107 protein-coding genes and 1 other annotated feature (2 of these 108 only partly in view) are annotated in these 113,451 nt (G+C 59.2%); of the genes, 48 read left to right on the plus strand and 59 right to left on the minus strand.

Annotated features, from left to right (window positions below):
• Nucleotides 1–814, plus strand: the 3' portion of a protein-coding gene (gene rfbD / locus ACSBQS_RS03630) for a dTDP-4-dehydrorhamnose reductase (protein ID WP_033642477.1). The gene continues 65 nt to the left of window position 1, outside the view; the window shows 814 of its 879 coding nt (coding positions 66–879); its start codon lies beyond the left edge, outside the window; its stop codon occupies nt 812–814.
• 88 nt (nt 815–902) lie between these two features.
• On the opposite strand, the gene ACSBQS_RS03635 is transcribed toward rfbD, so the two are convergent.
• The 7 genes from ACSBQS_RS03635 to ACSBQS_RS03665 all read right to left on the minus strand — a co-directional run bounded on the left by ACSBQS_RS03635 (nt 903) and on the right by ACSBQS_RS03665 (nt 9,923).
• Nucleotides 903–1,727 carry a glycosyltransferase gene (locus tag ACSBQS_RS03635; protein ID WP_046686728.1) on the minus strand — a complete coding sequence of 275 codons (825 nt, stop codon included), beginning with the start codon at nt 1,725–1,727 and terminating at the stop codon, nt 903–905.
• The gene (locus tag ACSBQS_RS03640) at nt 1,708–2,793 is read right to left on the minus strand and encodes a glycosyl transferase (protein WP_046686729.1); all 1,086 of its coding nucleotides are present in this window, start codon (nt 2,791–2,793) and stop codon (nt 1,708–1,710) included. The genes ACSBQS_RS03635 and ACSBQS_RS03640 overlap by 20 nt, the downstream gene beginning before the upstream one ends.
• Entirely contained in the window at nt 2,790–3,902 is a 1,113-nt protein-coding gene (gene wecB / locus ACSBQS_RS03645; RefSeq protein ID WP_033642479.1) for a non-hydrolyzing UDP-N-acetylglucosamine 2-epimerase, read from the minus strand. The genes ACSBQS_RS03640 and wecB overlap by 4 nt, the downstream gene beginning before the upstream one ends.
• A 69-nt stretch (nt 3,903–3,971) precedes the next feature.
• Entirely contained in the window at nt 3,972–5,024 is a 1,053-nt protein-coding gene (locus ACSBQS_RS03650) for a glycosyltransferase family 4 protein (protein WP_434989680.1), read from the minus strand.
• Nucleotides 5,014–7,779, minus strand: coding sequence for a glycosyltransferase family 4 protein (locus tag ACSBQS_RS03655; RefSeq protein WP_052752680.1), 2,766 nt, complete (start codon nt 7,777–7,779; stop codon nt 5,014–5,016). The genes ACSBQS_RS03650 and ACSBQS_RS03655 overlap by 11 nt, the downstream gene beginning before the upstream one ends.
• A complete protein-coding gene (locus tag ACSBQS_RS03660) occupies nt 7,772–9,106 on the minus strand; it encodes an ABC transporter ATP-binding protein (RefSeq protein ID WP_060659734.1) in 1,335 nt (444 codons plus the stop codon). The genes ACSBQS_RS03655 and ACSBQS_RS03660 overlap by 8 nt, the downstream gene beginning before the upstream one ends.
• The gene (locus tag ACSBQS_RS03665) at nt 9,096–9,923 is read right to left on the minus strand and encodes an ABC transporter permease (protein WP_033642482.1); all 828 of its coding nucleotides are present in this window, start codon (nt 9,921–9,923) and stop codon (nt 9,096–9,098) included. Before ACSBQS_RS03665 ends, ACSBQS_RS03660 begins: the two co-directional genes overlap by 11 nt.
• Before the next feature lie 1,027 nt (nt 9,924–10,950).
• Here ACSBQS_RS03665 and gndA point away from each other — a divergent pair.
• On the plus strand, nt 10,951–12,357 hold the full coding sequence (gndA, locus tag ACSBQS_RS03670; protein WP_004938815.1) for an NADP-dependent phosphogluconate dehydrogenase: 1,407 nt from the start codon (nt 10,951–10,953) through the stop codon (nt 12,355–12,357).
• A gap of 74 nt (nt 12,358–12,431) precedes the next feature.
• Here gndA and hisIE read toward each other — a convergent pair whose 3' ends face one another.
• The 9 genes from hisIE to hisL form a co-directional block, all read right to left on the minus strand.
• Nucleotides 12,432–13,052 (minus strand): bifunctional phosphoribosyl-AMP cyclohydrolase/phosphoribosyl-ATP diphosphatase HisIE, encoded by a 621-nt coding sequence (gene hisIE, locus ACSBQS_RS03675; RefSeq protein WP_434989684.1) that lies wholly within the window; start codon nt 13,050–13,052, stop codon nt 12,432–12,434.
• Nucleotides 13,046–13,822: an imidazole glycerol phosphate synthase subunit HisF gene (hisF, locus tag ACSBQS_RS03680; RefSeq protein WP_015377252.1), complete on the minus strand. Its 777-nt coding sequence runs from the start codon at nt 13,820–13,822 to the stop codon at nt 13,046–13,048. The genes hisIE and hisF overlap by 7 nt, the downstream gene beginning before the upstream one ends.
• Entirely contained in the window at nt 13,804–14,541 is a 738-nt protein-coding gene (gene hisA / locus ACSBQS_RS03685) for a 1-(5-phosphoribosyl)-5-[(5-phosphoribosylamino)methylideneamino]imidazole-4-carboxamide isomerase (RefSeq protein ID WP_434989687.1), read from the minus strand. Before hisA ends, hisF begins: the two co-directional genes overlap by 19 nt.
• Before the next feature lie 5 nt (nt 14,542–14,546).
• Nucleotides 14,547–15,137, minus strand: a complete 591-nt coding sequence (hisH, locus tag ACSBQS_RS03690) for an imidazole glycerol phosphate synthase subunit HisH (protein ID WP_021504315.1) — start codon at nt 15,135–15,137, stop codon at nt 14,547–14,549.
• On the minus strand, nt 15,137–16,204 hold the full coding sequence (gene hisB, locus ACSBQS_RS03695) for a bifunctional histidinol-phosphatase/imidazoleglycerol-phosphate dehydratase HisB (protein WP_015377254.1): 1,068 nt from the start codon (nt 16,202–16,204) through the stop codon (nt 15,137–15,139). The genes hisH and hisB overlap by 1 nt, the downstream gene beginning before the upstream one ends.
• Nucleotides 16,201–17,289, minus strand: coding sequence for a histidinol-phosphate transaminase (gene hisC, locus ACSBQS_RS03700; RefSeq protein ID WP_015377255.1), 1,089 nt, complete (start codon nt 17,287–17,289; stop codon nt 16,201–16,203). Before hisC ends, hisB begins: the two co-directional genes overlap by 4 nt.
• On the minus strand, nt 17,286–18,593 hold the full coding sequence (gene hisD / locus ACSBQS_RS03705; protein WP_108680374.1) for a histidinol dehydrogenase: 1,308 nt from the start codon (nt 18,591–18,593) through the stop codon (nt 17,286–17,288). Before hisD ends, hisC begins: the two co-directional genes overlap by 4 nt.
• A 4-nt stretch (nt 18,594–18,597) precedes the next feature.
• Nucleotides 18,598–19,497, minus strand: a complete 900-nt coding sequence (gene hisG, locus ACSBQS_RS03710) for an ATP phosphoribosyltransferase (protein ID WP_015377256.1) — start codon at nt 19,495–19,497, stop codon at nt 18,598–18,600.
• 70 nt (nt 19,498–19,567) lie between these two features.
• Nucleotides 19,568–19,694: a sequence feature (His leader region), on the minus strand.
• Nucleotides 19,670–19,717, minus strand: a complete 48-nt coding sequence (gene hisL, locus ACSBQS_RS03715; protein WP_100396937.1) for a his operon leader peptide — start codon at nt 19,715–19,717, stop codon at nt 19,670–19,672. It overlaps the preceding feature by 25 nt.
• A 229-nt stretch (nt 19,718–19,946) precedes the next feature.
• Here hisL and ACSBQS_RS03720 point away from each other — a divergent pair, with 229 nt between their 5' ends.
• Nucleotides 19,947–20,771 (plus strand): SDR family oxidoreductase, encoded by an 825-nt coding sequence (locus ACSBQS_RS03720; protein ID WP_033642487.1) that lies wholly within the window; start codon nt 19,947–19,949, stop codon nt 20,769–20,771.
• 6 nt (nt 20,772–20,777) lie between these two features.
• Here the strand turns inward: ACSBQS_RS03720 and ACSBQS_RS03725 are convergent, their stop codons facing one another.
• Nucleotides 20,778–21,692 carry a LysR family transcriptional regulator gene (locus ACSBQS_RS03725; RefSeq protein WP_434989692.1) on the minus strand — a complete coding sequence of 305 codons (915 nt, stop codon included), beginning with the start codon at nt 21,690–21,692 and terminating at the stop codon, nt 20,778–20,780.
• A 250-nt stretch (nt 21,693–21,942) separates the two neighbouring features.
• Here ACSBQS_RS03725 and speB point away from each other — a divergent pair, with 250 nt between their 5' ends.
• From speB to ACSBQS_RS03745, 4 genes are all read left to right on the plus strand, one after another.
• Nucleotides 21,943–22,875 (plus strand): agmatinase, encoded by a 933-nt coding sequence (gene speB, locus ACSBQS_RS03730; RefSeq protein WP_434989694.1) that lies wholly within the window; start codon nt 21,943–21,945, stop codon nt 22,873–22,875.
• Between the two features lie 77 nt (nt 22,876–22,952).
• The gene (locus ACSBQS_RS03735; RefSeq protein ID WP_103101107.1) at nt 22,953–24,338 is read left to right on the plus strand and encodes a sodium:solute symporter; all 1,386 of its coding nucleotides are present in this window, start codon (nt 22,953–22,955) and stop codon (nt 24,336–24,338) included.
• A 16-nt stretch (nt 24,339–24,354) separates the two neighbouring features.
• Entirely contained in the window at nt 24,355–25,782 is a 1,428-nt protein-coding gene (locus tag ACSBQS_RS03740; protein ID WP_353440091.1) for a purine-cytosine permease family protein, read from the plus strand.
• Nucleotides 25,779–26,591 (plus strand): nitrilase-related carbon-nitrogen hydrolase, encoded by an 813-nt coding sequence (locus ACSBQS_RS03745; protein WP_147837830.1) that lies wholly within the window; start codon nt 25,779–25,781, stop codon nt 26,589–26,591. The genes ACSBQS_RS03740 and ACSBQS_RS03745 overlap by 4 nt, the downstream gene beginning before the upstream one ends.
• A gap of 73 nt (nt 26,592–26,664) precedes the next feature.
• On the opposite strand, the gene ACSBQS_RS03750 is transcribed toward ACSBQS_RS03745, so the two are convergent.
• Both ACSBQS_RS03750 and ACSBQS_RS03755 read right to left on the minus strand, forming a co-directional pair.
• Complete coding sequence (locus ACSBQS_RS03750; RefSeq protein WP_033642493.1) at nt 26,665–27,648, minus strand: magnesium and cobalt transport protein CorA; 984 nt, start codon at nt 27,646–27,648, stop codon at nt 26,665–26,667.
• 11 nt (nt 27,649–27,659) lie between these two features.
• Nucleotides 27,660–28,079, minus strand: a complete 420-nt coding sequence (locus tag ACSBQS_RS03755; RefSeq protein WP_033642494.1) for a GNAT family N-acetyltransferase — start codon at nt 28,077–28,079, stop codon at nt 27,660–27,662.
• A 131-nt stretch (nt 28,080–28,210) separates the two neighbouring features.
• On the opposite strand from ACSBQS_RS03755, the gene ACSBQS_RS03760 reads away from it, so the two are divergent.
• Nucleotides 28,211–29,311, plus strand: a complete 1,101-nt coding sequence (locus ACSBQS_RS03760) for a PQQ-dependent sugar dehydrogenase (RefSeq protein WP_197666922.1) — start codon at nt 28,211–28,213, stop codon at nt 29,309–29,311.
• A gap of 13 nt (nt 29,312–29,324) precedes the next feature.
• Here ACSBQS_RS03760 and ACSBQS_RS03765 read toward each other — a convergent pair whose 3' ends face one another.
• Nucleotides 29,325–29,945 (minus strand): glutathione S-transferase family protein, encoded by a 621-nt coding sequence (locus tag ACSBQS_RS03765; protein ID WP_033642496.1) that lies wholly within the window; start codon nt 29,943–29,945, stop codon nt 29,325–29,327.
• A 91-nt stretch (nt 29,946–30,036) separates the two neighbouring features.
• Nucleotides 30,037–30,693, minus strand: coding sequence for an HAD family hydrolase (locus tag ACSBQS_RS03770; RefSeq protein ID WP_033642497.1), 657 nt, complete (start codon nt 30,691–30,693; stop codon nt 30,037–30,039).
• 107 nt (nt 30,694–30,800) lie between these two features.
• Between ACSBQS_RS03770 and ACSBQS_RS03775 the strand changes: the two genes are divergently transcribed.
• The gene (locus ACSBQS_RS03775) at nt 30,801–31,037 is read left to right on the plus strand and encodes a hypothetical protein (protein WP_071845076.1); all 237 of its coding nucleotides are present in this window, start codon (nt 30,801–30,803) and stop codon (nt 31,035–31,037) included.
• On the plus strand, nt 30,982–32,004 hold the full coding sequence (locus tag ACSBQS_RS03780; protein ID WP_033644235.1) for an isopenicillin N synthase family dioxygenase: 1,023 nt from the start codon (nt 30,982–30,984) through the stop codon (nt 32,002–32,004). Before ACSBQS_RS03775 ends, ACSBQS_RS03780 begins: the two co-directional genes overlap by 56 nt.
• A gap of 59 nt (nt 32,005–32,063) precedes the next feature.
• Here ACSBQS_RS03780 and ACSBQS_RS03785 read toward each other — a convergent pair whose 3' ends face one another.
• Both ACSBQS_RS03785 and ACSBQS_RS03790 read right to left on the minus strand, forming a co-directional pair.
• Entirely contained in the window at nt 32,064–33,209 is a 1,146-nt protein-coding gene (locus ACSBQS_RS03785) for a trans-sulfuration enzyme family protein (RefSeq protein WP_434989699.1), read from the minus strand.
• A 12-nt stretch (nt 33,210–33,221) separates the two neighbouring features.
• Complete coding sequence (locus tag ACSBQS_RS03790) at nt 33,222–34,589, minus strand: pyridoxal-phosphate dependent enzyme (RefSeq protein ID WP_042784067.1); 1,368 nt, start codon at nt 34,587–34,589, stop codon at nt 33,222–33,224.
• A 467-nt stretch (nt 34,590–35,056) separates the two neighbouring features.
• On the opposite strand from ACSBQS_RS03790, the gene ACSBQS_RS03795 reads away from it, so the two are divergent.
• Nucleotides 35,057–36,262, plus strand: a complete 1,206-nt coding sequence (locus ACSBQS_RS03795; RefSeq protein ID WP_033633487.1) for a serine hydrolase — start codon at nt 35,057–35,059, stop codon at nt 36,260–36,262.
• A gap of 103 nt (nt 36,263–36,365) precedes the next feature.
• Here ACSBQS_RS03795 and ACSBQS_RS03800 read toward each other — a convergent pair whose 3' ends face one another.
• The 3 genes from ACSBQS_RS03800 to ACSBQS_RS03810 form a co-directional block, all read right to left on the minus strand.
• On the minus strand, nt 36,366–36,857 hold the full coding sequence (locus ACSBQS_RS03800; RefSeq protein WP_226772988.1) for a fimbrial protein: 492 nt from the start codon (nt 36,855–36,857) through the stop codon (nt 36,366–36,368).
• A 19-nt stretch (nt 36,858–36,876) separates the two neighbouring features.
• Nucleotides 36,877–37,695, minus strand: a complete 819-nt coding sequence (locus ACSBQS_RS03805; protein ID WP_047025042.1) for a fimbrial protein — start codon at nt 37,693–37,695, stop codon at nt 36,877–36,879.
• 232 nt (nt 37,696–37,927) lie between these two features.
• A complete protein-coding gene (locus ACSBQS_RS03810) occupies nt 37,928–38,260 on the minus strand; it encodes a hypothetical protein (RefSeq protein ID WP_025302211.1) in 333 nt (110 codons plus the stop codon).
• Between the two features lie 664 nt (nt 38,261–38,924).
• Between ACSBQS_RS03810 and ACSBQS_RS03815 the strand changes: the two genes are divergently transcribed.
• The 9 genes from ACSBQS_RS03815 to ACSBQS_RS03855 all read left to right on the plus strand — a co-directional run bounded on the left by ACSBQS_RS03815 (nt 38,925) and on the right by ACSBQS_RS03855 (nt 47,299).
• Nucleotides 38,925–39,446 (plus strand): fimbrial protein, encoded by a 522-nt coding sequence (locus ACSBQS_RS03815; protein WP_025302212.1) that lies wholly within the window; start codon nt 38,925–38,927, stop codon nt 39,444–39,446.
• A gap of 78 nt (nt 39,447–39,524) precedes the next feature.
• On the plus strand, nt 39,525–40,061 hold the full coding sequence (locus tag ACSBQS_RS03820) for a fimbrial protein (protein WP_047024966.1): 537 nt from the start codon (nt 39,525–39,527) through the stop codon (nt 40,059–40,061).
• A 47-nt stretch (nt 40,062–40,108) separates the two neighbouring features.
• Entirely contained in the window at nt 40,109–42,643 is a 2,535-nt protein-coding gene (locus ACSBQS_RS03825; protein ID WP_074446877.1) for an outer membrane usher protein, read from the plus strand.
• 79 nt (nt 42,644–42,722) lie between these two features.
• Nucleotides 42,723–43,487, plus strand: a complete 765-nt coding sequence (locus ACSBQS_RS03830; protein ID WP_089191437.1) for a fimbria/pilus periplasmic chaperone — start codon at nt 42,723–42,725, stop codon at nt 43,485–43,487.
• 74 nt (nt 43,488–43,561) lie between these two features.
• Entirely contained in the window at nt 43,562–44,200 is a 639-nt protein-coding gene (locus tag ACSBQS_RS03835; RefSeq protein WP_046897038.1) for a fimbrial protein, read from the plus strand.
• 50 nt (nt 44,201–44,250) lie between these two features.
• Entirely contained in the window at nt 44,251–44,805 is a 555-nt protein-coding gene (locus ACSBQS_RS03840; protein ID WP_047024965.1) for a fimbrial protein, read from the plus strand.
• 24 nt (nt 44,806–44,829) lie between these two features.
• On the plus strand, nt 44,830–45,252 hold the full coding sequence (locus ACSBQS_RS03845; protein WP_046686746.1) for a hypothetical protein: 423 nt from the start codon (nt 44,830–44,832) through the stop codon (nt 45,250–45,252).
• Entirely contained in the window at nt 45,249–46,637 is a 1,389-nt protein-coding gene (locus tag ACSBQS_RS03850; RefSeq protein WP_047024964.1) for an FKBP-type peptidyl-prolyl cis-trans isomerase N-terminal domain-containing protein, read from the plus strand. Before ACSBQS_RS03845 ends, ACSBQS_RS03850 begins: the two co-directional genes overlap by 4 nt.
• On the plus strand, nt 46,634–47,299 hold the full coding sequence (locus tag ACSBQS_RS03855; RefSeq protein ID WP_033650640.1) for a response regulator transcription factor: 666 nt from the start codon (nt 46,634–46,636) through the stop codon (nt 47,297–47,299). Before ACSBQS_RS03850 ends, ACSBQS_RS03855 begins: the two co-directional genes overlap by 4 nt.
• Nucleotides 47,300–47,353: 54 nt before the next feature.
• Here ACSBQS_RS03855 and ACSBQS_RS03860 read toward each other — a convergent pair whose 3' ends face one another.
• The 4 genes from ACSBQS_RS03860 to deoC all read right to left on the minus strand — a co-directional run bounded on the left by ACSBQS_RS03860 (nt 47,354) and on the right by deoC (nt 52,693).
• Complete coding sequence (locus tag ACSBQS_RS03860) at nt 47,354–48,721, minus strand: L-serine ammonia-lyase (protein WP_033642507.1); 1,368 nt, start codon at nt 48,719–48,721, stop codon at nt 47,354–47,356.
• A gap of 93 nt (nt 48,722–48,814) precedes the next feature.
• The gene (locus tag ACSBQS_RS03865; protein ID WP_033650641.1) at nt 48,815–50,113 is read right to left on the minus strand and encodes an HAAAP family serine/threonine permease; all 1,299 of its coding nucleotides are present in this window, start codon (nt 50,111–50,113) and stop codon (nt 48,815–48,817) included.
• 981 nt (nt 50,114–51,094) lie between these two features.
• Nucleotides 51,095–51,859 (minus strand): DNA-binding transcriptional repressor DeoR, encoded by a 765-nt coding sequence (gene deoR, locus ACSBQS_RS03870; RefSeq protein WP_042784074.1) that lies wholly within the window; start codon nt 51,857–51,859, stop codon nt 51,095–51,097.
• Between the two features lie 153 nt (nt 51,860–52,012).
• Nucleotides 52,013–52,693, minus strand: coding sequence for a deoxyribose-phosphate aldolase (gene deoC / locus ACSBQS_RS03875; protein WP_033642510.1), 681 nt, complete (start codon nt 52,691–52,693; stop codon nt 52,013–52,015).
• A 217-nt stretch (nt 52,694–52,910) separates the two neighbouring features.
• On the opposite strand from deoC, the gene ACSBQS_RS03880 reads away from it, so the two are divergent.
• Nucleotides 52,911–53,744 (plus strand): hypothetical protein, encoded by an 834-nt coding sequence (locus tag ACSBQS_RS03880; protein ID WP_197666919.1) that lies wholly within the window; start codon nt 52,911–52,913, stop codon nt 53,742–53,744.
• 39 nt (nt 53,745–53,783) lie between these two features.
• Here ACSBQS_RS03880 and ybjG read toward each other — a convergent pair whose 3' ends face one another.
• Nucleotides 53,784–54,389, minus strand: coding sequence for an undecaprenyl-diphosphate phosphatase (gene ybjG, locus ACSBQS_RS03885; protein ID WP_033642512.1), 606 nt, complete (start codon nt 54,387–54,389; stop codon nt 53,784–53,786).
• A 5-nt stretch (nt 54,390–54,394) separates the two neighbouring features.
• Nucleotides 54,395–55,129, minus strand: a complete 735-nt coding sequence (locus ACSBQS_RS03890; RefSeq protein ID WP_047024962.1) for a phosphatase PAP2 family protein — start codon at nt 55,127–55,129, stop codon at nt 54,395–54,397.
• 291 nt (nt 55,130–55,420) lie between these two features.
• On the opposite strand from ACSBQS_RS03890, the gene eco reads away from it, so the two are divergent.
• The 3 genes from eco (at nt 55,421) to ACSBQS_RS03905 (ending at nt 58,600) form a co-directional block, all read left to right on the plus strand.
• Nucleotides 55,421–55,933: a serine protease inhibitor ecotin gene (eco, locus tag ACSBQS_RS03895; RefSeq protein ID WP_342162992.1), complete on the plus strand. Its 513-nt coding sequence runs from the start codon at nt 55,421–55,423 to the stop codon at nt 55,931–55,933.
• Nucleotides 55,934–56,348: 415 nt separating this feature from the next.
• Nucleotides 56,349–57,830 (plus strand): phospholipase, encoded by a 1,482-nt coding sequence (locus ACSBQS_RS03900; protein WP_197666917.1) that lies wholly within the window; start codon nt 56,349–56,351, stop codon nt 57,828–57,830.
• Nucleotides 57,827–58,600, plus strand: coding sequence for an ankyrin repeat domain-containing protein (locus ACSBQS_RS03905; RefSeq protein WP_197749609.1), 774 nt, complete (start codon nt 57,827–57,829; stop codon nt 58,598–58,600). Before ACSBQS_RS03900 ends, ACSBQS_RS03905 begins: the two co-directional genes overlap by 4 nt.
• Nucleotides 58,601–59,033: 433 nt before the next feature.
• Here ACSBQS_RS03905 and ACSBQS_RS03910 read toward each other — a convergent pair whose 3' ends face one another.
• A complete protein-coding gene (locus ACSBQS_RS03910; RefSeq protein WP_004938680.1) occupies nt 59,034–60,722 on the minus strand; it encodes an aspartate:alanine antiporter in 1,689 nt (562 codons plus the stop codon).
• A 294-nt stretch (nt 60,723–61,016) separates the two neighbouring features.
• Between ACSBQS_RS03910 and ACSBQS_RS03915 the strand changes: the two genes are divergently transcribed.
• Entirely contained in the window at nt 61,017–61,406 is a 390-nt protein-coding gene (locus ACSBQS_RS03915) for an inner membrane protein YbjM (protein WP_033642521.1), read from the plus strand.
• A 39-nt stretch (nt 61,407–61,445) separates the two neighbouring features.
• Here the strand turns inward: ACSBQS_RS03915 and ACSBQS_RS03920 are convergent, their stop codons facing one another.
• Nucleotides 61,446–61,709, minus strand: coding sequence for a GrxA family glutaredoxin (locus ACSBQS_RS03920; RefSeq protein WP_004938676.1), 264 nt, complete (start codon nt 61,707–61,709; stop codon nt 61,446–61,448).
• Nucleotides 61,710–61,939: 230 nt separating this feature from the next.
• Between ACSBQS_RS03920 and ACSBQS_RS03925 the strand changes: the two genes are divergently transcribed.
• The 9 genes from ACSBQS_RS03925 to rlmC all read left to right on the plus strand — a co-directional run bounded on the left by ACSBQS_RS03925 (nt 61,940) and on the right by rlmC (nt 70,265).
• The gene (locus ACSBQS_RS03925; protein ID WP_033642522.1) at nt 61,940–62,254 is read left to right on the plus strand and encodes a YbjC family protein; all 315 of its coding nucleotides are present in this window, start codon (nt 61,940–61,942) and stop codon (nt 62,252–62,254) included.
• Nucleotides 62,255–62,310: 56 nt separating this feature from the next.
• Nucleotides 62,311–63,213 carry a 30S ribosomal protein S6--L-glutamate ligase gene (gene rimK / locus ACSBQS_RS03930; protein WP_197666414.1) on the plus strand — a complete coding sequence of 301 codons (903 nt, stop codon included), beginning with the start codon at nt 62,311–62,313 and terminating at the stop codon, nt 63,211–63,213.
• Nucleotides 63,214–63,349: 136 nt separating this feature from the next.
• The gene (locus ACSBQS_RS03935) at nt 63,350–63,829 is read left to right on the plus strand and encodes a YbjN domain-containing protein (RefSeq protein WP_072627973.1); all 480 of its coding nucleotides are present in this window, start codon (nt 63,350–63,352) and stop codon (nt 63,827–63,829) included.
• 406 nt (nt 63,830–64,235) lie between these two features.
• On the plus strand, nt 64,236–65,345 hold the full coding sequence (gene potF / locus ACSBQS_RS03940) for a spermidine/putrescine ABC transporter substrate-binding protein PotF (protein WP_033642524.1): 1,110 nt from the start codon (nt 64,236–64,238) through the stop codon (nt 65,343–65,345).
• A gap of 120 nt (nt 65,346–65,465) precedes the next feature.
• A complete protein-coding gene (potG, locus tag ACSBQS_RS03945) occupies nt 65,466–66,599 on the plus strand; it encodes a putrescine ABC transporter ATP-binding subunit PotG (RefSeq protein WP_004938650.1) in 1,134 nt (377 codons plus the stop codon).
• Nucleotides 66,600–66,623: 24 nt separating this feature from the next.
• Nucleotides 66,624–67,586: a putrescine ABC transporter permease PotH gene (gene potH / locus ACSBQS_RS03950; protein WP_046686755.1), complete on the plus strand. Its 963-nt coding sequence runs from the start codon at nt 66,624–66,626 to the stop codon at nt 67,584–67,586.
• Entirely contained in the window at nt 67,583–68,428 is an 846-nt protein-coding gene (gene potI / locus ACSBQS_RS03955) for a putrescine ABC transporter permease PotI (RefSeq protein WP_042784088.1), read from the plus strand. The genes potH and potI overlap by 4 nt, the downstream gene beginning before the upstream one ends.
• A 161-nt stretch (nt 68,429–68,589) precedes the next feature.
• A complete protein-coding gene (locus tag ACSBQS_RS03960; RefSeq protein ID WP_047024958.1) occupies nt 68,590–69,069 on the plus strand; it encodes a YbjO family protein in 480 nt (159 codons plus the stop codon).
• Between the two features lie 68 nt (nt 69,070–69,137).
• A complete protein-coding gene (gene rlmC, locus ACSBQS_RS03965; RefSeq protein WP_197666413.1) occupies nt 69,138–70,265 on the plus strand; it encodes a 23S rRNA (uracil(747)-C(5))-methyltransferase RlmC in 1,128 nt (375 codons plus the stop codon).
• Here the strand turns inward: rlmC and ACSBQS_RS03970 are convergent.
• From ACSBQS_RS03970 to ACSBQS_RS04005, 8 genes are all read right to left on the minus strand, one after another.
• Entirely contained in the window at nt 70,262–70,546 is a 285-nt protein-coding gene (locus tag ACSBQS_RS03970) for a type II toxin-antitoxin system RelE family toxin (RefSeq protein ID WP_004928427.1), read from the minus strand. The genes rlmC and ACSBQS_RS03970 overlap by 4 nt on opposite strands.
• Entirely contained in the window at nt 70,536–70,787 is a 252-nt protein-coding gene (locus tag ACSBQS_RS03975) for a type II toxin-antitoxin system Phd/YefM family antitoxin (protein ID WP_004928423.1), read from the minus strand. Before ACSBQS_RS03975 ends, ACSBQS_RS03970 begins: the two co-directional genes overlap by 11 nt.
• 101 nt (nt 70,788–70,888) lie before the next feature.
• Nucleotides 70,889–71,623 (minus strand): arginine ABC transporter substrate-binding protein, encoded by a 735-nt coding sequence (gene artJ / locus ACSBQS_RS03980; RefSeq protein ID WP_015377297.1) that lies wholly within the window; start codon nt 71,621–71,623, stop codon nt 70,889–70,891.
• A 198-nt stretch (nt 71,624–71,821) separates the two neighbouring features.
• Complete coding sequence (gene artM / locus ACSBQS_RS03985) at nt 71,822–72,490, minus strand: arginine ABC transporter permease ArtM (protein WP_099783622.1); 669 nt, start codon at nt 72,488–72,490, stop codon at nt 71,822–71,824.
• Nucleotides 72,490–73,206, minus strand: a complete 717-nt coding sequence (artQ, locus tag ACSBQS_RS03990) for an arginine ABC transporter permease ArtQ (protein WP_025159684.1) — start codon at nt 73,204–73,206, stop codon at nt 72,490–72,492. Before artQ ends, artM begins: the two co-directional genes overlap by 1 nt.
• A 9-nt stretch (nt 73,207–73,215) precedes the next feature.
• Nucleotides 73,216–73,947: an arginine ABC transporter substrate-binding protein gene (gene artJ, locus ACSBQS_RS03995; protein ID WP_033642533.1), complete on the minus strand. Its 732-nt coding sequence runs from the start codon at nt 73,945–73,947 to the stop codon at nt 73,216–73,218.
• Between the two features lie 32 nt (nt 73,948–73,979).
• A complete protein-coding gene (artP, locus tag ACSBQS_RS04000) occupies nt 73,980–74,708 on the minus strand; it encodes an arginine ABC transporter ATP-binding protein ArtP (protein ID WP_089192582.1) in 729 nt (242 codons plus the stop codon).
• A gap of 264 nt (nt 74,709–74,972) precedes the next feature.
• Nucleotides 74,973–75,515 (minus strand): lipoprotein, encoded by a 543-nt coding sequence (locus tag ACSBQS_RS04005; protein WP_033642535.1) that lies wholly within the window; start codon nt 75,513–75,515, stop codon nt 74,973–74,975.
• Nucleotides 75,516–75,674: 159 nt separating this feature from the next.
• Here ACSBQS_RS04005 and ACSBQS_RS04010 point away from each other — a divergent pair, with 159 nt between their 5' ends.
• Entirely contained in the window at nt 75,675–75,998 is a 324-nt protein-coding gene (locus tag ACSBQS_RS04010) for a heavy metal-binding domain-containing protein (RefSeq protein WP_004928400.1), read from the plus strand.
• Between the two features lie 53 nt (nt 75,999–76,051).
• Here ACSBQS_RS04010 and ACSBQS_RS04015 read toward each other — a convergent pair whose 3' ends face one another.
• Nucleotides 76,052–77,581, minus strand: a complete 1,530-nt coding sequence (locus ACSBQS_RS04015; RefSeq protein ID WP_047024955.1) for a DUF3300 domain-containing protein — start codon at nt 77,579–77,581, stop codon at nt 76,052–76,054.
• A 187-nt stretch (nt 77,582–77,768) separates the two neighbouring features.
• Here ACSBQS_RS04015 and ACSBQS_RS04020 point away from each other — a divergent pair, with 187 nt between their 5' ends.
• The gene (locus ACSBQS_RS04020; protein WP_047024954.1) at nt 77,769–78,605 is read left to right on the plus strand and encodes an N-acetylmuramoyl-L-alanine amidase; all 837 of its coding nucleotides are present in this window, start codon (nt 77,769–77,771) and stop codon (nt 78,603–78,605) included.
• Here the strand turns inward: ACSBQS_RS04020 and ACSBQS_RS04025 are convergent, their stop codons facing one another.
• Both ACSBQS_RS04025 and ACSBQS_RS04030 read right to left on the minus strand, forming a co-directional pair.
• Nucleotides 78,606–79,616: an NAD-dependent epimerase/dehydratase family protein gene (locus ACSBQS_RS04025; protein WP_004928393.1), complete on the minus strand. Its 1,011-nt coding sequence runs from the start codon at nt 79,614–79,616 to the stop codon at nt 78,606–78,608.
• 158 nt (nt 79,617–79,774) lie between these two features.
• Nucleotides 79,775–81,214 (minus strand): DUF2867 domain-containing protein, encoded by a 1,440-nt coding sequence (locus ACSBQS_RS04030; RefSeq protein WP_047024953.1) that lies wholly within the window; start codon nt 81,212–81,214, stop codon nt 79,775–79,777.
• 150 nt (nt 81,215–81,364) lie between these two features.
• Between ACSBQS_RS04030 and ACSBQS_RS04035 the strand changes: the two genes are divergently transcribed.
• Complete coding sequence (locus tag ACSBQS_RS04035; protein WP_033642539.1) at nt 81,365–81,712, plus strand: DUF1294 domain-containing protein; 348 nt, start codon at nt 81,365–81,367, stop codon at nt 81,710–81,712.
• Nucleotides 81,713–81,741: 29 nt separating this feature from the next.
• Here ACSBQS_RS04035 and ltaE read toward each other — a convergent pair whose 3' ends face one another.
• From ltaE to ACSBQS_RS04060, 5 genes are all read right to left on the minus strand, one after another.
• Nucleotides 81,742–82,758: a low-specificity L-threonine aldolase gene (gene ltaE, locus ACSBQS_RS04040; protein ID WP_046686761.1), complete on the minus strand. Its 1,017-nt coding sequence runs from the start codon at nt 82,756–82,758 to the stop codon at nt 81,742–81,744.
• A 75-nt stretch (nt 82,759–82,833) separates the two neighbouring features.
• On the minus strand, nt 82,834–84,555 hold the full coding sequence (poxB, locus tag ACSBQS_RS04045; RefSeq protein WP_089191449.1) for a ubiquinone-dependent pyruvate dehydrogenase: 1,722 nt from the start codon (nt 84,553–84,555) through the stop codon (nt 82,834–82,836).
• A gap of 198 nt (nt 84,556–84,753) precedes the next feature.
• The gene (gene hcr, locus ACSBQS_RS04050; protein ID WP_342162976.1) at nt 84,754–85,755 is read right to left on the minus strand and encodes an NADH oxidoreductase; all 1,002 of its coding nucleotides are present in this window, start codon (nt 85,753–85,755) and stop codon (nt 84,754–84,756) included.
• Between the two features lie 55 nt (nt 85,756–85,810).
• Entirely contained in the window at nt 85,811–87,460 is a 1,650-nt protein-coding gene (hcp, locus tag ACSBQS_RS04055; RefSeq protein ID WP_060659715.1) for a hydroxylamine reductase, read from the minus strand.
• A gap of 181 nt (nt 87,461–87,641) precedes the next feature.
• A complete protein-coding gene (locus ACSBQS_RS04060; RefSeq protein WP_033642544.1) occupies nt 87,642–88,538 on the minus strand; it encodes a lysine exporter LysO family protein in 897 nt (298 codons plus the stop codon).
• Nucleotides 88,539–88,725: 187 nt separating this feature from the next.
• Between ACSBQS_RS04060 and ACSBQS_RS04065 the strand changes: the two genes are divergently transcribed.
• The gene (locus tag ACSBQS_RS04065) at nt 88,726–90,384 is read left to right on the plus strand and encodes an ATP-dependent endonuclease (protein ID WP_033650660.1); all 1,659 of its coding nucleotides are present in this window, start codon (nt 88,726–88,728) and stop codon (nt 90,382–90,384) included.
• A gap of 14 nt (nt 90,385–90,398) precedes the next feature.
• On the opposite strand, the gene ACSBQS_RS04070 is transcribed toward ACSBQS_RS04065, so the two are convergent.
• Nucleotides 90,399–91,352 (minus strand): VirK/YbjX family protein, encoded by a 954-nt coding sequence (locus tag ACSBQS_RS04070; RefSeq protein ID WP_434989721.1) that lies wholly within the window; start codon nt 91,350–91,352, stop codon nt 90,399–90,401.
• A 194-nt stretch (nt 91,353–91,546) separates the two neighbouring features.
• Between ACSBQS_RS04070 and macA the strand changes: the two genes are divergently transcribed.
• The gene (macA, locus tag ACSBQS_RS04075; protein ID WP_033642548.1) at nt 91,547–92,662 is read left to right on the plus strand and encodes a macrolide transporter subunit MacA; all 1,116 of its coding nucleotides are present in this window, start codon (nt 91,547–91,549) and stop codon (nt 92,660–92,662) included.
• A complete protein-coding gene (gene macB, locus ACSBQS_RS04080; protein WP_033642549.1) occupies nt 92,662–94,608 on the plus strand; it encodes a macrolide ABC transporter ATP-binding protein/permease MacB in 1,947 nt (648 codons plus the stop codon). Before macA ends, macB begins: the two co-directional genes overlap by 1 nt.
• Nucleotides 94,609–94,695: 87 nt before the next feature.
• On the opposite strand, the gene cspD is transcribed toward macB, so the two are convergent.
• On the minus strand, nt 94,696–94,917 hold the full coding sequence (gene cspD / locus ACSBQS_RS04085) for a cold shock-like protein CspD (protein ID WP_004928349.1): 222 nt from the start codon (nt 94,915–94,917) through the stop codon (nt 94,696–94,698).
• A gap of 355 nt (nt 94,918–95,272) precedes the next feature.
• Here cspD and clpS point away from each other — a divergent pair, with 355 nt between their 5' ends.
• Both clpS and clpA read left to right on the plus strand, forming a co-directional pair.
• Entirely contained in the window at nt 95,273–95,593 is a 321-nt protein-coding gene (gene clpS, locus ACSBQS_RS04090; RefSeq protein ID WP_004928347.1) for an ATP-dependent Clp protease adapter ClpS, read from the plus strand.
• A 27-nt stretch (nt 95,594–95,620) separates the two neighbouring features.
• The gene (clpA, locus tag ACSBQS_RS04095; RefSeq protein WP_025302261.1) at nt 95,621–97,900 is read left to right on the plus strand and encodes an ATP-dependent Clp protease ATP-binding subunit ClpA; all 2,280 of its coding nucleotides are present in this window, start codon (nt 95,621–95,623) and stop codon (nt 97,898–97,900) included.
• Between the two features lie 206 nt (nt 97,901–98,106).
• Here the strand turns inward: clpA and infA are convergent, their stop codons facing one another.
• The 6 genes from infA to ACSBQS_RS04125 form a co-directional block, all read right to left on the minus strand.
• On the minus strand, nt 98,107–98,325 hold the full coding sequence (gene infA / locus ACSBQS_RS04100) for a translation initiation factor IF-1 (protein WP_002211347.1): 219 nt from the start codon (nt 98,323–98,325) through the stop codon (nt 98,107–98,109).
• A gap of 105 nt (nt 98,326–98,430) precedes the next feature.
• On the minus strand, nt 98,431–99,156 hold the full coding sequence (aat, locus tag ACSBQS_RS04105) for a leucyl/phenylalanyl-tRNA--protein transferase (protein WP_197666409.1): 726 nt from the start codon (nt 99,154–99,156) through the stop codon (nt 98,431–98,433).
• Nucleotides 99,157–99,185: 29 nt separating this feature from the next.
• On the minus strand, nt 99,186–100,925 hold the full coding sequence (gene cydC, locus ACSBQS_RS04110; RefSeq protein WP_197666408.1) for a heme ABC transporter ATP-binding protein/permease CydC: 1,740 nt from the start codon (nt 100,923–100,925) through the stop codon (nt 99,186–99,188).
• 2 nt (nt 100,926–100,927) lie between these two features.
• Complete coding sequence (gene cydD / locus ACSBQS_RS04115; protein WP_099783650.1) at nt 100,928–102,694, minus strand: heme ABC transporter permease/ATP-binding protein CydD; 1,767 nt, start codon at nt 102,692–102,694, stop codon at nt 100,928–100,930.
• Nucleotides 102,695–102,934: 240 nt separating this feature from the next.
• A complete protein-coding gene (gene trxB, locus ACSBQS_RS04120) occupies nt 102,935–103,906 on the minus strand; it encodes a thioredoxin-disulfide reductase (protein WP_019454557.1) in 972 nt (323 codons plus the stop codon).
• A gap of 158 nt (nt 103,907–104,064) precedes the next feature.
• Complete coding sequence (locus tag ACSBQS_RS04125) at nt 104,065–104,505, minus strand: hypothetical protein (protein ID WP_129993320.1); 441 nt, start codon at nt 104,503–104,505, stop codon at nt 104,065–104,067.
• A 55-nt stretch (nt 104,506–104,560) separates the two neighbouring features.
• Here ACSBQS_RS04125 and lrp point away from each other — a divergent pair, with 55 nt between their 5' ends.
• The 5 genes from lrp to serS all read left to right on the plus strand — a co-directional run bounded on the left by lrp (nt 104,561) and on the right by serS (nt 112,361).
• Entirely contained in the window at nt 104,561–105,055 is a 495-nt protein-coding gene (lrp, locus tag ACSBQS_RS04130) for a leucine-responsive transcriptional regulator Lrp (RefSeq protein ID WP_004928318.1), read from the plus strand.
• 120 nt (nt 105,056–105,175) lie between these two features.
• On the plus strand, nt 105,176–108,796 hold the full coding sequence (locus tag ACSBQS_RS04135; protein ID WP_434989731.1) for a DNA translocase FtsK 4TM domain-containing protein: 3,621 nt from the start codon (nt 105,176–105,178) through the stop codon (nt 108,794–108,796).
• 198 nt (nt 108,797–108,994) lie between these two features.
• Nucleotides 108,995–109,606, plus strand: coding sequence for an outer membrane lipoprotein chaperone LolA (gene lolA / locus ACSBQS_RS04140; RefSeq protein ID WP_033642555.1), 612 nt, complete (start codon nt 108,995–108,997; stop codon nt 109,604–109,606).
• 67 nt (nt 109,607–109,673) lie between these two features.
• A complete protein-coding gene (locus tag ACSBQS_RS04145; RefSeq protein ID WP_046897122.1) occupies nt 109,674–110,960 on the plus strand; it encodes a replication-associated recombination protein A in 1,287 nt (428 codons plus the stop codon).
• Between the two features lie 108 nt (nt 110,961–111,068).
• Nucleotides 111,069–112,361 (plus strand): serine--tRNA ligase, encoded by a 1,293-nt coding sequence (gene serS / locus ACSBQS_RS04150; protein WP_033642556.1) that lies wholly within the window; start codon nt 111,069–111,071, stop codon nt 112,359–112,361.
• Between the two features lie 54 nt (nt 112,362–112,415).
• Here serS and ACSBQS_RS04155 read toward each other — a convergent pair whose 3' ends face one another.
• Nucleotides 112,416–112,781 (minus strand): DUF1801 domain-containing protein, encoded by a 366-nt coding sequence (locus tag ACSBQS_RS04155; RefSeq protein WP_033650668.1) that lies wholly within the window; start codon nt 112,779–112,781, stop codon nt 112,416–112,418.
• A gap of 163 nt (nt 112,782–112,944) precedes the next feature.
• Here ACSBQS_RS04155 and ACSBQS_RS04160 point away from each other — a divergent pair, with 163 nt between their 5' ends.
• Nucleotides 112,945–113,451, plus strand: the beginning of a protein-coding gene (locus ACSBQS_RS04160; protein ID WP_033642558.1) for an MFS transporter. Its footprint extends 645 nt past the window's final position; the window shows 507 of its 1,152 coding nt (coding positions 1–507); its start codon is at nt 112,945–112,947; its stop codon lies off the right edge, out of view.

The following is a 113,451-nucleotide window of genomic DNA, read 5'->3' on the forward strand; positions in this document are numbered from 1 at the left end:
CGATTGGGTTATTTTAGCGGCCGACCGCAATACGATGGACATTTCCAAATTGGAGCAGGTTAAGGCCGTCGTCCAGGAGTTTAAACCGACGGCGATCATAAATGCTGCAGCCTATACCGCCGTTGATAAAGCGGAACAAGATTGCGAGGCTGCGTTGTTAGCCAACGTTGTGGGCCCAGCTAATTTGGCCTTGGTTGCAAAGGCAATGGATTGCCGACTGCTTCATATTTCTACAGATTATGTTTTTGATGGCCTGGGCAAGCTTCCCTACAATGAGTTGGCTGGTACCCGCCCACTGTGCATTTACGGGAAAACCAAGCGTGATGGCGAATTGGCCATCGTATCAGAAATGCAAGATGCGATAATTCTTCGCACTTCTTGGGTTTTCAGTGAATATGGCGAAAATTTCGTTAAAACCATGCTGAGGCTTGCTCGGCAACGTGAATCTCTTGATATCGTAGCCGATCAACGCGGTTGCCCGACATATGCGGGGGACATCGCAGACGCGATGATAAAAATGTTGCTTTGTGAGGTTCAGGGAGGGATTTATCACTTCTGCGGGGATGAAGAGGTCTGCTGGAGTGAGTTTGCGGAGCACATATTTAAAGTTGCTGCGGAGATGGGGGCGATTTCTCGCATGCCAAAGGTCAGTAAAATAACATCAGAACAATATGTGACTTTGGCTAAACGTCCTAAATATTCAACCTTGAGTTGCAATAAAATCAATGAGATAGGTATTCCTGCTTCCAATTGGCAGTCAGCCCTGGAATACGTGATTTCTCGATTGAGAAAAATGGGTTACTTACAAGAGTAATGTCGGCACCGTGTGGGTGAGCATGATGTATTTTGTTATTTTCATGCTCACCCGACAGTAATTGGCGCATAGCTTATTCGCTATGGAGTTACCAAATTTTCCAGCCGTGAATATTAAAGAAAGTAATCATTGAGCGTGAAAATAGCTTAATATGCGCCCAGCCTTTTCGCGCCGCATGGCCACCGTAATGCACGACTTTGACATCAGGGACATAGGCTATTCTGGTAATTTTTGCCGTACGGATGCTGAGATCGAAATCTTCGAAATAAAGAAAGAATTTAGGATTGAATCCGGATAATTCTTTCAGTACGCTGTAGCGGAAAAACATAAAGCAGCCACTCACGATAGGCGGATCGAAATAAACATCGTGAGGCGTTAGCGTATCAGCCATTTCATAGCGTCGAAGATAACTTTTGAAAAAACGCTTTCCTTTAACCGAGGCAAAGAAACGCAATAAATATACAAATACAGAAGGGTATCGCTTACACAAATATTGTGTTTCCCCGCTCCCCCAGGTTGCATACGGCGTAATTAAGCCACATTCAGGGTGAGCATCCATGAAGGAGAATGCATTCTCTAATGCATTTTTATCCATCTCTAAATCGGGGTTTAAAATAAGGGTGTATTTTGACTTAATAGCTAAGCTTAAATTATGTGACACTCCAAAGCCAGGATTGTCTGGTCGTGATATGTAATTTCCGGGAATAACGTCAAGGAACTCTTTAATTAGCGAAGTGACTGCAGGATCAGTAGTTGGCGAGTTATCAACAACCAATAAATAACAGTCGCGTGCTTTAAAAACGTTTGTCTCAACAAGTGCGGCAAGGGTTTTTCTTAAATCTACAAGATTCGGTTTGAAAATTACTAATGAGATTGTAAGAAATTTTTCATCTTCAATAGCCGGTAAAGACATGAGAGAATCGTCCACTCCATCTTGGGATGTCGTTTGGTTTTTTAGGTGAAGGAAAAACTAGCGTGTTGTCAGGTATAGTAATGCCTAGCGTTGTGTCAGAATTGTAGGCTTCTTCTTTGTGATGCCATAGCATCTCGCCAAATGGAGTCGATAGGATGGCTTTTCCTGCCAACCTGTATTCGTAGAACTTAACAGGATCGACATATTTAGTAATGTCGTTCTGCAAAAATGGAATAATCACATAATCAAATGTGGATATCTTTTTCATTACCTGGGGGTGTGGGATAGGGGGTTCCAGGATGATATTTTGAGGTAAGCTTTCCGGAATTCCGGTTTTTCTTGGCCCTACGAGGTTTATGATTGCTTCCGGATTTTTAGTGGCCAACTCGAACACCCACTTCCAGTCAAACCAGCTTGCGATTGTGCCGATATAGCCAAATGTGATTTTTTCATGCGATGTTTTCGGGATATGAATTTTCTGCATGTCATCTGAACACGCATTCAACACCAACTCAGTTTTGCTGGGGGCGATAGACGAAAATTTCTCAATTAAGGCATGACTTGAACAGAATATGCGGTCAACTTGTCGGGCGATTTCTTTTTCAAGATTAGCCGTGTTTTTCTTTGATAGGCCAGAATAAAACGAAGGGAAATCATCCATGGCGTCATACCACACTTGCCGCCATTTAAATTGCTTGATAAGCATGTTGGCCAGCAGACAGGGTTTGCCGATAACCAGAGTGGTATCTTCAGATATAAAATTCTTTATATCGTCAATAATTTTCTTTATTTTCCCTTGGTTGAGCAGCTTAAACAACGCAGGTATCGGCTCCACGGGGGCTACAAAACCCAACCGAGCCAGTTGCAGACCCTCTATCAAATCCAATCCTGCAGGTTCAGGGGCATGGCGGCCGGGGGTCAGATCGGCGAGGGTGGGAAAACGACTAGGATAAGGCTCAATCCACAAAAGTTCCTGGGTGGCATGGGTCAGCGCATATTTGGCGAAAAAATGAGGGCGCTGACTTATGCTCAACCAGGGAACAGCTGAAAGATAGACGATTTTCATTGGCATTGTTCAGTAAAGAAATTGCGGACGATACGGACGATACGCTGGCTGGACTCACCATCACCGTAAGGAGAGCTTCCTTTTGCCATTTCTTGATAGGCCTGAGGGCTATCAAGCAGCAAAGACGCTTCTCTTACGATGTCGGCTTGTTCCGTTCCGATTAATTTCACCACGCCTTCCGAGACGGCTTCTGGGCGCTCGGTATCACGACGTAAGACCAAGACGGGTTTGCCCAAGGCCGGAGCTTCTTCTTGCACGCCGCCAGAGTCGGAAAGAATCAGGTAGGCATTCTTCATGGCGGCAACGAAAGGGCCATAGTCAAATGGGCTGACCAGCTTAATTCTTTCGTGGTCTTTTAACAGACGATCCGTGACTTCGCGCACGTTTGGGTTGGGATGAACGGGGAAAAGAATATAGATATCACTATACTTTTCAATAAGTTCAAGAGCTGCGTTGCAGATATTGACAATAGGTTGGCCGAAGTTCTCTCTGCGATGAGAAGTGATAAGAAGCATCCGGGCGTCTTGGGGAATATCGACGCCGATATCAAACGTCTTTTGTGCGGTCGTCAGCAAGGCATCAATCACGGTGTTTCCCGTAACGTGAATATGCTCTGCAGGAATGCCTTCGCGCAAGAGGTTGCTTTTAGATACTTCAGTCGGAGCAAAATGCAAGCGTGCTAAATGTCCGGCAAGAATACGGTTTGCTTCTTCAGGAAAAGGTGAATAGAGGTCGTGTGTACGCAGCCCCGCCTCGAGATGAGCGAAAGGCACTTTCTTGTAGAAACAGGCCAGTGACGTCACGAAGACGGTCGTCGTATCGCCTTGTGCGATAACCAAATCCGGTGCTGCCTCTTCGAGAGTTCGGTCGATGCTGGTCATCAGGCGCGCGGTCAACTCTGGCAATGTTTGCCCAGGTGTCATGACATTAAGATCATAATCGGCTTCAATTTCGAAAAGTTGGAAAGCCTGATCCAACAGGTCTCGGTGTTGGGCCGTCGCCAATACGCAAACGTCGAATTCACCGGAGGCATGAAGTGCCTTGATCACCGGCGCCATTTTTATCGCTTCCGGACGAGTACCCACAACACACATAATTTTCTTTAACATGGTTGTCTCAATAATTAATATCCCCATACTGACGATAAAAATCGGTATGGGGAGGTGGAAATCGAATAGCTATTCGGTTCTGCGTAGCAATTCCTCCCAATCGTTCATAAAGGCATGGGCGGAAAATTTTTCTTTCAGAGCGGCAAGTGATGCTTTAGATTGCGCATAATTGTCAGATATAGAGGCTATTTTTTCTGACAATTGGCGAGCATCATGCAACGAGTAAGTAAACTCATTTTCACGCGTGGCAACTAAATAGTTATGTGCTTCGATATTGGACAAAACAACGGGGACGTCTGCACAAATCGCTTCTGAAGCCGATAAGCCAAATGATTCTCCGGTTGATGGCGACACAAAAATCCCGTTGGCTTGAGAGATCGCCAACAGCAGCTTGTCCACATTCAAGAATGGCACTGGCGGCAAGCATACGGTGTCGCCCACTAGATTTCTGCTCTCCAGCTCGGCGTTGGTGTTGATTTCAGAAGACTGCGGGCCGCACAGAACTAGCATGTATTTTTCCGCGTGTCGTTCTTTTAAAATAACGAATGCGTCCAGTAATTCAGTCAGGTTCTTTAGCTTGTCCATCCGTCCCAGGAAGAGAATAGGTCTTCTCGACCATGTTGGCAGAGAGGGAATCGCATGCGGTTCTTGAGAGACATGATCCCAAGGAACGAAATTACGCAGCAATAACAATGGACAGGCACTTTTGTGCAATTCAGGCTCTAGCTGCTTCATAAAGAACGCGGATGGGCACAATATTGCCGAACAACTGTCCGGAATTTTATTCAAGTAAGCCCTGTTTTCTTTATAGGCTGTATGGCATTCCGCAAAGTATTTCAATTTGTGCGTATGGCAAAATGTCAGAGCCGCAGGGAAATCAATGCAAAAAATGAGGCTGTAATTTTGCGTTAATAAATAATCGAAGTTGATGATTTTGACATCGACATTTTTACAGTCCGAGAGTGCGGCGGTGATCGCCTTCGCCGCACCGGAATCATGAGTAAAAAGAAGGTCAATCTGATAGGTGCCTATATCGTTTAATAAACGGGCACGGGTGAGCATGACTTTCTCAACACCGCCATGCGTCGCCCAAGGATAGATAAATGCTATTTTACGAAGCATATAACTCCCTAATTCCTTTTCTTTTCAGGGTGTTCAACTCCATTTCTTCGAATCGGGCTGCCCAAGTGGTTTCTTGCAAGAAGGTTTCCAACTCGTCAGAGTGGCGCTCGCTATTGATTGTTTTCTCAAACAGATCGACAACGTCGCTGCCGTCAGAGAAATAGGTCATCGGATAGCGTTTAATATGCTCAATGCCGGTCACTAGAGTTGGTAAGCCAAAATAGAGGTACTCATAAATTTTGATCGGATCTACCGCTTGAGCCAGCTCGCCACTTTTGAATGGAATGAGGCCGATCGACCATTCTTTGACATATTGATGAAGGTCTTTTGGCATTACTTTGCCCACCAGTGTGATGTTAGCAATATTTTTCGCTTTATTGACCACCCACTCAGGCTCACCGTAACCAATGATCTCGAAGTGATATTGTGGGAATTGTTCAGCTAATTTAAATACGATATCCCAGTCGAACCACGAGTCCGTTAGATGGCCGAAATAGCCCACTTTGTTGCCGTTGTCTTTCGCTATATTACGTGTATCGCCCAAGACCTTCTCGGAATAGCCATTACCGACTACTTCAATATCACTGCGAAGATAAGCAAATTTGTCACGCAGTGATGGAGCAACGCCACAGACGTAATCGCTTTGTAGAATGAGGGTTTCTTCAATCTCTTTCTGGTACCAAGGAGCTTGTCCGACCTTATGGAAGCATTCCCATTCATCCATAATGTCATAGATGATGTTGCAGCCTTGCGCTCTAAACTCATAGAGCGGAGTGAGGAAGACTTTCGCCGGCATCGTGATGACAAAGAACGCGGTTTTGTCATGCAGATGACACTGACGGGTGTATTTCACAAAATCATACAGCGGAACCTGATAGACATTGTTCCAGACTTGCGAACAACCTTTCGACAACGTTTCCTGTGGCGTCCATTGCCAGGCGATAAAGATAACCTGATAGCCTTTTTCCGAGAAATATTTTGCCGCGTTGATTGGCCGTTGGTTCACCAGCTCATCGAATTCGAAGCTGCATGGAATGAAGACGACTTTCTCTGATTGGTTTACCGCTGCGACCCAGTCTGGAATGTCTTCAGGTGTAGAGGTATCCGTCATCGCGCTATTGCAAGCGTGCTCGAAGTGTTTTTGAACGTAACGGTGCCGCTGGGTCTGTAGTTTTAGCCTGACAGACTCGGGCAGTCTCCAATAAAGAGTTTTGGCCAGTTCATAGCGTTTGTCCGCTCTGGTCAGTGATTGAACGGCAACCTGAACCAAATATCGAAGTTTTTGCCCTGCACTCGGTGCAACCGCGTGAGGCAAAGTTCTGAAATAGTCTTCTTGTTTTGCCGCTACCGATGTCAGGAGTTGTACTAACGATTTAACGTCATTCTGCAAAGAGAGATTCTGTTCTTCCAACGCAGCTAACTTGGCGATGACATCATTCCCTGAACTTGCTGCATTAGCATTAACAGGGGTGTCCAGGGGAGCCTGGCTCGCTTTATCTTCCATTTTGACGGTCTCTTTCACGCTATCATCATGAGCGTTGATCTTGATACTGTTGGCGATCAGTTGGTTTGCTAGCGTTTTAAATATAGCGACAGTAAAGGCATTCGCGATCAAAAAACTTTCGTTTTCCTGTGATGATGGTGCCTTACACAGCTGCTGGTAGAGTTGCAGCGAATCACCGTTGTCGTATCGCTCTTTGTCCGGGAGAACCATATTCTCGAGGATTTGGCTCCAACGGCCATCGCTCTGGTATTCAATAAGCAAGTCTGGGGGCAGGGGACGAGCGGCGGCAAATTGCTCTTGAAGCACATCTTCTTCGGCATTGGCCAGATTTCTGCCTGAGAAATTACAGTAAGCGGCATGTTTAAAGGTTTCATCGTCCAGAATGCCTTTAATGCCGTCGTAGCCAACCAGACACACCGGAAGCTGGCTAATGCCGGCTTCCAGTACTCCGCGGCCCATGCCGGCAAACCCCGCGTATTGCGGCATGACGGAAGGGATGTCACTGACAACGCCTTTGAAACCAACCCATTCGTTGAAGTTATTATCGCTAACGTAGGTTTTTATAGTGTCTTCATCACTACCGGTACCGTAAATATCAATACCATGAATCATTTGGCAGCGGCTGGCGAAGTCAATGAACTTCATAATCCCTGCGGATTTATCCTCATCCAGCCTGCTGGCGATAAGCCATCTTTTCTCAACAGTCTCATCCGTGATAGCGGGATGCGTTTGGGCGGTGTCTATCAGGTTAGGAACGATCATCACCGAGGGGTGGTCTATGATCTCCGCCAATTGATCCGCCGTTTCCTGCGAAACGCAAAATATGGTATGTAGCGTTTTGAGAAAATAAATGGCCAACGCCTGATTATAAATATTCCGAGTAAAATGCTGCAGCGACAGAGGGCCGTGCAATGTTAATAGCGACGGTATTTTTTCGCAGTCTGCGGCGATAACGGCAGGGAAAATGCAGTCAAAAGGATGCACATGAATGACATCGATGCCTTTTTCTTTGATAACCTGTCGTATCAGGTCTACGCCTTGAACGAGTTGTTCGATAGAGCCGTTGCTTAAATGAATATTTTCATGGCACGAGCTCAGCCCGTCAGGGAGTAATGACGGGTCTGCGACAACGGCGTACATAAGATGAACCTGGTAACCGTGGGCGACCAGATCCTTTACCTGAGTGTTGATATAGGTTTCCAACCCACCGATTGAGTAATACTGAGTTATGATAAGTATTGATTTATTCATGCTCTCCTGACCACTTTTCGAGTGATAAAGAAACAGGCAATGCGGCAATACCTGACATTGTCGTGCGAGGCTCTATAACCTTAAGGACGATCACGTCGGTTTTCTTATCAAGATAGGACATATCGGCGTGGCTGATGGCGTTGGCGATAGCGAGTGAAATAAAATAGCTGCCTTCGCACAGAGCCAGGTCAAGTTCAAACGTTGCCCTAAGAACATCTCCGCCTTTGGCGTTATGCATATTCTTCTTATGGTATAAGGTGCTGGTGCCAAATACCGTAATACCTTCAACGGTCTTAATGACCAAGCCGGCTTGCAGCTCTTCTATCGGCCCAAATACGCTGATATCGAAGCTGATGATGGCTTTTTCACCTACGCGAAATAGATCGCAAGGCTGATCGTGGGCATCTTTGATGATCCAACTTTCAATAAGGGCACCGCTGGTCAGTTCGCTTTCAGCTTGTACCTCGGCTTGTTCCGCGATGGAGGCCTCATGGGCGGCGACGCCGTCCTGGCTTTCTTTCTGGGGCGCGTTGATGGACTGATTGGTGTTTTTAGCAATGTTGTTCAGATAGCGCAGGTAAGTTTTTTCATCTGAGTAGAGCAGGGCATGGTATTGATCGATGATTTCTTTGGCGCTGCCAATGGCTTCTACCCGGCCTTTTCGCAACAAAATGGCCCGCTGGCAAAACTTCTCCACGGTCGACGTGGAATGCGTCACCAGGATGATTGAACACCCTTGCGCGCGCAGCGATTCGATATAATCGAAGCATTTGCGTTGGAATTTTTCATCACCGACCGACAGTGCTTCGTCTACGATGAGCACTTCGGGCTTAATGCAAGCCTGAACGGCGAAGGCCAGACGCACATACATCCCGCTGGAGTAGGTTTTGACCGGCTGATCGATATGTTCGCCTATGTCGGCAAAGGCTTCGATCTCAGGGAATTTCTGTTCCATTTCACTGTGCGTCATACCAAGAATGATGCCGCTCAGATAAACGTTTTCACGGCCGGTAAACTCAGGATTGAAGCCAGCGCCGAGTTCCAGCAGCGCAGCCAGTTTGCCATTGACCTCAACGCTGCCCGAGGTGGCTGTCAAGGTGCCGGCAATAATTTGCAGCAGGGTACTTTTGCCTTCGCCATTACGGCCCAAAATGCCAAGCGTTTCACCGCGCTTAACGTCAAAAGAAACGCCGTTTAGCGCCCAGAACTCTTTGAAGAATGTACGGCGGCCTAAAGAAAGCATTTGGTACAAACGATGCTTAGGATTTGCATACATTTCAAAGCGTTTCGAAATATTTTTGACTGAAATTGCGAATTCAGATGACATCAGCAAACCCTTTACGCGTGAACATAAACCAACCATAACCTAACAGCATGATGACGAAAGAGATGAGGGTGTAAATGCCCCAGCTCCCCCAGGCGATATTTTTGCCCAGCATCATGCAATCCCTCGCTTGCTCAATGACATAAGTCAATGGACTGAGTTGCATGAAGATGTGATATGCGTCAGGCAACATGGAGATCGGATAGAAGATCGGCGAAAGATACATCAGAATCATGGTAAGCACGCCAATAACCTGAGCGATATCTTTCAAGTAAACGCCAAGCGAAGAAAGGAACCAGGATACGCCCAGAACCATCATAAGGAACGGTGCGATGATGACGGGTAGCCATAGAATGTGCCACGTAGGGATCCCTACGATAGCGACATAGAACAGCAACCAAACGACGAAGTTAATCACCATTTGGAATAAAGCTGTGCAGAGTGAAACAATGGGGAGTGTTTCAACCGGGAAGACAACCTTTTTGACGTAGTTGACGTTACTGACGATCAAATAGGGAGCGCGGTTAATGCATTCAGAAAAAAGCCCGAAGAAAATCAAACCGATGAATAATGCTAACGCAAATTCTCCTTTGGAATCGACTCCAGCACTCCAGCGAATTTTGAATACAACGCTGAAAACGAAGGTATAAATCACCATCATCAATACTGGGTTAATAAACGACCAAAGAAGCCCGATAAATGACCCTTTGTATTTACTGCCGATTTCCCGTTTAGAAAGTGAAATAACAAGATTCTTATTGGTGGCAAGTGTATGAAGACACCGATAAAAAGTCTTAACAAGAATAGAGAAAATATTCATTTAACACCTAGGCTATTGATTAACTTTTTTGACGTCATGGTTTAACTTTCTTCGCAATATAATCATGTAGAACGGATGCGTTATTGATATGACGGAGGGTGTGAAAATAGCTATAGGGCTAAACACACGTTTCCGTAAGCACTCCATGGAAAATACGCCAACATTTTCTCTCGGAGATTTTCACATCGTAAACAGAATCTGTTTCATTCCCGCGCAACCTGCATGGTATTACCGCGGGCTATTGTCCAGCGTGTTTCTATCTTACTGTAATGCCGGGGAACATATTAGTGATATATAAGATTTTCTTCTGTTTTTCGATGCGTTCACTTCGGCAAAAAAACACCGCATTTCTCGATGAAACAGAAGTGAACACTGAATTCCCTGCATACAGATTGCCTGATTTTTAGGCTGGACATTGCTCTGCATAAGCGTTTTCAGCCTAAAAAAGCACGCTACCGCCCTTGGTAAGCGAGAACCAATAGAGGGTGGGGTTGTCAGTTTTCATTTATATGCTGAAACTATTTTCAGCAAAAATAGGCTAGAAAACCTTTATTATCCTACCACCAAATCACTTGTAATGCCTCTGGATTTTCAGGGTTTCAGTCTGTTCCTAGTAACCAGTGGTGACATATTCAAATGAGATATGTGCAATTGCTAGGAATTGTAGGATTACAGGCCAAAATGCAAGCGTGGCGCGTCATTGGATGGTTTCTTCCGAGGGTATGGAGCAGGTTCGGCGATGCGGTATCCTCATCTTGGCCCACATATTCTGGTTGATTTTTAACCGTTGACATGATGCGGCAGACCGCACATCCGAACCTTTTCTTTTCTGCAATGTTACCGGTAATGTAGCAATGAGCTCAGGGCGTATACAGAACTGCCAACTGTGCGTGATTTTGTAAAGATTGTTATGGCTGCGATAGGTACATGCTTAGGAATAATCATGTACAATAAAGCAATGCATCCCTACTATGTTGTATAACTATATGATTACAATGTAGTAATTATCTCAGACAGGAGTTCCTAAATGTCCAAGCAACAAATCGGCGTTGTCGGCATGGCGGTAATGGGCCGCAACCTCGCGCTGAACATCGAGAGCCGTGGTTACACCGTTTCCATTTTCAACCGTTCTGGCGACAAGACTGACGAAGTGATCGCTGAGAACCCGGGCAAAAACCTGGCGCCGTATTACACCGTTGAAGAGTTTGTCGAATCGCTGGAAAAACCGCGCCGCATCCTGCTGATGGTGAAAGCGGGCGAAGCGACGGATAAAACCATTGCCTCGCTGACTCCGCATCTGGACAAGGGCGATATCCTGATCGATGGCGGCAACACCTACTATCAGGACACCATCCGTCGTAACCGCGAACTGTCCGACCAGGGCTTCAACTTCATCGGCACCGGCGTTTCCGGCGGTGAAGAGGGCGCGCTGAAAGGGCCTTCCATCATGCCTGGCGGCCAGAAAGAAGCTTACGAGCTGGTGGCGCCGATCCTGGAGAAAATCGCTGCGGTTGCGGAAGGCGAGCCTTGCGTGACTTATATCGGCGCTGACGGTGCTGGCCACTATGTGAAGATGGTGCACAACGGCATCGAATACGGCGACATGCAGCTGATTGCCGAAGCCTATTCTCTGCTGAAGCAGGCGCTGAACCTGAGCAACGAGCAGCTGGCCGAAACCTTCGCCGAGTGGAACAAGGGTGAGCTGAACAGCTACCTGATCGACATCACCAAAGACATCTTCACCAAGAAAGACGAAGAGGGTAAATACCTGGTCGATGTGATCCTGGACGAAGCCGCCAACAAAGGCACCGGCAAGTGGACCAGCCAGAGCTCGCTGGATCTGGGCGAACCGCTGTCGCTGATCACCGAATCGGTGTTCGCGCGCTACCTATCCTCGCTGAAAGATCAGCGCGTTGCTGCCTCTAAAGTGCTGACCGGCCCGAAAGTGGCACCGTTCACCGGCGACAAAGCCGAGTTCATCGAGAAAGTGCGTCGCGCACTGTATTTGGGCAAGATCGTATCCTACGCGCAGGGCTTCTCTCAGCTGAAAGCCGCGTCCAAAGAAAACAACTGGGATCTGCACTACGGCGAAATCGCCAAGATCTTCCGCGCCGGCTGTATCATCCGTGCCCAGTTCCTGCAGAAGATCACCGACGCTTACGCGGCAGATGCCGATATCGCCAACCTGCTGCTGGCGCCATACTTCAAGCAAATTGCCGACGAGTACCAGCAGGCGCTGCGCGACGTGGTGGCCTATGCCGTGCAGAACGGTATCCCTACGCCAACCTTCTCCGCCGCGATCGCTTACTATGACAGCTACCGTTCAGCGGTGCTGCCGGCTAACCTGATCCAGGCGCAGCGCGACTACTTCGGCGCGCATACCTACAAACGCATCGACAAGGAAGGCGTGTTCCATACCGAATGGATGGAATAAGCCCACTCGTTGAGCGATAAAAAAAGCCGCCGAGGTTAACGCCCGGCGGCTTTTTTATTGCGCGTGATTTAATGTCACGCTTTTTTCTGATGCCGCTCGCGCAGCCGGCCGATCACCGCGCTCAGATCCAAAGCCTGGTCCTGCAGCAGCACCAGCAGGTGATAGATCAGATCCGAGGCCTCGTTGGTCAGCTCTTCGCGATCGTTGACCGTGGCGGCCAGCGCGGTTTCCACGCCTTCTTCCCCGACCTTCTGCGCGATGCGTTTGGTGCCGCTGGCGTACAGGCTGGCGGTGTATGAGCTGTCCGGGCTGGCATGCTTGCGTTCCGCCAACAGCTGTTCCAGCTGATAGAGGAACGTCCAGTCGCTGGCGGCCGGATGGAAGCAGCTGCTGTTGCCCAGGTGGCAGGTCGGGCCGATCGGGTTGGCCAATACCAGCAGCGTGTCGTTATCGCAGTCCGGCGTGATGCTGACCACCTTGAGGAAGTGGCCGGAACTTTCGCCTTTGGTCCACAGGCGCTGCTTGGTGCGCGAAAAGAAGGTGACATTGCCGCTCTGCTCGGTGGTCGCCAGCGCTTCCGGCGTCATGTAACCCAGCATCAGCACTTCGCCGGAAACGGCGTGTTGCACGATGGCCGGCATCAGGCCGTCGGTTTTCTCCCAGTCCAGCTGGTTTCTCTGTTGTTCTGTCAGCACACGCGAATCTCCACGCCTTGTTCGACCAGGAACCTTTTCAGTTCGCCGATATTGATGATTTGTTTGTGGAACACCGATGCCGCCAGAGCGCCGTCGACGTCCGCATCGCGGAACGCTTCCAGGAAGTGCTCCATCGTGCCCGCGCCGCCGGAGGCGATCAGCGGCACCTTGCAGACCTCGCGCACCTGGCGCAGCTGCTGCAGATCGTAACCGTTGCGCACGCCGTCCTGGTTCATCATGTTCAGCACGATCTCACCGGCGCCGCGGCGCTGCACTTCCTGCACCCAGTCGAGGGTTTCCCACTGGGTGACGCGGGTGCGGCTCTCGTCGCCGGTATATTGATTGACGTGATACTTGCCGGTTTCACTGTCGAACCAGGTATCGATGCCCACCACGATGCACTGCACGCCAAAGCGATCCGCCAGGCGGCTAATCAGATCGGGATCGGCCAGCGCCGGTGAGTTGATGGAGATTTTGTCGGCGCCGAAGGACAGGATCTGGCTGGCGTCCTCGGCGCTTTTAATGCCGCCGGCGACGCAGAACGGAATGTCAATCACCTCCGCCACGCGCGACACCCAGCTTTTGTCCACCACCCGGCCGTCGCTCGAGGCGGTGATATCGTAAAACACCAGCTCGTCCGCGCCTTCTTGCGCATAGCGCTGCGCCAGCGGCACGATGTCGCCGATGATTTCGTGGTTGCGGAACTGCACGCCTTTCACCACTTGCCCGTCTTTAACATCCAGACACGGGATTATCCGTTTTGCCAGCATGCAATCGCCTCCTCAACGCTAAATTTACCTTCCAGCAGGGCGCGCCCGACGATCACGCCGGCAACGCCGCTGCCGCGCAACTGGGCGATGTCGTCCAGATTGCCGATGCCGCCCGAGGCCTGGAAGGCCACTTGCGGATAGCGGCGGCTGATCTCCTGATACAGCGCCACGTTGGAACCGGCCAGCGTGCCGTCGCGCGAAATGTCGGTGCACAGCACGTGTTTCAGCCCGTAGGGCAGGAACTGCTCTACCACCTGCTCAAGCGTGGCCTCGGAGTTTTCCTGCCAGCCGCTGATGGCCACGCGCTTCACGCCCTGCGCGTCGATGCGCACATCCAACGCCAATACCATCGCGTCGGCGCCATAGCGTTCGAACCAGCTTTGCACCAACTGCGGTTGTTTCACCGCGGTGGAGCCGATCACCACGCGCGTGGCGCCGGCCTCCAGCAGGGCGCTGACGTCTTGCTCGTTGCGGATGCCGCCGCCGACCTGCACCGGCACGTTAACCCCCGCCAACAGCTTGCGCAGCAGCGGGATCTGGCGCGCGGCCGGATCTTTGGCGCCGGTCAGATCGACCAGGTGCAGCACCTGGGCGCCCTGTTGTTGATAGTCCTGCAGGCGCAGCAGCGGATCGTTGCCGTAGTCGCGCTGTTGGCCGTAATCGCCCTGATGCAAACGCACCACGTTGCCGTCGATCAAATCCAAAGCCGGAATAATCATGCTGCCTACATCTCCAGAAAGTTTTTCAACAGTTGCGCGCCGGCCGCTCCAGATCGTTCTGGATGAAACTGCACGCCGAAGAAGTTGTCTTTTTGCACGGCGGCGGTGAAGGGCTCGCCGTAGTTCGCCTGAGCGATGGTGCTGGGGCATATCGGCATCGCATAGCTGTGAACGAAATAGAAGTAGGCGCCGTCATCGATGCCGCGGAACAGATGGTGGCCCGCCTGCGCGGATACCTGGTTCCAACCCATGTGCGGCAGCGGCAGGCCGAAGTCGGTCATCTGCTTTACCGGCGTATCGATGAGGCCGAGCGTCGTTATGCCGCCGTTCTCTTCGCTGCTGGCCGCCAGCAGCTGCATGCCGAGGCAGATGCCCAGCACCGGCTGAGTGCAGGCCCTGATCAGTTCGATCAGATCGCGTTCGCGCAGCTGATCCATCGCCGCCTGCGCGGTGCCGACGCCCGGCAGGAACAGCTTGTCGGCGCGCAGCACGATCTCCGGATCGCGGCTCACTTCCGGCTGATAGCCCAGGCGCCGCACCGCATAGGTGACGGAGGCCAGGTTGGCGCAGCCGGTATCCAAAATCACCACGTTCATCACAGCACTCCTTTCGAGCTCGGCAGGGTATTGCCCTCGACGCGGATCGCCTGGCGCAGCGTGCGGCCAAACACTTTGAACAGGCTTTCGACCCGGTGGTGGTCGTTTTTGCCTTTGGTCTTCAGGTGCAGCGTGCAACCCATGGTGTAGGAGAGCGAGCGGAAGAAGTGCTCGACCATTTCGGTGCTGAGATCGCCGACGCGCTGATAGTTGAACTCGGCCTTGTACTCCAGGTGCGGGCGGCCGGAGATATCCAGCGCGCAGCGCGCCAGACACTCGTCCATCGGCAGCACGAAGCCGAAGCGGGCAATGCCGCGCTTGTCGCCCAGCGCCTTGTTCAACGCTTCGCCCAGCGCCAGGCCGGTGTCTTCTACGGTGTGGTGATCGTCGATATACAGGTCGCCTTTGACGTCGATCTCCATGCGGAAGCCGCCGTGGGTGGCGATCTGATCCAGCATGTGGTCGAAGAAGCCGACGCCGGTTTTGATTTTGCTGCCGCCTTCGCGATCCAGCCAGACGTTGACATCGATCTGCGTCTCTTTGGTCACGCGGTTAACCCGCGCATGACGGTCGCGCAGGGTCAGCTGGCGCACGATCTCTTTCCAGCCCAGCACGCCGCGCTGGTAGCGCAGCCCCTGAATGCCCATGTTTTCCGCCAGCTGCACGTCGGTCGGCCGATCGCCGATCACGTAGCTGTGGGCGGTATCGAGCACGCCGGGTTCGAGATAACCCTTCACCAGCGCGGTCTTCGGCTTGCGGCAGTCGCAGTTGTCCGCCGGCAGGTGCGGGCAGATCAACACATCGGCGAACTGAATGCCCTGCGAGCTAAGGATCTGCATCATCAGGTTGTGCGGCGGATCGAAGGTTTCCTGCGGGAAACTGGCGGTGCCGAGCCCATCCTGATTGGTGATCATCACCAGCTGATACCCCGCCTGTTGCAGCGCCAGCAGGGAAGGGATCACGTCCGGCTCGAGCGCCAGCTTGTCCAGGCGGTCAACCTGGAAATCTTCCGGTGGCTCGGCGATCAGCGTGCCGTCACGATCGATAAAGAGGATTTTTTGGCTCACATTGGCTCCTGGCGAGTCTGGTTGGCGCCGGGCAGGGCGGACAAGGCGTCCACCACGCGTTGACATTCGTCGCGGGTGCCTATGGTGATGCGCAGGCAGCCGGACAACCCGGGCTGTTTGTTTTGGTCTCGTAAGATAATGCCCTGATCCCACAAGCTTTTAAACACATTACTTGAGGCGGTGAAGCGGGCCAGCAGGTAATTGCTGTCGCTGGCGAAAACCTGCTCGACGCAGGCGCATTTTTCCAGCTGTTGCTGCAGCCAGCTGCGGGTGGCGGCGATGTCGGTGACGCGCTGGCGCATGGTGCGGATGCCTTCTTCGCTCAGCGCCTGCGCGGCGATATCCGCCACCGGTGTCGAGAGCGGGTAAGGTGCGATCACCTTCAGCAGCAGGGCAATCAGATCTTCATTGGCGAGCGTAAAGCCGCAGCGCAGGCCGGCCAGCGCAAAGGCCTTCGACAGCGTGCGCAGAATAGCCAGGTGCGGGTAGTCGCTCAGCCACCCGGCCACCGAGGCCTGCGGGCAAAACTCGATATAGGCTTCGTCTACCGCGACGATCGCTTTGCCTTTGGCCAGCTCCAACAGGCTGCGTAGAGAGTCCGGGTCAATCAGGTTACCGGTCGGGTTGTTCGGGCTGCAGACGTAGATCAACTTCACGTTGTCCAGGCTGTCCGCGATGGCCGGCAGATCCAGCTGCCAGTCCTCTTTGGCGGCTACGGTGCGGCGCTCCACGCCAAAGGTTTCGGCGCTGACGGCGTACATGCCGTAGGTCGGCGGGCAGAACAGAATGGCGTCTTTGCCCGGCTCGCAGAAGGCGCGGATCAGCAGCTCAATGCCTTCATCGGCGCCGCGGCTGACCAGCACCTGCTCTTTCTTGACCCCGGCATAGGCGGCGTAGCGTTCGATCACCTGCGCCGGCTGGCACTCCGGATAGCGGTTGAAGGTTTGCGCGGTCAGCTGGAATTCCGGGGCGATCGGGTATTCGTTGGCGTTCAGCCATACGTCGCCCTTGCCGCCGAGGCGGCGCGCCGATTGATAAGGGGTCAGCTCGCGAACGTTGGCGCGCGCCAGTTTTTCGATGCTCATGCTTGCTCCTTCAGGGCGGCGACGCGCAGGGTCACGGCGTTCTTGTGGGCGATCAGCTGCTCGGCGGCAGCCAGCGTCTCGATGGTGGCGGCCAGGTTGCTGAAGCCCTGCGGCGTCAGCTCCTGCACCGTCATGCGTTTTTGGAAATCGGCCAGCCCGAGGCTTGAGCAGGTGGCGGTGTAGCCGTAGGTCGGCAGCACGTGGTTGGTGCCGGAGGCGTAATCGCCGGCGGACTCCGGCGACCAGTCGCCTAGGAACACCGAACCGGCGCTGGTGATGCCGTCCACCAGATCGCGCGCATTGCGGGTCTGAATGATCAGGTGCTCCGGGCCGTAACGGTTGCTGATGGCCACGCACTCCGGCAGATCGCGCGCCACGATCAGGCGGCTGCTCGCCAGCGCCTGACGGGCGGTCTCAGCACGCGGCAGCTCGGCCAGCTGGCTTTCCACCGCGTCGGCCACCGCCTGCGCCATCGCCGCGTCCGGCGTCAGCAGGATCACCTGCGAATCCGGGCCGTGCTCGGCCTGCGACAGCAGATCGGAAGCGACAAATGCCGGGGTGGCGCCGGCGTCGGCGATCACCAGCACTTCCGAAGGACCGGCCGGCATGTCGATGGCCGCGCCGTCAAGGCGCTGGCTGACCTGCCGCTTGGCTTCGGTCACGAAGGCGTTGCCCGGCCCGAAGATCTTCGCTACGCGCGGCACGCTTTCGGTGCCGAACGCCAGGGCGGCGATCGCCTGCGCGCCCCCGACCTGAAACACTTCCTGCACGCCGCACAGCTGCGCCGCATACAGGATCTCATCGGCGATCGGCGGCGGCGAGCACAGCACTACCCGGCGGCAGCCGGCGATGCGCGCCGGCGTCGCCAGCATCAGCACGGTGGAGAACAGCGGCGCCGATCCGCCGGGAATATACAGGCCCACCGAGTCGATTGGGCGGGTCACCTGCTGGCAGCGCACGCCCGGTTGCGTTTCGACGTCCACCGGCGGCAGTCGCTGCGCGTTGTGGAAGGTTTCCACGTTGGCGACGGCCACCGCCATCGCCTGTTTGATGTCGTCGCCCAACCGCGCGGCGGCGGCGGCGATCTGCTCGGCGCTGACGCGCAGCGTCGAGACTTCCGCCTTGTCGAAACGGGCGCTGTAGTCGCGCAACGCCCGATCGCCGTTGGCCTTCACGTTGTCGAGGATCTCGTTCACCGTGCGGGTGATGCTGTCGGAAGCGGCGATCGCCGGACGCATCAGCAGCTCGGCCTGGCGTTCGGCGCTGCACGTCGCCCAATCGATCGGCGTGTTGAAGGTCGACATGGCGTTACTCCATCATCTTTTCAATCGGCAGCACCAGAATCGAGCTGGCGCCGAGCGCTTTCAGTTTTTCCATGGTTTCCCAGAACAGGGTTTCGCTGCTGACCATGTGCATCGCCACGCGGTTCTGCGCGCCGGCCAGCGGCAGAATGGTCGGGCGTTCGGCGCCCGGCAGCAGCGCGACGATCTCGTCCAGCTTCTCGCTCGGCGCGTGCAGCATGATGTATTTGGATTCGCGCGCCTGGATCACGCCCTGAATGCGGGTCATCAGGCGGTCAATCAGCTGCTGTTTGGCTTCAGGCATTTCGCCGTCGCGCTGGATCAGGCAAGCTTTGGAGCGGTAGATCACTTCCACTTCGCGCAGGCCGTTGGCCTCCAGCGTGGCGCCGGTAGAGACCAGATCGCAGATGGCGTCGGCCAGGCCGGCGCGCGGCGCCACTTCCACCGAGCCGTTCAGCAGGCAAGATTTGAAGCGCACGCCCTGTTTGTCGAGGTATTGCTTCAGCAGGTGCGGGTAAGAGGTGGCGATGCGGGCGTCCTGCAGGCTTTGCGGGCCGGCGTATTCGGCGTCGAGCGGGGTGGCCAGCGACAGGCGGCAGCCGCCGAAATCGAGGCGGCGCAGGGTGAAGTAGCGCGGGTCTTCACCCTGTGCGCGGCGGCTGAGCAGCTCTTCTTCCAGCACGTTCTCGCCGATGATGCCGAGATCGACCACGCCGTCCATCACCAGACCCGGAATGTCGTCGTCGCGCACGCGCAGGATATCGATCGGCATGTTTTCGGCGAAGGCGATCAGACGCTGCTGCTGCAGGTTAATCTTGATGCCGCAGCGCGCCAGCAGTTCCTGGGATTCATCGCTCAGGCGGCCCGACTTCTGCATTGCGATCCGTAAACGTGTCTTGTCCAGCATGGTAACCTCTGTTTAATCTGTAATTTTATGAATTTATTGTAAAAACTATTCTTTCTGTCTGTCCGGAGCCAAAAAAAAACCCTCGGAAGAAATCTTCCGAGGGCTCTCTCTTGCGTTCTGCGCGCCACTGGAAGATTAACAAACCGTCTTCCAGCACACATCGCCTGAAAGACTAGTCAGGGTGATGGTGATGATGGTGGTTGAACTGAACGCGTGTCATGGTGTTTTCTCTCAGCAAAAGTCGGTAAAAAACCGTATGGCAATTAAGCTAAACTATCCGCTGTCCGCCGTGCAACTCTTTTTTATCGTCATAAATTTAATTTATTGAAACAGGTTGAGTTATTAGCCACACACGGCTTTACCTAACCTTAAGCCGGTCAGATTGTATCGCCGCGCGCAGTGGCGTAGCCTTAAGGGCAGGGCGCTGCGATCTTCAGGAGAGGAAGAGGATGAAAAAGGTAGCCATTATTGGTCTGGGTTGGTTGGGCATGCCGCTGGCGTTGTCGCTGATGGGCCGCGGGTACGACGTGGTCGGCAGCAAAACCACGCCGGACGGCGTCGAGGCCGCGCGGATGAGCGGCATCGAATGTTATCAGTTGGAGCTGACGCCGGAATTGATCTGCGATCCGGACGATCTGGCGTCGTTGCTGCGCGTGGATGCGCTGGTGGTCACGCTGCCCGCGCGCCGCACCGTCGAAGGCAGCGAGAATTATTTCAATGCGGTGCGCATGCTGGTGGACAGCGCAATGGCTTTCGGCGTGCCGCGGGTGATCTTCACCAGTTCCACCTCGGTGTATGGCGAAACCGCCGGCACGCTGCGCGAAGAGTCGCCGCTGCGGCCGGTCTCGCCGTCCGGCCGGGTATTGGCCGAGCTGGAGCGCTGGCTGCACGAGCTGCCGAATACCTCGGTGGACATTCTGCGCCTGGCGGGGCTGGTGGGCGCCGATCGCCACCCAGGCCGCTTCCTGGCGGGAAAGCTCGATGTGAAGGGGGGCTCGCAGGGGGTGAATCTGGTGCACCAGGACGACGTCATCGCCGCCATCCAACTGCTGCTCAAGCTGCCGAAGGGCGGCCACGTGTACAACCTGTGCGCGCCGCGTCATCCGGCCAAGCGCGATTTCTATCCGGCCCTGGCCGAGCAGCTGCACCTGGAGCCGCCGCAGTTTGCCGACGAAGCGGAACAGGATGAGCGGCTGGTGGACGGCAACCGCATCTGCAACGAGCTGGGTTTTGAATACCAGTATCCCGATCCGGCGCGCATGCCGGTCAGTTAACGTCCGTCAGGCCCCGCGCATGCGGGGCTTTTTTTCGCCGGCGCGCGCCAAATCCTCCAGCAGCGCGTTCAACGCCTCGTCGGGTTGGACGGGGCGGCTGACCAGGCTGAGCGTGGCGCGGTAAGAGAGCGCCGTGCCGCCCAACTGCCGCAGCAGCCCTTGCTCCACCCAGCGCGCCGCATAGTGGGTGGGCAGATAACCGAGACAGGTGCCGCTCAGCACCAGATGGGCGACGCTCTCCATGTGGTGAGCCACCGCCGCCAGATGCGGCGGGGCTATCGGGCACAGCTGCTGCGCCAGCAGGTAGCCGCGCTTGACCCAGCGCGCGTTTTCAATCTGCTCTCGCTCCGGTGCTTCCACCGCGAACAGCGGGTGATCCTCACTGCAATAGATCGCCTGTGTCTCCTCCAGCCACGGCTGATAACGCAACGCCTCCAGCTGCTGGCCAAAGTAGCCGATGCCCAGATCGAGCTGCCGATGCAGCAGCCCTTGTTCAATCTCGGTCGGTGAACAGATGCGGCACTGCAATTGCACGTCCTGGCGGCGCCGCTGAAAGTGCTTGATGGCCTGACTGAACGGGTTGCCCGGCAGTGAAACCAGGTTATCCACCAGACCGATTTGCAGATCGCCGGTCAGCAGGCCGTTCAGCGACTGGCTGACCCGGGTGAAGTCGCGGGCGGCGTTGAACAAGGAACGGCAGGCGATCAGCATGCGTTCCCCTTTTGGCGTCAGCCGGAAGCCGGAGCGCCCGCGCTGGCACAGGCGAAAACCCAGTCGCGTTTCCAGCGAGGCCAGATGGGTGCTGATGGTGGATTGGTTCATCAGCAGCGTTTCCTGTGCGGCGCTGACGCCCTGGGCTTCCGCCACCGCGACGAACACCCGCAACAGCTTCAGATCGATATCGCTTAGGTTAGTGAGCATCGCCCCCTCCGCAGAACGTCGGCCGCTTAACCCATTTTTAACATCGAAGAAATAGGCGCGGCGCTGAAGATGTGGCCTTTCTTATGGCATGAGATTGAAATAAAAATCAACGCTTCAATGGGTTAGTTACATCGTGTTTTTCGATGTTTACATGCAAAAGCGGGAATGGTAGCCGGTGCGGTCAACGGGGTAGTCTGCAAATGTTGCTTAAATGTTTCAATTTATCGCAAGCCCAAGACAAGGAAACGCCATGCTGAACCAACCCCAAAGCGGCAACGACATGCCGCGCTTTGCCGGTCTCCCCACCATGATGCGCCTGCCCGCCGCCGATCAGGCGCGTGGTCTGGACGCCGCCTTTGTCGGCATTCCTCTGGATATCGGCACCTCCAATCGCAGCGGCACCCGCTATGGCCCGCGCCAGATCCGCCAGGAGTCGGTGATGATCCGCCCCTATAACATGGGCACAGGCTCCGCCCCGTTCGAACGGCTGCAGGTGGCCGATCTGGGGGACGTCGCCATTAACCCCTACAGCCTGGCGGACAGCGTACGGCGCATCGAGGCGGCTTACCGCGAGATCCTGGCGCACGGCTGCACGCCGTTGACGCTCGGCGGCGACCACACCCTGACGCTGCCGGTGCTGCGCGCCATCGCCCATCGACATGGCCCGGTCGGGCTGATCCACGTCGATGCGCATTCCGACACCAACGAGGAGATGTTTGGCGAACAGCTGGCGCACGGCACCACCTTCCGCCGCGCGTTTGAGGAGGGGCTGCTGGCACCGGAAAAAATGGTGCAGATTGGTCTGCGCGGCAGCGGCTATGCGGCGGATGACTTCGATTGGTCACGGCGCCAGGGCTTTCGCGTGGTGCCGGCCGAAGCCTGCTGGCATCGGTCGCTGACGCCGCTGATGGCGGAGATCCGCGAGCAGATGGGCGATGCGCCGGTTTATCTCAGTTTCGATATCGACGGGCTGGATCCGGCCTTCGCGCCGGGCACCGGCACGCCGGAGGTCGGCGGACTGTCGGTTTGGCAAGGGCTGGAGATCGTGCGCGGCTGCCGTGGGCTGAACCTGATTGGCGGCGACGTGGTGGAGGTGTCGCCGCCTTACGATCGTTCCGGCAATACGGCGCTGCTGGCGGCCAATCTGCTGTTTGAAATGCTGTGCGTGCTGCCGGCCCGCTGAGGCCGTCGTACTGACCCTGCCGGCGGAGCGGTTGCGTCGGGCCCCCTGATAACAATAACAACGGAGTGGAGGTACCCATGAATCTCGATCTGCTGGTTGTGGTGATTTACTTTCTGGTGATAGGCGCGGTGGGGTGGATGGGCATTCGCCGCGCCAACTCCAAAGAGGCGTATCTGGTGGCCGGGCGCAACCTGGGGCCGGGGCTGTATCTGGGCACGCTGTCGGCGGTGGTGCTTGGCGGCGCGTCGACCATCGGCAGCGTCAAGCTCGGCTACACCTACGGCATCTCCGGCGTCTGGCTGTGCGGCGCGCTCGGGCTGGGCATTGTGGTGCTGAGTCTGGTGCTGGCCAAACCGCTGCTCAAACTGAAGCTGTATACCGTCAGCCAGGTGCTGTCGCGGCGGTATCACCCGGCGGCGCGGGTCACCAGCGGCGCGATCATGCTGGCGTATGACCTGATGGTGGCGGTGACCTCGATCATCGCCATCGGCAGCGTGATGCAGGTGATGTTCGGCCTGTCGTTCAGCGCGTCTATCCTGCTCGGCGGCGGGCTGGTGGTACTGTATTCGACGCTGGGGGGCATGTGGTCGCTGACGCTGACCGATATCATTCAGTTCATCATCATGACCGTCGGCATGATGCTGGTGCTGATGCCGATGAGCATCGTCAAGGCCGGCGGCTGGGAGGCGTTCACCAGCCTGCTGCCCGCCGGTTACTACCAGCTGTCGTCGATCGGGCTGGATACTATTCTGGTATTTTTCCTGATCTACTTCTTCGGCATTTTGATCGGTCAGGACATCTGGCAGCGGGTGTTCACCGCCCGTAGCGCCAATGTGGCGCGCTTCGCCGGGCTGGGGGCGGGCGTCTATTGCGTGCTGTATGGCGTGACCGGCGCGCTGATCGGCATGGCCGGCAAGATCGTGCTGCCGTCGCTCAGTAATACCGACGGCGCCTTCGCCGCCATCGCGCAAGCGGTGTTGCCGGTCGGCGTCAGCGGGCTGGTGGCCGCGGCGGCCCTGGCGGCGCTGATGTCCACCGCCAGCGCCTGCCTGCTGGCCTCTTCGACCATCGCACTGGAGGACGTGTTGCCGGCCATCCGGCGCAAACCTTCCGGCGGGCTGGCCGCCGGGCGCTTCACCACGCTTTTCATGGGCGCGGTCATGCTTGGGCTGGCGTTTGTGGTGCGCGACGTGCTGGCGGCGCTGACGCTGGCTTACAACCTGTTGGTGGGCGGCATGCTGATCCCGTTGGTGGGGGCTATCTTCTGGCCGCGCGCCACCAGCGCCGGCGCCATCGCCAGCATGCTGACCGGCAGCCTGTGCGTGGTGGGGCTGATGATCTGGCACGGCATCGACGCCAACAGCCCGATCTACGGCGGTCTGCTGGGCGGCGGCGTCGCCTTCGTGCTGGGCAGCTTGCTGAGCCGCCCGGCGCCGCAGTTGCAGACCCAAACCGAGCGTTGAAACGACGAGGTGGGACATGAACAATCGCAATGTGGCGCCACGCCCAAAAATTGAAGTGCGCTCGATAGACTATGTACCCCGTCACGAGCGGCATGGCAAGGTTTGGCATCAGGCGCCGTTTTGGTTCACCGGTAATTTCGTTTTGACGACGATGGTGGTCGGTTTCACCGGCCCGGCGTTGGGGTTGGGCGCGCTTTATTCAATGCTGGCCATTGTCGTCGGCGTGGGGTTCGGCACGTTCTTCATGGCGTGTCATGCCAATCAGGGGCCGCGCATGGGGCTGCCACAGATGATCCAGTCGCGGGCCCAATTCGGCCTGCGTGGCGCCATCGTTCCCTTTGCCGCCGTGGTGTTTGTTTACATCGGTTTCAACGTGTTCAACGTTATTCTCGCGACCGATGCGATCAACACGGTATTGCCGGGTCACCGTCCGCCCTGGTATGCGTTGCTGATCGCGGTGGCCGTGCTGTTGGCGATCGTCGGCCACGATATGCTGCATGCGGTGCAGCGCTGGCTGACCTATGTGATGATGGCGGTGTTCGGCGTGCTGACGGTCGGTGCCGTGCTGTCGCTGCGGATGGACGCTGTCGTCGGCGCCGGGCATTTTTCGTGGGCGGCTTTTTTGATTCAGCTGTCGGCGGCCGCCGGCTACCAGATCAGCTACGCGGTGTATGTCTCCGACTACTCGCGCTATTTGCCGCATGAAACGCCGTCGGCCAACGTGATCTTTTGGACTTATCTGGGGGCGGCCGGATCGGCGCTTTGGCTGATGCCGCTGGGCGCGTTTCTGGCCTCAGCCTTACCGGCTCCCGATGCGATCGGCAGCGTACAGGCGGTGGGGAATGGCATCTATCCGGGGTTCGGCACGCTGGCTGTGCTTTTCGCCGTGCCTTCGCTGGTCGGTATCATGGCGGTCAACTGTTATGGCGCAATGCTGACCAGCCTCAGCGCGATTGACGCGTTCCGTAAAGTGACGCCGACGTTGAGATTACGCATGATCGGCATTGGCGTCGTCGCCCTGACGGTGTTTGCGGTTGCGTTGGCTATCCCGGCGAGCTATCTCGCCAGCTTCAATACCTTCGTGCTGCTGATGCTGTATTGCCTGGTGCCCTGGACGGCGGTGAATCTGATGGACTTTTACGTGGTGCGCGGCGGGCATTACGCGATCGGTGAAATCTTCAACCCGGCGGGGATCTACGGCCACTGGGGGCGCTCCGGCCTGACGGCCTACGCGATCGGCCTGTTGGCGATGGTGCCGTTCATGACGTTGGGCTTTTACACCGGCCCCTTTGCTGTTTTACTGGGCGGCGCGGATATCGCTTTTCTGGTCGGCCTGCTGGTGGCCGGGAGCGTTTATGTTGTCATGTGCCGAAAGCTCGATCTCGAAGCCGAACGGCGGGTGGCGTTGCGCTGCGAGGGATTATTGGAAGGAGAACGGGAGTGAAGGAAAAAATCAGCGTCGCATGCTGCCAGTTGGCGCTGCGGGTAGGGGAAGCGGAACATAATCGGGCGCTGTCCGCCCAGGCGATCCGCCGGGCAGCGCAGCGCGGTGCCAACGTCATCGTGTTGCCGGAGTTGGTGAACAGCGGCTATGTGCTGCGCGACAAGGCGGAGGCGCGGGCGTTGGCCGAGGCCGAAGATGGGCCCAGCCTCAGCCTGTGGTGTGCCCTGGCGCGCGAGTTGGATGTGGCGATCGTCGCCGGTTTTTGCGAGCGCCTGCCCGAGGGTGAGGTGGCCAACAGCGCGGCGTTGATCGATGCGCAGGGGGTGAGGGCGATTTATCGCAAAGCGCACCTGTGGCATGAAGAGAGTTCGATCTTTACCGCCGGCGATCGGCCGCCGCCGGTCGTCGAGACGCGTTTTGGCCGGTTGGCGGTGATGATCTGTTACGACCTCGAGTTTCCGGAGTGGGTGCGCTTGCCTGCGTTGGCCGGCGCTCAGCTGCTGTGCGCGCCGGTCAACTGGCCGCTGGCGCCGCGCCCGCAGGGCGAACGGCCGGCGGAGATGGTGAAGGCGCAGGCCAACGCCGCCGTCAATCGGCTGTTCATCGCGGTGTGCGATCGTTGCGAAACGGAGCGCGGCGTTGCGTGGATCGGCGGTTCGGTGATCGTCGACGCCGATGGCTATCCGTTGACGCAGAGCCTGACAGGCGAAGGCATGGTGCTGGCATCGATGGATATCGGCGCTGCCGATGACAAGCACATCGGCCGCCACAATCACGTGCATCGCGATCGGCGGCCGATGCTGTATTGAAGCGGCGGGGCGGCCGGTGATCCCAGCCGCCCCGCGATCGTTTTCGTCGGCGGGAAAAGCGCCGTTCTGGCGCTTACAGCCAGCCCGATTTCTTCAGTTTCTGATACAGGAAAATGCAGCCGACGGCGGTCACTCCCAGCGTGGCGTGATAGGCCCACGGGAACTTCAGTTCCGGCATGTCGGCGAAGTTCATCCCGTACAGGCTGAAGACCACCGTCGGGATGGCCAAGATTGCCCCCCAACCCGCCAGCCGTTTCACCACTTCGTTTTGTTTGACCGTCACCAGCGCCAGGTTGACGTGCATGGCGTTGGTCAGCATTTCGCGCATGTCGTCGATATTGCTGACCACCTGATGGGCGTGATCTTGCACGTCGCGCACGTAGGCGCGCAGCTCTTTCGGGATCACCTCTTCGTGCAGGCGGATCAGCTGGTTGCAGATTTCATCCATCGGCAGCGCGGCGTTGCGCAGCGCCAGCAGATGGCGGCGCAGGGTATAGACGTTCTCGATCGCCGCCTGATCGAACTCTGACTGAAACATGTTGGCTTCAATGTTCTCGATGGTGCTCTCGAAGCGCGCCACCACGCTGCGGTAGTTATCCACCACGAAGTCCAACACCGAATAGAGGGCGAAGCCCGGCCCGCGGCACATCTGCTTGTGGTTCTCTTCCGCCTTGGCGCGGATCGGCGCGTAACTGGGCGAAGCGCCGTGGCGCACCGTCACCAGAAAGTTTTTGCCGACGAAGAAGTGGGTTTCGCCGTATTCGATTTCGTCGTGCTCGCCCCACTGCGCGGTTTTCACCACGATGAACAGCGAGTCGCCGTAGGTCTCCAGCTTCGGCCGCTGGTGCGCGCACAGCGCGTCTTCGATCGCCAAATCGTGCAGCCCGAACTCCTCCTGCACCTTGCGCATAAACGCCGGCTCCGGCTGCCTTAATCCCAGCCAGATGAAGGTGTCGGGCTGTTTGACCACCTCGCTGATATCGTCGATGGTCACTTCGCCCAGCCGTTGGCCGGCTTTGTACGCCACACAGTTCACCACCATGCTTTTGCTGTCCATCCGTCCATCCATTAATCAGTCAGCGTTTTGGTAAGTAAATAACACTCATGTTCTACCGGATACTCTTTCAGCGTCATTTGCAGCTGATAGCCGAGCTTTTCGTAGAACGGCCGCGCCTGAAAGCTGAAGGTGTCGAGGCGGGCGTAGCGGCAGCCGCGCGCCTGCGCCTCGTGCTCGGCGGCGCGCATCAGCCGGCCGCCGAGGCCGCTGCCGCGCTGGGTATCCGCCACCCATAGCCACTCGACGCTCAGCCAGTTGCCCCAGGTTTCGGCGGTCAGGCCGCCGATCACCGCGCCGGCTTCGTCGCGCGCATAGACGCTGAGCGGCTTGCGGTGGCTGGCGTCGATATGCGGCAGGTTGTAAGCGCGCAGGCCTTGCCTGATCGCATCGAGGGTTTGTTCGTCGATCGCGTCGGTAACGGTAATGTCCATTTTTCCTCCTGGGTAATGGATTAACTTAAGCACATGGCGGCTAAAAGGCAACCCGTTGAAATGTAATGCAAACGACCGCGGCCGCTGAGTGGGCTACACTAAACGGGTCATTTTATCTTCAGGAGGACGCCATGTCCCGATTGACTCTGCTGGCCGGTTTGCTGCTGTGCAGCGGCCTGGCGCACGCCGCGCCGACGGTCAGCCAATTGCAGGACGGCCTGGAACACCCTTGGTCGCTGGCCTTCTTGCCGGCGGAACAAGGCCTGCTTATCACCGAACGGCCCGGCCGGCTGCGGCTGTGGCAGCAGGATAAAGGGCTGTCGCCGCCGATCGCCGGTGTGCCGCAGGTCTACGCCGAAGGGCAGGGCGGCCTGCTGGAGGTGCTGCCGGCGCCCGATTTCGCCGCCAGCCGCCGGGTGTATCTCAGCTTCGCCGAACCGGGCGAGGGCGGCAAAGCCGGCACGGCGGTCGGCTATGGCCGCCTGAGCGACGATGGCGCGCGGCTGGAAAACTTTAAGGTGATCTTCCGTCAGCAGCCCAAGCTGTCGGTCGGCAATCACTTCGGCGGCAAATTGGCGTTTGATCGGCAAGGCTACCTGTTTATCACGCTGGGCGAAAACAATCAGCGGCCGACGGCGCAAGAGACCGACAAACTGCAGGGCAAGCTGGTGCGGCTGACCGCCGAGGGCGCCGTGCCGCCGGACAACCCCTGGGTCGGCCAGGCAGGTAAACGCCCGGAGGTTTGGTCTTACGGCCATCGCAATCCGCAAGGGCTGGCGTTGAACCCGTGGAGCGGCGTAATCTGGGAGCATGAGCACGGTCCGCGCGGCGGCGATGAGCTCAACATCCCGCTGCCGGGTAAAAACTACGGCTGGCCGCTGGCCACCTACGGCATCAACTATTCCGGCCAGCCGATCCCCGAGGCGAAGGGGGAGCGGGTGCCCGGCACCGAACAACCGCTCCACTATTGGCGAGTTTCGCCCGGCCTCAGCGGCATGGCGTTCTATGATGGGCAGCGCTTCCCCGCCTGGCGGCACTCGCTGTTCATCGGCGCGCTGGCGCAAAAGGCACTGATTCGCCTGACGCTGAAGGGGGACAAGGTGGTGGCGGAAGAGCGGCTGCTGGGCGATCGCGGCGAACGCATCCGCGAGGTGCGCAGCGGGCCGGATGGCTACCTGTATCTGCTGACGGACGAACGGGACGGCAAGCTGCTGAAGGTCGGGGCGTCGTAACGCCCCGCACGCGTCAGGTGAGTGCGCTCATCACGCCGCGCTGGTAGGCCGGGCGTGCGCGCAGTTGCTGATACCAGCGCTCCATGTTCGGCCGCGGGCGGCGGGCGATCGGCATTTCGAACCAGGCGTAGGCGAAGCTGCCGAGCGGGATATCGCCGAAACCGAACGCGCCGCCGGAGAGGTAAGGCTGGTGCGCCAGCGTCTGTTCGATGACGTCGAAGTGTTTTTCCAGCGTGGCGATCGCCGTTTCGATTTTCGCCATGTCGCGCAGCTCCGGCGCGGTGCGTATCAGGCCCCAAAAGACGATGGTGAAGGCCGGGACAATCGTCGAGGTGGTCCAGTCCATCCATTTCTCGGCGGCGGCGCGCGCCTGCAGATCTTGCGGATAGAACGTCGCGTCGCCGAATTTCGCCGCCAGGTAGCGCACGATGGTGTTGGACTCCCACAGCACGAAGTCATCGTCCTGCAGCAGCGGCACCAGGCCGTTCGGGTTCAACGCGCGGTAACTCTCTTCGTTGACTTTGCCGAACGCCCCGCCGGCGTTGATGTGGGTGTAGTTGAGCCCCAATTCGGCGGCGCACCACAGCACCTTCCTGACGTTGTTCGAATTCTCACGACCCCAAATGGTCAGCATGGGATAACTCCGTTAGCGGATAATAAGGACCCTCTATACCTACGCCACAACGCGCTTTTTGTCACACCGCAGGGCACTTTTTGTCTGCCGCTCAGCGTTCCCAGCGGCACACTTCCCAGCCGCGCTCCGCCGCCAGCGCGCTCAGTTCGCTGTCGGGGTTGATCACCGTGGCGCTGTCGACGAATTGCAGCATCGCCTTGTCATTGAGAGAGTCGCTGTAGCCGTGGCTGTGCTCGAACTTCAGGTGCGGGTGCTGCGCCAGCCAGTGCTGCAGGCGGATCACCTTGCCCTGTTGATAGGTCATGGTGCCGTAGGTGTTGCCGGTGAAGCGGCCATCGCTGATTTCCACGCCGATCGCCAGCGCATCGTCGGCGCCGAGCTGTTCGGCGATCGGCGCCACCAGATGCTCGCCGGTGGCGGAGATCACCAGGATGCAGTCGCCGCGTTCGCGGTGCCACTGCAGGCGCTCGCGGGCGGCGGGATAGACGCGCGGCAGGATGTCGCGGCGGATGTAACGCTGCACCCACCCGGCCACGGTTTGCACGCTCAGGCCAGCCAGCGGCGCCAGCGTGGCCTGCATGTAGTCCTCCATCGACAGCTTGCCCTGATAATAGAGCTGCATCAGCTGCTGCTCCTGCAGTTCCAGCTCCGCCGGTGCGAACCCTTGGCCGACCAGCCAGCGGATCCACAGGCTGGCGCTGTCATCGTCAATCAGGGTTTCATCCAGGTCGAATAAGGCTAAATCCATCAGTATTTCTCCGGCAGGCAGGGTATGAGGTCGTTTACAGGATAGCGGATAGCGCACGTCGCCAGCCAGCGGCGTCGGCGAAATTGCGCAGAGCATAAGAAACATTGATGACGGTTTTGCGACAGTTTGTTGAACGTTTGCATAACTTAGAACGCAACAATATTGGCCGCTCCGGCGAGCGCGGTGATAACTATGAAGCAAATGCAGCTACCCGCTGGGGAGTGACAATGTTGATTATTCGCCTGTATGGCAGCCCGATCGTGATCGGGGAAGAAGAGGAACCGCATGATGACGCATCTGACGACGCAGAAGACGCTGCCGCTGCTGGATCTTTCGCAGCTTGACGGTGATGCGCGCCAACGGCGCGCCTTTCTCGACGATCTGCGCGCGGCGGCCCGCGACGTCGGTTTTTTCTATCTGCGTGGGCACGGCGTGGACGGCGCGCTGAATGCGCGGCTGCAGCACGCCGCGCGGCAATTTTTCGCCCTGCCGGAAGCCGACAAGCTGGCGGTGCAGATGGTGCATTCGCCGCACTTTCGCGGTTACAACCGGGCGGCGGCGGAACTCACGCGCGGGCAGCCTGACTGGCGCGAGCAGTTCGATATCGGCGCCGAGCGCCCGGCGCTGACGCTGTCTGATGACACGCCGCGCTGGGCGCGCCTGCAGGGGCCAAACCAGTGGCCGGCGGCGCTGCCGACGCTGAAACCGCTGCTGCTGCAGTGGCAACAGGCCATGACCGCCATGTCGCTGCGGCTGCTGCGCGCTTTCGCTTTGGCGCTGTCACTGCCGGAGCAGGCGTTCGATCGTTTGTACGGCGAGAAGCCCAACGAGCACATCAAACTTATCCGCTATCCGGGGCGGGACGCCACCGGCAGCGCACAGGGCGTCGGCGCGCACAAGGACTCCGGGTTTCTCAGCTTTTTGCTGCAGGACGCGCAAAAAGGGCTGCAGGTAGAGGTGAGCGAAGGGCAATGGATAGACGCGCAGCCGCGTGAAGACACCTTCGTGGTGAACATCGGCGAGCTGCTGGAGCTGGCGACCAACGGCTACCTGCGCGCCACGGTGCACCGGGTGGAAACGCCGCCGGCGGGGCGCGACAGGTTGTCGATCGCTTTCTTCCTCGGCGCGCGGCTGGACGCGGTGGTGCCGCTGTATCAACTGCCGCCGCAGCTGGCGGCGCAGGCGCGCGGCCCGGCCAGCGATCCGCTCAACCCGCTGTTTCGCGACGTGGGCGACAATTACCTGAAAGGGCGCATCCGCTCTCACCCCGATGTGGCGCACCGTTTTTATCAGGACGTCATCGGCGTCTGAACGCCGGGCGTAAAAAAGCCCGGCGCGTCGGCCGGGCTGATGGTGCGCTGATGCGGTGATTATTCCGCCAGCGCCTGCTGCAGATCGGCGATCAGATCTTCCACATCCTCAATCCCTACCGACAGGCGCACCAGCTGCGGCGTGATGCCGGTTTCCAGGCGCTGTTCCAGCGGAATGGAGGCGTGCGTCATGCTGAACGGCTGGCTGATCAGGCTTTCCACGCCGCCCAGGCTTTCCGCCAGGGTGAACAGGCGCGAACGCTGGATGACCCGACGCGCATAGGCGTCGTCGCCTTTCAGCCGTACCGAGATCATGCCGCCGAAGCGCGTCATCTGGCGCGCCGCCAGCTCATGCTGCGGATGGCTCGGCAGGCCGGGGTAATAGACGTTTTCCACCTGCGGCTGGCTCTCCAGCCACTGGGCGATGCGCAGCGCGCTGTCGCTGTGGCGCTGCATGCGCAGTGCCAGAGTGCGAATGCCGCGCAGCGTCAGGAAGCTGCTGAACGGATCGAGAATGCCGCCGACCGCGTTTTGCAGGAAACCGAGCTGTTCCGCCAGCGCCGGGTTATTCCCCACCGCCGCGACGCCCGCCACCACATCGGAGTGGCCGTTAAGGTATTTGGTGGCGGAGTGCACCACCACGTCAAAGCCCAGATCCAGCGGACGTTGCAGATACGGCGAGGCGAAGGTGTTGTCCGCCACGCTGATGAGCTGATGCTTTTTGGCGATCGCGGCGATGGCGCTCAGATCCGCCAGCTTGAGCAGCGGGTTGGTCGGCGTTTCGACCCAGATCATTCTGGTATCCGGCTCGATCGCCTGTTCCAGCCCGACGAGATCCGCCGGCGACACGTAAGTCACGCGCAGGCCGGCGGTGCGGCTGCGCACTTTTTCCAGCAGGCGATAGGTGCCGCCGTACAGGTCGTCTACCGCGATCAGGTGGCTGTCTTTATCGAGCAGCTCCAGCACCGTGGAGCACGCCGCCAGACCGGAGGCGAAGGCGTAGCCGCGGCTGCCGCCTTCCAGTTCGGCGATGGCGCTTTCCAGCGCGGTGCGCGTCGGGTTGGCGCTGCGGGAGTATTCGTAGCCGGTATGTTCGCCCGGTGCCGGTTGGGCGTAGGTGGAGGTGGCGTAAATCGCCGGCATCACTGCGCCGGTCGCGTCCGGGGTGTAACCGGCGTGAACGGTCAACGTATCAAACTTGGCCATAATGGATCCTTATTAACGTAATTTTTGGCGCCAGGCGTTAAGCACGTCTGTGCGGGTAATCAGGCCGAGGAAGCGCTCGCCGTCGAGCACCACCGCGACGTGGCCATGGTTGAAGGTGGCCTGTAATTCCTCGTAGCCGGCTTCCTTTTGCAGCGTCTGGACCTGCTTGGTCATCGCGCTGCCGGCCGGCAGGCTGAAGTGGGCGGCGTCGGCCTGGACGGCGTTCAGCAGATCCCACTCATCGATCAATCCGACCACCCGATCGCCTTCCAGCACCGGTAGCTGCGAGATGTCGTACAGCCGCATGCGGGCGTGCACGATCGCCAGCGTGTCGTCCGGCGCGGCGGAAACGGCGGCGCCTTCGTCGTGGCGATAAGCGATCAGATCGCGCAGATCGCCGTGCTGCGGTTTGCTCAGCAGGCCCTGCTCCAGCATCCAGTGGTCGTTATACATTTTAGACAGGTATTTGTTGCCGCTGTCGCAAACGAAGGTCACGACCCGCTTGGGTTCGGTTTGCGCGCGGCAGTAACGCAGAGCGGCGGCCAGCAGGGTGCCGGTGGAGGAGCCCGCCAGCACGCCTTCCTTGCGCAGCAGATCGCGCGCGGTGGTGAAGGCTTCTTCATCGCCGATGCGGTAAGCGTGGCGCACCTGGTCAAAGTCGCTGAGCGGCGGGACGAAGTCTTCGCCGATGCCTTCCACCAGCCAACTGCCCGCTTCGCCGATTTGGCCGTGGTCGAGATAGTCCGCCAGGATAGAGCCGGCAGGGTCGGCCAGCACGAATTCCGTCTGCGGCGAAACCTCGGCGAAATAGCGGCTCAACCCGCCCAGCGTGCCGCCGGAACCGACGCCGACCACGATGGCGTCCACGTCATGATCCATCTGCCGCCACAGTTCGGGCGCGGTGGTGGTGGTATGGGCCGCCGGGTTGGCCGGGTTATTGAACTGATCGATATAAAAGGCGCCGGGGATCTCCCCGGCCAGGCGTTTAGCGTAATCCTGATAATAAGCCGGGTGCCCCTTGCCGACGTCCGAACGGGTCAGCAACACCTCTACCCCCAACGCGCGCAGGTGGAAGATCTTTTCGCGGCTCATCTTGTCCGGCACCACCAGCAGCAGCTTATAGCCTTTCAGCGCCGCCACCAGCGCCAACCCCAGGCCGGTATTGCCGGCGGTGGCTTCGATGATGGTGCCGCCCGGCTGCAGTTTGCCGTCGCGCTCGGCCTGCTCGATCATCGACAGCGCCACGCGGTCTTTGATCGAACCGCCGGGGTTTTGGTTCTCCAGCTTGACGAACAGCCGGCACGGGCCGGTATCAAACTGGGTCAGTTCCAACATCGGGGTATTGCCAATCATCTCGATGACGGAATGGGGGATCGCCATGACTCATCTCCAGGATTATTCGGTATAAAAGTCGTTGTGCGGATGATAGCGCTGAGGATAAGCGCTTTAAAAAGAACAAATAACGGTTCTATATGCCATTATGGAATATATTAATCTTTTTTAGACGTATGGAAGCGCAGATGTTTAGCGGTGCAGATGCTTGGCCGTTTAGCCGTGGATGGGGGCGAAAGTGCGCGTCTCGATGCTTTTTTGAACGATAAGTGCGTGCCTGCGTACAGTTATGTAAAAATGCTGAAAATTCACGCTAAACCCTGCAAAAATAAGATAAATCACATAAACTCACAGCAAGGGCATTTTCGGTGTGTTGTGTTACCCGCTACGGGCGCCGCAGGGGGTTGCGGCCGGCACGCGCGCACCGGGCCACTCTCGCTGGTTGGCTTAAAACGTGAACATGTTTGAAAGTTAACGCTATTTCAATGGTTTTGAATGGACACTCTGGCGACGTCATGATGAAAAAAAACTTATCCACTTCCCTGAAAAAACTGACCTTCAGCGTAGGCATCCTGTTGCTGGCCGCCCCGGCCGTACACGCGGCCGAGCCGCCGGCGCCGCCGCAGGTAGACGCCAAGGCCTTCATTCTGATGGATTACAACAGCGGCAAAGTGCTGACCGAAGGCAATGCCGATACGCGTCTCGATCCCGCCAGCCTGACCAAGATCATGTCCAGCTACGTGATCGGCCAGGCGATCAAGGCCGGCAAGATCAAGCCGGAAGACATGGTCACCGTCGGCAAAGATGCCTGGGCGCCCGGTAACCCGGCGCTGCGCGGCTCTTCGCTGATGTTCATCAAGCCGGGCGATCAGGTGCCGGTGCTGGAACTGAATAAGGGCATCGTGATCCAGTCCGGCAACGACGCCAGCATCGCGCTGGCGGACTACGTGGCGGGCAGCCAGGATTCGTTCGTCGGCCTGATGAACAACTACGCCAAATCCCTGGGCCTGCAGAATACCCACTTCCTGACGGTGCACGGCCTGGATGCGGAAGGGCAGTACAGCACCGCGCGCGACATGGCGCTGTTGAGCCAGGCGCTGATCCGCGACGTGCCGGACGAATACGCGCTGCATAAAGAGAAAGAGTTCACCTTCAACAAGATCCGCCAGATTAACCGCAACCGTCTGCTGTGGAGCAGCAACCTGAACGTTGACGGCATCAAGACCGGCTACACCAGCGGCGCCGGTCACAACCTGGTGGCGTCCGCCACCGACGGCCCGATGCGCCTGATCTCGGTGGTGCTGGGCGCGCCGAGCGATCGCGTGCGCTTTAGCGAAAGCGAAAAGCTGTTGACCTGGGGCTTCCGCTTCTATGAAACCGCGACGCCGATCAAGGCCGATAAACCGTTCGTCACCCAGAAAGTGTGGTTCGGCGACGTCAGCGAAGTGCCGCTCGGCGTGGCGAAAGACGCCTCGGTCACCATTCCGAAAGGGCAGATGAAAAACCTGAAGGCCAGCTACAAGCTGACCCAACCGACGCTGGAAGCGCCGCTGGCGAAAAACCAGGTGGTCGGCACCATCGATTTCCAGCTGGACGGCAAAACCATCGAACAGCACCCGCTGGTGGTGATGCAAGAGGTGAAAGAGGGCAACTTCTTCAGCCGCATCTGGGATATGGTGATGATGAAGCTGAGCCAGTGGTTCGGCGGGATCTTCGGCTGAATAGCCTGATGTGAGGAGTGCCCCGGGCGCGCCATCCTCGACCAAGCCGCAACGGAGACGTTGCGGCTTTTTTTTATTTTCAGTATCCGGCCGAAGCGGCGCTTTAAAAATAGTCCACCAGCATGGTGGCGCCGCTGGAGAAGTCGCCTTCCGCCAGGGTGACGGCGCTGTTTTTCACCGGCACTGCATCAAGCGTCGGCGGATTGGCGTAGTCGATGTTCAGCGGCGTATTGATGGCGAAGGCCTTACCGTTGGCCAACAGCTTGATGCCCAATCCAGTGACGCTGCTGGTCAACACGCTGTTGTCAAAGGCCGCTGCGCTGCCCATGATCTTCATTTTCAACTGGCGGCTGTTATCCAGAAACTCGCATTTGATGCTGTAATCGATGCGTTGCATATAGCGGCTGCCGTCGATGCGTTTGATGCCGACCTTGCCGAAGTCGATATCGATGGTGCGCCCGTCGTTGATCACGCAAGGCGGAGGCGCCACCACGGTGGCGGTGATGTTGACTTTGGTGCCCTGATCGGCGGCCTGAGCGGCCGAGCTAATCAATTCCAGCGCCAACAGCAGGGCGCAGCCCGTTTTTATCGTCATGTTCATTCTGGCTCCCGTCTCAAGGTGCGCTGAAGATCAGCGTGGCCGAGCCCGACAGCGGACCGGTGGCGATGCTGGTGTAAGGGACATTGTTCTTCACCGGCACAAAGGTGACGGTGTCGTTGCCCAGACCGTTGACGATGCGCGTTCTGAAGGCATTGTTGGGCTTTACCACCGCGCCGTTGTGCACCATGGCCACGCCGACGTTAGGGTTGGTGGTCTTGATAAAATCGCTGGAGAAGCCGCTGGCGTCGCTGACCATTCGGATCAGAATATCCTGCGTCGCACTCTGATCGTCGCACTGGTAGCTGAGCGCTTTGTCCTGTTTGATCTGGGCGTCGTTGGCGTTCTGGGTCAGGAAGTCCTGGCGGATCTGACCAAAATCGACATTAATTTGCTGGCCGTTGTTGATGGTGCAACTGGTGGTGACGAAATAGGCGTCGTTGTCTGCGATCAGGCGCCAGCGATAAACGCCGCACTGTGGGCAGCCCGGTTGATCGTTGGTCTGAATAAAGTTGATTTGGCCGATGACATCACCCTTATTCACCTTGATGTCCGGCGTTGGGAAACGGTTCAACACGATATAGACCCGGATGGCGACAGACTGGGTCTGCAAGCCGGTGAGGCTGAGTACGCTGATGCCGGCAGGCACCGGGGAGTTATAGTCGCTGCCGTTGATGGTCGTGCCGCTGCCGATCGAGCCAAAAATCGCGCCGTTCATCGACAGCGCCGGGCTATCGGTTTTGAGATAGTCGTACCAGCTCGCGACGTCGTTTTTACAGGTGACCTGGCTGACGTTGACGATTTCGTTTTTGCCATAAGAAAGCTGCGGTCCGATGCGAACCCGGACGTCAACCGGCGTGGCCGATCCCCCTGGGGGAATAAGTCCGCCATCGGACGTGCGGCAAGTAAATGCGTTGGCGTTGCCAAACAGCAGGAAGAAAGAGAGTGCCAGGCAGCAACGTAAAAATAGCAGGGCTGTTTTTCTCACGATAATATCCCGATATATATAAATGGTGTGCGGCGTTACTCCGCAATGAAATATTGCCAATCAGGCCGGCTGGCCATATTTATTCCGTTAAAGGAGAGTGAGATGCATCTTTGTTGGGTATGCCGTTGTTATCGCCACCGTCCAGCAACGCGGTGGGATACCACCTCAACGAGTTGTTGATGGAGCCGTCCGTCACAATCACTTCTTGTCGGGCGACAAGATCCAATAACAGCCGTCGAGCTCGGTAAACACCGACGTTGACGGCATTGGCCAGTTGCCGTGTCGAGAGCCACTGCTGCTGTGGCGGCGGCCCGGCGACGGGACATTGACGGGGCGATTGCGCGAATAATGTTTGCAGCAGATCGTGCTGCAATTGCCGTATTTCCTTTTGTTTCGGAGATAACGCTTCCATAGCACTTCCTCTGTATTCCGATTGCCGTATTCCTAAGAAAAAACAAACATTCGCCGTCTACCAACAACGAGGTAAAACGCGAACAAAGAAAATTCCTATCTATTTATCAGGATTGAAAAAAAAGGCGTTGCCCGCCCCGTTTTTACCTATGTTCAGGCAGGGGTGGCGTCACGCAGAAACCTAAAATTTTGGTTTATTATATTCACAAAGAGCCACTTTGCGATCTGATTACTTGTGAATCTCGCAAAAACAGGATATTGCTCTATAAAAGTATTTTTTACGATCTATGAGCCTAAAAATAACAGTAAATTAACTTTAATTAGGAAATAAATTGCGAATGTTCGCCTTGATCAAAAAAAGCCTTTTTTTGCTGAGAGGCATTTGCCAGAATATTCATCGCCGGACAAGAAGGGCGGATTAGAAAGTATTGGCCCCTGCTCGTTGTGGTTTCGTTTATTTTTATAGGACGAATTCATTAATGGGTGGGCCGCTGCAGACTTACCGTTATCGACTTTTTATTGTCGGTGCCTTTGGGTTTTGGCAGTTAACCAACTAGCAAGATGCTAAAGAATCAGGGCTGCGCACATATAAGCGCGAGCAGGTTTCCTGTTGCTCTTTTTCTTGATTGGAATATGCATTTTTTCTTATAAGGAATATAGGTTCTATGAAACTTAACAAAATCATGATGGCTGCAGTGATTGCATTTGGCGCAAGTTCTTTTGCACAGGCAGCCGATCAGGGACACGGTAAGGTCACTTTCACGGGCTCTATTATTGATGCGCCATGCTCTATTGCGCCTGAGTCGATCGATCAGACCGTAGATCTGGGCCAGGTGTCCAACGTGGCGTTGAAAAACGGCGGCAAATCCAACCCGCGTCCGTTTGAAATCAAGCTGGAGCAGTGCGACATCACCACCCTGAAAACCGTTAAAACCACCTTCAGCGGCGTAGCATCGTCTACCGATAAGGATCTGCTGGGCATCGCGGGCACCGCCAGCGGCGCCGGCGTAGCCATCTCTTACAACGGCCAGCCGATCAAATTGGGTGAAGCGACTACCGCGCAGACCCTGAACACCGGCAACAACACCCTGCATTTCGCCGCCTACCTGCAGGGCGAAGGCGCTTCCGCCGCCATCGTTCCGGGCGACTTCACCGCCGTAGCCGATTTCACCCTGGCTTATCAGTAAGTGAGTCCGAAGGCTTAATCAACCAGGCATGGGGTTCGCCGCATGCCTGGTGAATCTCCCTGTCAAAGGAATGTCGCGATGTTTTTACCAAGGAATCGAGCGGGTGCCGTTCTTTTGGCGTCGTTGGCGTTTGCGCCCGGCCATGCAACTTCCGCCGCGCAGGGGTGGGGCAAGGTCAGTATGCACGGCGCCATTATCGACACCGCCTGCGCCATTGCCGCCGGCAGCCGCGATCAGACGATCGATATGGACACTCTTCCTCTCGGGCAGATCATTCGTGACGGCCAGGGGATGACCAAACCTTTCAGTATTGAATTGGTCAACTGCATTTTGGAACGGCCGGAAAACAAACCTGATTGGAAATTCTTTCAGGTCACGTTTGATGGTTATGCGGAAGGCGCTCTGTTTGGCGTACAGGGCGAGGCGCGCGGCGTCGCATTGAAGATAAAAGACAGCAACGGCACGCCGGTTATTCCAGGGAAACCCTTACCGATGGAAGGAATAATACCGGGAAATAGAGTGCTGAATTATTCCATGACGTTGATGCCGAATCATCAGCCGTTGAAGGCGGGAGCGTATTTTTCCACAGTGCGTTTTAAGCTGGATTATTTTTGATTTTTTCTCGTACTGACGGTTAATTCGTTATTGAAAGGACTTTTATTATGCTTTCACCGGCAGGGAAGTTATTTCGTCTTCAAGCTTTGGGGCTCTGTGTTGCTCTTTCTCTGGGAAATCCGATCGCGTTGGTCTATGCCGCCGACGTTATTCAATTCAATACTGACGTATTAGACATCAACGATCGTAAAAATATCGATCTGAGCCAATTTACGCGCAGCGGCTACATCATGCCGGGCGTTTATACCATGGTGGTGCACGTCAATAAGAACGACCTGCCGGAACAGCCGGTGACGTTTTTGGCGCCTGAGAACGATCCTAAAGGCAGCGAAGCCTGTCTTTCACCGGCATTGGTCAACCAACTGGGGCTGAAAGAAAAGCTGTTAAGCACGCTGAACTGGACACACGGCGGCCGCTGCCTTGACGCCTCCAGTCTGGCAGGGATGGAAGCGCGCGGCGATCTCGCCAGTTCCGCGCTGTATCTCAACATCCCACAGGCCTATCTGGAGTACAGCTCGGAAAACTGGGATCCGCCTTCGCGCTGGGATGACGGTATTCCCGGGCTGCTGTTTGACTATAACGTCAACGCCCAAACGCAAAAGCACCAGAAAGGCGGCAGCAGCTACAGCCTGAGCGGCAACGGCACCGGCGGCGCCAACCTGGGTGCCTGGCGCCTGCGCGCCGACTGGCAGGCCAACCTCAACCACCAGACCGGATCTTCTCAGCCGACTGACAAACAGTTCGACTGGAGCCGCTATTACGCCTATCGGGCGATCCCGGCGCTGCGTTCGCGGCTGACGATGGGGGAGGATTACCTGAACTCCGACATTTTCGACAGCCTGCGCTTTACCGGCGTCAGTCTGCGATCCGACGACAGCATGTTGCCGCCCAACCTGCGCGGCTATGCGCCGGAAGTGACCGGCGTGGCGAAAACCAACGCCAAGGTGGTGGTCAGCCAGCAAGGGCGCGTGCTGTATGAAACGCAAGTGGCGGCGGGGCCGTTCCGCATTCAGGACATCAACGACGCCGTTTCCGGCGAGCTGGACGTGCGCGTCGAAGAGCAGGACGGCAGTGTGCAGGAGTTCAAGATGAACACCGCCAACATTCCTTACCTGACGCGCCCGGGCACGGTGCGTTACAAGCTGGCGACGGGCAAACCGTCGGAGTGGGGGCATCACCTGCGCGGGCCGATGTTCGGCACCGGCGAGTTCTCCTGGGGCATCAGCAACGGCTGGTCGCTGTACGGCGGTGGCATCGCCGGCGGCGATTACAACGCGCTGTCGCTGGGGATCGGGCGCGATCTGATGGCGCTGGGGGCGCTGTCGTTCGACGCCACGCAGTCGCGCGCGCGTTTGCCGCAGGAGGGCACGCTTACCGGCGGTTCGTATCGGTTGAGCTATTCGAAGAACTTCGATGAATACGACAGCCAGGTCACCTTCGCCGGTTACCGCTTCTCCCAGGAGGACTTCATGAGCATGGGGGACTACCTCGATGCGCGTTACGAAGGGGGACGCAGCGGCAAGAGCAAGGAGATGTACACCATCACCTTCAACAAACAGTTCCGCGATCTGGGGCTCAGCACCTATCTCAACTACAGCCACCAAACCTATTGGGATCGGGCGCCGAACGATCGTTACAACCTGATGGTATCGCGCTACTTCGATATCGGCGATTTCAAGAACGTCAGCGTATCGCTGTCGGCCTATCGCAACCGTTACAACGAGCGCAACGACGACGGGATGTACCTGTCGCTGTCGCTGCCCTGGGGCAGCGCCGGGACGCTCAGTTACAACATGACGCTCGATCGTGAAGAGAACGCTCATCGGGTCGGTTACTACAACCGGGTCGATGAACACAACAACTATCAGATCAGCGCGGGCGCCGCGCGCAGTGGGGCGACCGCCAGCGGGTATTACAGCCATCAGGGCGATATGGCGCAGATCAACGCCAACGCCAGCTACCAGGCCGGCCGCTACAGCGCCGTCGGCATCGGCGCGCAGGGCGGCCTGACGATGGCGGCGGAAGGGGCGGTGCTGCATCGCGTCAATACGCCGGGCGGCACGCGCTTGCTGCTCGATACCGAAGGCGTCGCCGGCGTGCCGGTGCGTGGCTACGGCAGTACGGTGCTGACCAACCGTTACGGCAAGGCGGTGGTGGCGGATGTGAACAGCTACTACCGCAACAAGGCCAGCATCGATCTCAACAGCCTGGGCGACAACGTCGAGGCGACGCGTTCCGTGGTGCAGGCCACGTTGACCGAGGGCGCCATCGGCTACCGCAAGTTCGAGGTGATTGCCGGCGAGAAGGCGATGGCGATCGTCAAGCTGGCGGACGGCAGTGAGCCGCCGTTTGGCGCCACGGTGCTGAATGCCCGCAAACAGGAGACCGGCATCATCAATGACGGCGGCAGCGTTTACCTGTCCGGCCTCAACCCCGGCGAGCGCATGAGCGTGCACTGGAACGGTGCGGCGCAGTGTGAAATCCAGCTGCCGGCGCCGTTGCCGGCCGAAATGCTGATGAACACGTTGCTGCTGCCTTGCCGTCCTCTCACCGGTAACAAGCCGGCGGAGAACGCCAACTGATACCCCCGGCGGAGCGTGCTTCGCCGCTAAACCGCCGGGGCGGAATCGCCCGCCTTCGGCTGACTGGAACCGTGAAGACATGATGAATCTGACTATGACCAGAAAGACCGTTTCCCTTTTGAGCTCGCTCGCCGCCGCGTTGACGATCGGCGCGATCGGCCTGCCCGCCCATGCGGCTATCGCGCTGGATCGCACGCGCGTGATTTTCGACGGCGACCAGAAAACGGTCAGCCTCAACATCAGCAATCAGAATAAGCAATTGCCCTATCTGGCACAGGGGTGGATTGAAGACGATCGCGGCAACAAGATCCAAAGCCCTTTCACCGTGCTGCCGCCGGTGCAGCGGGTGGAGCCGGGCAAACCGAGCCAGGTGAAGATCCAGTCGCTGCCGGCGGCGCGTCAGCTGCCGCAGGACAGGGAGACGCTGTATTACTTCAACCTGCGCGAGATCCCGCCGCGCAGCAATAAGCCGAACACGCTGCAGATAGCGTTGCAGACGCGCATCAAAATGTTTTATCGCCCGGCGGCGCTCGCCCCGAAAAAGAACGCCGCACCGTGGCAGGAGCAGCTGACGCTGACCCGGCAGGGTGACAAGTACGTGGTGAACAATCCGACCCCGTATTACGTGACGATCGTTGAGGCGAGCGCCGGCAAGGGCGGGAAAGGGGCCGCCGGCTTTGAACCGTTGATGGTGGCGCCGAAGGCCAGCGCCTCGCTGAACGTCTCAGCCGCGAGCCTCGGCAGCGGCCCGTCGCTGGCGTACATCAACGATTACGGTGGTCGGCCGCAGTTGAACTTCCGCTGCGCCGGCAATGCCTGCCAGGTCGTGCCGGTCGCCAAATGACGCGCCGCGCGCAAGCACGGAAGACCAAGTCATGAACACAGCGGAGTGAACGAATCATGCAACGAAAGAACCCCATGCTGTTGGGAAAGGCCTATGAACGTCATCAGCGACGCACTATTGGCCTGACGGTGTTGGCCGCGCTGATGGTGCCGCTGACGGCGGGCACGATGTTGATGCTGATGCCGCCGGCCCGCGCGGTGGATAACTGGGACGTTGAGGGGGCGAACGGCACGCTCCACGTCTACGGCGCGTTAACGGAAAGCGCCTGCAGCCTGGAAATGACCACCGCCCGCCAGGAGGTATGGCTGGGCGAGACGGGAACGGCGCACTTCCAGCGCCCGGGCGATCGCGGCACGCCGGTCGCCTTCGAACTGACGCTGAAAGACTGCCTGCGGGCGCCGGCGAGCAACCGCGACGCCTGGACCGGGGTTCTGGCCTGGAGCGGCAGCCAGCCTGCGGTGTCCGTCGCGTTTTCCGCGCCGACGGATGACGACGCGCCGGGTCTGGTCAGGGTCGCCGGCGTCACCGGTTTGGGGTTGCAGTTGGCGGATGCCCGCGGTCTGCCGGTCCGCCTCGGCGCGCGCAACAAACCGGTATTGCTGACGCCGGGACAAAACACCCTGACGTATACGGTGACGCCGGTGCGCACTCCGGCGACGCTGAGCGCCGGCGCTTACCGCGCGGCGATCGATTTCCGTCTTTATTACGACTAATACGCCGCTTGCGCCTGGCAGGCGCAAGCATAACCAAAGGGAGTGGCGTCATGCGCGCGACAGAGACGAACCGGCGCCGAAGCGCGCTGCTGGGAGCCGGCATGGTGATGCTGGCCGGCATGATGGCGCAGCCGGCGGCTGCGGCGGAAAACATGCGCTTTCACGGTACGCTGGTGGCCGAGCCGTGTGTCATACAACCGGGGGATGAGGACATCCAACTGGATTTCGGCACCATCGTCGACAAATACCTGTACCTGAACACCCGCACCCACAGCCAAACCTTCACGTTGCACCTGACCGAGTGCGATCTCAGCCTGGGCAATACGGTGGCCATTACGTTTACCGGTACTGAGAACGCCAAACTGCCCGGCCTGTTGGCGTTGGATGGCGGCAGCCTGGCGTCGGGGATCGGCATCGGGCTGGAGGACAGCAGCGGCAAGGCGCTGCCGCTCAATCGCGCCAGCGATAAATTCCGTCTGAACGCCGGCAACACCACACTCACGCTGCAAGCCTATGTGCAGGGAGAGCCGGAAGCCATCCAGACGAAGTCCATCGGCCGCGGCACCTTCAGCGCGGTGGCCACCTTCACGTTGGAATACGAATAAGCGCCTACAAGGACAAGAAACGCAATGATGAGAAAGCACGTCAATCACGCCCTGCGCATGGGGATGCTGTGCCTGTTGGCGTTGAGCGCCGCCGCTTGCCAAAGCCAAAAGCCCGGCAAGCCTGCCGTGAACACCCAAAATCAGGCTGCGCAACCTCCGTCAGAAGAGGTGTTGCGCAAGCAGCGTGAGGCCGAGCAACTGCGCCAGTGTCAGGAGCAACTGGGCGCGTTGCGCACGATCAACGAGAAACAGTATCAGCGCTACAAACAGGCGTTCGACAGCCTGATGAGCGGCGCTTCCCAGTACGCCAACCTGCGCGCCCGGGTAAACGGTGACACGCAGGAGACGGTGGATGCGCTGTATCGCTACAAGGTCAACTATCTGTGCGCCGGGGTGAATCAGGCGGTGTTGACCGGGCTGGCGGATCGCGGGGAGCAGGTTAAATGAGGCTGCGTCTGCTGGGCTGTGTCGCTTTGCTGTTCACCGGCGTCGCGCAAGCGGACGACGGCGTGCCGGCGCTGCTGCAGTTTGCCGAGCAGTATCAACGGCAGAATATCGGTCCGGCGACCGAAAAAACGGCGCCGGACGACCGTGAGTCAGGGAAAAAAAAGCGTGAGCCGGCGAAGCGCCTGTCGGACAACAGCCAATCCGCCTCACCGGCCAAAACGTTTACGCTGAGCCAGGAATTATTGGCGCGCGATCAACAGCTGGCGCGCCAGCGAATGGCGCTGACGGCGCTGCGCCAGGAGCTCGCCGCGCTGCGGGCGGAGAAAGCGGCGCCACCCGTCGCGGCGTTACCGGACTCGTCAACGCTTCAACAGTGGATCGCCGGGCTGGGCGCCGCCTGGCGCGGTTCGCCCGACGCGCAGCGCGCCGAGGCGCTGTTGCGTCAGGCGACGCAGGAAACCGCCAAAAGCAGAGCGACGGCGGCGCAGGCCGAACGGCGCGTCACCGAACTTGAGTCTGCCGCGCAGGCATCGGCACAAACGCTTGCACAACGCCAACGCGAGCACCAGGAGGCGTTGCACGCTCTGCGCGCCGCGTTGGAAGAAAGCGAGCAGAAGCGGGCCGGTGAGCAGAAGGCGACTCAGCAGGCGCGCGAAGACCTGCTGGCGTTGCGTAAGCGGCTGCAATGGGAGATGACGCCGGAGCAGTTGAAGGATGAACGCAAGCGTTTGTCCTATGCGGCGGGCAGTGCGCTGGGGCGGGATATTCAGGGGTTGATGACGGAGCGTCAAAGCTGGGGCGTGCCGGTGGATCGCGACAGCCTGTTGGCGGGCGTTATCGACAGCGTGTCGGGACGTTTGCAGCTGTCGCCGCAGGAACTGAATACGTTGACGGCGCAGGCGGATGCCGCCGCCGTGGCCGCGCGTGAGAAACGCGTTAACCAGCAGCGGCGGCGCGATGACGATTACCTGACGCAGTTCAGTCAACAAAAGGGCGTAAAGCAGTCGGCGATGGGCTTCTGGTATCGGGTGGATTATGCCGGGGAGGGGGCGCTGGCGCCAACGGCGGTGGTCGATGTTGTGGTGAAAGAGAAGCTGACCGACGGCACGGTGATCCAGGATATGGATCTGAGCGGCAAGGTGCTGTCGCAACCGCTGTCCGAATACCCGCCGCTGTTCCGGGAGGCGATAAGTCATCTGCACAACCACGGCTCGTTGACGATGGTCGTGCCGCCGGCGCTGGCCTACGGTGAAACCGGCTACCCGCCGAAGGTGCCGCCCAACGCCACCATGGTTTATGAATTGCGCATCGACAACAGCCAGGCGCCGGCAAAGGGCGTCCAGGCGGTTAAACGGGAAGCCGACACGGCGGGAGGGCAGGGATGAACACGATGATAAAAATCGCGTTATTTGATGAGAATCGATACTTCAGCGCCGGTTGGCAAGAGGCTCTGGCGCTGCACTTCAGCACTTACGGCAAGCGCACGCTGTTAGTGGATGCGCGGCAGGCTCATGAAGCCGATCTGGTGTTCTGCTATTTTCCTCCCGGCGTGCAAAGCTGTTTTTGTCACCTCTCTGAGGCGCAGCCCGTGGGGCGTAAAACGCTGTATTTCTCGTTGCGAACGCCGGAGGGAAGGCATAAACGCACCGTCGGTAACCGCTGCTCGCTGGAGGCCGGCGTCATCTACCACGATATGCCGTTGGTTTCGGCGCTGTATCAGGTGAGCGCCGAGCTGGAGCGGCGCAGCAAATGGCCGGGCAGACTGAGCTGTGGCAGGAACTGCGCATGCCAACACCGGGGCTTGACGTTGCGCGAACAAGAGATCATGCGCTGCATGACGCGGGAGATGGGAGTCACGCAAATCGCCCGGATGCTGGATATTAGCGTGAAGACGGTCAGCAATCACAAGATGAGCGTCATGCGCAAAATGGGATTCCGGCGTAATGCCGAACTTTACGGCTGGCTGCGGCACAGCGCTCGTCCCGGGGCTGTGGGGCTTCGCGCGGGCATTCAGCCCGGCGTTGCGGCAGGAAAGGATCGCTATTGAAACGGCGCCGGCCAAGTCACACCGGCCGGCGCCTTAAGTGCCTCGCCGTGGCGATCAGTTGCAGGCCACGACCTTGATCGCCAGCCCGCCCTGTGAGGTTTCGCGGTATTTGGCGTTCATGTCTTTGCCGGTCTCGTACATGGTTTCGATCACCTTATCCAGACAAACCCGCGGTTCGCTGGTCCGGCGCATCGCCATGCGTGCGGCGTTGACCGCCTTAACGGCGGAAATGGCGTTGCGTTCGATGCACGGCACCTGAACCTGGCCGGCGAGCGGATCGCAGGTCAGCCCCAAATGGTGCTCCATGGCGATCTCCGCCGCGATGCACACCTGCGCCGGGCTGCCGCCGAGCAGCTCGGTCAACCCGGCCGCCGCCATTGAACAGGCCACGCCCACTTCCCCCTGGCAACCCACTTCGGCGCCGGAGATCGAGGCGTTCATCTTGTACAGCGCGCCAATCACGCCGGACGCCAGGAAATAGCGGGTGTAGGAGTTGGCGTTCACCGGGCGGATGAACTTGTCGTAGTAGGCCAGCACCGCAGGGATGATGCCACACGCGCCGTTGGTCGGCGCGGTGACCACGCGGCCGCCGGCCGCGTTCTCTTCGTTGACCGCCAACGCGAACATGTTGATCCAATCGACCACGTTCATCGGATCGATATTGTTCTTGTCTCCGGTCACCAGAATGCGGCGCAGCGCGGCGGCGCGGCGCGGCACTTTCATCGGGCCGGGCAGCAGCCCTTCGGTGTTGATGCCGCGCTCGATACCGGCGCTCATCACCTGCCAGACATCGGCGAAATGCGCGTCGATATCCGCCTTGCTGCGCAGCGCCAGCTCGTTTTGCATCACCAGGCCGGACAAGGACAGCCCGGTTTCCTTGCAATGCTGCTGCAGATCGTGCGCTGATTTGAACGGATAGGGCACCGGCGTGGCGCCCTCGGCGGACTGGCCGAAGTGCTCTTCGTCGACGATAAAACCGCCGCCGATCGAGTAATAGGTTTTGCTGTGCAGCAGGCGTTCACCGGCGAAGGCGCGGATGCGCATGCCGTTTTCATGCAGCGGCAGGTTGTCGCTGTGGAAGTTCATGCCGCCGTGCAGCGGGAAATCCACCTCGTGGTGGCCGTTGGCCAGCGGCAGGCGGCCGCGTTGCTCAACGTCGCGAATAAAGCCCGGAATGCTGTCGATGTCCACATCGTGCGGCAGGTTGCCGGCCAGGCCCATGATGATGGCGATGTCGGTGTGGTGACCTTTACCGGTCAATGACAGCGAACCGTAGACGTCGACCACCACGCGGGTGGTGTCCTGCAACTGCTGGTGCGCGATCAGCTCGTCGACGAACTGTTTGCCGGCCTTCATCGGGCCAACGGTGTGTGAGCTGGATGGGCCGATACCGATTTTGAAAATATCGAAAACGCTGACCATGGTCTCGCCTCCTTCTTCAGGTTTCAGGCGGTGAATACGGGAAATGGGGGAGTGCGGGAGGGCCGGCGCGCAAGCGGCGCCGGCCGGGCGTGATTAGCCGAGCAGGCTGAACACGATGGCAGAGATGGCGATCAGACCCATCACAACCACGAACACGTTGCTGATGTGGCCGCTGTACTTGCGCATGGCAGGCACTTTACGGATGGCGTACATCGGCATCAGGAACAGCAGCATGGCGATGATTGGGCCACCCAGGGTTTCGATCATGCCCAGGATGCTTGGGTTCAGGGTGGCGACGATCCAGGTGGTCACCAGCATGAAGATAGCGGTCATGCGGTTCAACTTGGCGGTGCTGACGGTTTTGCCGCGGCTCTTCATCGACTTGGCGACCAGGCCGTTGAAGCCTTCACGGGCGCCCAGGTAGTGGCCCAGGAACGATTTGGTGATGGCGACGAAGGCGATAACCGGCGCGATGTACTCGATCATCGGGTTGTTAAAGTGGTTGGCCAGGTAAGACAGAATCGAGATGTTCTGCGCCTTGGCTTCCGCCAGGTTTTCCGGCGTCAGGCTCAGCACGCAGCTGAACACGAAGAACATCACGGTCAGCACCATCATGATGTGTGCATAAGCCAGAATGCGGGAGCATTTCTTCTCGGCGTCTGCGCCGTACTCTTCGCGTTTGGCGACGGCGAAGGCGGAGATGATCGGCGAGTGGTTGAAGGAGAACACCATCACCGGGATTGCCAGCCACAGGGTCATGATCAGGCCGTGACCCATGCCGGTACCGCTGCCGGACAGCGACACGTTTTCGAAGATGGCGCCGGTCCAGTTAGGAATCAGGTATACCGCCAGCAGCATCAGCACCGCCACGAACGGGAAGACCAGGATGCTCATGGTTTTCACGATGGCCTGCTCACCGAAGCGCACGATGGTCATCAGGCCGACGATCAGGATCAGCGACAGGATGGCGCGCGGCGGCGACGTCATGCCCAACTGGTGGGTAATGAAGCTGTCGACGGTGTTGGTGATCGCCACGCTGTAAACCAACAGAATCGGGTAGATGGCGAAGAAGTACAGCAGAGTAATCAGTTTACCGGCGGTGATGCCGAAGTGCTCTTCTACCACGGCGGTGATGTCTTCACCGGGATTTTTACCGGACAGAACGAAACGGCACAGGCCGCGGTGGGCAAAGAAGGTCATCGGGAAAGCGATGATGGCCATGATGATCAAAGGAATCAAACCGCCGATGCCGGCGTTGATTGGCAAGAACAGGACGCCTGCGCCGATGGCGGTGCCGTACAGGCCCAACATCCACATGGTATCCGTTTTACGCCAGGTAGTGCTGGAACCCGAAGCCGCAGAGGCAATTGTGCCGGTCTGTGTAGTGTCCATAAATATCTCCGAAGTGAACACGAATTTAAAATTAAAAGGCAAAACTTAAGGTTAAACCGTCAAACGTCCTATTCAGGCAACGCTTGCGGTAAGAATCAGGTGTTGCTTGCGGGGATGTTTTGGCGTCCCCCTGGTTGTTTATTGTGTTCATTACCACAGGCACAGCGCCGGGTAATTCACCAAAGACTTTTCACCGCCACGGGGTGATAAAAGTCGTTACCGCTGCCGACAGGTCTTTGCCTGTCGATTTTTGTTGGCGGCAAGATAACGATTTACAGTAGAAACAACCGTGATCCTGCTCTCAAATGCGTAATATGTGCAGTTATCTGCTTTTTTATCGATTTTTCGCGCATTTGTTGCACATTTGTGTAAGATTTTGTGCTGAGAACGCTCTCATAAAAATTTCTGCGATTATGCGGCTTGTACAATAATTAGCCGGATAAAGCGCTGTGCTCAGCAGCAAGCCGAGCAATATATTTTATGCGTGGTTTTGGATCTAGCTAAAAACCCGGATTAAGCAGTTTTAGTGACGTAGATCACATTGTATTTTTAAGTCAAATGAGAAGTATTGATTTGTTTTTAAAGGATTTTAATTGAAAAACACCGCTAGTAACGAAGGGAAATTACTTACGTGGTTAGCGGATAAAAATGCGTAACCATTCATCATATAAATAACAGATAGCTAACAGGTATTGGCGAGATTTGCTGCAATAGCCTAACCGGCCGTTTATTTAAACATCCCGGTCTTTGGCGCGATTTATCATATAAAAGCCATAAATAGTCGTTAATTCATCCAGCCGAAGGCGGGTTTGACCAGAGAGAAAATAATCACTCGGGTGACCTGTTGCATTTTATTAACCTGATGTTGCGTGAGGATAAGCGAAAAATGCGTATCGATTGCGCATTATTTGTTCATCTCGGGCTGTGGGAAAAGAGAGATTTCAGCGGCGCGCCGTCGTTTCCGACGGCGCTGAAGGGGGATCAATAGCGGGTAGCGATGGCGTTATCGTTGAAGAACGCCATGAAGTCGGCGTCCGGCTGGCGATCGGTGATCACCCGATCGAACTGCGTCAGCGGGCCGATACAGGCCGGCTTGATTTTGCCGAACTTGCTGTGATCCGCCACCAGGATCTTTTGCTGCGCCATCGCCATCGCGCGATGCTTCATCTCCAGCTCGTCGAAGTTGAAGCAGGTGGCGCCGTGCCTCAGGCTGAGGCCGGCGGCGGAGATAAAGGCGATGTTCGGGCAGATGTGATCGAGCTCATTGCGGCCGCCGACGCTGGAAAAGATGTAGTTGTTCGGTTTGAACTCGCCGCCGCACAGGATCACCTTGCAATTCGGTTTGTCTTGCAGCGCCAGGAAGGTGTTCAGCGAATGGCACACGGCGGTGAAGGTCAGTTCGTCGGCAATGGCGTCGATGATCGTCGGGGTGGTGGTCCCGCAGTCGAAAAACACCGTGTCGTTTTCATTGATCAACGGCGCCGCCAGCAGGCCGATGCGCCGTTTCTCCGTGACCTGTTTGGCTTTTTGATCGGAAACGAAGTAGTTGGTCACGCCGTTGCTGCGCGGATCGGTCACCACATAGCCGCCGAGCAGCACCACCGCCGCCGGCTCGGCGCTCAGATCGCGGCGAATGGTCATCTCCGAGACCCCCAGCAGCGCGGCGGCTTCTTTCAGGTGGATCTTGTCAGCGCGTTTTAACGCCTGAACTAACCGGTTGATACGTTCTTCGCGCCGCGTTTCCATAGATCCGTCTTCCCACAGGTAGTAGAGGTAAAAAAGCGTGCCGCCGTTTCCGGCGCTAAACACAACGATGCGGGGCAATATCGGGCCGCATCGGCCGCCCGTATTGTCCCGCATCGGAGTGTATTGGCTGCGCCCGTCAGGGCGCGCCGACGATCAGTAGCTGCCAGCCGCCGCCTGCGCGCCGGATACGATGGCAACGCCGGAGCTGGTGCCGATACGCGTGGCGCCGGCTTTGATCATCTTCTCGGCGGTGGCGCGATCGCGCACGGCGCCGGAAGCTTTCACGCCCATTTCGCTGCCCACCGTCTCGCGCATCAGTTTGACGTGCTCTTCCCGAGCGCCGCCGGTGCTGAAGCCGGTGGAGGTTTTAACGAAGGCGACATCGAGTTCGCGACACATTTCACAAACCTGGACGATCTGCGCATCGCTGAGCAGGCAGGTTTCCAATATTACCTTCAACGGGATCGCCGCGCAAACCTCGCGCACGGCGGCGATGTCGGCTTTCACTTCGTCCAGCAGGCCGCTTTTCAGCCAGCCGACGTTGATCACCATATCGATCTCTTGCGCGCCGGCGGCGATCGCCGCTTTGGCTTCAAAGGCTTTGGCGACGGTCAGGCCGGCGCCCAGCGGGAAACCGATCACCGAGCAGACTTTCACGGTGCTTTCCTGCAGCAGCTGGGCTGCCAACGGCACGTAGCCGGAGTTGACGCACACCGCATAGAAGTTGTGCTGCTGGGCTTCTTCGCACAGTTTGGCGATCTGCATTTCGGTGGCGTCCATGGCCAGCAGGGTGTGGTCGACATAGCGGGCGTAATCGATGTTTTCGGAGGTCATCGCGGTTCCTTAATGAAGTTGAGAAAAGAGCGTTGATAGAGAATGTGAAAATAATAACATTACAATGCGGGTAAACCTAGCGGGATTTGAAAAATGTCGACAAGATCATAGTTATCTTACTGTTATATGTATAACTTAGGGGAGGTGTGTTTGTTATTTAAATAACATTTTCAGCGGCCGCTCGCGGCCTGCGCGGGTGGAATGTCGAGGGAAAACGATGAAAATCAACATTGATCTGGTTCCTGCCGCGTTCGGGGCGCATCGGCAGGCGCTGTTCCGCAATGCGGATTTCGCGGTGAGCGCCCATCGCTGCGCAGAGCGCGGGCCAATGCTGACGCTGGCGAATCGGCGCGGGGCACTGACGGTCTTGCCGTATCAGGGCCTGGCGATTTGGGACGCTGAATTTGACGGTTACTCATTGAAATCGGGCCGCCGCAGCGGGCGGGGCGCCGGAAGAAAGCGCGATGATGCCGCCGCGTTCTGCCCCGCCTGGCCGAGTCACGACGGCGCATCGCTCCAGATGCAACGCGTGTGGCTGCAGCTGGCGGGCGATGAGCTGACGTTGCAGGGCGAAGGCGAGCGGTTGGGCGAGGGATGGCGCATCGGCCCGGCGCTGCGTTTGGCGGCGCAGAGCGCGCAGTTCGCCATTGAGATGAAAGTCACCAATCTGGCCGATCGGCCGCAGCCGCTGCGCTATGTGTGCCGCCTCAACTACGATTGCATTCCCGACGCGGTATTCCGCCAAAACTTGCCGACGCCGGCGCTGTTGGGGGAGGCGCTCGGGCAGGAACTGCTGTGTTCCGACGATCTGTCTCGCTACGTGGACCGAGCCGAATTCTTTATGCTGGCGCCGCAAGGCCGGCGCTATGTAACGCGTTTCGCCACCGGGCAATTCAACTATGGTCTCCGGCGCATCGCCGTTCAGGGCAACCGGCAGTTGCTTTCCTTTATCCAGCCGGCAAACTGCCGCCCGAATGCGCCAGAGGGTGAGGGAGTGATGCTGGAAGCGGGAAAAACGCGGGCGTTCTGCGTGACCACCGGCGTGGTGTGAAATAAGCAGGGGCGGTAACGCCCCTGTCATGTTGTGCGGTTACTCTTTCACCCAACCGCGGCGAATGGCGAAGGCGAACAGGAAACGATACAGGCGCGACAGCCTGTCGGCGATGACATCGCCGAACAGATTCCACACCAGTTGGGCGAACAGACAGCCCACCAGGCCGAGCAGGAAACCGCCGACCATATCCAGCGGCCAGTGCACGCCGAGGTAAACGCGTGACCAGGCGATGCCGACGGCGACGATCATCAGCAGCACGCCGGACCAAACGCGGTGCCAGAACAGGAACGCCAGCGCGAAGGTAAAGATGGCGGTGCCGTGATCGCTCGGGAACGAGCTGTCCGGCGCGTGTGGCAGGAAGGTATAACCGACGCCGGCGACGAACGGGCGCTCATGCGGCAGCAGCGCGCCAATAGCGGAAGCGGCAAGCATGGCGAACAGCAGCGCGATAGTGGTTTTCGCTACCACCTGGCGTTGCGAAACCAGCTGGCTTTGCGGCCCCCACAGCCAAAGACCGACGATCAGCAGCGGCACGATGATGATCAGATCGCGCGCCAAAAAGGTGGCGAAATCGATCATCCATTCGGGAGACGCCGGAGTCGCATTGATCCAGGCGAAAAGAAAATGGTTCAACTGTTCCATAACCGTTACCTCGTCTTGCGGCGCCAATAGCCGCTAACCGTCCAATAAATAGCCAACTGGCTTAACCAAACCCACCAACCCGCCCACAGGTTATGGGTAAGAAAATGTGCGCCGCGCATGATCTGACCAAAGCCCATCACCATGCCTAGCGCGATGCCGCCGCACCAACACCACCAGGCGAGGCGCGGGCGCTGCGGATAAAACAGGAAAAACAACGCCATCACCGCGAAACCGCTCGAGGCGTGCCCGCCGGGGAAACAGCGGCCGGGGCCCGGCAGCGCCGGTACCGCGCCGAATAAAGGGAAGGACATCGCCTTGCCGCCGTACTCAATCAGATCCCACGGGCAGGAGTGCGCGCTGGTGGCTTTGAGAATGCCCACCACCAGCGGGCCGATGCCAATCAGCAGCATGGTCACGATCAGGCGCGCGCTGCGGCGATAGATGCCCCAAAACAGCGTCAGCACCGCGCCTACGATCACTATCTGTTTCAACAGGCGGTGATTGATCAGATCCAGCCAATAATTGTTTTGCCACGGGAAATGCCCGCTGGCGGCATCGTACCAATAGTTGCTGATCGCCCAATCCAGCTGTTCGTTGCGGGAGAGCCACAGAAACACCAGACCGCTGATCAGCAGGCCAAAAACCTGCCAACGGTAAAAGGATGTCGACAGGGAGTAAAGGGCGGTTGTCTTAATTTGCGGTGTCGTTGAGGATTGATTTAATGACGATTCTGGATTCACGCGCAGGCTCGGTGACAGGATTGAATGACGTCACTGTAATAATTCTGTCTTAAGAAAACCTTAGTCCGCCGGCAAGAAAATCCTATCTGATACACCCGCTTGTGCGAAGCTAATCGCTTGTTTTTCTCGTCTTAACCCGAGGGGGTGCTGGCTAATTGCTCCGCTTAACGGTTTATATCAGGCGATTGTCACTATTGATTGCCTATTGTAAAGAAGATTAAACCTGTGGCGGGCTTGGCGGTAGTGTATTAGTTTATAGTCGGATTATTTGACAAAGTGTAGGGATAAAACATGAACAAGGCATTCGTTGTATTTTCCGGCCTGCTGATGGCCGTTTCCGCTGGCGCTATGGCGGCGACCTCTGGCGATGACGCAGACATGAGCAAACAGCCGCTGGAAAAAGTCGCGCCTTACCCGAAAGCCGAGAAGGGCATGAATCGCCAGGTGATCTACCTGCCGAAGCAAGAGCACGAAGAGAACTACAAGGTAGAACTGCTGATCGGCAAGACGCTGGAAGTGGACTGCAACCGCCATATGATTGGCGGCACGCTGGAGACCAAAACCCTGTCCGGCTGGGGTTACGATTACCTGGTGCTGGAGAAGCTGTCTGAACCGGCCTCGACCATGATGGCCTGCCCGGACAATACCAAGACCAAGAAATTCATCGCCGCTAACCTGGGCGACGCCGCGATGCAGCGCTACAACAGCCGCCTGCCGATCGTGGTGTATGCGCCGAAAGACGCGGAAGTGAAATACCGCATCTGGAAAGCCGAAGATACCGTAAGCCAGGCTGAGCAGAAATAACCGCCGCCTGACGCCGCTCCGCTGGCCATTCCCGGTTGGCGGAGCCTTTCTCCTTCCTGTCTCCTGATCATTCCCGCATCTTTGACACTCGACTGATTGCTTTCGGACGTGGCTTTTAGGCGCGACATGGCAACGAAATACGCAAGCCAATACCTCTTCACAAGTGCACAGGAAGCACGCAGCTGCATGGATGGAAGAGGATGCGCGCGTATAGAAATAGAGCAAAGAAATCTTTACTGAAGTGTGATAATTTTGCGCATGCCCTATTAATGGAATGACACAGAAGATAAGGATATCCAATGCGTTATCGTTCGCTAACGCTCGACGAGCCCCGTAACAGCCGCACACCTGGAGAGTTGCTTGATGATGGTGCGCCTGTGCCGACCACGGAACCCTGCGAGTGGGCAGGCACCGTATGAAACTGATTCATTTCTCCTCTGAACACACGGCGCCGGAAAGCTTTTCCAGGATACTTAACCCGACAGCAGCGCGGCATGAGCTGGAACGGCATTATTTGTTCGGCGGCGCGGCCGGCATATCGATAAGCAGCCGGTATCCTATTACCCGCAATACTCAATCCGGGATTGGCGTCACCGGTTATCGTGAGGACGTGGCTATGAAGCGCAGCGTACTCGATGAGATCAACCGGGGCGGCTTGCTGGCGATTGATCAGGGAATGGGCACCTGGACGCCGACGAAATATGCCTTTTACGTCGACGCGGAAGGCCGATTACAGCGCTACCCAGGCAGCTCTCTTCCCGCCTTTTATCCTACCGGGCGCGTGATCGCCCGTTATGAAGAAATGGTCAGCCGCTATGGCCACCGGGCAAAACCGACGGTGCTGCCGGCGAGGCAGAATACGACCCGGAATCCCCCTCTGCAACAAGCCATCGCGACCGCAGTGGCAACCGTTGCCGCCACGGTGCAGGCCATCCGTCCACTGACCAAGGCAGAACGCTGGCAAGAACGCCAGTACCTGATAGGGCGAGGCAACCGCAGCATTTACCCGGATGCGCGCCTGGCGGCACAGCGCCTGGCGGAGAACAACGTCGCGGTCGAAAAGGCGAAGTTGGCTGAGAATGTCTATAAGACCACTAACCCGCTCAAGGACACGATAGACATCCCTGAAGGCTGGAAGGATATCAGTAACAATGATGGGGCGCTGGGTCGGCTAGGTTTGAGCAGTAACATGCTTTATGACAAACCAATGAATCCCGATTTTTTAGCCCGAGTTTATCAGCCAGACGAGAGTGTCTTTGGTAAGGCGATGAACCCGACGGTGGTGTTCCGCGGATCGCGCGCACCAGAATTCCCGGAGGGGATAAGCCACGCAGCCCAAAAAGCCTTATTAAGGGGGGACTTGTCAGGCGTTAAAAATCTCAGTGACTGGAAAAACAACGGTGCTCAAGGAATAGGACTTAATTCTGAATACTACAAAAAAGCGGTTGGTATTGGCGATAAAATTTCAAAAGTATCCAATATCGACGTTGCAGGTCATTCATTAGGAGGAGGTATGGCGTCCGCGGCCTCTATGGCCAGCGGCAAACCTGCTTGGACGTTTAATGCAGCAGGCCTGAATGCGGGAACCGTCGAAAAATACGGCGGCTCTATAATAGGCAGCGCCGATAATATTCAGGCGTATCGCGTAAAAGGAGAGCTGTTGACCAAGCTGCAGGAGGTTGATTTATGGGAGGATGCCAAAGACCTCAAATTTTATCCGCCTGCGGTGATGGCGAAAGAACGGTTGTCCATGTTGGCGCCTGACGCCGTGGGAGTAAAGCATACGCTTCCCGGTGGAACAGGTTCACTGCTGGATAAGCACGGTATAGACCAGGCGATACAATGCATTGAAAATGAGAAAGACGATGACATTGCCACAATCAAGGGTCGAATATGAAAAAAATCATACTCATTATCACGATGCTAGTGTCTACGCTCATCATGCAGGGGTGCAAACAAGGTATGGATTTACAACCACAGGATTATTTTGACGGTCAGCAATTGGACATTGCCAAAGCCATTTATGATGGTGACAGGCCGCAGTTGGATAAACTGTTGTCATCAGTAAACAAAGAGATCTTAAATCGTCCAGCTAAGGAAGAAATGACCTTATTGTTTTGGGCAATAAACAATGCCATCTATGACAAAACCACACCTGAAAGGCTGAAAATTATCACTGACTTGGTAAAAGCCGGAGCAGACCCTTTACAGCCTCAACCTAACACGCCGGGTAGTCCCGCTGAATTTGTTATGAAAGCGGATAAAGGCATCTGGATACAGGCTATGTTAGAGGGCGGACTCTCTCCAAATGCTAAGGATAAGGTTCATAATCAACCCATTATATTCAATAGCATCTTTGCAAAAAACACAGAGACATTAGAGGTCATGTTGGATTATGGCGCTGATATAAATATAAGAAATTCACTGGGTGATACGCTGCTCATCGATGCTTTAGATTATCACTCCTATGACCACGTCATTCTTCTATTAGAAAAAGGCGCCGATAGCGATATAAGAGGCAACTCGGGTTGGACGATGGGCAATCAACTGCAACGGCTGATTAATAGAAGTCAGGATGGCAGCGAGGCGAAAGCGTCTCTTGAGCGCATCAAAGACGAGCTAATTAAGCGTGGTGGGAAATGGCCGCCGGCTCCTGTCAGTCAATAAGCAAACCCGAAGTGGCGGGATGCTAAGATCAATCCAATTAGTGACCGACGGTACCGTTATGGCCAGTGGCGACGAGAGTGCTGTTGTTAAGTCCCGTTTGTGACGCCATCTCTTTGAACAGTGGAGGACCCACAAGCAGCGTTTCTATGTTGAAACCTGCACATTGATAGGGATGCTGGCGTAAGCGACGCTCAGAGATAGGATGCTTTATGCCTGACGACGAGGCCGCGACAGCGGGTGTTGCGGGCTGCTTCAGGCAACAAAAAACCCGATAATCTTGAACCTAAAAGGCGGGATTATCGGGCTCCACAAAATGGGGACATCAAAGAAAAGCAGTGGCACTAATTCAGACTGCGGCCCCCAACGAAAGTTCTGGCCGGCGACAAAAAAATCAAAATATTTTTATCGCCGATCCATCTCTCCCGCTAATCGATCAGCCGAGTATGCCCGGCCATAGCACCACGATGAGTGAACCCGCCAGCGTTAACAGCACGTTAGCGATGGCGTAGGTGCCGGCGTAACCCAGCGCCGGGATGTTGCTGCGCGCGGTATCGCTGATGATCTCCATCGCCGGTGCGCAGGTGCGGGCGCCCATAATCGCGCCGAACAGCAGGGCGCGGTTCATGCGCAGCACGTAGGCACCGAACAGGAAGCAGATAATCACCGGCACCAGACTGACGATCAGCCCGGCGATCAGCATCTGGCCGCCGACCGCGCCCAGGCTGTGGCCGATGCCGGCGCCGGCGCTCAGGCCTACGCCCGCCATAAACACCATCAGGCCGAACTCTTTCACCATGTTCAGCGCCCCCTGCGGAATGTAGCCGAAGGTCGGGTGGTTGGCGCGCAGGAAGCCGAGCATAATGCCGGACATCAGCAGGCCGGCGGCGTTGCCGATGCCGAACGAGAAGTTGCTGAACTGTATGGTGATCTGGCCGATCAAAAGGCCGATGATGAAGAAGGCGCAGAACGCCAGCAGATCGGTCACCTGGCTGTGAATCGAGATAAAGCCAATTTTCTCCGCCACGCTCTTCACCCGGCGCGCGTCGCCGCTCACCTGCAGCACGTCGCCTTTGTTGAGCACGATGCTGTCGTCGATCGGCATTTCGATCTGGCTGCGGATCACGCGGTTGAGGAAGCAGCCGTGGTCGGTCAGCTTCAGCTGGCTCAGGCGTTTGTTCACCGCGTTGCTGTTCTTCACCACGATCTCTTCGGTCACGATGCGCATGTCGAGCAGATCGCGATCGAACACTTCCTTACCGTTGCGGAAGCTCGGATCCAGCCGCGCGTGGGCGTCCGGGTAGCCGACCAGCGAAATCTCATCGCCCACCTGCAGCACCGCGTCACCGTCCGGGTTGGCCAGAATGCCGTTGCGGCGGATGCGTTCGATGTAGCAGCCGGTCTGGCGGTAGATGCCCAGCTCGCGCAGGTTCTTGCCGTCGGCCCAGGCCACCAGCTCGGGGCCGACGCGGTAGGCGCGGATCACCGGCAGGTAGACCTTGCGCTGGCTGTCGGTGTCCAGGCCGCGTTCACGAGCGATTTGCTGGGCGGAGGTGGACAGATCCTGGTGCTGCAGCTTCGGCAGGTAGCGCGCGCCAAAAATCAGGCTGACCAGACCGATCAGGTAGGTGAGGGCATAGCCGAGGCTCAGATGATCCTGCGCCGCCAGCAGCGCCGGGCCGTTGACGATGGTGTTGCGCAGCGTATCGCCGGCCCCCACCAGCACCGGCGTGGAGGTCATCGAGCCGGCCAGCATGCCGGCGGTCAGGCCGATGTCCCAGTGGAACAGCTTGCCGAGACCGATGGCGATCACCATCGCCGAACCGACCATCACCAGCGCCAGCATCAGGTAATTTTTGCCGTCGCGGAAGAAAATCGAGAAAAAGTTAGGCCCGGCTTCCACCCCGACGCAGAAAATAAACAGCATGAAGCCGAGATTCAGCGCCTCGGTGTTAATGGCGAAGTGTTGCTGGCCGAGCAACAGGGAAACCACTAAAACGCCAATGGAATTACCGAGTTGGACGGAGCCCAGACGGAGTTTACCGAGGCACAGCCCCAGCGCGAGTACCACGAACAGTAACAGAATGTAGTTACCGTTTAACAAACTAGCGACGTTTATGTTCACGGAGGATAACTTATTGTTTACCAGTAAGTGCTTGATATAGATAACTATAAGAGATAAATTCAGCCTTAAAACGACGTCATAAATCACCACCAGCAGAAAGCGAAGCGAACCATCGTTCGGCGGCGTTCATTCTAGACGCTATGACCGATGACAGCCAGCACAGAAAGCTGATTTCCTGCGCCGCCGTGCGCATTTAACTCTCTTTTGACCAAGGAAAAAATTCGGTTCAGCGTCACCTCACGGGTGGCCGGGCTGATTTCTATTGATGCGGTAATTGGGCGGGGGAGAATTCGCATGACGAGTTATCGATATTGGCTGGGCATTCTCAGCTGTTTTCTGTTGTTCAACCTGGTGTTTCTCGGCCAGCAAACCGGCCTGTTCGGCAGCACGGATCATGAGCACCACGGGGAAACCGGCCTGCTGCTGTTTGTGATCCCCGGCGCGATCGCCAGCTATCTGTCGAGCCGCAAGCGGCTGCTGTGTCCGCTGCTGGGGGCGCTTTATGCCTTGCCGCTCTGCCTGCTGATCCGTCACTTCTGGCTGACGCCGTCCTATTCGTTCTGGCAGGAGCTGGCTTACGCCACCAGCGCGGTGTTCTGGTGCGTGTTCGGCGCGATGCTGATGCTGTTCGCCCTCGGTCTGTTGCACACGCTCCAGCAGCTGCATCGGCGGCAGCGGCAATAAAAAAAGGCGCGTTAAGCGCCTTTTTTGTCGTTCAAAAACTTACTGGAACAGGTTCAGGTGTTCTTTAGCGTAAGCTTCGAAATCGGTGCAACCGCCGATGTGCTTCTCGTCCAGGAAGATCTGCGGCACGGTTTCAACCGGTTTACCGACGGTTTTTTCCAGATCGGCCTTGGTGATGCCTTCCGCGTGGATGTCAACGTAACGGAAGTTGAAATCGTCGCGTTCTTCAGTCAGTTTTTCCGCCAGTTCTTTAGCGCGGACACAATAAGGACAGCCAGGACGCCCGAAGATTACTGCAAACATGCAACGCTCCTTAATTGGATTTTCAAAAAATTGTTCGCTACCGCAACGACATCCCGTCACCGAAAAAGTCATTACCTGCGTCAGATGGCGCCTACTATGCCCGTTGAGGCGGTGAAAAAAAAGCAGGAATTACCTGTTAATCTGATTCATGTAACCAATTAGTCTGCCGGGGCTGTCGCCGTCGACGGGAATTCACTACACTGGGGGCAGACCTTCTGGAGAAGAAAAATATGCGTTCATTCGGTGACTTACCGCGCCCGGTGCTGGTGTTGGAAGGGCTGGGCATCGTGATGCTGGTATTGGCCTACCTCAGTATTCACGGCCACCTGCAGCTGCCGGGCTGGCTGGCGTCGCAACAGGCGGCGGTCGGCATGATTTTCCTCGGCGTGGCGCTGATGGTGCCGGCGGCGGCGTTTCTGGTATGGCGCGTGGTGCAGGGGTTCGGGCCGCTGATGCGCGGCGGCCTGCCGCCGGAAAACGATCGCCGCAAGCCGCAAGATGCGGACGCATCGAAAAATCATCAGGACAGCGATCCGCGCGCCTGAGCGCCGCGGCCGCTAACCCGCCTGCGGGGCAGGCGTTGGCCTTTTTGGGGTGACGAGTGAAAATTGCCATTCTTTCTCGCGACGGATCGCTCTATTCGTGCAAACGGCTGCGTGAAGCGGCGGAAGAGCGCGGGCACAGCATCGATATCATCGATCCGCTTTCCTGTTATATGAACATCAACCCGGCGGCGCCGACCATTCACTATCGCGGCCGTCAGTTGGAGCGTTATGACGCGGTGATCCCGCGCATCGGTTCCGCCATCACCTTTTACGGCACCGCGGTGCTGCGCCAATTCGAGCTGCTCGGCAGCTACCCGCTCAACGAATCCGTGGCCATTACCCGCGCCCGCGACAAGCTGCGTTCGCTGCAACTGTTGGCCCGGCAGGGTATCGATCTGCCGATCACCGGTTTCGCCCATTCACCGGACGATACCGGCGATCTTATCGAACTGGTCGGCGGCGCGCCGCTGGTGGTCAAGCTGGTGGAAGGCACGCAGGGCATCGGGGTGGTGCTGGCGGAAACTCGCCAGGCGGCGGAAAGCGTGATCGACGCCTTTCGCGGCCTGAACGCCCATATTCTGGTGCAGGAGTACGTGCGCGAAGCGCTGGGCCACGACGTGCGCTGCCTGGTGGTGGGCGGCCGGGTGGTGGCCGCCATCGAGCGGCAGGCGAAGCCCGGCGAGTTTCGTTCCAACCTGCACCGTGGCGGCAGCGCCCGCAAAGTGACCATCACCGCCAGGGAGCGGGCGATTGCGGTCAAAGCGGCGAACACGCTGGGGCTGGACGTCGCCGGGGTGGATATCCTGCGCGCCGAGCGCGGCCCGCTGGTGATGGAGGTCAACGCCTCACCGGGGCTGGAAGGGGTGGAAACCACTACCGGGCTGGACATTGCCGGCATGATGATCGAATACATCGAGCAGCGCGGCCGGCCGGGGTTCCGCCTGAAATCGGGCGGCTGACGGTACGCGCGTTGCGCTTTTCCCGCCGAGCAATATCTTAATTAGTGAATTAAGCCGCATTGATCGTGGCGTATCGGGTGAATATTCCGTAAGCTATGCGCCTTTTCGCGTTTTGAATATTGTGAGGCTGGTTATTATGGATTCACTCATTGTCCCCGATTTGGCGCTGTTGCGGCGCTGGCTGGATCAGTCGGGCATTTCTTTCTTTGAGTGCGATTCCTGCCAGGCGCTGCACCTGCCGCACATGCAGAACTTCGACGGCGTGTTCGACGCCAAGATAGATCTGGTGGACAACGTCATTCTGTTCTCCGCGCTGGCCGAGGTGAAGCCGACCGCGCTGATCCCGCTGGTGGCGGACCTGAGCCAGATCAACGCCAGCTCGCTGACCATCAAGGCCTTTGTCGACATTCAGGACGACAACCTGCCGAAGCTGATCGTCTGCCAGTCGCTGAGCGTGGCGGTCGGCATCACCTACGAGCAGTTCACCCACTTCATGCAGCAGGGCGAAGAGCAGGTCTCGATGGTGATCCTCGAGGCGCGGGCGAACGATCTGCTGTTTATGGGGGATGAAGAAGAGATCCCCACTGGCGCCGTGCGTCAGCCGATGCTGCACTGATCCTCGCTGTACCTTAAGCATGCCGTCGCTCCGGCGGCATGCTGCCGTGACTCCCCTTCGCAATTAAATATTCTGCACTTAGGCCTCTGCCGCCCGATCTTTCTCGGCTTTTACGCCATTAATGCCGTATCACATAGAGAAAAATTGCATAAAAAATCGATAAATGGCGTTTTTTACCCTGGGGGCTGGCGGGTTGCGATGGCAGCGGCTATGCTGCTGATTCTGCAAAGGGCTTGCGATTTCCCTTGTAACCACGCGAGCAGGGCAGTGCAAAAAGGCGCATGCAATCATATGCATAGCCATTCATTTCGCGGTTGCAACGATTGCGCTCAATCAGGAAAGGTTTTGTATCGCTGCAGATACAAGTTCAATTCTATGATTTACCCTGTTTTGGAGGAAGTTACGGATGGTCACCCAACGTAAAAAGTGGTTATCGGGTGTGGTTGCCGGTCTGTTGATGGCTGCGTCCGTCACGGCGTCAGCCGAAGAGAAAACGCTGCACGTGTATAACTGGTCCGACTATATCGCGCCGGATACCCTGGCCAAATTCCAGAAAGAAACCGGTATCAAAGTGGTGTACGACGTCTTTGACTCCAACGAAGTGTTGGAAGGCAAACTGATGGCGGGCAGCACCGGTTACGATTTGGTGGTCCCTTCATCCAACTTCCTCGAGCGTCAGTCGCAGGCCGGCATTTTCGAGCCGCTCGACAAGAGCAAGATCCCCAACTACAAAAATCTCGATCCCGAGATGCTGAAGCTGGTGGCGCATAACGACAAAGACAACAAATACGGCATCCCTTACATGATGGTGACCACCGGCATCGGCTATAACGTCGACAAGGTGAAAGCGGCGTTGGGCAAAGACGCGCCGGTCAACAGCTGGGATCTGATCTTCAAGCCGGAAAACCTGGAGAAGCTCAAGAGCTGCGGCGTCTCCTTCCTCGATGCGCCGAGCGAGGTCTACGCCACCGTGCTGCATTATCTGGGCAAAGATCCCAACAGCACCAACGCGGCGGACTACACCGGCGCGGCCAACGATCTGCTGCTGAAGCTGCGGCCGAACATCCGCTATTTCCACTCTTCTCAGTACATCAACGATCTGGCGAACGGTGACATCTGCGTGGCGATCGGCTGGTCCGGCGACGTGATGCAGGCGGCCAACCGCGCCAAAGAGGCGAAGAACGGCGTGAATGTGGCCTATGCGATCCCGAAAGAGGGGGCGCTGACCTACTTTGACATGTTCGCCATGCCGGCGGACGCCAAAAGCAAGGACGCCGCCTACCAGTTCCTGAACTTCCTGCTGAAGCCGGACGTGATGGCGGACATCAGTAACCACATTTACTACGCCAATGCGGTGAAAGACTCCACGCCGCTGGTGAACGCCGAAGTGCGCGATAACCCGAACGTCTATCCGCCGGCCGATTTGCGCGCCAAGCTGTTCACGCTCAACGTGCAGTCGCCGAAGCTGGACCGTGTCATTACCCGCGCATGGACTAAAGTTAAAAGCGGGAAGTGATGATGGGGGAGCCCCCCATCGTCGGTAAACCGGCAGGCGGGTGTTCCCCGCCTGCATTGCCGTTTTGGGCCACGGCGCTCGCCGTGGTTTTGTGCCGCTTTACGCCGGAGAGCACCCCGATTGAACGACGCTATTCCTCGTCCTCAAGCCAAGTCGCAGAAGGTTTTCACCCCTCTGCTGGAAATCCGTAACCTCACCAAAACCTTCGACGGGCAGAATGCGGTCGAAGACGTCAGCCTCACCATCTATAAGGGTGAGATCTTTGCGCTGCTTGGCCCGTCCGGCTGCGGCAAGTCCACCTTGCTGCGCATGCTGGCCGGTTTTGAACAGCCGACGGAAGGGCAGATCGTGCTCGACGGGCAGGATATGTCGCATGTGCCGCCGTACCAGCGGCCGATCAATATGATGTTTCAGTCGTACGCGCTGTTCCCGCACATGACCGTGGAGCAGAATATCGCGTTTGGCCTTAAGCAGGACAAAATGCCGCGGGCGGAGATCGCCGAACGGGTGGCGGAAATGCTGGCGCTGGTGCACATGCAGGAGTATGCCAAGCGCAAACCGCACCAGCTTTCCGGCGGCCAACGGCAGCGGGTGGCGCTGGCGCGCAGCCTGGCCAAGCGGCCGAAGCTGCTGCTGCTGGATGAACCCATGGGCGCGCTGGACAAGAAGTTGCGCGACCGCATGCAGCTGGAAGTGACCGACATTCTCGAGCGCGTCGGCGTGACCTGCGTGATGGTGACGCACGATCAGGAAGAAGCGATGACCATGGCGGGGCGCATCGCCATCATGAACCGCGGCAAGTTCGTACAGATCGGCGAGCCGGAAGAGATCTACGAGCATCCGAACAGCCGCTTCAGCGCCGAATTTATCGGTTCGGTCAACGTCTTCGACTGCGTGCTGCAAGAGCGCCACGACGATGCGCTGATCCTGCAAAGCCCGGGGTTGCGCCATGCGATCAAAGTGGATCCGGACGCCTCGGTGGTGGACGGCGTGCCGATCCAGGTCGCGCTGCGGCCGGAAAAGATCCTGCTGTGCGAACAAGTGCCGGAAGACGGCTGCAACTTCGCGGTGGGGGAAGTGGCGCACATTTCCTATCTGGGCGATCTGTCCATCTACCACGTGAAGCTGCATAGCGGGCAGATCATCAGCGCCCAGCTGCAAAACGGCCATCGTTTCCGCAAGGGGATGCCCACCTGGGGCGATGAAGTGCGTCTATGTTGGGAAACCGACAGCTGCGTCGTGTTGACGGTGTAGTGGAGCCGGTGAGGAGTAACCCGTATGACCCTGCTTTCTGAACGCGCGCCGGAACCGCCGGCCAAAGCGCCCGGCGCCCTCAGGGCGCTGTTCCATCGCCTGCTGATGGCCCATGGCCGCAAGCTGGTGATCGCGCTGCCGTATTTATGGCTGACGCTGCTGTTTATGCTGCCTTTCCTGATCGTGTTCAAGATCAGCCTGGCGGAGTTGGCGATGGCGGTGCCGCCCTACACCGAGCTGATGAGCTGGGTGGACGGCAAACTGAACATCGCGCTCAACTTCGCCAACTACCTGCAGCTGACCGACGATCCGCTGTATATCGACGCCTATCTGCAGTCGCTGCGCGTGGCGGCGATTTCGACGCTGTGTTGCCTGATCATCGGCTATCCGCTGGCCTGGGCGGTGGCCCACAGCAAGGCGTCGACCCGCAACATCCTGCTGTTGCTGGTGATCCTGCCTTCCTGGACCTCGTTCCTGATCCGCGTCTATGCCTGGATGGGCATTCTGAAAAACAACGGCACGCTGAACAACTTTCTGATGTGGTTAGGGGTGATCGACCAGCCGCTGGTGATCCTGCATACCAACCTGGCGGTGTATATCGGCATCGTCTATTCCTACCTGCCGTTTATGGTGTTGCCGATCTACACGGCGCTGATCCGGCTGGATTACTCGCTGGTGGAGGCGTCGCTGGATCTGGGCGCCCGGCCGCTGAAAACCTTTTTCAGCGTGATCGTGCCGCTGACGCGCGGCGGCATCATCGCCGGCTCGATGCTGGTGTTCATTCCGGCGGTGGGGGAGTTCGTGATCCCGGAGCTGCTCGGCGGGCCGGACAGCATCATGATCGGCCGCGTGCTGTGGCAGGAGTTCTTCAATAACCGCGACTGGCCGGTGGCCTCGGCGGTCGCCACCATCATGCTGCTGTTGCTGATCGTGCCAATATTGTGGTTCCACAAGCACCAGAACAAGGAAATGGGAGGCCAGGCATGAACAACTTGCCGGTAGTGCGTTCACCGTGGCGCATCGCCATCCTGACTGTCGGCTTTACCTTCCTGTATGCGCCGATGCTGATGCTGGTGATTTACTCCTTCAACAGCTCCAAGCTGGTGACGGTGTGGGCCGGCTGGTCCACGCGCTGGTATAGCGAACTGTTCCACGATTCGGCGATGATTAGCGCGGTGGGGCTCAGCCTGACCATCGCCGCCGCCGCCGCCACCGCCGCGGTGGTGCTGGGCGCCATCGCCGCGGTGGTGATGGTGCGTTTCGGCCGTTTTCGCGGCTCGACCGGCTTCGCGTTTATGCTGACCGCGCCGCTGGTGATGCCGGACGTGATCACCGGCCTGTCGTTGCTGCTGCTGTTCGTGGCGATGGGGCACGCCTTCGGTTGGCCGTCGGAACGCGGCATGTTCACCATTTGGCTGGCGCATGTCACCTTCTGTACCGCTTATGTGGCGGTGGTGATCAGTTCGCGCCTGCGCGAGGTGGATCGCTCAATTGAAGAGGCGGCGATGGACCTGGGGGCGCCGCCGCTGAAGGTGTTTTTCGTCATCACCTTGCCGATGATTGCGCCGGCGCTGATCTCCGGCTGGATGCTGGCGTTTACCCTGTCGCTGGACGATCTGGTGATCGCCAGTTTCGTCTCCGGCCCAGGCGCCACCACGTTGCCGATGCTGGTGTTCTCCAGCGTGCGCATGGGGGTGAATCCGGAAATTAACGCGCTGGCCAGCCTGATCCTGCTGGTGGTGGGCATTCTCGGCCTGATCGCCTGGTGGTTTATGGCGCGCTCGGAAAAACAACGATCGCGTGAATTGCAGCGGGCGGCCCGTAGCTGAATCGTAACAAACCTGCTATTTTTGCAATCAATAAGTATTGCAACTAACTACCTGACTTTACATGCGCCATTTGAATGGCTCCAATGAATTTCACACTGCCGCCAACAACGCGGCAATGTGAAAGGCGTAGGGGCAGTGGCGCGTCGTAGCGGAACACGGATATGTCAGACATGCTGAAAAGCGGGCAGGGAATAAGATCGACTTCGGATGCGCCGGTGCCGGTGATGGTGGCGGGCACTGCCATGGTGGCGATCAAGTGTATCAGCGTGGTGCTGCTGCTGGGCGAGCTGGGCGTCGACGGCGCGAAGGAGTTTGTCAGCACCAGCGCGCAGGCGTGGGATTCCACCTTTATCTTTCTGGCCGGGCTGATGCTGCTGTGCCTGCAAATCAGCTGCGGTTTTGCGGTGATGCGCGGCCGCAACTGGGGGCGCTGGGGCTACGTGGCCTGTCAGTGCATCGTGGTGCTTTACCTGCTGCTGGCCACCATCGGCAGCGTCTTCCCCGAGGTGTTCACCGTGGAAGGGGAAACCAGCGGCCAAATCCTGCACGTTCTGATACTGCAAAAGATCCCCGACGCGGTGATCCTGGCGCTGCTGTTCGTCCCCACCGCCAGCCGCCGCTTCTTCACCGCGCGCAAGTGAGATTTTAGGCGCGCGGAGTGGTAAACTCTGCGCCCTTAATTCGTCATCCTGAACTTCACGGTATCTTCATGCATTGCGCTTTGTATACGGCGGGCACCTGCCGTTCCTGTCAGTGGCTGGAAAAGCCCTATCCGCAGCAGCTGGCCGACAAACAGCATCACCTGCAATCGCTGCTGGCCGGGCGCGATGTCGCGCAGTGGCTGCAGCCGGCGGCGGGGGAACTGAGCGCATTTCGCAATAAAGCCAAGATGGTGGTCAGCGGCAGCGTGGAGCGACCGCTGCTCGGCATGCTGCACCGCGACGGCACGCCGGTCGATCTGAGCGACTGCCCGCTGTATCCCGCCGGCTTTGCGCCGATGTTTGCGGTGCTGAAAAGCTTCATCGCCCGCGCCGGCCTGACGCCGTATAACGTGGCGCGCAAACGCGGCGAGCTGAAATACCTGCTGCTGACCGAAAGCACGCTCGACGGCGGCGTGATGCTGCGCTTCGTGCTGCGCTCGGAAACCAAGCTGGCGCAGCTGCGCGCCGCGCTGCCGTGGCTGCAGCAGCAGCTGCCGCAGCTCAAGGTGATCTCCGCCAATATTCAGCCGGTGCATATGGCGATCATGGAAGGGGAGCGCGAGATCGCGCTGACCGATCAGCAGGCGCTGGAGGAACAGTTCAATCAGGTGCCGCTGTTCATCCGCCCGCAAAGCTTCTTCCAAACCAACCCGCAGGTGGCCGCCGATCTGTATGCCACCGCCCGCGACTGGGTGCGCGCGCTGGGTATCGACAGCATGTGGGATCTGTTTTGCGGCGTCGGCGGTTTCGGTCTGCACTGCGCGCAGCCGCAAACTCGCCTGACCGGCATTGAAATCAGCGCGGAAGCGATCGCCTGCGCGCGCCAGTCGGCGCAGCGATTGGGGTTGCTGCAGGTCGATTTTCAGGCGCTCGATTCCACCCGCTTCGCCACCGCCGAAGGGCAGGTGCCGCAGCTGGTGTTGGTCAACCCGCCGCGGCGCGGCATCGGCCAGGCGCTGTGCGATTATTTGAGCCGGATGGCGCCGGATTACATTCTGTATTCCAGCTGCAACGCCGAGAGCATGGCGAAAGATATCGAGATGTTGCCGGGGTACCGCATCGAACGGGTGCAGCTGTTCGACATGTTCCCGCATACCGCGCACTACGAAGTGTTGACGCTGTTGGTGCGGCGTTAAAGGCGCTTTTTGGCAGCGGTGTAAGCCGCTGAACGTTCGCGTTTGCCCACAGACAGGACCAGAACCACGATCTCCGTTTCCATGACGCGATATACCAAACGAAAGCCTGAGGCTCTGAGTTTGATTTTGTAGCAATCGGGCAAACCGGCGAGTTTGTTGGTGGGGACGTGGGGATTAACCAGCACCGATGCCAGCTTTTTTTTGAACTGTTCCCGGATCACCGGGGACAGTTTTTTAAATTCCTTCAGCGCATGTTCTTCGAATTCAAGCTTATAAGTCATCCAAATTGACCTTAATGCGTTTGCCGTTCATCCGTGAACGAACGATTTCAGCGAGTTCGATATCTTCCAGGTATTCCGCGATCGCCTCCCAGGTTTCCGGAGAGACGTAATATCCCGAAATCTTACCGTTGGTCAGGACGGCGACCGGTTGCCCTTGTGCCTCTTTAAGGGCGGCGTTGGGCGATTTTTTAAAATCGCTGATGCTGACTGCGGAGTCGGCGAGGATGGGTTGAACCGTCATGATGTTATCCTTGATGCTAAATTCAGTATCAAATTTAGCACTAACCGGATGCGGTAGCAATCCGATGGAGCCGCCGAAGGAGGGCGACTCCACATGCGGACTTACTGCGGGAACCATTTGTCGTTGATGGCCTTGTAGGTGCCGTCGGCCTTGATGGCGTCCAGCGCGGCGTTCAGCTTGGCCAGCAGCGCCTGATTGTCCGGACGCACCGCGATGCCGAGGCCGGTGCCGAAGTATTGCGCATCGGTGATATGTTCGCCGACCGGCGCCAGCTGCGGGTTGGTTTTGAGCCACTCGTTCACTACGGCGGTATCGCCGAAGACGCCGTCGATACGGCCGTTTTTCAGCTCCAGAATAGCGTTCTGGTAGCTGTCGTAAGAGACGGTGTTAATCTCCGGGTGCTTGTCCTGCATGTATTTCTGGTGGGTGGTGCCGTTTTCCATGCCGAGCTTTTTGCCTTTCAGATCCGCCAGCGAGCTGAACTTGCCTTTTTGCGCGATCACAATCGCCGAGTTGGCATAGTAAGGTTGGGTGAAGGCGACCTGTTTGCTGCGCTCCGGCGTGATGTCCATACCGGAAATCACCGCATCGTATTTTTTGAATTTCAGCGCGGCGATCAGGCTGTCGAACGCCTGGTTGGTGAAAGTGCACTGCGCCTGCATCTGTTTGCACAACGCGTTGGCCAAGTCGATATCGAAGCCGACGATCTGGTTGTTGGCGTCCAGCGATTCGAACGGCGGATAGGTGGCGGAGGCGGCGAAGCGGATAGTCTCGGCCGCGGTGGCGTTAAAGGTCATTCCGGCCAACATCGTCGCGGCAAGCAGCAGTTTTTTCATGCGTAGAGCTCCTGTCTGGATCCTGAAAGTGATTATTTCGCTATCGTTTGTTTTTACTGGTAATCGCCAGAGGTTTTTGCGAGGACACCTGCTGATAACCCTGCCATTGAGTGAATTAAAATGCAATATAAATGATTAAATATTGCAGTGGGGATAAAAAAAGCCCCGCGCAATGGCGGGGCTGGAGAGGGGATGGCTTCAGTTGCGGCGCTCAAACGCCAACGCGCGGCGCTCCACCAGCCGCATCAGCAGCGTCAGCAGGCCGTTGACGCACAGATACACCAGACCTGCGGCGCCGAACACCATCACGTCGTAGGTACGGCCGTACATCAGCTGGCTATAGCCCATCACTTCCATCAGCGTGATGGTGTAGGCCAGCGACGTGCTTTTGAACACCAGCACCACTTCGTTGGAGTAAGATGACAGCGCGCGCTTGAAGGCGAACGGCAGCAGAATGCGCAGCGTCTGCCGGCGCGACATGCCCAGCGCTTCGCACGACTGCCATTGTCCGGCGGGGATGGCGCGCACCGCGCCGTAGAACAGCTGCGTGGTATAGGCCGCGCTGTTCAGCGCCAGCGCAATCATCGCGCACAGCCAGGGCTGCGACAGCAGGTTCCACAGCCAAGGGTAGTCGCGGATCGCCGGAAACTGACCGGGGCCGTAGTAGATCAGGAAGATCTGCACCAGCAGCGGCGTGCCGGTGAACAGCGTCACGTAGATCTTGACCAGCGGCGTCAGGATCGGCGTTTTCAGCGTCAGGATTACCGTCAGCAGCAGCGACAGCAGCAGCGCGACCAGCAACGCGGCGACGGTTAGCGTCAGGCTGGTATGCAGCCCTTTGAGGATTTCCGGTAAATATTCAATCATCAGACCGGCCCCCGTTCAAACCGCGTGGCGCGCAGCTCAATGCGCTTGATGACGTATTGGCTGAACAGCGTCACCAGCAGATAGATGGCCGCCGCGATCACGTACCAGGTAAAGGGTTCCTGGGTGCGGGTGGCGATGCTTTTGGTTTGCAACATCAGATCGTTCACGCTGATCAGCGACACCAGCGCGGTGTCTTTCAGCAGCACCAGCCACTGATTGCCGAGGCCGGGCAGGGCATGGCGCCACATCTGCGGCATGATCAGGCGAAAGAAGATCGCCGCTTTGCCGAGACCCAGCGCCTGGCCGGATTCCCACTGCCCCTGCGGTACCGCTTTGAGCGCGCCGCGCAGCGTCTGCGAGGCGTAGGCGGAATAGAGCAAGGCCAGGGCGATCACCCCGCACAGGAACGGGCTGACTTCGAAATTGTCGATCGCCAGCTGAATCGGCAACTGAAACAGACCGAGGTTAAGGGTAAAGCCGTCGGAGAGCATCAGCAGCAGCTGCGACGAGCCGAAATAGATAAACAGCACCACCAGGATTTCCGGCAGGCCGCGCAGCACGGTCACCCAGGCGGTGCCGAGCCAGCTGACGGCTTTCCAGCGGGACGATTCCCATACGGCGAACAGCATCGCCAGAATCAGCCCGAGGATCAGGGCGCAAACGGCAAGGCCGACGGTCATGCCGGCGGCGCTTGCTAAAGGTTGTAATTCATTCATCGGGGCGTATTACTGCTGGAACCATTTTTTGTAGATGGTTTCATAGGTCCCATCCTGCTTGATCTTGTCCAGGGCGGCGTTGAACTTGCCCTGCAGATCGGTATTTTTCTGGCGTACCGCGATGCCGAGGCCGGTGCCGAAGTAGTCTTTATCCGTTACTTTGGCGCCCACTGTCGCCAGCGCGTCATTCTGCTTCAGCCACTCGTTGACCACCGCGGTATCGCCGAACACCGCATCAACGCGGCCGTTCTTCAGATCCAAAATGGCGTTTTGGTAGCTGTCGTAAGGCACGGTGGTGATTTCCGGGTGCTTGTCGGTCAGGTATTTTTGGTGAGTGGTGCCGTTTTGCACGCCGACTTTCTTGCCTTTCAGCGCCGCCACGTCGGCGATTTTGCCTTTCTGCGCGATGAACAGCGCCGAGTTATCGTAGTACGGCTTGGTGAACAGCACCTGCTTTTCACGCTCCGGCGTAATGTCCATACCGGCCATGACCGCATCGAAACGCTTGAACTTCAGGCTTGGGATCAGGCTGTCGAACGCCTGATTGGTGAAGGTGCACTCGGCCTGCATCTCTTTGCACAGCGCGTTGGCCAGATCGACATCAAAACCCTGAATTTTGTTGCCGGCGTCAATAAATTCAAATGGAGGATAGGAGGCTTCGGTAGCGAAACGGATGGTTTCGGCTGCGGAGGCGGAAACGCTGATGCCGGCCAGAACGGCGGCGATTATTAGTTTTTTCATCGCAAACTCCCCAAATTACAGCAATTTAATTGTTAGTGTGATAAGTAGTTGGCAAACTCGGTGGTCCGCGGCTGCGTGAAGTGGCTGCTGTCGCCTTGCTCCACTACATGGCCGTTTTCCATGTACACCACGCGGCTGGCGGTCTTGCGCGCCACTTCCACTTCGTGGGTGACGATCACCTGAGTGATGCCGGTGCCGGCCAGTTCGCGAATGATGCTGACGATCTGGGCGGTGATTTCCGGATCCAGCGCTGCGGTCGGTTCATCGAACAGCAGCACCTGCGGCTCCATCATCAGGGCGCGAGCGATCGCTACGCGCTGCTGCTGGCCGCCGGAAAGGTGCAGCGGAAAGCGATCGGCGAAGTCGGTCAGGCGCAGACGCTTGAGCAGCTTGTCGGCGCGCTCCATCGCCTGAGCCTTGGTCAAACCCAGCACGCGGCAAGGCGCTTCTATCAGGTTCTGGACCACGGTGAGGTGAGGCCACAGGTTGTATTGCTGGAAGACCATGCCGACATTTTGCCGCAGTTCGCGAATGGCTTTTTCGCCCGGCGCCTGCTTGAAATCGAATTGGTTGCCGGCGATCTTTAGCTGACCCGAACGCGGCATTTCCAGCAGGTTAAGCACCCGCAGCAATGAACTTTTCCCGGCGCCGCTTGGGCCAAGCAGCACCAGGGTTTCCCCGGCTGGACATTCCAGCGTGATGTCAAACAGCGCCTGGTGAGCGCCGTAATAGCAATTAATACCGTTAAGTTGAATACTCATGCGCCAGAATTGAATAGACATTGATGCCGCAAATGTTAACTTCCACAGAATACTTATGCAATCTTTGTGCGTTAAAATTTATGAGTGTGCGGCGGGACAGTAAAAGATTAGCACAAGATACCGCGACTCAGGCCGAGGGAGGGGATTTGTGGCGCAGGCTGTGAGATCGGTAGCGAAATTTTTTCTATCGGACGAAATCTGAGCGGCGCAAGGGGAGACGGGAACGACCGACGCGGCGGGCCCGCGTCGGCCGGGGAGTGCGGGTTATCGGTTTTCCAGCACCTGACGCACGCTGCCGTTGGTGGCGTGTGCTGGAACATTCAGGTAGCGAATATCATCAACCACCCAGCAGGTGCCTTCGCGCACCATCAGCACTTCGTCTTGCCAGTTCACGGTACTGTTGGCGTCTTTCTGGTAGCTCAAGTCAACGCGCAGCGGGATGTTCTTCGCATCGGTGTTGGGAATGGTCGAGGCGCTGGCGACGGACGCGCTGCTTGGCCCTTGCGCGTTGCCGGAGAACAGATCGCCGGTTATCTGATGCTTGCCCGGATTTTGAGCGGCGCTGACCAGATCCTGATACAGCACTTTGCTCAGATAAGGCTGCAGCTGCGCCAGGCGGTTGCTGTCCGGCAGGCTGGAACCTTGCTGGATGCGCAGGTCATAGAACTTTTGCGCGACCGTATCCGGGCCGCCTTCCACACAGCTGCCGCTGCGGGTGCCGATATCCTTGTATGCCGGTTCCACCGTGGTACAGGCACTCAGCAACAGCGCTAAGGGTAAAACAGCCGCAATCGTTTTTGTTTTCATCTTATTACCTTATGTGAAAGTCTCTACCATGAAGACCGATAGCTTACAGTATAAATGCGTTTTTTGGCCTTGCATTCGTACTGCGTGCCATTGATTAAGCGAACATAATGCCAATCTTCTGGTCATAGATACGTTGAATTAATCAAACAAGGAGTTCTGATGCAGCTTTCAACTACCCCGACCCTGGAAGGGTTTACCATCACCGAATACTGCGGCGTCGTCACCGGCGAAGCGATCCTCGGCGCCAACATTTTTCGTGATTTCTTCGCCGGCGTGCGCGATATCGTCGGCGGCCGCTCGGGCGCTTATGAGAAAGAGCTGCGCAAGGCGCGCCTGATCGCATTCGAAGAGCTGGAAGACCAGGCGAAAGAGCTGGGCGCCAACGCGGTGGTCGGCATTGATATCGATTATGAAACCGTTGGCAAAGACGGCAGCATGCTGATGGTGACCGTCAGCGGCACCGCGGTGAAAGTGAGCCGCTAACGCCATGCTTTCTTTTCGCCCCGGCCATTCCGCCGGGGCGACATCCTCTTGATTTATCCCACCTTGTGCTGCTCGACGATTGGGCGGTGTTCCTGCGGCTTCGTGGGCACCGGCTCCTGGCGATGCGGCATCGGCTGAACGGACGTCTGATGGCGCTGCGGCGCCGGCATCGGGCTTATCGCTGCCGGATGCTGCGGCGCTGCCGGTTCGCGGATCACCGGCTGAGCGATGTGCGGGGCCTGCAGAACCTGCGGGCGCGCGACGGCTGGATGCATCGGCGCAGCGGCCGGCATCGGATGCGTCTGCAGCGGCGCTGAATGTACGGCTGTCGGCTGCTGCGGGTGAGGTGCCGTCGGAACGGCATGCGTGAACGTCGGCGTGCTCATCGGCTGCTGTGCATGAGGCGCGATGACCGGCTGTCGCACGTGCGGGACGGCCGCTACCGGCTGGTGTATGGCTACCGGCTGCTGTACGTGAGGCGCCACCGGCTGGGTATGCGCAAAGTTCGGCAGCGTCATCGGCGCGTGGGCCGCAGGCGCGACGTGCGGCTGTTGCGGCGCGCCGATGGGCGTCGGTTGAGTGACGCGGGGCGCCGGCGCGGCGGCGGTATTGTAGTTGTTCACCGTGCTGGTGCTGCTGCGATTCACAGTGTTCACGTTGTTATATTGGTTGATGTTGGTGACGCGATTCACCACGGTGGTGGAGTGTGAGACATAGGGCGCATTGCGGTAGACCACCGGCTGGCGGCGATCGTCCCAGCGCATATCCCAGCTGTGCCAGCCGCTGTCGTGCTGGTTAAGCAAGGTAGCCACCGCGATGCCGACGCCGAAGCTGATCACGCCGGCCGCCAGCATGTCGCCGCCGCTGTAGCCCGAGGGCTGATACTGATAGCTCGGATAGGCCGGGACCGGCGTGCCGTAGGCTTGCCAGGGATCGTAATGCGGGACGTAAACCGTATCCGGCTGGCTGGGTTCGATAACGATGGTCTCGCCCGGCGCCGCCACCACGCGTTGGCGATAGGGCTGCTGTTCGACATAATGCGTCGTCGGCGCCACGACGATGCGCTGCTGCGGGGTGTTTTTCAGCGTGCCTTGGTTGGCCGCCCGTTGACGCATCACCTGAATGGCGTTCATCACGTCGGTGGGATCGTTCAGGTAGGCGCTGCCCAGGGCGGTGGTCCAGGGGATGTTTTTCGCCATTTGATCGAGCACGTCGGGGAATTGCACCAGGCCGCGCACGCTGGGATCCCAGGGCTGAGCGTCGGCCGCTGAGCTGAGCGCCGCCGGTTGCAATCCGCGGTTTTGCGCCAGCCAGGCATCCGCGGCGCTGATTTGGTCAGGATAGCCCGCGCCGGCCAACACCTGCGCCAGCAGCTTGTCGGGGAACAGCGCCACCGGGCTGACCAACTGGTACAGTTGATCGGCGCTCAGTGGCGTATAGGCCGGCGCGCTGGCACTCGTGACGGGCGCGGCCGAGGGCGGGGCGCTCCCGCCCATCGCGTCGGCGACTTTTTGCCGATCGCAGCCGCTGAGCGGCAGCATGGCGGCACAGAGCAACCAGGACAGATAGCGTGGCGTGAACATGTTCGACTCCGCTCTTTCAGCGCAGATGATACTTTGAGACTATCATGGGCGGGAAAGGCCGCCAGCCGGGAGCAACACTCGCTTGCACATCGGCGCTATCTGTCATTATTTCTCGATGAGCGTGATGATTGGATACAGGTCAATCGCGTCGCGTTACATCTTTCACGGACGTCAATCAGGAGGATAAGTGAAAATTTGGCCAGGGATCATCGCCGCCGCGCTGTTGGCGGGATGCCAAAATCCGCAGCAGGACACGCTCGTCGATCGTGGCGCTTACCAGCTCGAAACCTTGCATCAGGCGCAGGGCGCCGATCAGCGCATTCGGTTTCTGGTGATGCACTATACGGCGGAAGACTTTCATTCATCATTGAAAACGCTGACCGATGAACACGTCAGCGCACACTACCTGTTGCCGGCGCACCCGCAGCGCGAACACGGCAAACCGACGGTGTACCGGTTGGTGCCGGAAGCGATGCGCGCCTGGCATGCCGGCGCCAGCGGCTGGCGCGGGCGCAGCAATCTCAACGACACCTCGATCGGCATTGAAATCGTCAACAAGGGTTTCACCCGCAGCATGCTGTTCACCCGCTGGCAGCCCTACACGGCGGAACAGATCGCCGTGTTGATTCCGCTGAGCCGCGACATTATCCAACGCTATGGCATTCAGCCGCAGGACGTGGTGGGGCACAGCGACATCGCGCCGCAGCGCAAACAGGATCCCGGCCCGCTGTTCCCCTGGCGGCAACTGGCGCAGGCCGGCATCGGCGCCTGGCCGGACGAGGCAGACGTGCAGCGGCTGCTGGCGGGGCGAGACAGACAGGCGCCGGTGCCGCTGGCACCGCTGCTCGAAAAGCTGGCGCGTTACGGCTACGCGATCGACCCGTCGTGGGATGCGCGGCAGCAGCGCAATGTGCTGGCGGCGTTTCAGATGCATTTCCGGCCCGACGATGTTCGCGGCGAGCCGGATGCAGAGAGTGAGGCGATTATCGATGCGCTGCTGTTGAAGTACGGCGCGTGGCGTTGATTACAGGCCGTGCAGTTTGCCGTGATCTTTCAGCCAGCGGGCGGTGCGCGCGATGCCTTCTTCCAGCGAGACGATCGGCTGATAGCCCAGCTCTTGCTGCGCGCGGGTGGTATCGAGCGTGAGATCGAAGTTGAGTTTGGCGACGCCGTAATGGGTCAGCACCGGCTCCTTTTCGCTTTTGCTGCCCAGGCGCTCCATGCCGCGCGCCATCATGTCGAGCATCGGATAGGGGACGGAGCGGATGCGGCACTTCATGCCCAAATCGTCGATCAGCTGCTGCACCACGGTGCGAAGCGGGCGCGGCTGCTGGTTGGTGATGTTGTAGGCGCGGCCGGACGGCGTGTCTTCTTTTAGCGTCGCCAGCCACATGGCGTGCACCGCATTCTCCAGATAGGTCATGTCCACCATCGCCGCGCCGCCGCGCGGCAGCAGCAGGTTGCCGTAGCGTTTGATCATCTGCAGCAACCGCGGCAGCATCACCTTGTCGTGCGGCCCGAACAGGCCCTGCGGGCGCAAAATGGTGAAATGGGTCTGCGGATTGGACAGCGCCAATTGCTGGATCACCTGCTCGCCGGCGGCCTTGCTGCGCGCGAACTCGTTGGCGTAACGCTGCGGGCGAAAGTCTTCGGTTACGTTGCGGTGATGGTGGTAGTCGAAATAGATCGCCGGGGAAGAGATGTGAATGAACTGCGCCACGCCATAGGCCGCTGCCCATTCGCCGAGGCGGCGGGTGGCGCGGACGTTGGCCAGTTCGAAGGCTTCTTCGGTGCCCCAGGGTGAGGTAAAGCTGGAGCAGTGCCACAGCACATCGACGTCCGCCAGCATCGCTTTGGCCTGCGAAGAGATCAGGTTGGTGAGATCGGCATGAATGAACTCCGCGCCCATTTTTTCCAGCAGGCCGCCCATCGCCTGGTTACGACCGGTGGCGCGCACTTTGATGCCCTGGCGGCGCAGATATTCAACGGCGTTACGGCCTAACCCACTGGTTGCACCGGTGACCAATACCTTCATAACGGACTCTATTCTCACCCAAAATCGGAATACCGGCGGGCGCTTGCGGCGCTCCCAGCAAATAAGATGCCATTCTTCCGTGATTTCGTGCGCTATGCAATCGGAAAGCCCCGAAGCACAGCGGCAAACTGTGCGGTTGATCGACAAATGAACGGCATTCAGCGCTGTTGGCGGTCCAGGTTCTCGGCCAGCGTCGCGATGCGCTTCGCCATGCCGCGAAAAATGAACAGATGCGCGGGCATCATGGCGAACCAATACAGCAGCCCGCTGAAGCCGGCCGGATGCCACCAGGCGCGCACGTCCAGCGTGCGGCGATCGCCGCGATCGGTAATGGTGAAGCTCAGCCGCCCCAGCCCCGGCGCCTTCATGCCGAACAGCAGCGCCAGCTGCCGCAGCGGCTTCAGCGTGATGACTTTCCAGCCGTCGATCTCGTCGCCCAGCGCCAGGGACGCGCGCGCCGGGCGGCCATAGACCACGCCGTTGCCGATCATGTCGTCCATGCGGGCGCGGATCCGCCACAGGATATTGGCGTAGAAATAGCCTTCCTCGCCCCCCAACTGCTGCACCGTTTGCCACAGCGCCTGGCTGGAGGCGGCGGTGTCGAGCGAACACCCCGCCTGTTTCGGGTAATAGCCGTAGCCGGGGCGCCAGCGGGCCCGCGCCGCCGGATCGTAGCCCCAGTCGGCGGAATCGACCACCTCCAGTTCGCGCTGCAGCGTGGCGGTGACCGCCTGATCGAAGGTGTGCAGACGTTGCGGGATCAGGGCCTGCAACGGTTTGCCGTCGGCGGGCAGATCGTGCTTCAGGCCCTGGATCAGCGCGCGCGCGATCGGCGTCGGCACCGAGGTGATCAGGCTGATGAACCACACTGAAATCAGCCGCGTCGGCAAGGGGATCGGGATCAGCCAGCGCCGCTTGCCGCTGATGGCGATAAAGCGTTTGAACATATCCTGATAGCTGAGGTATTCAGGCCCGGCGACGTCAAAGATGCGGTGTTCTTGCGCCGGGTGCGCCAGCAGATCGGCCAGATAAACCAGCAGGTTCTCCAGCGCTACCGGCGAGGACTTCGAGCGCACCCAGCGCGGCGGCGTCAGCACCGGCAGGTTATAGACCATGTCGCGCATCACTTCGAACGCCGCCGAGCCGGGGCCGACGATGATGCCGGCGCGCAGCTCGGTCACCGGCACGCCGCTCTGGCGCAGGATCTCGCCGGTCAGGCGGCGCGCCGCCAGGTGCGGCGAACTGTCGTCGTTCGGCTGCAGCGCGCCGAGAAAGATCACCTGCTTGACGCCGGCATTGCGCAGCGCATCGCGCAGATTTTCCGCCGCCTGGCGTTCCTTCTCGATAAAGTCGTCGCCGTCGCCCATCGCGTGCACCAGATAGTAAAGCGTATCTATCTCCCACAGCGCCGCGCTCAGGGTTTCCGGGCGGTACAGATCGACATACAGGCAGTTGACCTGCGGCCAGTTCTGCTCCTGCAGCCACTCGATGCGCCGCGCGGCGGCGGTAATCTGGTGCCCCTGTTCGATCAGGTGCGGGATCAGGTTCTGGCCTATATAGCCGCTGGCTCCAAGAACCAGTACGCGTTGGGGTGTCATCGAGCCGCCTTGTGCGGTAGAGGATTGGCAGAACGACAGGATGCCAAATTCAGGGTTTAAATGCACTTTTTGTATGGGTATAAGCCGGTTGCATCCGCCGCGGCGCGAGTTCACACTACGCGCCCCTTATCGCACGAAAAACCGAATGCCATGAAACTCAATGTGATTTGTTACGCCCTGCTGGGCCTGGCGCTGATCGCCAGCCTGTTCTCGCCGCATCCGGTGTGGATGTGGCTGCTGTCGGCCAACCTGCTGACGTTTCTGATCTACGGCGGCGATAAGCTGGCGGCGCGCAAGGGATGGCGACGGGTGCCGGAGACGACGCTGTTGCTGTTCGGCGCGTTGGGCGGCTGGTTGGGCGCGCTGCTGGCGCAGCAGCTGTTTCGCCACAAGACCCAGAAGCAGCCGTTTAAAACCTGGTTCATCCTCAGCGTGGCGCTCAATCTGGCGGCGGTGCTGGGGCTGTGGTACTGGGTTTACGGCCGCTGGATCTTCTGAGTGCGGGGCGCGGTCTGCGCCCCGAGCGATCAGGCGTGCTGCTGAAGAAACTCCCGCCACAGTTCGACCACCCGCTGCAGATCCTGACGGCTGACGTCGAGGTGGGTCAGAATGCGCGTCAGCGGGCCGCTGCTGATCAGCACGCCGCGTTCGCGCATCCACGGGCCGAGTTTGGCCGCCAGCGCCGGCGTTTGGCGCAGGTACAGCACGTTGGTCTGCGCGCCGGGTTCGGCAATCTCTACGCCGATCTGCCGCAGCTGTTGCTCCAGCCAGACCGCGTTGTCATGGTCTTCGCGCAGCCGCGCGACGTTATGCTCCAGCGCGTAGAGGCCGGCCGCCGCCAAAATGCCGGCCTGGCGCAGCCCGCCGCCGGTCATCTTGCGCCAGCGCAGCGCGCGTTGGATGAAAGCCTCGCTGCCGCACAGCAGCGAGCCGACCGGCGCACCTAACCCTTTCGACAGGCAAATGGTGAAGGTGTCGCAATACTGCACGATCTCTTTTAGCGGCAGGTTCAGCGCCACTGCGGCGTTGAAGATGCGCGCGCCGTCGATATGCAGCGCCAACTGCCGCTCGCGGGTAAACTGCCACGCCTGCTGCAGGTAGGCCTGCGGCAAGACTCTGCCGCTGATGGTGTTTTCCAGGCTCAACAGCCGGGTGCGGGCGAAGTGGATATCGTCGGGTTTGATGGCGGCGGCGAGCTTGTCCAGCGGCAGCGTGCCGTCGGTGTCGGCCTCGATCGGCTGCGGCTGGATGCTGCCCAGCACCGCTGCGCCGCCGGCTTCGTATTTGTAGTTGTGCGCCTGCTGGCCGACCAGATATTCATCGCCGCGCTGGCAGTGGCTCAGCAGCGCCACCAGGTTGGCCTGGGTGCCGCTGGGCAGAAACAGCGCCGCTTCTTTGCCCGACAGACGCACCGCTTCCGCCTCCAGCGCGTTGACCGTCGGATCATCGCCGTAGACGTCGTCGCCGACTTCTGCCTGAGCCATCGCCTGGCGCATGGCGGCGCTGGGGCGGGTGACGGTGTCGCTGCGTAGATCGATAAGCATAGGGTTCCTGGAATGTAAGGGAGAGGAAAAGGGTACATGGCATCATATACCCTTTATTTTACCGGGGCAGCTTGCTTAACGCAGCCAGTTGGTTTTCGCCAGCTCGACCACTTCGTCGCCGCGGCCGTTGATGATGGCGCGCAGCATGTACAGGCTGAAGCCTTTCGCCTGTTCGAACTTGATCTGCGGCGGCATCGCCAGCTCTTGCTTGGCGGTGACCACGTCCAGCAGCGCCGGGCCGGGGTGCGCCAACATCTCCTGCAGCGCGCTGTCCAGATCGGAGGCTTTTTCCACGCGGATGCCCTTGATGCCGGCGGCGTTGGCGATCGCCGCGAAGTCCGGATTATGCAGATCGGTGCCGTCGGTCAGGTAGCCGCCGGCCTTCATCTCCATCGCCACAAATCCCAGCACGCTGTTGTTGAACACCACGATTTTCACCGGCAGCTTGAGCTGCGCCAGCGACAGGAAATCGCCCATCAGCATGGTGAAGCCGCCGTCGCCGCACATGGCGATCACCTGTTTATCCGGCGCGGTGGCCTGAGCGCCTATCGCCTGCGGCATGGCGTTGGCCATCGAACCGTGGTTGAACGAACCGAGCAGGCGGCGCTTGCCGTTCATTTTCACGTAGCGGGCGGCCCACACCGTTGGCGTGCCGACGTCGCAGGTGAAGATGGCGTCGTCGCTGGCATAGTGGCTGAGCTGCTGCGCCAGATACTGCGGGTGGATCGGTTGGTCGTCGCCGGCGGTCGCCAGCCCGTCGAGATCCTTGCGCGCGTTGCGGTAATGCTCCAGCGCCTTGTCGAGGAACGCCCGATCGCGCTTCGGCTCCAGCTGCGGCAGCAGGGCGGTGAGGGTGGTGTGGATATCGCCCACCAGCGCCATATTGACCGGGCAGTGCGCGCCGATGCTGCCGGGGTTGATGTCGATCTGAATGATGTTGGCGTTGGTGGGGTAGAACGCCCGATAGGGGAACTGGGTGCCGAGCAGCACCAGCGTGTCGGCGTTCATCATCGCGTGATAACCGGAGGAGAAACCGATCAGCCCGGTCATGCCGACGCTGTACGGGTTGTCCCATTCGATATGTTCTTTACCGCGCAGCGCGTGCACCACCGGCGCCTGCAGCAGTTCGGCCAGCTTGACCACTTCATCGTGCGCGCCGGCGCAGCCGCTGCCGCACATCAGGGTGATGTTCTTCGCCTTGTTCAGCGTTTCCGCCAGCTTGTTCAGCTCGCTCATCGGCGGCTGCACCAGCGGCAGCGCCGGGGTATGCCAGGTCACGGCCGCGTCTTCCGGCGCCATGCGCAGCGCCACGTCGCCCGGCAAGACGACCACCGACACGCCGCGATTGAGGATCGCCTTGCGCATGGCGATCTCCAGCACGCGCGGCAGCTGTTCCGGGTTGGAGACCAGTTCGCAATAGTGGCTGCATTCGCGGAACAACTCCTGCGGATGGGTTTCCTGGAAGTAGCCGCTGCCGATTTCGCTGGAAGGGATGTGCGCGGCGATCGCCAGCACCGGCACATGGTTGCGGTGGCAGTCGAACAGGCCGTTGATCAGATGCAGGTTGCCGGGGCCGCAGGAACCGGCGCACACCGCCAACTGGCCGGTGAGCTGGGCTTCGGCGCCGGCGGCGAAGGCGGCCACCTCTTCATGGCGGGTGCCCAGCCATTCGATGGTGCCCATGCGGTGCAGGCTGTCGCTGAGGCCGTTGAGCGAATCGCCGGTCACGCCCCAAATGCGTTTTACGCCGGCTTGATCCAGCGTTTTGGCGATCAGTGTGGCTACGGTTTGCTTCATGGTTCCCCCAAACATGGTTTGAAAAACGATGTGGACTCGATCCGGTGAGTGGCAGCAGAACAACTGCAAGCATAGCTTACCGGCTGTGGACGAGATGCGGTCAGGAAGGGTAAAGAGCGTAGGACGGGGAAAAGTGTAACCGGGCTGGCCACGGGGAACTTGCCGATAAATGCCCCATCGCGGCGATGGGGCCAGGGATCACGCCAGCGTGACGTCGCCCTGCAGCTGGCAACTGCAGGCCAGCACGTAGCCCTGCGCTATCTCTTCCTCGCTCAGCGTCATGGTGCTGGTGGTGGTGTAGTCGCCCTCGAGGAGGCGGGTTTTGCACGAACCGCATACTCCGGCGCGGCAGGCAGCGTTGACCGGCAGGGCATTGGCCTCCATCGCTGCCAGCAGGGTGCTGCCGACCGGCACGCGGAATTCGCGCAGCGGGCGGGCGGCGCGCAGCGTCAGCCCTTCGGTGGCGTCAGCCTGCGCCGTCGGCGTGTGGAACTGCTCCTTATGGAAACGCTCGGCCGGCACGCCGAGCCGGCGACAAAGTTGCTCCACCTGATCCATGTAGGGCGCGGGGCCGCAGGTCATCACCGTGCGTTCGGCGATATCCGGCGCCGCCTGCCGCAGCGTCTGTTCATCGATGCGGCCGCTGAGGTAGCCGGGTTGCAGATCCTGCTCGGCCATCAGCGTCAGGCGCAGCTGCGGATGGGCGGCGCACAGCGCGCGCCACTGATCGGCGAAAATCGTGTCGGCGGGGGTGCGTACGTTAACGATCGCGGCGATATCGCAGGCCGGACGGTTAGCGGTCAGCCAGCGGCACATCGAGACGATCGGCGTCACGCCGCAGCCGGCGGCCAGCATCAGATAACGATCGGCCGGGTGGCGCTCGCAGCTGAATTCGCCCTGCGCGTCGGACAGCCACAGCGTGTTGCCGGGCTTGACCTCTTGCGTCAGCCAGCGCGACCCGATGCCGTCCGGCAGGCAGCGCACGCTGATGCTGAGAAAGCGGCTCTGGCCGGGCGAGGAGGAGAGCGTATAGGCGCGCAACGTCTCCTCGCTGTTGCGAATGCTGACCAGCGCGAACTGGCCAGCCTGGTAAGGGTAGAAAACGTCGCAGATCAGGTTCAGCGTCCAGACGTCGGCGGTTTCACGCTGGATGGAATGCACCTGCATGCGGTTCGGGCAAAGCGGAGTGGGTTGAGTCATCGGGCACCTCAAAAAGCAAAGGGGCCGGCGCAGGCGGCCCCATAACGTAACGGCATCAGGCGAGCAGCGCTGCGATATCCTGCTCGACGGTGGTGATCGGACGCAGGCCGAATTTCTCGTTGAGGATCGCCATCAGGTTGTCGGTCAGGAAGCCCGGTGCGGTCGGGCCGGTGACGATGTTTTTCACCCCCAGCGACAGCAGCGTCAGCAGAATGACGATTGCCTTCTGTTCAAACCACGACAGCACCAGGCTGAGCGGCAGCTCGTTGACGCTGCAGCCGAGCGTATCCGCCAGCTTGACCGCCAGCATGATGGCGGAGTAAGCGTCGTTGCACTGGCCGACGTCCAGCAGGCGCGGCAGCCCTTCCAGCGTGCCGAAATCCAGTTTGTTGAAACGGTATTTGCCGCAGGCCAGCGTCATGATCAGGCAGTCTTGCGGCACGCTGCGGGCGAAGTCGGTGAAATAGCTGCGTTCGTCACGGCTGCCGTCGCAGCCGCCCACCAGGAAGACGTGGCGCAGTTTTTTCTGCGACACCAGGTCGATGACCGTGTCGGCGGCGTTCAGCAGCGTCTGGCGGCCGAAGCCGACGGTGATCAGGTGCTCAATCTCGGTGTAAGGGAAACCGTTCATGCCCTGAGCCTGGCGGATCACGGCACCGAAGTCGTCGCCTTCCAGATGGTTGACGCCCGGCCAGCCGACGATACTGCGGGTCCAGATGCGATCGCCGTAGTTGCCGACGTTAGGATCGATGATGCAGTTGGAGGTCATCACGATCGGGCCGGGGAATTTGGCGAATTCCGTCTGCTGGTTTTGCCAGCCGCTGCCGTAGTTGCCCACCAGGTGCTTGAATTTTTTCAGTTCCGGATAGCCGTGCGCCGGCAGCATTTCACCGTGGGTGTAGACGTTGACGTTTTGCCCTTCGGTTTGCTCGAGCAGCATGCGCAGATCTTTGAGATCGTGGCCGGAAATCAGAATGGCTTTCCCGGCTACAGGGCGCACGTTGACCGCGCTGGGCTGCGGATCGCCGTAGGCCTGGGTCTCACCGCGATCGAGGATCGCCATCACGTTGAAGTTCATCTTGCCGATGCCCATGGCGTTGTTCAGCAGGGTATCGACGTCGCGCGGCCGGGTGCCGAGCCAGGCCATGAAAGCGTGGTAGTCGGCATAGAGCTGTTCGTCGAACTGGCCGAGCACGTGCGCGTGTTCCATATAGGCCGCCGCGCCTTTCAGGCCATACAGACACAGCAGGCGCAAACCGTGTACGTCGTCGCCGACCTCGGCCTTGTCGCTGTCGAGGGCAAACTGCGCCGCCTGCTGCAGCAGCGCAGGCATATCGTCGCCGGCCAGCTGCAGCGCCGCCATCGGGTGATCGACGCGCACGCCGCCATCCAGCAGCCGGCAACGGGCGGCCAGCGAGTCGCGCAGCAGCAGGGTTTCCCGCGCGTAACCGATGATGCGCTGGGAGTCGAAGTTAACGTTGGTCAGGGTGGAGAAGAAGGCGCGCGGGGCGAAGCTGTCGATTTCGTGGTCGACGATGCCCAGCGAACGCGCCTGCAGCGCCCAGGCGGAGAGGCCCTGCAGCGCCGCCACCAGCAGATCCTGCAGATCGGAGGTTTCCGCCGTTTTGCCGCACATGCCCTGAGCATACGCGCAGCCGTTGCCTGCCGGGGTTCGAATGGTTTGTTCACATTGCACACAGAACATAGTCGCTTCCTTTTATTTTTAAAGTTGCATTTATAATGCTTGTTTAAAAGCATAGATCGGCGATCGGGGTTGCAAAAGGCTTTTGTGCGACTACTGCGGGCAAGTTTGATTTAGCGCAATTTTGCCGTGCGGATGGGAATGATTACGCTTTGGGGGCCGGGTGGCCCCCAAGGGGAAAGGATCAGGAGAACAGGGCGATCAGCACCGGCGCCAGCAGGCTCAGCAGGAAGCCGTGCACGATGGCGGGCGGCACCATGTCCAGTCCGCCGCTGCGCTGCAGCACCGGCAGGGTGAAGTCCATCGAGGTGGCGCCGCACAGGCCGAGGGCGGTGGAGCGGCTGCGGCGCACCAGCGTCGGGATCAGCATGATCGCCACCAGCTCGCGCGCCAGATCGTTGAAGAACGCGGCGCTGCCCATCACCGGGCCGTAGGCGTCGGTGATCAGAATGCCGGACAGCGAGTACCAGCCGAAGCCGGAGGCCATCGCCAGCCCGGCCTTGACCGGCAGTCCCAGCAGCTGCGCCGCCAGCGCGCCGCCGGCCAGAGACGCGACGACCACCGCCAGCGCCACCAGCGTGCCGCGGCGGTTGAGCACGATCTGGCGCAGCGTCATGCCGCTGTTGCGCAGCTGAATGCCGACCAGCAACAGCAGGAAGATCAGCGCATATTCGCTGCCTTTATGGGCGAACTGCAGCCATTGCCACTGCGTCAGGCCGAGCAGGAAGCCGCCGAGCACCACGCCGCACAGCTTGAGCGACTCCAGCGCCATATGCACGCGCGAAGGCAGCTTTTCCTGTTTATGGCTGCTGCGCCACGGCATGCGCCGCTCCAGCAGCGCCAGCAACAGCAGATTGGCGCAGAGAATGCAGAAGAAGAACGCCGCGCTGTACTGGAAGATCAGCATCAGATTGCTGCTGAGATTCTCCATAAACGCCAGGCTGATGCCCATGAAAAACAGGATCACATACACCATCCAGCTCAGCAGGCGGTTGATCAGCACCAGCAGCGGGCGATGGCGTAAGGGAATGAGGTAACCGACAATCAGCGGTAACAGAATAATCAACAGTCCTGAGTACATGGTGCAACGAGTGTCCTTGAGTTTTGATGCGCGACGAACGGCGGCGAGGAGCACACGCTAACCAAAAGCCCGGCCGGAGTAAAGCGGCAGATTTGACGCTGGCCGCTTGACCTGCAAGGGGTTTTTTGACCATGCTCTGTGAAAGTCGCCTCATTGAAGAGGCGACGGCGCGCACGGGAGGCGGCGGATGTTCTTGGAGCGTATCGAAATTGTAGGTTTTCGCGGTATTAATCGGCTGTCCCTGATGCTGGACGACAATACGCTGTTGCTCGGCGAAAACGCCTGGGGTAAATCCAGCCTGCTGGATGCGCTGACGCTGCTGCTGGCGCCGGAGCAGAAACTGTATCGATTTGAAGCGCACGACTTCCATTTTCCCCCCGGTGAGGAGGCGGCCAAAGAGCGCCACCTGCAGGTGGTATTCACCTTCTGCGAGAAAGACATCGGCCACGCGCACCTGCCGCGCTACCGCCATCTGACGCCGTTGTGGGTCAAGGGGGAAGACGGCCTGAGCCGCATTCATTACCGCTGCGAGGGCGAGCTGGCCGATGACGGCACGGTGTGCACCTGGCGCGGTTTTCTCGACGCCGACGGCAACGCCTTTCAACTGCACCATATCGAACAGCTGGCCCACGCCATCATCCGCATCCACCCGGTTTTGCGCCTGCGCGACGCGCGCTTTATTCGCCGCCTGCGCCCCAGCAGCCTCGGCGATGAACGCAAACCCGATACGCAGGCGTTGGCGCAGCAGCTGGATCAGCTGACGCGCGAGCTGGTGCGCAATCCGCAGAAGCTGACCAACGGCGAGCTGCGTCAGGGGCTGGCGGCGATGCAGCAGTTGCTCGAGCACTACTTTGCCGAGCAGAGCTCGCAGGTGGCGCGGCCGCGCCGCCGCGGCGGTGAACCGGAGCAGGACGCCTGGCGCGCGCTGGACGGCATCAACCGCATGGTCGCCGAACCGAACAGCCGCAGCATGCGTCTGATCCTGCTGGGCATGTTTTCCACCCTGCTGCAGGCCAAGGGCGACGTCAAGCTGGATCCGCACGCCCGGCCGCTGCTGCTGGTGGAAGACCCGGAAACTCGCCTGCATCCGATCATGCTGTCGGTGGCCTGGGGGCTGCTCAATCAGCTGCCGCTGCAGCGCATCACCACCACCAACTCCAGCGAACTGGTATCGCTGGTGCCGGTGGAGCACGTGTGCCGGCTGGTGCGCGAGTCGGGCCGCGTCGCGACCTACCGTCTCGGGCCGCGCGGGCTGAGCGCCGAAGACGGGCGGCGCATCGCGTTTCACATCCGTTTCAACCGGCCGTCGTCGCTGTTCGCCCGCTGCTGGCTGCTGGTGGAGGGCGAAACCGAAGTGTGGCTGCTGAACGAACTGGCGCGCCAGTGCGGCTATCATTTCGAGGCGGAAGGGGTAAGGGTCATCGAATTCGCTCAGTGCGGCCTGAAGCCGCTGCTGCGCTTCGCCCGCCGCATGGGCATCGAGTGGCATGCGCTGGTGGACGGCGATGAGGCGGGCAAAAAGTACGCCAACACCGTGCGCAGCCTGCTGGACAATCATGAAGACAACGAACGCGATCGGCTGACCGCGCTGCCGGCGCCGGACATGGAACACTTCATGTTCCGCGAAGGGTTCGCCCCGGTCTATCACCGAATGGCGTCGGTGCCGATCAATGCGCAGATGCCGGTGCGCAAGGTGATCCTGAAAGCGGTCCACCACTCTTCGAAGCCGGATTTGGCGATCGAGGTCGCGATGCAGGCCGGCGAATGGGGCACGGACTCGGTGCCGCCGCTGCTGAAGAAAATGTTCTCACGGGTGATCTGGCTGGCGCGCGGCCGGGCGGACTGACGGCCCGCCGGACATTATCGGGCGCAGAAGTGCGCCGCCAATCCCTGTTCCAGCTCGCCCAGCAGCTGATAGCGGCGGCGATACTCTGCGCGCTTCTTGCTGGCGATCTCTTCGATCGGCTTGCGGGCGATGCGCTCGGGCAGCAGGAAATAGCCGCTGTCGAGCGGTTTGGCGCCCATCGACAGCCAGAACTGATCGTAATCGGCGTGCAGCTTGTCCTTCTTCTTACTCTGGTAGCGCCAGTTTTGATAGATATGGGTGGCGTTGCCGACCGCCACGATCCGGCGGATGCCGAGGTGCCGCGCCAGCGTGCAGATGCCTTCCAGCACCAGCCGTTTAGGGAACAGGCCGTGACACTCTTTGGTGGTGTGCTGGATCTCGGCGTGCGGCACGTCATAGTTCGCGCCCTGCAGGCCGCCGATGAACAACGTCGGCTGCTGCTGATAATGCATCAGCGCAAAGGTGATCTCCGCCAGCATCACGCCGTTGGCGTTGCGCAGCAGCAGCGTGGCTTCCCCTTCCTTATTCAGTTTGTCGATCGCCGCCAGCTCCAGCGTGATCGGCGCTTCGTTCTTGCCCATCGCGCTGGCCAGCACGAAGGCGTGCGGGCCGAGGTGGCCGAGGCGCATCTTCAGCGGCATGCGCTGTACGATGAGATCGTAATGATCGCGCAGGGCGAACAGGCATTCGATCTTGCTCATGTTGGCCGCCAGGTAGGGACGATGCAGTTTGCACGGCAGGTTCGGCTGCGCGCTCAGGATCTCCTCCAGCAGCGGATTGCTGGCCAGGGTGCTGAGCAGGCCGCTGGTGGTGCGCCAGTTGAGCAGCGAACGGCCGAGAAACTTCAGGCGAAACGAGGTTTTTTTCCAGGCGTTGCTCGGTGCCTTTTCGCCATTGATCAGCGCCGTCATCAGTTGCCAGCCGTTAAGCGGCCGGGCGGAGGCGAGTGGGTAGCTGAGCTGTGACATGATGAAATCCTTGGCTGTGTTGAATGGCGCTATTTCATCAAGGCTTCACTAAACGGGAGTTCAATGCCGAACTGTAACCAAGCGTGTCTCCACATTGTGTTGAGCTAAGGTTTAGTTATTCCCTACGGTGCGTGCTAATTTAGCTCCGCCGCCGCAATGGGCGGTCGATATTCACAAGCACAGGCAGGTCAATTTTGACAGGGTTTAAAGGACATAAACGCCGCTGGATACTCGCACTGGCGGTGATTGCGGCGATTGCCGCGGCGGCCGTTTGGCACTTCCGCCATCCGGCGCCGACCGATTTCAAAACGGTAAAGGTCACCAAGCGCGATCTGCAGCAGAACGTGTTGGCGACCGGCCAGCTGGACGCAGTGCGCAAGGTTGACGTCGGCGCGCAGGTCAGCGGGCAGTTGGAAAAGCTGTATGTTGAGATCGGCGACAAGGTGAAGAAAGGTCAGTTGCTGGGGGTTATCGATCCGCAACAGGCGCAGAACAGCATCCGTGAAGGCGAGGCGACGCTGCGCGAGCTGCATGCGCAGCTGCTGCAGGCGCAGGCGGAACAGCAGCTGGCGGCGGTTACGCTGCAGCGCAACCAGGCGCTGGCCAAACTGCAGGCGGTATCGCGTCAGGATCTGGATCAGGCGGCGACGCAGCTGGCGGTGAAGAAGGCGCAGGTAGGCACCATCAATGCGCAGATCGCCCGCAACCAGGCCAGCCTGGATACCGCCAAGATCAATCTGGCCTATACCCGCATCGAAGCGCCGATGGATGGCGACGTGGTGCAGATCACCACGCTGCAGGGCCAGACGGTGATCGCGGCGCAACAGGCGCCGAACATTCTGACGCTGGCGGATCTCGGCACCATGCTGGTGAAGGCGCAGGTCTCGGAGGCCGACGTCATTAACCTCAAGCCGGGTCAGAAGGCCTGGTTCACGGTGCTGGGCGATCCGACCCGGCGCTTCGACGGCGTGCTGAAAGACATTCAGCCGACGCCGGAAAAGGTCAACAACGCCATCTTCTATTACGCGCGTTTCGAAGTGCCCAACCCGGAAAGGCTGCTGCGCTTGCAAATGACGGCGCAGGTGCACATTCAGCTGGCCGGCGTCCAGCAGGCGCTGGTGATCCCGCTGGCGGCGCTGGGCGATCAGATCGCCGACAATCGCTACCACGTTTCGGTGCTGAAACAGGGCAAGGAAGAGAAGCGTGAGGTGGCCATCGGCCTGCGCAACAATATCGATGTGCAGATCCTCAGCGGGCTCGAGGCGGGCGATGAGGTGATCGTCAGCCGCGGCGGCGTGGAGGCCGGCTGATGGCGGCGCTGTTGCAGCTGAACGGCATTCGCCGCAGCTACCGTTCCGGCGAGCAGACGGTGGAGGTGCTGAAGGGGATCAGTCTGAGCATCGACGCCGGTGAAATGGTGGCGATCATGGGGGCTTCCGGCTCCGGCAAATCGACGCTGATGAACATTCTCGGTTGCCTGGACAAGCCGAGCGCCGGCGTCTATCGGGTGGCCGGCCAGGACGTGGCGACGCTGAGCGACGATGCGCTGGCGCAGCTGCGGCGCGAGCATTTCGGCTTTATCTTTCAGCGTTATCATCTGCTGCCGCACCTGAGCGCGGCGCATAACGTCGAGGTGCCGGCGGTGTACGCCGGGCTGGGCAAAGCGGCGCGGCGCGAACGGGCGGAGGCGCTGTTGCGCCGTCTGGGGCTGGGGGAGCGCGTCAACTATCGGCCGAGCCAGCTTTCCGGCGGCCAGCAGCAGCGCGTCAGTATCGCCCGCGCGCTGATGAACGGCGGGCAGGTGATCCTGGCGGATGAGCCGACCGGCGCGCTCGACAGCCATTCCGGCGAAGAGGTGATGGCGATCCTCAAACAGTTGTGCGCCCAGGGCCACACGGTGATCCTGGTGACTCACGATCCGGCGGTGGCGCGTCAGGCTGAACGGATCATCGAGATCCGCGACGGCGAAATCATCGCCGATTCCCGTCCGGCGCCGTCGGAGGATGCCCAGGCCAAGCCGCTGACGCTGGCCGCCGCGGCGCCTTCCTGGCGGCAGATGGGCGGCCGCTTTCGCGAAGCGCTGGTCATGGCCTGGCGCGCGATGGCGGCCAACAAGATGCGCACCGCGCTGACCATGCTCGGCATCATTATCGGCATCGCCTCGGTGGTATCGATCCTGGTGATCGGCGACGCCGCCAAGCAGATGGTGCTGGCGGACATCAAATCGATCGGCACCAACACCGTCGATATCTACCCCGGCAAGGACTTCGGCGACGACGATCCGACCTACCGGCAATCGTTGAAATACGGCGATCTCGACGCGCTGCGCGAACAGCCGTACATCAGCGCGCTGTCGCCGAGCATCAGCAGCAGCATGCGGCTGCGGCTGGGTAACGTCGACGCGGCGGCCAACGTCAACGGCGTCAGCGAGCAGTTCTTCCGCGTGTACGGCATGAGCTTTACCCAGGGCGTCGGCATCGACCCGATGCAGGTGCAGTCACAGGCGCAGACGGTGGTGATCGACGCCAATACCCAACGGCGGCTGTTCCCGCACCAAAAAAACGTGGTGGGCGAGGTGATCCTGGTGGGCAACATGCCGGCGACGGTGGTTGGCGTGGCTAAAGAGAAGCAGTCGATGTTCGGCAGCAGCAAGACGCTGAACGTGTGGGTGCCGTACAGCACCATGGCCAACCGGCTGATGGGCAACAGCTATTTCGATTCGATCACCGTGCGCATCCGCGACGGCTACGACAGCAAGGAAGCGGAACAACAGCTGTCGCGTCTGCTGACGTTGCGCCACGGCAAGAAGGATTTCTTCACCTATAACATGGACAGCCTGGTGCAAACTGCGGAGAAAACCACTCGCACGCTGCAGCTGTTCCTGACGCTGGTGGCGGTGATTTCGCTGGTGGTGGGCGGCATCGGCGTGATGAACATCATGCTGGTGTCGGTGACCGAGCGCACGCGCGAGATCGGCATCCGCATGGCGGTGGGCGCGCGTTCCGGCGATGTGTTGCAGCAGTTTCTGATCGAGGCGGTCTTGGTCTGCCTGGTGGGGGGCGCGCTGGGGATTACGCTGTCGTTCGCTATCGGTTTGGCGGTGCAGCTGGTGTTGCCGGGTTGGCAGATCAGTTTCCCGCCGGCGGCGTTGCTGAGCGCGTTCCTCTGTTCCACCGGCATCGGCGTGGTGTTCGGCTATCTGCCGGCGCGCAATGCCGCGCGGCTGAATCCGATCGATGCGCTGGCGCGCGAGTAAGTCACAGGCATAAAAAATGCCAGTCACACGGCGGCTGGCATTTTTATCGCAGTCAGAGTCAGTGCAGCGCGACGCTGCCGGAAGCGTTTAGGACAGCGCCTCGCTTTCCACTGGCACAATAAGACTGGCATGGTTGCCTTTGGGCCCTTGATGCACGTCAAAGCTGACCTGCTGGCCCGCCTTCAACGTTCTGTAACCATCCATCTTGATTGTGGAATAATGCGCGAAAATATCTTCGCCGCCGCCGGCTGGGCAGATGAAGCCAAAACCTTTGGCGTTGTTAAACCATTTAACAGTACCCGTCTCCATGCTTTTACATCCCTCGCAACGCTATTTTAAGTGAGATGAATAACTGATTTCGCACTCGCCGTGGGCGAGTAGCAGGGTGGACAAGGGGTGGTTAAAAGACCACCAGCCACGAATTTACACTCTAGAGCAAATGATCGGGGCGTCAAGGGATCGGCTTTTGTCGGCGGGGAGCAGTTCACCAAAGTTTGAAGCAGGTAACGCTATTGCCACGATTCAGTCACAATTGGCCCGTTTTTTTGCGCACGTTACAGTGCGGCGGGACGATGCCGAAGATGATAAAATAGTAACTATCCCCACTTTGAATAACCGAAACCTGTCCCCATATCAGAGGGCAGAGCAGAGAAGATGAGCAGCGATGGGCAATAACAACGATTGGCTAAACTTTGAACACTTGGCCGAAGAAAAACAAATCGATGCGGTAAAACCGCCGTCTATGTATAAAGTTATACTTAACAACGACGATTACACACCGATGGAATTTGTGATTGACGTTCTGCAAAAGTTCTTTTCTTATGATATTGAACGCGCAACGCAACTGATGCTCACGGTCCACTATCAAGGCAAGGCGATCTGTGGTGTTTTTACCGCCGAGGTGGCGGAAACCAAAGTCGTCCATGTGAACCGGTACGCAAGGGAGAACGAGCATCCGTTGCTTTGTACGCTGGAAAAAGCCTGAATAAGGCAATCTATTGGGGAGGTGCTTATGCTCAATCAAGAACTGGAACTCAGTCTCAACATGGCTTTCGCCAGGGCGCGTGAGCACAGACACGAGTTTATGACCGTGGAGCACCTGTTGCTGGCGTTGCTGAGCAACCCTGCCGCGCGAGAAGCGCTCGAGGCATGTACGGTGGATCTGGCCGCGTTGCGCCAGGAGCTGGAAGCCTTCATCGAACAAACCACACCGACGCTGCCCGCCGGCGAAGAAGAGCGCGACACTCAGCCGACGCTCAGCTTCCAGCGCGTGCTGCAGCGCGCGGTCTTCCATGTGCAATCCTCCGGCCGCAGCGAAGTGTCCGGCGCCAACGTGTTGGTGGCTATTTTCAGCGAGCAGGAATCGCAGGCGGCCTATCTGCTGCGCAAGCACGACGTCAGCCGTCTCGACGTGGTGAACTTCATTTCACATGGCACGCGTAAAGACGAGCCGGGCCAAGCGCCGAATGCGGAAAACCCGGTGAACGAAGAGCAGTCCGGAGGGGAAGACCGTATGGAAAACTTCACCACCAACCTCAATCAGTTGGCCCGTGTGGGCGGCATCGATCCGCTGATCGGCCGCGATCGTGAGCTGGAGCGCGCGATTCAGGTGCTGTGCCGTCGTCGTAAAAACAACCCGCTGCTGGTCGGCGAATCCGGCGTGGGCAAGACTGCCATTGCCGAAGGCCTGGCCTGGCGTATCGTGCAGGGCGACGTGCCGGAAGTGATGGCGGACTGCACGCTGTATTCGCTGGATATCGGTTCACTGCTGGCCGGCACCAAATACCGCGGCGACTTCGAGAAACGCTTCAAGGCGCTGCTCAAGCAGCTGGAACAGGATCAGAACAGCATCCTGTTCATCGATGAAATTCACACCATCATCGGCGCCGGTGCGGCTTCCGGCGGGCAAGTGGATGCCGCCAACCTGATCAAACCGTTGCTGTCGAGCGGCAAGATCCGGGTGATCGGCTCGACCACCTACCAGGAGTTCAGCAACATCTTCGAAAAGGATCGCGCTCTGGCGCGCCGTTTCCAGAAGATCGATATCACCGAACCGACGGCGGAAGAGACCGTTCAGATCATCAACGGCCTGAAGACCAAGTATGAAGCGCACCACGACGTGCGTTATACCGCCAAGGCGATCCGCGCCGCGGTGGAGCTGTCGGTGAAATACATTAACGATCGCCATCTGCCGGACAAGGCGATCGACGTGATCGACGAGGCGGGCGCCCGCAGCCGGTTGATGCCGGCCAGCAAGCGCAAGAAAACCGTCAACGTGGCCGATATCGAATCCGTGGTGGCGCGTATCGCTCGCATCCCGGAGAAAACCGTGTCGGCCAGCGATCGCGACGTGCTGAGAAACCTGGGCGATCGCTTGAAGATGCTGGTATTCGGCCAGGATCAGGCGATCGAAGCGTTGACGGAAGCGATCAAGATGAGCCGCGCCGGTCTGGGCCACGAGCGCAAGCCGGTCGGTTCCTTCCTGTTCGCCGGGCCGACCGGGGTCGGGAAAACCGAGGTCACCGTACAGCTGGCCAAGGCGATGGATATCGAGCTGCTGCGTTTCGACATGTCCGAGTACATGGAGCGGCATACCGTCAGCCGTCTGATCGGCGCGCCTCCGGGCTACGTCGGTTACGATCAGGGCGGGCTGCTGACCGATGCGGTGATCAAGCATCCGCATGCGGTGGTGCTGCTCGATGAGATCGAGAAGGCGCACCCGGACGTGTTCAACCTGCTGCTGCAGGTGATGGACAACGGCACGCTGACCGACAACAACGGCCGCAAGGCGGACTTCCGCAATGTGATCCTGGTGATGACCACCAACGCCGGTGTGCGGGAAACCGAACGCAAGTCGATCGGCCTGGTGCAGCAGGACAACAGCACCGACGCGATGGAAGAGATCAAGAAGGTGTTTACGCCGGAATTCCGCAACCGTCTGGACAACATCATCTGGTTCAACCATCTGTCTACCGAGGTGATCCAGCAGGTGGTCGACAAGTTTATCGTCGAACTGCAGGCGCAGCTGGATGCGAAGGGCGTCTCGCTGGAAGTGAGCGACGAAGCGCGCGACTGGCTGTCGGTGAAGGGCTACGACCGTGCGATGGGCGCTCGTCCGATGGCGCGCGTCATGCAGGAAAACCTGAAGAAACCGTTGGCCAACGAATTGCTGTTCGGTTCGCTGGTGGACGGCGGTTCCGTGAAGGTCGAGCTGGACAAGGACAAGAAACAGCTGACTTACCACTTCCTCAGCGCCGCCAAGCGCAAGGCGGACGAGGGCGCGGTGCACTAAGGCTGCCTGCAGGCAAAGAAAAAGCGATGCTTCGGCATCGCTTTTTTTTATGGGTGAGATTCACCGTACAACAGAAACGAGTGAGCCCTCTCAGTTTACCTGCGCACCTGCAACCCGTTGTTTAACGTCGCTGCGGGGGTAAACGGAAAGGGCTCCCGAGGGATTACATCCTCGATGCCGCCAGCGTGTGGCGCGCGATGAGCCGATTAACGGCTACGGAAGACAATGCGGCCTTTGCTCAGGTCGTACGGGGTCAGCTCTACAGTGACTTTGTCGCCCGTCAGGATGCGGATATAGTTTTTACGCATTTTACCGGAGATGTGTGCGGTTACCACGTGCCCGTTTTCCAATTCAACGCGGAACATGGTGTTGGGCAGCGTATCAAGAACGGTGCCCTGCATTTCAATATTGTCTTCTTTGGCCATCGAATCCTCTAGGTCTAACTACCTTAGTTTTTAACCGGCAAGATAATGCCGAAAAACCCCCATTATGTAAAGATGTGTCGGTGAACATTGCACCGTTTCCATCAATTAGTTTACTGGATAGGGCGGTTCAACCGGCTGTGGGGATATGACTTGCGGCTCCCAGCACGCCCGTGCCAAAGGCCGCCGTTGAAGGGTGCTGAGCTGCTGCAAGAATTGACGGCGCGGAATTTCACGCGCGCCAAGGCGGGCAGTGTGAGCGTTCAGCACCTGGCAGTCAATCAATTCCCCGCCATAAGCGGCAAAATGGCGGCAAAAGGCCATCAATGCGCATTTTGAGGCGTTGGTGACGCGGCTGAACATCGATTCGCCGCAGAACAACGCGCCCTGCGCCACGCCGTACATGCCGCCAACCAGTTGATCATCCTGCCAGACCTCCACCGAGTGCGCGTAGCCGAGGCGATGCAGATGCTGATAGGCGCGCTGCACTTCCGGGCCGATCCAGGTGCCTTCATCCGGCCGGTGGGCGCAGGCGGCGATCACCGCGGCGAAGTCGTGATTGAGCGTGATGCGAAACGGATCGTGGCGCAGAAAGCGTTTCAGGCTGCGGTTAAGATGAAACTCGGCCGGGAACAGCACCGCACGCGGGTCGGGCGACCACCACAGGATGGCCTCTCCCGGCGAATACCAGGGGAAGATGCCGCGCTCATAGGCCGCCAGCAGCCGCGGCGCCGTGAGGTCGCCGCCGATCGCCAGTAGGCCGTTGGGGTCGCGCAGGGCGCCCTCAGGCGAGGGAAACGCCAGCGACTGCGGGGAGAGCTTAACGATGCGCATACAGGGTCTCTGCGTCCTCTACGGGCCGATTAAGGCGCCAGGTTGCTGATACGGTTGCGAAAGCGGGCATAGCGGCCCTGCTGGCGCATCAGGGCCGCGTGATTGCCCTGTTCGACAATCCGGCCGTCGTCCATCACGCAAATGCGGTCGAGATGTTCCAGGCCATACAGGCGGTGCGTCACCAGGATCAGCGTCTTGCCCTGACAATGCCGGCGCAGCAGCGCCAGGATCTGCTGCTCGGTTTCGGCGTCCAGCCCTTCGGTCGGTTCGTCAAGCAGCAGCAGCGGGGCCGGATGCAGCAGCGCACGGGCGATGCCCAGACGGCGCTGTTCGCCGCCGGACAGTTGGCGGCCGCCTTCGCCGAGCCAGGCGTTCAGTCCGCCGTCGCCGGCCAGCAATTTGCCGAGCCCCACCTGCTGCAGGACGTCACTCAAACGAGCGTCGTCGGCATCCGGTGCGGCCAGCCGCAGGTTTTCCCGCAGCGTATCGCTGAAGATATGCACTCGCTGGCTGACGACCGTGGTCATTCGGCGCAGCGTGGTTTCATCATAATCCTCCAGCGGTTCGCCGTTGAGCAGAATTTTGCCGCCGTCGGTGCGCCAGGCGCGGGTCAGCAGCTGCAGCAGGGTGGACTTGCCGCAGCCGGTGCGGCCGAGCAAGGCGATGTGTTCGCCGGCCGCCACCTCAAGCGTGACGTCGCGCAGCACCGGCTGCGGCTGATCGGGGTAGGTGAAACTCAACTGCTGCAGGCTGAGCTGCGCCCGGTCGGCAGCGGCCGGGCCGGCGGCAGGGAAGGTGACTTCCGGTTGGCGATCGATGATCTGTTTGACCCGCGTGGCGGAGGCGATCACCTGACCGAGATGCTGGAAGGCGCCGGCCACCGGCATCAGCGCTTCGAACGACGCCAGCGCGGCGAAGACAAACAGCGCGATCAACGCGCCGGGTTGGGTATCGCCGCCGATGCCCGCGGCGGTCAGCCACAGCAGCAGCGTCACCGTCAGCCCGCTGGCGAGGATCATCAGCGCCTGCGCCTTGCCGCTCAGCGAGGCCTGCTGCCACTGGCGGCGTTGCCACCGCTGTTCGGTGGCGTTCAGCGTCTTGCGGAAGTCGTTGACGGCGCCGAACACCACCAGTTCCGCCTGCCCCTGCAGCCAGGCGGTCAGGTCGGTGCGGTATTGACCGCGCAGCGCGGTGAGTTGGCCACCGATCGGTTTGCCGGCGCGATAGAACACCGGCGGCACCAGCAGCAGCAGCAGCAGCAGAATGCCGCCCAGCGTCAGGGCGAGTGCAGGATCCAGCCAGCTCAGGCCGTAAGTGACGACCAGGATCACCACCGCCGCGCTGATCAGCGGCGAGATCACCCGCAGATAAAGGTGATCCAGCGTGTCCACGTCCGCCACCAGGCGGTTGAGCAGGTCGGCCTGGCGGAAACGGGCGATGCCGCCCGGCGTCAGCGGCAGGATCTTGCTGAAGGTGAACACCCGCAGGTGCGACAGCACGCGGAAGGTGGCGTCGTGGCTGACCACGCGCTCGGCGTAGCGCCCGGCGGTGCGGAAGATCGCCGCGCCGCGCACGCCGGCGGCGGGCAGCATGTAGTTGAAGGTCAGCAGACCCGCCAATCCGGCCAGCGAAGAGGCGGCCAGGAACCAGCCGGAGAGCGCCAGCAGGCCGATGCTGGCCAGCAGGGTGACGATCGCCAAAATGATGCCCAGGCTAATCAGCAGGCTATGGCGGCGATACAACGCCAAAAACGGCAGCAACACGCGCATGATTAAAGCTCCCCGCGGCGGTGGGCGATCAGAGTGGCGAACAGGCCCGGTTGGGCGCTGAGGGTGGCGTAATCGCCCTGTTGCACGATACGCCCGTTATCCATCACCCAAATCTGATCGTAGTCTTCGGTATCTTCCAGCTGATGCGTCACCAGCAGGGTGGTTTGTTGATGCGAAGCGGCATTCAACGCCTGCATCACCCGTTGTTCGCTATGGGCATCGAGGCTGGCGGCCGGTTCATCGAGCAGCAGCAAGCGGCGCGGGCCGATCAGCGCCCGGGCGACCGCCACGCGCTGCGCCTGGCCGACCGACAGGCGGGCGGCGTTATCGCCCACTTCGGTGTCGAGCCCCTGCGGCAGATACGGCAACAGCTCGCTGACGTAGGCGTGTTCCACCGCCTGCTGCAGCTGCGCTTCGTCGGCCTGCGGGCAGCCCAGCAGGATATTGGCGCGCAAGGTTTGCGCCGGCAGGTGCGGGTTTTGCCCGACCCAGCTCAGCTGCTGCCTCCAGTTCTCTGCGGACAGGTCACGCAGTTCGATGCCGTTGACGGTCAACGATCCACGGTAGGGCAGGAAGCCGAGCAGCAGATTGAGCAGCGAACTTTTGCCGGCGCCGCTCAGCCCGACCAGCGCCACGCGCTGCTGCGGTTGCAGGGTGAAACTCAGCGGCCCGGCCAGCAGCACGCCGTTCGGCGACAGAATTTCCAATTCGTTCGCCTGTAGCGTCAGCGGTTGATCGGCGGGCAACTTCCGCGTGCCGTTGCCCATCTGCTCGCCTTCGGCGCTGAGGAAGGTTTCCAGCGCTTCCGCCGCGCCGACCGCCTGCGCCTTGGCATGGTAGAAGGTGCCGAGATCGCGCAGCGGTTGGAAGAACTCCGGCGCCAGAATCAGCACCAGAAAACCGGAAAACAGCGTTACGCCGAGGCCATAGCTGCCGAAGTTGAGTTCGCCGAGGTAAGAAAAGCCGAAATACACCGCCACTACGGCGATGGAGATCGACGCGAAGAACTCCAGCACGCCGGAGGAGAGGAAGGCCATGCGCAGCACTTCCATGGTGCGGCTGCGGAAGTCTTCGGAGGATTTGGCGATCTGCGCGGTTTCGGCCTGCGCGCGGTCGAACAGCCGCAGGGTGTCCAGGCCGCGCAGGCGGTCGAGGAAGTTACCGCTCAATCGCGCCAGCGCCACAAAGTTGCGGCGGTTGGCGTCGGCGGCCCCCATGCCCACCAGCGCCATAAACAGCGGGATGAGCGGCGCGGTCGCCAACAGAATCAAACCGGCGGCCCAGTTGATCGGGAAGACGGCGATCAAGATCAGCAGCGGGATAAACACCGCCAGATACATCTGCGGCAGATAGCGCGAGTAATAGTCCTGCATATCCTCGATCTGCTCGACGATGATGCTGGCCCAGCTGCCCGCCGGTTTGCCCTGGATCCAGGCCGGCCCGAGCTGCTGCAGCTTATCCAGCACCTGCCGGCGCATGCGCTGGCGGATCACCTGCCCACACAGAAAACCGACCCGTTCCCGCAGCCAGCTCAGCAGCGCCCGCAGCGCGAACGCGACGGCCAGCCAGATAAACGAAGGGATCAGTTGCTCACGCGGGGTGTGTTCGATGATCAGGGCGTGCAGCAGGCTGGCCAGCAGCCACGCCTGCGCCACGATCAGCAGGCCGCTGAACAACCCCAACAGCATGGAAAGGCGCAGCCAACGCTGCGCTAACGAACTCTGGGTTTTAAGCCAACGGGTTAACTGTTGCTGTCTGGTTTTTTTCATCAGATATGCGTCTGCGTCGCCGGCGCCCGTTTGTTACGGGCTGGGTTAACGTATTGTTAAATAATAGTGTTTGGCGCAATCGGCGACAAACAAGCGAGGCCTCATGTTACCTCGTGACCCGGCAGACTGAAAAGAATAAAGCGGGCAAATATGGCTATAACAGATGGGAGGGAGAGATTGCTGAACCCAGAAACAAAAAAAGCGGCTCGAGAGCCGCTTTTTGCCGATGATGAAAACGTCTTAGCAGACTTCTGCGCCGGCGATGCCGTCCAGATAACGCTCTGCGTCCAGCGCCGCCATGCAGCCGGTGCCGGCGGAGGTGATCGCCTGACGGTAGATGTGATCCATCACGTCGCCCGCGGCGAAGACGCCGGGGATAGTGGTTTGGGTCGCATTGCCGTGAATGCCGGACTGCACCTTGATGTAGCCGTTTTCCAGCTCCAGCTGACCGCCGAAGATGCCGGTGTTCGGGCTGTGGCCGATGGCGATGAACACGCCGGCCAGTTCCAGCTCACGGGTTTCATTTTCCGCTTTGGTGCTGCGGATACGCACGCCGGTCACGCCCATTTCATCGCCCAGCACTTCGTCCAGCGTATGGTCGGTGTGCAGCACGATGTTGCCGCTCTTCACTTTTTCCATCAGCCGGTCGATCAGGATTTTCTCCGAACGGAAGCTGTCGCGACGGTGGATCAGGTGAACCTCGGCGGCGATGTTTGACAGGTACAGCGCTTCTTCAACGGCGGTATTGCCGCCGCCGACCACAGCGACTTTCTGGTTGCGGTAGAAGAAACCGTCGCAGGTTGCGCAGGCGGAAACGCCTTTGCCCTTGAACGCGTCTTCGGAAGGCAGGCCAAGATAGCGGGCGGAGGCGCCGGTCGCGATGATCAGCGCGTCGCAGCTGTATTCACCGCTGTCGCCGAACAGGCGGAACGGACGCTGCTGCAGATCGACGCTGTTGATGTGGTCGAAGACGATTTCAGTCTGGAACTTCTCCGCGTGCTCGCGCATGCGCTCCATCAACGCCGGGCCGGTCAGGCCTTCGGCGTCGCCGGGCCAGTTTTCCACTTCGGTGGTGGTGGTCAGCTGGCCGCCTTGTTCCAGACCGGTGATCAGCACCGGGTTCAGGTTGGCGCGCGCCGCGTAGACGGCGGCGGTGTAACCGGCCGGGCCGGAACCCAGAATCAGTAATTTGCTATGTTTAGCCGTGCCCATGAATAACCTCTTTATTCCACAATGGCGGACAATGAAGCCGATTGTAGGGAAAATGGCGCAGTAAAAAAAGCGCCGGGCGACGTTGTTAACGATTTGTATGATAGTTGTCGCCTATTAATGCATCCGTTGTCGGTAAATCGGTCGTCGAACGCAGAAATTTAACTTATCAAAGCCGCATTCGGCCAGCGAATCGCCAACCGTGCAAAAACGGCGCACTCTGCGGCTTCCGCCGCTCCCGACCGGGGTTTATCAGCCAGCGATTCATAATCAAAAATGGGATGCAGACTTTTCATGACGGTACGTTGTTCTGATTTTGCTTCTTTTACTTTGACAATCCGCTGCGCATTTGCGAAAACATCATAGGAAGAAGAAATTATCCCCGTAACACCAGCAAATCGTACGTATTTGCGCCGCAAGGCGACGATACGCAGCGGGAGTGCGGAGCAGGGCGCGCAAGCGTTTGCTGATTTTTTCTCGACCGAAACATCGTTGCCGGCGCTGCGCGGAGTTGGACAGACAGGCTGCGCGGCGTGGAATGATGGTAGTGAAGAAGCACATGACAGGCATCGGGTCTTCGCTTGGAACGAACCCTTACACATTGACGTTGGCTAGGGTGTGGCAAGTGCACGGAAGAAAATAAGAGAGACAATAATAATGGCAGACAACAAGAAACGCCCGGGTAAAGATCTTGACCGTATCGACCGCAACATCCTGAATGAGCTGCAGAAGGATGGGCGTATTTCGAACGTCGAGCTTTCGAAGCGCGTGGGGTTATCCCCGACACCATGTTTGGAACGCGTGCGCCGTCTCGAGCGCCAGGGTTTCATTCATGGCTATACCGCATTGCTGAACCCGCATTATCTGGATGCGTCCCTGCTGGTTTTCGTGGAGATCACGTTGAACCGCGGCGCGCCGGATGTGTTTGAGCAATTCAACTCGGCAGTGCAGAAGCTTGAAGAGATTCAGGAGTGTCATCTGGTTTCCGGCGATTTCGACTACCTGTTGAAAACCCGCGTACCGGACATGTCGGCTTACCGCAAATTGCTGGGTGAAACCTTGCTGCGTTTGCCGGGGGTTAACGACACCCGTACCTACGTAGTGATGGAAGAAGTGAAACAGAGTAACCGTCTGGTTATCAAAACACGGTAAGGTGCAGGTGCAAAACCTGATTAAATTGGTTACACTCCTGTTTATTCATACAGTTTCGGCGCCGGGGCAGTTTCTCGGCGCTGTTGCTATGTCAGCTAACAGGAACCTGGAGAGCCTTTCTTGAGCCAGGAATATACAGAAGATAAAGAAGTTACCCTGAAAAGACTCAGCAGTGGCCGGCGTTTGCTGGAAGCTGTGCTTATCGTGGTAGCGATTTTTGCCGTTTACCTCATGGCTGCGCTGGTCAGTTTCAACCCGTCTGACCCAAGCTGGTCGCAGACCGCGTGGCATGAGCCGATTCACAATCTGGGCGGCGGTGTCGGAGCCTGGTTGGCCGATACGCTGTTCTTCACCTTCGGGGTGCTCGCCTACGCGATACCGCCGATCATGCTGGTCCTGTGCTGGGCGGCTTATCGCCAACGCAGCAACAGAGACTACATCGACTATTTCGCGCTTTCCCTGCGCCTGATCGGCACCCTGGCGTTAGTGCTCACCTCCTGTGGGTTGGCGGCGCTGAACGTTGACGATCTCTATTACTTCGCCTCCGGCGGCGTGATCGGCAGCCTACTGAGCAACGCCATGTTGCCGTGGTTCAACGGCATCGGCGCTACGCTGGCGCTGCTGTGCGTATGGGCGGCGGGGTTGACGCTGTTTACCGGCTGGTCCTGGCTGGTGATCGCCGAGAAGATCGGCGGGGCGGTGTTGGGCGTTGCGACGGTGATGACCAATCGCTCACGTCGCGAAGAGCGCTATTTCGAGGATGACGAGCGTTACGTTGACGACGAGCCTGAGCAGGCAGGGAAGGGTGCCGCCGCAGCGGTTGCCGCGACCGCCGCCGGAGCCGTGGCCGCCGATGACGACGTGCTGTTCTCCGCGCCTTCGGTTATCGAAAGCGCCAAAGCGGCGGCGGAAGACGCCGCCGATCCGTTGCTCAGCGGCCTGCGCGCCGACGATGGTGAGCTTGAAGCAGAAGCCGCACCCAGCGCGCCGGTGGCTTCGCCTGCACCGACGGTGAAGGCAGAGATCCACGAGCCCGTCGCTGCGCCGATCGCCGCTCAGGCGCCGTCGGTAACGGTGGCGCCGGCCGCGCCGGCCTCGGTCAATCAGCACCCGGTAAGTGCGCCGGCGCAAGACGCTACGCCGCCGCTGTATTCCTTCGAGATCCCGGAAGAAACGCCTGCGCCTAAGGCGACGCGTCCTGTCGATCCTTATCAGGATGACGATGAGCCGCGCCTTGGTAACTGGCAAGAGCCGGCCGCGCCGCAGCCGCCGGCGCGTTCTCCCTTTGATTTTACCGCCGCACAGCGTGACAGCGTTGACATCGGCAGTTCGAGCGGTTTCAGCGCCACCGGCGCCAAACCGCAGCCGGATACGGCGGCAGCCGCTGCTGCGGGCGTTGCGGCGGCGACCTTTATGCCGGCCTTCACGGCGACCAGCGACGGCAATCCGCAGGTTAAGCAGGGCATCGGCCCTGAGCTGCCGCGGCCGAACCCGGTACGCATCCCGACCCGTCGCGAGCTGGCTTCCTACGGTATCAAGCTGCCTTCGCAGCGTGCGGCCGAACAGGAACAGCGCCAGACAGAGGCGGAGCCTCAACAGCTGACGGCGGCGAACCCGCAGGAAGAAGAGGCGCTGCAAGAAGCCGCGCTGCGCCAGGCGTTCGCCGAGCAGCAAAGCCAGCGCTACGGCGAAAGCTACGCGCCGGAGCAGGATGATGAACAGGCTCAGCAGGAGGCTGAGCTTAGCAAAGCGTTCGCCGAGCAACAGAGCCAGCGTTACGGCGAAGACCAGCAGGACGACGAAGCGGCGCGGCAAGAGGCTGCGCTGCGTCAGGCATTCGCCGAGCAGCAGCAGGCGCGTTATGGCCAGCAAGAGCCTGCTCCGCAGGCGCCGGCCGCCAGCCCGGTCGATACCCGCAATGCTTTCAGCTTCTCGCCGATGGCGGATCTGGTGGACGATGGCCCGAGCGAGCCGATGTTCACGCTGTCGCCGCAGCTTGAAGAGCGCATTGAACTGGAAAGCGAGCAAGAGGACGACGTGCCGTTCGGCCAGTTTGAGCCTGCGGCGCCGGCTGCCCAACCTCAGCAATCGCACCCGCAGCCTCAACAATACCAGCAGCCGTCGCAGCAGCAATATCAGCATCAGCAGCCGCAGGTGCAGCAGCCTCAGCAACCTCAGGCCGAGCAGCATCCGGCGATGGACAGCTTGATTCACCCGTTCCTGATGCGCAACGATCAGCCGCTGCAGAAACCGACCACGCCTCTGCCGACGCTGGATCTGCTGACCGAAGCGCCGAAAGAAGTGGAGCCGGTCGATTCCTTCGCGCTGGAACAGAAAGCACGCCTGGTGGAGGCCAGCCTGGCCGATTATCGCGTGAAAGCCGACGTGGTGGACATCCTGCCGGGGCCGGTCATCACCCGCTTCGAGCTGGATCTGGCGCCGGGCGTTAAAGCGGCGCGCATTTCCAACCTGTCGCGCGATCTGGCGCGCTCGCTGTCGACTTCGGCGGTGCGCGTGGTGGAAGTGATCCCCGGTAAGCCTTATGTCGGTCTGGAGCTGCCGAACGCCAAGCGGCAAACGGTATACCTGCGCGAGGTGCTGGATTGCCCGGCCTTCCGCGACAACCCGTCGCCGCTGTCCATCGTATTGGGTAAAGACATCTCCGGCGAGCCGGTGGTGGCCGATCTGGGCAAAATGCCGCACTTGCTGGTCGCCGGTACCACCGGCTCCGGTAAATCGGTCGGGGTCAACGCCATGATCCTGAGCATCCTGTATAAGGCCACGCCGAAAGAAGTGCGCTTTATCATGATTGACCCGAAAATGCTGGAACTGTCGGTTTATGAAGGCATTCCGCACCTGCTGACCGACGTGGTCACCGACATGAAAGACGCCGCCAATGCGCTGCGCTGGTGCGTGGGTGAAATGGAACGCCGCTATAAGCTGATGTCAGCTCTGGGCGTGCGTAACCTGGCCGGCTACAACGAACGCGTCGATCAGGCCGAAGCGATGGGGCGTCCGATCCCGGATCCGTTCTGGAAACCGACCGACAGCATGGACATCACGCCGCCGGTGCTGGAGAAAGAGCCGTACATCGTGGTGATGGTCGACGAATTCGCCGATCTGATCATGACGGTCGGCAAGAAGGTCGAAGAGCTGATCGCCCGTCTGGCGCAAAAAGCGCGTGCGGCGGGCATCCACCTGGTGCTGGCGACCCAGCGTCCGTCGGTGGATGTGATCACCGGTCTGATCAAGGCCAACATCCCGACGCGTATCGCCTTTACCGTGTCGAGCAAGATAGACTCCCGCACCATCCTCGATCAGGGGGGCGCCGAGTCCTTGCTGGGCATGGGTGATATGCTTTATCTGGCGCCGAACTCCTCGATCCCGGTGCGCGTACATGGCGCATTCGTGCGCGATCAGGAAGTGCACGCGGTGGTCAAGGATTGGAAAGCGCGCGAGCGGCCCCAATATAAAGAGGGCATTCTCAGCGGCGGTGAAGACGGCGAGGGCGGTGCCGGCGGCGGTATGGACGGTGACGAAGAGCTGGATCCGCTGTTTGATCAGGCGGTGGATTTCGTGGTGGATAAACGCCGCGCCTCCATCTCCGGCGTACAGCGCCAGTTCCGCATCGGCTATAACCGCGCCGCGCGCATCATCGAACAGATGGAAGCGCAGGGCATCGTCAGCGAGCAGGGGCACAACGGCAACCGCGAGGTGCTGGCGCCGCCGCGGCACGATTGATGGTCGTTTAGCCATTGTAACTCAATAAGAAAGGGCCGCTTAAGCGGCCCTTGTGCAAAGAAGCGTAAACCCGTTTCTTCTCGGAACATTGGCCTACCGGCCGTTCGCCGGCTTCGGGTAAAGTAACGGGGTAAAGGGTTGATTTGACCCGCACGGCGCCGCCTTGCGGTTAACGCATTTCATAAGGTATCTGGAATAATGAAAAAACTGTTAGTTGCCTGCTGTCTGCTTTCGGGATTCGCTTCTACCTCCGTGCTGGCCGACGCCGCACAGGATCTGCAAAGTCGCCTGGCGAAGGTGAACAGTTTCCACGCCAGCTTCTCGCAAACCGTGACCAGCGCCGACGGCGCCGCGGTGCAACAGGGTGAAGGCGAGCTGTGGGTGAAGCGGCCGAACCTGTTCAACTGGCACATGACGTCACCCGATGAGAGCGTGCTGGTCTCCGATGGCCAAACCCTGTGGTTCTATAACCCGTTCGTTGAGCAGGTGACGGCGACCTGGCTGAAGAACGCCACCGGCAATACGCCGTTTATGCTGATCACCCGCAACAATGCCAGCGACTGGAAGCAGTACAACGTGAAGCAAAAGGGCGATGATTTCGAGCTGACGCCGAAATCCGCCAGCGGCAACCTGAAGCAGTTCGCCATCAGCGTGACCAACAGCGGCACCATCCGCAGCTTCGCCGCGGTGGAGCAGGACGGCCAGCGCAGCGCTTATACGCTGAAAAGCCAGCAGAACGTCACCGCCGATCCGGCCAAATTCAAATTTACCCCGCCGAAGGGGGTGACGCTGGACGACCAGCGCCAGTGAGGTGCAAGTGAGTAATAATCTGTCGCTCGATTTTTCCCAGAACGAGTTCCAGCCGTTGGCCGCGCGTATGCGGCCGACCACGCTGGCGCAGTATATCGGCCAGCAGCACCTGCTGGCCGCCGGCAAGCCGCTGCCGCGCGCTATCGAGGCCGGGCAGCTGCACTCGATGATTCTATGGGGGCCGCCGGGCACAGGGAAGACGACGCTGGCAGAGCTGATCGGCCGTTATGGTCAGGCGGACGTCGAACGGATCTCCGCCGTGACCTCCGGGATCAAGGAGATCCGCGAGGCGATCGAACGGGCGCGGCAAAACCGCGACGCCGGCCGCCGCACTATTCTGTTCGTCGATGAAGTGCACCGCTTCAACAAAAGTCAGCAGGACGCCTTCCTGCCGCACATTGAAGACGGCACCATCACCTTTATCGGCGCCACTACCGAAAACCCGTCGTTCGAACTGAACTCGGCGCTGCTGTCGCGCGCCCGCGTCTATTTGTTGAAGGCGCTGACCGCCGAAGACATCGGCCAGGTGCTGGATCAGGCGATGAACGACAAGGCGCGCGGTTTTGGCGGCCAGAACGTCGAGCTGCCGGCGGAAACGCGCCGCCTGCTGTCGGAGCTGGTGGGCGGCGATGCGCGCCGGGCGCTGAACAGCCTGGAAATGATGGCGGACATGGCGGAGCTCGACGCCAAAGGCGTGCGGGTGCTGACGCCGGAGCTGCTGAAGGAGGTGTCGGGCGAGCGCAGCGCGCGCTTCGACAACAAGGGCGACCGTTATTACGACCTGATTTCCGCGCTGCATAAATCGGTGCGCGGTTCGGCGCCGGACGCCGCGCTGTACTGGTATGCGCGCATCATTACCGCCGGCGGCGATCCGCTCTATGTGGCGCGCCGTCTGTTGGCGATTGCCTCTGAAGACGTGGGCAACGCCGATCCGCGCGGCATGCAGGTGGCGATCGCCGCCTGGGATTGTTTCACCCGCGTGGGGCCGGCGGAGGGCGAGCGCGCCATTGCGCAGGCGATTGTTTACCTGGCCTGCGCGCCGAAAAGCAACGCGGTTTACACCGCGTTCAAGGCCGCCATGCGCGACGCCAAAGAGCAGGCCGATTATGACGTGCCGGAGCATTTGCGCAACGCGCCGACCAAGCTGATGAAGGAAATGGGGCTGGGGGCGGAATACCGTTACGCTCACGACGAACCCAACGCCTACGCCGCCGGCGAGAATTACTTCCCGCCCGAAATGGCCAACACGCGCTACTACCAACCGACCTCGCGCGGGCTGGAAGGGAAAATCGGCGAAAAGTTGGCATGGCTGGCTGAGCAGGATCAAAATAGCCCGACAAAACGCTACCGCTAGCGTGGCCGTTGCGGTAAGGTTAGCGGGTATCACTCTTCTTTATGCGGCTATAAATCAGCCGCATAGAACAACAACACTTCTTTCAATAACAACAAGCACAGGATTAGCATGCTCGATCCCAATCTGCTGCGTAATGAGCTAGACGCAGTCGCCGTCAAACTGGCTCGCCGAGGCTTTAAACTCGATCTGGATCTGCTGCGTTCGCAGGAAGAACGCCGCAAAGTTCTGCAGGTAGAAACTGAAACGCTGCAAGCGGAACGCAACTCCCGATCGAAATCCATCGGCGCGGCCAAAGCGCGTGGGGAAGACATCGAGCCGCTGCGTCGCGAAGTGAACGAGCTGGGTGACAAGCTGGATGCCGCCAAGGCGGAACTGGATGCGCTGCAGAGCGAGATCCGCGATTATGCCCTGACGCTGCCTAACCTGCCGGACGACGCCGTGCCGGACGGTAAAGACGACAGCGAAAACCTGGAAGTCACCCGCTGGGGTGAACCGCGCCAATACGACTTCGCGGTGCGCGATCATGTCGATCTGGGCGAAATGGCCGGCGGGCTGGATTTTGCCGCCGCGGTTAAGCTGACCGGTTCGCGCTTCGTGGTGATGAAAGGGCAAATCGCCCGCATGCACCGCGCGCTGTCCCAGTTCATGCTGGATCTGCACACCGAACAGCACGGCTACCTGGAGGCCTACGTGCCTTACCTGGTCAACCACGCCACGCTGTACGGCACCGGCCAACTGCCGAAGTTCGGCGAAGACCTGTTCCATACCCGCCCGCTGGAAGAAGAAGCCGACAGCAGCAACTACGCGCTGATCCCAACGGCGGAAGTGCCGCTGACCAACCTGGTGCGCGACGAGATCGTGGAAGAGGAAACTCTGCCGCTGAAGATGACCGCGCACACGCCATGCTTCCGTGCGGAAGCCGGTTCTTACGGCCGTGACACCCGCGGTTTGATCCGTATGCACCAGTTCGACAAGGTCGAAATGGTGCAGATAGTCCGTCCGGAAGATTCGATGGATGCCCTGGAAGAGCTGACCGGCCATGCGGAGAAAGTGCTGCAGCTGCTGAACCTGCCTTACCGCAAGGTGCTGCTGTGCACCGGCGACATGGGCTTCGGCGCCTGCAAGACCTACGATCTGGAAGTGTGGCTGCCGGCGCAGAACACCTACCGCGAGATCTCGTCCTGCTCCAACATGTGGGACTTCCAGGCGCGCCGCATGCAGGCTCGCTGCCGCAGCAAGGCCGACAAGAAGCCGCGTCTGGTCCACACGCTGAACGGCTCCGGCCTGGCGGTCGGCCGTACGCTGGTGGCGGTGCTGGAAAACTACCAGCAGGCCGACGGTCGCATTCAGGTGCCTGAAGTGCTGCGTCCTTATATGGGCGGCCTGGAATACATCGGTTAAACGGCAAAGCATTTGAAAAAAGCGCCTGCGGGCGCTTTTTTTTATGTTGGAAATTCAGTCTGTCGCCAGCGCGTAGGCCTGTTTAATGTAGTCCGCCAGGTGCTTGCTTTTCACTTCGGCGGGCGTGTGGAGCTTGATGTGCCGCCGATATTGGCCGTTGCCTTCAAGTTGCTGATAGCGATCTTCCAGTCGGTGCCCTTGGCCGAATTCCACCGTGACGTGACTGCGGTAGGCGAAAACGCCGCAGAAAAATTGAGTATGCGAGAACATGATGCCGCCGTATTTGACCGATTCGGTGACGCCACTGCCGCTCGCCGTGGCGACCCGGCGCACCTGTTGTACGATCTCCAGCAGCTCGCCGTGCGTGCTGCCGATGTCTGCCAGCAAGGTCTCGACCGCCGCATTATTTGCCTGACTCATCTCGCTTCTCCGTCGTTAAATCCGCTCTGCGCTGAGCATAGCGCTTTTTCAGCCGCTTAGCCGGAAACAAATCGTGCGCTGGAATGATAAGAGGCGATTGACTTTTTTATCGCCAGTGGCATGATGCGCGCACTCTCATTGCGCGTTCGGTCACAATTTCACTATGTCCGCTTACTCCCGCCCGGTGCTCTTATTGCTCTGCGGCCTCTTGCTGCTCACGGTATCCATTGCCGTTTTGAATACGTTAGTGCCGCTTTGGTTAACCCATGCTCAGCTGTCGACCTGGCAAGTGGGTATGGTCAGCTCCTCTTATTTCAGCGGCAATCTGTTGGGCACGTTGGTAGCGGGCAAACTGATCCAGCGCGTCGGCTTCACCCGCAGCTATCATCTCTCTTGTTTGCTGTTCGCCGCCGCGACCGCCGGCATGGTGCTGTCGATCGATTTCTGGAGCTGGCTGGGCTGGCGCTTCTTCGCCGGCGTCGGTTGCGCCTGGATCTGGGTGATCGTGGAGAGCGCGCTTTTGCGCAGCGGCAATTTGAGCAACCGTGGCCAGCTGCTGGCGGCCTATATGATTGTCTATTACCTCGGTACGGTGACCGGCCAATTACTGTTGAGCATGACCTCGACCGAATTGCTGCATGTGGTGCCGTGGGTGACCGCGATCGTGATC

It is taken from the genome of Serratia sp. H402Y, from assembly GCF_051172415.1.
GTDB classification, from domain to species: domain Bacteria; phylum Pseudomonadota; class Gammaproteobacteria; order Enterobacterales; family Enterobacteriaceae; genus Serratia; species Serratia ureilytica.

Excerpts from the sequence above, each read along its gene's own strand:
- ACSBQS_RS03635 (WP_046686728.1), bottom strand. The coding sequence starts at position 1,727 with ATGTCTTTACCGGCTATTGAAGATGAAAAATTTCTTACAATCTCATTA.
- ACSBQS_RS03640 (WP_046686729.1), bottom strand. The coding sequence starts at position 2,793 with ATGAAAATCGTCTATCTTTCAGCTGTTCCCTGGTTGAGCATAAGTCAG.
- wecB (WP_033642479.1), bottom strand. The coding sequence starts at position 3,902 with ATGTTAAAGAAAATTATGTGTGTTGTGGGTACTCGTCCGGAAGCGATA.
- ACSBQS_RS03650 (WP_434989680.1), bottom strand. The coding sequence starts at position 5,024 with ATGCTTCGTAAAATAGCATTTATCTATCCTTGGGCGACGCATGGCGGT.
- ACSBQS_RS03655 (WP_052752680.1), bottom strand. The coding sequence starts at position 7,779 with ATGAATAAATCAATACTTATCATAACTCAGTATTACTCAATCGGTGGG.
- ACSBQS_RS03660 (WP_060659734.1), bottom strand. The coding sequence starts at position 9,106 with ATGTCATCTGAATTCGCAATTTCAGTCAAAAATATTTCGAAACGCTTT.
- ACSBQS_RS03665 (WP_033642482.1), bottom strand. The coding sequence starts at position 9,923 with ATGAATATTTTCTCTATTCTTGTTAAGACTTTTTATCGGTGTCTTCAT.
- gndA (WP_004938815.1), top strand. The coding sequence starts at position 10,951 with ATGTCCAAGCAACAAATCGGCGTTGTCGGCATGGCGGTAATGGGCCGC.
- hisF (WP_015377252.1), bottom strand. The coding sequence starts at position 13,822 with ATGCTGGCAAAACGGATAATCCCGTGTCTGGATGTTAAAGACGGGCAA.
- hisA (WP_434989687.1), bottom strand. The coding sequence starts at position 14,541 with ATGATTATTCCGGCTTTGGATTTGATCGACGGCAACGTGGTGCGTTTG.
- hisH (WP_021504315.1), bottom strand. The coding sequence starts at position 15,137 with ATGAACGTGGTGATTTTGGATACCGGCTGCGCCAACCTGGCCTCCGTC.
- hisC (WP_015377255.1), bottom strand. The coding sequence starts at position 17,289 with ATGAGCATCGAAAAACTGGCGCGCGCCAACGTTCGCGAGCTGACCCCT.
- hisD (WP_108680374.1), bottom strand. The coding sequence starts at position 18,593 with ATGTCGACCTTCAACACGCCGATCGATTGGGCGACGTGCAGCGCCGAA.
- hisG (WP_015377256.1), bottom strand. The coding sequence starts at position 19,497 with ATGCTGGACAAGACACGTTTACGGATCGCAATGCAGAAGTCGGGCCGC.
- ACSBQS_RS03720 (WP_033642487.1), top strand. The coding sequence starts at position 19,947 with ATGAAAAAGGTAGCCATTATTGGTCTGGGTTGGTTGGGCATGCCGCTG.
- ACSBQS_RS03725 (WP_434989692.1), bottom strand. The coding sequence starts at position 21,692 with ATGCTCACTAACCTAAGCGATATCGATCTGAAGCTGTTGCGGGTGTTC.
- speB (WP_434989694.1), top strand. The coding sequence starts at position 21,943 with ATGCTGAACCAACCCCAAAGCGGCAACGACATGCCGCGCTTTGCCGGT.
- ACSBQS_RS03735 (WP_103101107.1), top strand. The coding sequence starts at position 22,953 with ATGAATCTCGATCTGCTGGTTGTGGTGATTTACTTTCTGGTGATAGGC.
- ACSBQS_RS03740 (WP_353440091.1), top strand. The coding sequence starts at position 24,355 with ATGAACAATCGCAATGTGGCGCCACGCCCAAAAATTGAAGTGCGCTCG.
- ACSBQS_RS03750 (WP_033642493.1), bottom strand. The coding sequence starts at position 27,648 with ATGGACAGCAAAAGCATGGTGGTGAACTGTGTGGCGTACAAAGCCGGC.
- ACSBQS_RS03755 (WP_033642494.1), bottom strand. The coding sequence starts at position 28,079 with ATGGACATTACCGTTACCGACGCGATCGACGAACAAACCCTCGATGCG.
- ACSBQS_RS03760 (WP_197666922.1), top strand. The coding sequence starts at position 28,211 with ATGTCCCGATTGACTCTGCTGGCCGGTTTGCTGCTGTGCAGCGGCCTG.
- ACSBQS_RS03765 (WP_033642496.1), bottom strand. The coding sequence starts at position 29,945 with ATGCTGACCATTTGGGGTCGTGAGAATTCGAACAACGTCAGGAAGGTG.
- ACSBQS_RS03770 (WP_033642497.1), bottom strand. The coding sequence starts at position 30,693 with ATGGATTTAGCCTTATTCGACCTGGATGAAACCCTGATTGACGATGAC.
- ACSBQS_RS03775 (WP_071845076.1), top strand. The coding sequence starts at position 30,801 with ATGACGGTTTTGCGACAGTTTGTTGAACGTTTGCATAACTTAGAACGC.
- ACSBQS_RS03780 (WP_033644235.1), top strand. The coding sequence starts at position 30,982 with ATGACGCATCTGACGACGCAGAAGACGCTGCCGCTGCTGGATCTTTCG.
- ACSBQS_RS03785 (WP_434989699.1), bottom strand. The coding sequence starts at position 33,209 with ATGGCCAAGTTTGATACGTTGACCGTTCACGCCGGTTACACCCCGGAC.
- ACSBQS_RS03790 (WP_042784067.1), bottom strand. The coding sequence starts at position 34,589 with ATGGCGATCCCCCATTCCGTCATCGAGATGATTGGCAATACCCCGATG.
- ACSBQS_RS03795 (WP_033633487.1), top strand. The coding sequence starts at position 35,057 with ATGATGAAAAAAAACTTATCCACTTCCCTGAAAAAACTGACCTTCAGC.
- ACSBQS_RS03800 (WP_226772988.1), bottom strand. The coding sequence starts at position 36,857 with ATGACGATAAAAACGGGCTGCGCCCTGCTGTTGGCGCTGGAATTGATT.
- ACSBQS_RS03810 (WP_025302211.1), bottom strand. The coding sequence starts at position 38,260 with ATGGAAGCGTTATCTCCGAAACAAAAGGAAATACGGCAATTGCAGCAC.
- ACSBQS_RS03815 (WP_025302212.1), top strand. The coding sequence starts at position 38,925 with ATGAAACTTAACAAAATCATGATGGCTGCAGTGATTGCATTTGGCGCA.
- ACSBQS_RS03820 (WP_047024966.1), top strand. The coding sequence starts at position 39,525 with ATGTTTTTACCAAGGAATCGAGCGGGTGCCGTTCTTTTGGCGTCGTTG.
- ACSBQS_RS03825 (WP_074446877.1), top strand. The coding sequence starts at position 40,109 with ATGCTTTCACCGGCAGGGAAGTTATTTCGTCTTCAAGCTTTGGGGCTC.
- ACSBQS_RS03830 (WP_089191437.1), top strand. The coding sequence starts at position 42,723 with ATGATGAATCTGACTATGACCAGAAAGACCGTTTCCCTTTTGAGCTCG.
- ACSBQS_RS03835 (WP_046897038.1), top strand. The coding sequence starts at position 43,562 with ATGCTGTTGGGAAAGGCCTATGAACGTCATCAGCGACGCACTATTGGC.
- ACSBQS_RS03840 (WP_047024965.1), top strand. The coding sequence starts at position 44,251 with ATGCGCGCGACAGAGACGAACCGGCGCCGAAGCGCGCTGCTGGGAGCC.
- ACSBQS_RS03845 (WP_046686746.1), top strand. The coding sequence starts at position 44,830 with ATGATGAGAAAGCACGTCAATCACGCCCTGCGCATGGGGATGCTGTGC.
- ACSBQS_RS03850 (WP_047024964.1), top strand. The coding sequence starts at position 45,249 with ATGAGGCTGCGTCTGCTGGGCTGTGTCGCTTTGCTGTTCACCGGCGTC.
- ACSBQS_RS03855 (WP_033650640.1), top strand. The coding sequence starts at position 46,634 with ATGAACACGATGATAAAAATCGCGTTATTTGATGAGAATCGATACTTC.
- ACSBQS_RS03860 (WP_033642507.1), bottom strand. The coding sequence starts at position 48,721 with ATGGTCAGCGTTTTCGATATTTTCAAAATCGGTATCGGCCCATCCAGC.
- ACSBQS_RS03865 (WP_033650641.1), bottom strand. The coding sequence starts at position 50,113 with ATGGACACTACACAGACCGGCACAATTGCCTCTGCGGCTTCGGGTTCC.
- deoR (WP_042784074.1), bottom strand. The coding sequence starts at position 51,859 with ATGGAAACGCGGCGCGAAGAACGTATCAACCGGTTAGTTCAGGCGTTA.
- deoC (WP_033642510.1), bottom strand. The coding sequence starts at position 52,693 with ATGACCTCCGAAAACATCGATTACGCCCGCTATGTCGACCACACCCTG.
- ACSBQS_RS03880 (WP_197666919.1), top strand. The coding sequence starts at position 52,911 with ATGAAAATCAACATTGATCTGGTTCCTGCCGCGTTCGGGGCGCATCGG.
- ybjG (WP_033642512.1), bottom strand. The coding sequence starts at position 54,389 with ATGGAACAGTTGAACCATTTTCTTTTCGCCTGGATCAATGCGACTCCG.
- eco (WP_342162992.1), top strand. The coding sequence starts at position 55,421 with ATGAACAAGGCATTCGTTGTATTTTCCGGCCTGCTGATGGCCGTTTCC.
- ACSBQS_RS03900 (WP_197666917.1), top strand. The coding sequence starts at position 56,349 with ATGAAACTGATTCATTTCTCCTCTGAACACACGGCGCCGGAAAGCTTT.
- ACSBQS_RS03905 (WP_197749609.1), top strand. The coding sequence starts at position 57,827 with ATGAAAAAAATCATACTCATTATCACGATGCTAGTGTCTACGCTCATC.
- ACSBQS_RS03915 (WP_033642521.1), top strand. The coding sequence starts at position 61,017 with ATGACGAGTTATCGATATTGGCTGGGCATTCTCAGCTGTTTTCTGTTG.
- ACSBQS_RS03920 (WP_004938676.1), bottom strand. The coding sequence starts at position 61,709 with ATGTTTGCAGTAATCTTCGGGCGTCCTGGCTGTCCTTATTGTGTCCGC.
- ACSBQS_RS03925 (WP_033642522.1), top strand. The coding sequence starts at position 61,940 with ATGCGTTCATTCGGTGACTTACCGCGCCCGGTGCTGGTGTTGGAAGGG.
- ACSBQS_RS03935 (WP_072627973.1), top strand. The coding sequence starts at position 63,350 with ATGGATTCACTCATTGTCCCCGATTTGGCGCTGTTGCGGCGCTGGCTG.
- potF (WP_033642524.1), top strand. The coding sequence starts at position 64,236 with ATGGTCACCCAACGTAAAAAGTGGTTATCGGGTGTGGTTGCCGGTCTG.
- potH (WP_046686755.1), top strand. The coding sequence starts at position 66,624 with ATGACCCTGCTTTCTGAACGCGCGCCGGAACCGCCGGCCAAAGCGCCC.
- potI (WP_042784088.1), top strand. The coding sequence starts at position 67,583 with ATGAACAACTTGCCGGTAGTGCGTTCACCGTGGCGCATCGCCATCCTG.
- ACSBQS_RS03960 (WP_047024958.1), top strand. The coding sequence starts at position 68,590 with ATGTCAGACATGCTGAAAAGCGGGCAGGGAATAAGATCGACTTCGGAT.
- rlmC (WP_197666413.1), top strand. The coding sequence starts at position 69,138 with ATGCATTGCGCTTTGTATACGGCGGGCACCTGCCGTTCCTGTCAGTGG.
- ACSBQS_RS03970 (WP_004928427.1), bottom strand. The coding sequence starts at position 70,546 with ATGACTTATAAGCTTGAATTCGAAGAACATGCGCTGAAGGAATTTAAA.
- ACSBQS_RS03975 (WP_004928423.1), bottom strand. The coding sequence starts at position 70,787 with ATGACGGTTCAACCCATCCTCGCCGACTCCGCAGTCAGCATCAGCGAT.
- artJ (WP_015377297.1), bottom strand. The coding sequence starts at position 71,623 with ATGAAAAAACTGCTGCTTGCCGCGACGATGTTGGCCGGAATGACCTTT.
- artM (WP_099783622.1), bottom strand. The coding sequence starts at position 72,490 with ATGATTGAATATTTACCGGAAATCCTCAAAGGGCTGCATACCAGCCTG.
- artQ (WP_025159684.1), bottom strand. The coding sequence starts at position 73,206 with ATGAATGAATTACAACCTTTAGCAAGCGCCGCCGGCATGACCGTCGGC.
- artJ (WP_033642533.1), bottom strand. The coding sequence starts at position 73,947 with ATGAAAAAACTAATAATCGCCGCCGTTCTGGCCGGCATCAGCGTTTCC.
- artP (WP_089192582.1), bottom strand. The coding sequence starts at position 74,708 with ATGAGTATTCAACTTAACGGTATTAATTGCTATTACGGCGCTCACCAG.
- ACSBQS_RS04005 (WP_033642535.1), bottom strand. The coding sequence starts at position 75,515 with ATGAAAACAAAAACGATTGCGGCTGTTTTACCCTTAGCGCTGTTGCTG.
- ACSBQS_RS04010 (WP_004928400.1), top strand. The coding sequence starts at position 75,675 with ATGCAGCTTTCAACTACCCCGACCCTGGAAGGGTTTACCATCACCGAA.
- ACSBQS_RS04015 (WP_047024955.1), bottom strand. The coding sequence starts at position 77,581 with ATGTTCACGCCACGCTATCTGTCCTGGTTGCTCTGTGCCGCCATGCTG.
- ACSBQS_RS04025 (WP_004928393.1), bottom strand. The coding sequence starts at position 79,616 with ATGAAGGTATTGGTCACCGGTGCAACCAGTGGGTTAGGCCGTAACGCC.
- ACSBQS_RS04030 (WP_047024953.1), bottom strand. The coding sequence starts at position 81,214 with ATGACACCCCAACGCGTACTGGTTCTTGGAGCCAGCGGCTATATAGGC.
- ACSBQS_RS04035 (WP_033642539.1), top strand. The coding sequence starts at position 81,365 with ATGAAACTCAATGTGATTTGTTACGCCCTGCTGGGCCTGGCGCTGATC.
- ltaE (WP_046686761.1), bottom strand. The coding sequence starts at position 82,758 with ATGCTTATCGATCTACGCAGCGACACCGTCACCCGCCCCAGCGCCGCC.
- poxB (WP_089191449.1), bottom strand. The coding sequence starts at position 84,555 with ATGAAGCAAACCGTAGCCACACTGATCGCCAAAACGCTGGATCAAGCC.
- hcr (WP_342162976.1), bottom strand. The coding sequence starts at position 85,755 with ATGACTCAACCCACTCCGCTTTGCCCGAACCGCATGCAGGTGCATTCC.
- hcp (WP_060659715.1), bottom strand. The coding sequence starts at position 87,460 with ATGTTCTGTGTGCAATGTGAACAAACCATTCGAACCCCGGCAGGCAAC.
- ACSBQS_RS04060 (WP_033642544.1), bottom strand. The coding sequence starts at position 88,538 with ATGTACTCAGGACTGTTGATTATTCTGTTACCGCTGATTGTCGGTTAC.
- ACSBQS_RS04065 (WP_033650660.1), top strand. The coding sequence starts at position 88,726 with ATGTTCTTGGAGCGTATCGAAATTGTAGGTTTTCGCGGTATTAATCGG.
- ACSBQS_RS04070 (WP_434989721.1), bottom strand. The coding sequence starts at position 91,352 with ATGTCACAGCTCAGCTACCCACTCGCCTCCGCCCGGCCGCTTAACGGC.
- macB (WP_033642549.1), top strand. The coding sequence starts at position 92,662 with ATGGCGGCGCTGTTGCAGCTGAACGGCATTCGCCGCAGCTACCGTTCC.
- cspD (WP_004928349.1), bottom strand. The coding sequence starts at position 94,917 with ATGGAGACGGGTACTGTTAAATGGTTTAACAACGCCAAAGGTTTTGGC.
- clpS (WP_004928347.1), top strand. The coding sequence starts at position 95,273 with ATGGGCAATAACAACGATTGGCTAAACTTTGAACACTTGGCCGAAGAA.
- clpA (WP_025302261.1), top strand. The coding sequence starts at position 95,621 with ATGCTCAATCAAGAACTGGAACTCAGTCTCAACATGGCTTTCGCCAGG.
- infA (WP_002211347.1), bottom strand. The coding sequence starts at position 98,325 with ATGGCCAAAGAAGACAATATTGAAATGCAGGGCACCGTTCTTGATACG.
- aat (WP_197666409.1), bottom strand. The coding sequence starts at position 99,156 with ATGCGCATCGTTAAGCTCTCCCCGCAGTCGCTGGCGTTTCCCTCGCCT.
- cydC (WP_197666408.1), bottom strand. The coding sequence starts at position 100,925 with ATGCGCGTGTTGCTGCCGTTTTTGGCGTTGTATCGCCGCCATAGCCTG.
- cydD (WP_099783650.1), bottom strand. The coding sequence starts at position 102,694 with ATGAAAAAAACCAGACAGCAACAGTTAACCCGTTGGCTTAAAACCCAG.
- trxB (WP_019454557.1), bottom strand. The coding sequence starts at position 103,906 with ATGGGCACGGCTAAACATAGCAAATTACTGATTCTGGGTTCCGGCCCG.
- ACSBQS_RS04125 (WP_129993320.1), bottom strand. The coding sequence starts at position 104,505 with ATGTGTAAGGGTTCGTTCCAAGCGAAGACCCGATGCCTGTCATGTGCT.
- lrp (WP_004928318.1), top strand. The coding sequence starts at position 104,561 with ATGGCAGACAACAAGAAACGCCCGGGTAAAGATCTTGACCGTATCGAC.
- lolA (WP_033642555.1), top strand. The coding sequence starts at position 108,995 with ATGAAAAAACTGTTAGTTGCCTGCTGTCTGCTTTCGGGATTCGCTTCT.
- ACSBQS_RS04145 (WP_046897122.1), top strand. The coding sequence starts at position 109,674 with ATGCGGCCGACCACGCTGGCGCAGTATATCGGCCAGCAGCACCTGCTG.
- serS (WP_033642556.1), top strand. The coding sequence starts at position 111,069 with ATGCTCGATCCCAATCTGCTGCGTAATGAGCTAGACGCAGTCGCCGTC.
- ACSBQS_RS04155 (WP_033650668.1), bottom strand. The coding sequence starts at position 112,781 with ATGAGTCAGGCAAATAATGCGGCGGTCGAGACCTTGCTGGCAGACATC.